Here is a 114568-nt window from a genome sequence, read left to right on the forward strand (position 1 = left end):
GGCGGCCTGGTGTGCGACGAGTACTCGCGGGTACTGCGTGCCGACGGAACCGTGATCGACGGCCTGTACGCGACGGGCAACACGTCCGCGTCGGTGATGGGCAACGAGTACGCGGGCGCCGGCGCGACGATCGGCCCGGCGATGGTCTTCGGCTATGTGGCGGCGCGGCACGCGGCGGCGCACGCGGCGGCTGCCCGTGCCACGGTCAACAAGGCGTAGCCGTGTCGCAGTCGCACGCGTTGCGCGTCCGGGTCGCCCAGGTGATCGAGGAGACCGCCGACGCGTACTCGCTCGTGCTCGAGCCGGATCCGGCCGACAGCGCACGATTCGCCTATCACGCAGGGCAGTTCCTCACCGTCCGCGTCCCGACCGACCGGCCCGGGGGCGCGGCGCGCTGCTACTCGCTGTGCAGCTCACCGGCGCTCGGCGAGCCACTGAAGATCACCGTGAAGCGCACCCGCGACGGTTACGGATCGAACTGGATCTGCGACAACGTCGTCGAGGGCTCGACGCTCGAGGTGCTGCGCCCGTCCGGCACGTTCACGCCGCGCTCGTTCAGCGGCGACTTCCTGCTGTTCGCCGCGGGCAGCGGCATCACGCCGGTGATGTCGATCCTGAAGTCGGCGCTGCACAGCGGCACCGGAACAGTGACCCTGGTGTACGCGAACCGCGACGAGAACTCGGTGATCTTCCGCGACGAGCTGGCCGAACTGGGCGCAAAGTTCGCCGACCGGTTCATCGCGATCCACTGGCTGGAGTCGGTGCAGGGGCTGCCGAACCGGGATGCGCTGGCGTTACTGGCCACCGGGCGCACGGGAGCGAACGCATACGTGTGCGGGCCCGAGCCGTTCATGGACGCTGCGGTCGCCGCACTCGTGACGGCGGGGTTGCCGCGGGAACGGGTGCACGTCGAGCGGTTCCTGTCCCTGGACAACGACCCGTTCGCCGACGTGGCCGTGCTCGTGGACGACGGCTCGGGCACGGCCACGACCGTCGAGGTGACGCTCGACGGGCAGACCACCACGCACGCATGGCCGGCGGGCAACCATCTGCTGGACGTGCTGCTCGCGGCCGGCCTGGACGCGCCCTTCTCGTGCCGCGAGGGGCAGTGCAGCGCGTGCGCCTGCAAGCTGATCGAGGGCGAGGTGGAACTGGACCACAACGAGGTGCTCGAGCAGGAGGACCTCGACGACGGGTACCGGCTGGCCTGCCAGGCCAGAGCCGTCACCGCGTCGGTACGCGTCACCTACGACGAGTAACCGGCTCCCACTCACCGGGAGCACGGCAGGTGCGGGCCGAGGCACAATGCCACGCTCGATGTGGACGAATCGCTGCGAGGGAACGAAGGACGGCCATGGCCAACGAGGTGCTCGAGCGGATCGAGGAACGCGCCGAGGAGTTGCGCGCCGAGGGCGCGATCAACGAGAAGCTGGGCCGGCTCTCGGACGAGTCGGCGAAGCTGCTGCGCGACGTCGGCGCGATCCGGCTGCTGCAGCCACGCTCGCGCGGCGGCTTGCAGGCGCACCCGCGCGAGTTCGCCGAGACGGTGATGCGGATTGCCAGCCTGGACGGCGCGGCCGGCTGGGTCAGCGGGGTCGTCGGGGTGCACCCGTGGGAACTCGCCTTCGCCGACCCCAAGGTTCAGGACGAGGTGTGGGGCGAGGACCCGGACACCTGGCTCGCCTCGCCGTACGCGCCGATGGGCATCGCCAAGCCCGTGGACGGAGGCTACGAGTTCAGCGGGCGCTGGCAGTTCTCGTCCGGTACCGACCACTGCCAGTGGATCTTCCTCGGCGGCTTCGTCGGTGACGCCGACGGCAACATGGCGGTGCCGCCGCGTTCGCTGCACCTGATCCTGCCCCGCTCGGACTACGAGATCGTCGACGATTCGTGGGACGTCGTCGGGTTGCGCGGCACCGGCAGCAAGGACGTGATCGTCAAGAACGCGTTCGTCCCCACCTACCGCACGCTGGAGTACAACCGCGTCGTCGACGGGACGCTGCAACGCGCCGCCGGCCTGGACGATCCGAGCTACCTGCTGCCGTTCTCGGTGGCGTTCCCGCTCGGCATCACCGCGGCCGTCGTCGGCATCGCCGAGGGGGCACTCGCGCACCACCTCGCCTACCAACGCACCCGGGTGCAGATCACCGGGACGAAGGTGAAGGACGACCCGTACGTGCTGTACGCGATCGGCGAGGCGGCGGCCGAGATCTCCGCGTCCCGGACCGCATTGCTCGAGAACGTCTGCCGCGTCTACGACATGGTGGCGGCTGGTCAGCAGCCGACGCTGGAGGACCGCGCGGTGGGCCGGCGGATCCAGGTGCAGGCGGCGCGGCGTGCGGTGTCCGCGGTCGACGAGATCGTGGCCCGGTCCGGCGGCAACGCGATGCGCATGGACAACCCGCTGCAGCGGTTCTGGCGCGACGCGCACATGGGGCTCGCGCACGCGATCCACGTGCCCGGGTCGGTGTTCCACGTGTCCGCGCTGACCAACCTGGGCATCGAGCCGCCGCCCGGCCCGATGCTCTCGATGATCTAGTGAGGAGCCTTTCGAATGCCTGACATCCGCGGCCTCGGCTACCTGCAGGTGCAGACCGCAGAGTTGGACCGCTGGCGCACGTTCGCGCTGGACGGGATCGGCTGGGCGAGCGGCAAGGACACGTCCGATGACGTGCTGGCGTTGCGCATGGACGAGCGGCGGGCCCGCCTGATCGTGCGGGCCGGTGACAGCGACCGGGTGCTCGCCGTCGGCTGGGAGGTGCGTGACGGATTCGCGCTGGAGCGCGTGCAGCGCGCGGTCGAGGATGCCGGGATCAAGGTGCGGGCGCTGTCGGACGAGGAGGCTGACGCGCGCGCGGCTGAGCTGGTCATCGCCTTCGACGATCCGGCAGGCACGCCGGTGGAGGTGTACTTCGGCCCTGCGCTGGATCACTCCCCGGTGGTGACTCCGTTCGGGAGCAGGTTCGTGACCGGCGCGCAGGGGATGGGCCACGTGGTGCTGCCCACCACCACGTTCGCCGCCACGCAGGAGTTCTACACGCAGGTGCTGGGCTTCCTGCCGCGCGGCGCGATCCGGGTCGGCAGCCCGCAGGCCCGGCCGCGGCCGCGGGTGCGGTTCCTGGGCGTGAACCGGCGACACCACAGCATGGCGCTGGTGCCGGCGCCGCACGGCGAGGCTCCCGGCCTGGTGCACCTGATGATCGAGGTGGACACGCTCGACGCGGTCGGCCAGGCGCTGGACCGGTTGACGACGCTCGGCTTCTCGATCTCCTCGACCCTCGGGCGGCACACCAACGACAAGATGGTGTCGTTCTACGTGCGCGCGCCGGGCGGCTGGGACATCGAACTGGGTTGGGACGGGATGCTCGTCGACGAGGCGTACTACACCGCCGAGGAGATCACCGCCGACAGCTACTGGGGTCACGACTGGTCCGGGACGGAGCCGCTGGCCGCGTTCGTGCCGCCGGCGGGATGACTCGCGGCCCGGACGTCATCGTCCTGGGCTTCGGCTGCGCCGGTGCCGCCGCCGCGATCGAGGCCGCGGCGGCGGGTGCTGATGTGCTGGTGCTGGAGAAGGCGAGCGCGGGTGGCGGCTCGTCGGCGATGTCCGGCGGCGAGATCTACCTCGGTGGCGGCACGTCGACGCAGGTAGCCGCGGGTGTTTCCGACACGGTCGAGGACATGTACGCGTTCTTGGTCGCCGCGCTCGGGCCGAACGCGGACGAAGCGAAGCTCCGGGCGTACTGCGAGGGCAGCGTCGCGCACCACGACTGGTTGCTGGCCCAGGGCGTCGAGTTCCGTCCCTCCGTCTGGGACCGGCCGACCTGGATGCCCTCCGGCGACGACGGCCTGATGTGGATGGGGGAGCGCGGCTGGCCGTATTCACAACTCGCGCGGCCGGCGCCGCGCGGTCACCGGCCGCCGACCGGCCACTACGGTGGCTGGCTGCTGATGGACAAGCTGATCACCGCGGCGCTCGCCGCGGGCGCGCGGGTGGCGGCCGACACCTCGGCGACCTCGCTGATCGTCGCCGACGGTCGGGTCGTGGGCGTGCGGGCGCGCCGGTACGGAGAGCTGATCGAGTACCGGGCGCGGCGCGGCGTCGTGATCACCACCGGAGGCTTCGTCGACAACGAGGCGATGCTCGCTGCCCATGCGCCGCGGCTGCTCGGGCACGGCAAGGTCAGCGACGGCAACGACGACGGGTCGGGCATCGCGATGGCTCTGGCGATCGGAGCCGGCCTGCGGAACATGGCCGCGGTGCAGGTCGCGATGACGATCGTTCCGGAACTCACCGCGCGCGGGATGATCGTGAACGCGTTGGGTCAGCGGTTCATCAACGAGGACGTCTACCCGGGACTGATCAGCCAGGCGGCGGTGCTGCACCAACCGGGCCCGTACTGGGTACTGATCGACGAGGACGGCTTCGAATCGGTGGCCGAGGCCGACCGCTGGGGCGCCCGGCCGCGCTTCGTGGCGGAGTCGCTGGCCGAGCTCGAGCGGTCGTGCGGCCTGCCGTCCGGCTCGCTGGAGCTGACGGTGGGCACGTACAACCACTGGGCCGCCGACCGCGCGGATCCGTACTTCCACAAGGCAGCGGACTGGCTGCGTCCGCTGCGCCCCCCATTCGCTGCTCTCGATCCGCGGATGGGGTTTGCGGCAAAGGACTTCGCCAGTAGCGCGCCGAGTTCCGGCGCCACCGGCTTCACCATCGGTGGGCTGGCCACCACCCTGGACGGCGCGGTAGTGGACGTCCGAGGCGAGGTGATCGGCGGACTGTTCGCCGCGGGACGAGCGGCCGCCGGGTTGCACGGTGCCGGCTACATCAGCGGTACCTCCCTCGGTGACGGCACCTTCTTCGGCCGGCGCGCAGGGGCGGCGGCCGCTGGATGGGGCGCCTGATCGGCGACCTTCTGCCGCTTGGGGCCGCTGCTGTGGCGGTGACAGGCATTCTCGAGGGTGTCAGCGACGGACCGGGATGCCACTGGTCGCAGGTGCACCGGCTGATCCGCGTGAGCCACGCGCGCGGCATTGTCGTTCCAAACGCACCTGCCCAAGCGGCAGCTGCGTGCTCGCCGGCCCACCCTCGCCGGTTGTCGTGCGGAACGCACCACGTACCGGTCCGTGCCCCGGGCCTCTGGCGAGCCGTTGTCGTTTCCGACGCACCTCCGATCGATCGGGCCGACGCTCTGCGTGATGCACCGTGCCAGATGCGTCACGCTCAAGTCCGGCTGCGGGCGTCATGCGCCGCCTGCACGCATTGCCCTCGTAGTGGTCGCCAGCGGATTCGCCGAGCGACCACGAGAAGGGCAGCCGCGCTCGGCCTACTCCGCCATCGGTTCCACCGGCTCGGTGGCCGAGCCGTCGAGTACGAGTTCACGCCGGCGAAAGCGCCAACCGGCCGGCGTCCGCACGAACGAGTCGCGATAGCGCAACGTGAGTACGAGATCGCGCTGCCGGTCCGGGGCGCCGTACACGTGGTGTGCCGTGCAGGACGTCTCGCCCGCGGCGCTGTCACCGTCGACCGCCACCGACTGGCCGGTGATCAAATGCCGCGTGCGGTGGAAGTTCCGTACCCCGTCGATCAGCGCGCCCAGCTGCTCCGGTCCGCGCAACTCGGCGGCGGGCAGCCGCGCGGCCAGCGCCGGTGGCAGCGCGACCAGCGCATCGGACGCGAACACCGCACGCAGCGCGGCCACGTCGCGGGCATCGACAGCGGCCGCGTACGCCTCCGCGAGCTGACGCAACTCGCTCAGGTCACGCTGTTCCGCAGCGACGTCGTCACCGCCCATCCGAGACCGCCCTCACTCGGAGATGGTGACGATACCGGCGAGGGCCGCCTTGCTGATCGAACGCTGCAACGCCGAACAGGTCCGGACGCGCGCGATCATCGCGCCGTCTGCGGAGCGTTCACGCAACTCCTCGCACCGGCCCGGTCCGTCCGCCGGCCACTGCACCGACGTCTGCTGCCAACTCGTCTTGCCGACCAGTACCTGCACGCCGCAGCGCTGGCAGCGCACCGGGACGTCGGCGCGGCTGGGCAGTCCGGAAGGGAGCTCGACCATCAGCTCACCGACGCGTCCGCCGGGCTCCGCGATGCCATGATCTCGGCGACCTCCTGCTTCCACGCCTCGACGGGACGGGTGGTGTCCAGCTCGAACTCGAAACGGTTCGTCATCTCCGGCGTCACGTCCGCGACGTCGACGTAGAACTGCTCGTACCAGCGGCGCAACTGGTACACCGGTCCGTCCTCCTCGCACAGCAGCGGGTTGTCGATGCGGGTCTTGTTCCGCCAGATCGCGATGTCCTGCTCGAAGCCGCGGCCGATGTGCTCGGCGCTGGCTGCGGCGAGGCGCTCGGCGGCGTCACCGGCCAGGTGCGTCGCCTTCTTGACGATGATGCCGTACTGCAGCACGAACGAGGTGGGCGAGATCGGGTAGTGGCAGTTGATCAGCACGTTCTCCACCGACGAGCCGTCGTCATAGTTGTAGATCAGCTCGTCGATCATGAAGGAGGGGCCGTAGTACGACGCGGTCGACTCGTTGTCGGTGAGCGTCGGCTCGCCCGGCTTGGCCGGCGGCCGGACGTCCTCGCGCCCGCTGCCGCGTTGGTACTGGGTGGCGACGTGGTTCTCGAACACGTTCTTGAAGAACGTCGGGAACGAGAAGTGGACGTAGAAGAAGTGCGCCATGTCCACGACGTTGTCCACGATCTCGCGGCAGTTGCTGCCGTCGACGACGAGCTTCTTCCAGATCCAGTCGGTCCACTCCGGGCTCTCGGCACCCTCGATGCGCGGGATCGTGACCTCGGCCGGCGGCGGGTTCCCCTCCGGGTCGTTCCAGACGAACAGCAGCCGGTCCTGCACGAGCGTGCTCCAGGCCCGGGTCCGCGCCCGCGGTGGCACCCGCCGCGAGTACGGGATCTTCTTGCACCGACCGTCGCCGCCCCAGCGCCAGTCGTGGAACGGGCAGGCGACCTCGTCACCCTTGATCGTGCCCTGCGACAGGTCGCCGCCCATGTGCCGGCAGTAGGCGTCGAGCACCTTGACCGAGCCGGCACCGGTCGCGAACACGACGAGCTTCTCGCCGAACGCCTGGATCGCGTGCGGCCTGCCGTCGGTGAACTCCTCGACCGGACCCAGGCAGTGCCAGCCGCGGGCGAACCGGACCGGCGCGGCTCCGCTGTCGATGACGCGGACTTCGTCCTCGGACTGCGTGAGGCTCACGGTGCCAACTCCCTTTCCGCGGCAGGGCTTCGGCCGCTCGTTGCCAGGTTACGAGCGGTCCTGCCGGCAGGAGTCGAGCGTCCCACTGACCGGGAGCCCTGCGCCACCGCGCGCGCACGGGACGGCAGGGTGAGCGCTGAGGAGGTCCGTAGCGAGTGGCCGACGAGGTGCTGGACGCGGTACGGGAACTGCTCCCCGCGATCGCGGCGCGGTCCGCCGCCGCCGAGCAGGCGCGCGAGCTTCCCGCGGAGACCATCGCGGAACTGGGCGCGGCCGGCGTCTTCCGGATGCTGCAACCCGCACGGTACGGCGGCCTGGAGGCCGAACCGGTGCGCTTCTACCGCGTCGTCCGCGAGCTCGCCGCGGCCTGTGCCTCGACCGGCTGGGTGAGCGGGGTGCTCGGCGTACATCCCTGGCAGCTCGGGCTGTTCGACGATCGTGCGCAGGCCGAGGTGTGGGGCGCCGACCCTGCCGTGCTGGTCGCCTCGTCGTACGCGCCGCTCGGCAGGCTCACGCCGGTCGACGGTGCGGGTGCCCCCGCCGGTGGGGGCGTGGCCGCGGGGGGAGGCTACCGGCTCTCCGGACGCTGGGGGTTCGCCTCCGGCTGTGCCCACGCGTCGTGGTGCCTGCTCGGTGCGCTCGTCGTCGGCGCCGAGGGCCGGCCGGTGGACTTCATGACGGTGCTGGTGCCGCGGGCCGACTACCGCATCGCCGACGTCTGGGACGTCGTCGGGCTGCGTGGCACCGGCAGCAACGACGTGATCGTGCGGGACGTCTTCGTGCCGGCACACCGCACCATGCGCAACTACGAGCAGGCACAACTGCGTGGCCCGGGGCAGAAGGTGAACACCGGCCCGCTGTACCGGATGCCGTTCGCGACGATCTTCACGAGCGCCGTCGCCGCGCCGGTGATCGGCGCGGTATCCGGCGGGTACGAGCGGTACCTGGAACAGATGCGCGACCGCAGCCGGCTCAGCCTCGGCGGCGGCCGCTTCGCCGAGGACCACTTCGCGCAGGTGGCGGTCGCCCGCGCCGCGTCGCAGCTCGACGCCGCGATCTTGCAGACCGACCGCAACGTCACCGACATCTGGGCGCGTGTGGTCGCCCACGAACCGATCCCGATGCGGTTGCGGCTGCGCGCGCGGCGCGACCAGGTGATGGGTGTCGAGCGGGCCGTGGAGGCGATCGACCTGCTGTTCAAGACTGCCGGCGGCAACTCGCTGCGCACCGGGAACCCGATCGAGCGTGCCTGGCGCGACGCGCACGCCGGCAGCGTCCACGTCGCCAACGACGCCGACCGCGCGCTCGCGTTCTACGGCCGCGGCGAGTTCGGCCTGACCGTCGAGGACAACCTCGTCTGACAGCGGCTGTGACCGGGAGGGCAGCGCTCAGAAGAGCGCGAGCTGGTCGCTGACCGGCACCCGTACGGGCAGCCGGCGCACCGCCGGGCGCGGTGGTGCCGACGCGACCCACTGCTCCGCGACGGGCCGTGGCGGCAGGTCGGCGCCGGCGAGGATCTGTGCCGCCTTGGCGGCGGACCAGACCAGGTTCTGCGCCTGGAACACCGCGTCCACGACGGCCACCGGCAGCGGCAGCACGCCGGCTCCGGCCGTGACGTCCAGCCCGAGCGGGACGTCGTGGTGCATCGCCATCACCTGGCAGTTGAGCTCCCAGGCGGCGCGCGCCTCGGGGTGCGCGAGCCGGCCGGCCACGCCCGCCCCGAGCCGGTCGCCCACCGCGTCCAGGTCGTCGAACGCGCTCGCGGCGGAGCCGAACTCGGCGAGCAGGCGTGCGGCGGTGCGCGGGCCGACGCCACGCACGCCGGGCAGGTTGTCGGAGGGGTCGCCGCGCAGCGCCGCGTAGTCGCGGTACTGGGCGGGCGTGACGCCGAGCAGCATGACCAGGCGTTCGGGCGTCATCGTCGGCGAGGCCTCGACGCCGCCGTTGATGATGCGCAGCACGCTGGTGCGCTCGTCGATCAGGGCGAACGCGTCGCGATCGGACGTCGCGATCACGGTCCGGCCGCCGAGGCCGCGGGCGAACGCGGCGACCGACGCGCTCACGTCGTCGGCCTCCAGCCCGTCCGGGACGACGACGGCTAGCCCGAGGTCGCGCATCACCTCGACCGCGCAGGCGAGCTGCTCGACCAGGCTGGCCAGCTTCTCGGCCCGGTTGGCCTTGTACCCGGGCCAGCGCTCGCGGCGCAGCGACCGGCACGGGTCGTCGAACCCGACCACCACGGCGGTGGGGCGGACGCGGTCGACCGCCGCGACGAGCTGGGTCAGCAGACCGCGAACCGCCCAGCGAGGCTGCTCGCTGCTGGCCATCGCGTGGTAGCTGCGGTGGACGAGGGAGTTCCCGTCGATCACCAGCACCACCGGCTCTTCCACGCACCCACTGTGCCAGGCGCCTGCGACGATCGCGCCGTCAACCCGCCAGGTGGCGCGCCGCACGGTAGGCGAACACCATCGCCGTGCCGATCGGGCTGCCCGGGGCGGGGTAGTGGCGGCCCATCACCGACGCGCTCGTGTTGCCCGCCGCGTAGAGCCCGTCGATCGCGCTGCCGTCGGTGCGCAGTACCCGCGCGTCGGCGTCGGTGCGAAGCCCGCCCTTCGTGCCGAGATCGCCCAGCACCACCCGAGCCGCGTGGTACGGCGGCTGCCCGAGCGGGACGAGACAGGGATTCGGCGCGTCGGACGGGGCGGCGAAGTAGCGGTCGTACTCGTCCTCGCCGCGGTGGAACTGCTCGTCCACGCCGGTCTCGGCGAACCCGTTGAACCGCTCGACACTGTCGCGCAGCGCGCCGGCCGGCACCCCGGTCAGGCCGGCCAGCTCCTCGAGCGTCTCGGCGCGCACCCAGGCGCCGGAGGCCAGGTACTGCGCGCGGGGTGCTCCGGGAACGCAGTTGATCGCGGGCAACTGGCCGCCCTCGCGCGAGTCGAACACGAAGTGGCACGGGATCCGGGTGGCCGGGTCCGCGGCCAGCACCCGCCCCATCCGGTCGTAGGGCAGCGACTCGTTGGCGAACCGCTCGCCGTTGCGGTCGACGAAGATGCCGCCGCGCAGGCCGAGGAAGAACGCTGCCGACCCGTCCGGCTGCACCAGGGCCGGGCACCACCAGGCTTCGTCCATCAGGTCGGTGGCCGCGCCGATCGCGACCGCGGCCTCGATCGGCTCGCCGGTGTTGGTGCCGCGCGGCCCCATCGTCCAGTCGGGCCGTCCCGGCGTGTCGCAAGCGGCGCGCAGTGCGGCGTTGCCCTCGAAACCACCGGCTGCCAGCAGCACACCGCGCGCCGCTCGCACCCGCAGCGGGCCGTCGTCGGTGTGGGCCTGGACCCCGACGACCCGCCCACCCTCGACCACCAGCCGCTCGACGCACGCCCCGGTGCGCAGCTCGGCGTTCCCGGTCCTGCGCAGCGCGAGCAGCAGCCGGCCGATCAGCGCCTGCCCGCCGCCGAGCGTGTCCCGCGGCACGTCGACGCCGTTGCGCTCGGCCGCGATGGTCGGGCGCAGCAGGGCGAGCAGGTCGGCGTCGAGTTCGGCCGACGGCAGCGGCGCGGGGACGATGTGGCCGCCACCGGGAAGCCGGCCGTCGACCGCGAAGTAGTCGGGGAAGCTGAAGTACCGGAATCGCAGCAGCGGGTCGCGCTCGAGGAACTCGACAAGCTCGGGCGCGGTGCGCAGGTACGCCTCGCGGCGCGGGTCGTCGCCGTCGCCCAGTACCGCGCGCAGATAGGTGCGGCCGCGATCGACGGAGTCCACGACACCGGCGCGCGCCTCGGCCTGGTTGCCGGGCAGGAACAGGCCGGCGCCGGAGTACGCGGACGTGCCGCCGAACAGGGCGGTCTTCTCCAGCACCACCGTCCGCAGCCCGTTGCTCGCTGCCGTGTACGCGCCGGCCAGCGCGCCGCCGCCGGAGCCGACGACCGCCACGTCGCACTCGAGGTCCATCTCGCGACTGTCCCGCGGACAACGCCGAGCGGCCAGGGGCGTCCCGGTCACCGGGAGCGGTCGCGGCGCGCGGCCCGGCCGCGTGGCTAGCGTCGGCCCGATGAACCGCTTCGAGGGCAAGGCGGTGCTGCTCACCGGTGCCGCGTCCGGAATGGGGCGCGCGACGGCGCGGCGGCTCACCGCCGAGGGTGCCGCCGTGTTCGGCGTGGATCGCGACGAGGCGGGGCTGGAGCAGACCGCGGGCGAGATCGGATCGGGCCGCTTCGTCCCGCACGTGGCCGACGTCAGCGACGAGCAGGCGGTGATCGCGGCCGTGGCCGCCGCGCGCGAACAGCTCGGCGGCCTGGATGTGCTGGCGAACGTCGCCGGGATCCAGCGCACCACCCCGTTGGCGACGCTGACCGTCGCCGAGTTGCAGGAACTGTTCGCCGTCAACACGATCGGCACGGCGCTGTTCTGCCGCGAGGCCGCGCTGCATCTGCCCGATCACACCGGGGTGATCGTCAATATCGCCTCGAGCGCTGCCACCCACGGCCACCCGTACATGGCCGCGTACGCAGCCAGCAAGGGTGCGGTGCTCGCCCTGACCCAGACGCTCGCCGCCGAACTCGCGCCGCGTGGCATCCGGGTGCTCGCGATCTCCCCTGGCGGCGTGCGCACCCCGCTCACCGCGAAGGTCACCTTCCCCGAGGACGCCGACCGGAGCTACTACGGCCGCGTGCTGCCGTTGCTCGGTTTCGGTGAGCCCGAGGACGTCGCCGCGGCGATCGCCTTCGCGGCGTCCGCCGACGGCCGGTACTGGACCGGTTCGGAACTTCGCCTCGACGGCGGCTCACACATCTAGGAGATCGCCATGACCCGACGTGCTGTCGTCACCGGCTCGGCGTCCGGGATCGGCAAGGCGACCGCGGTGTTGCTGCAGCAGCAGGGCGTCGACGTGCTCGGTGTCGACCTCAAGGACGCGGACGTGTGCGCCGACCTGGGCACGCCGGACGGCCGGTCCGCCGCGGTCGAGGCGATCGGCGAGCGTGGCGGCCTCGACGTCGTGGTGGCATGTGCCGGCATCACCGGCGCGAACGCGGCGGTGCCGAGCGTCAACTTCTTCGGCGTGGTCGACCTGCTCACCGGGCTGCGTCCGCTGCTCGCCGCCGGCAACGACCCGCGCGCCGCGCTGATCAGCTCGGTGTCCAGCGTGCACCCGACCGACGAGGCGCTCGTGGCCGCCTGCCTGGCGCAGCACGAGGTGGCTGCGCGTCGCCGTTCGGAGGAGTTACTGGCCGAGCAGGCCTGGGCGTTGCTCTACTCCTCGTCGAAGGCGGCGCTGGCCCGCTGGGTGCGGCGCGCCGCGATAACCCCGGAGTGGGCGGGTGCGGGCATCGCGTTGAACGCGGTGGGCCCGGGCGTGGTGCTCACCCCGATGAGCGGCGAGCTGATGAACGACCCGGTGATGAAGCCGATCATGGACGCCGCGGTGCCGATGCCGCTGAACGGCTACGCGCCGGCCGAGGCGGTCGCGGCGCCGCTGGCGTTCCTGGTCAGCCCGGCGAACACGCACGTCACCGGGCAGGTGCTGTTCGTGGACGGCGGCGCGGAGGCCACGCTGCGCGGCGACACGATCTGGTGACCCGAACTACTGCGTGAGGTTCTGGATGCCCGTCGTGTCCAGCTGCGCGATCGAGTAGGCCGAGAACGTCCGGTACGGGCTGCGACCCTCGAAGTAGGGCGTGACCTGGCCGGCGAACTCGGCCGCGGTGAACACGCCGTCGGCGGCCTCGAACTTCTTCTCCACCGTGGCCGGCGCGAGCAGTGCGACCATGCCGCCGTACACGACGAACACCTGGCCGTTGATCCCGTCGGCGGCGGGTGCGGCGAGGAACCGGACGAACTCGGCGACGCGTTCGGGGGCGAGCGCGTCGAGGGCGGTGTCCTCGTTAGGGTCGGCGCCGAAGACGTGGCCGGTCATCGCGGTGCGGGCGCGCGGGCAGATCGCGTTCGCGCGCACGCCGTAGCGCGACAGGCCCTGAGCGGTCGAGAGCGTGAGGGCGGTGATGCCGGCCTTCGCGGCCGAGTAGTTCGGTTGCCCGGCCGAGCCGAACAGGAACGCCTCGGACGAGGTGTTCACGACGCGCCCGTACACCGGGCCGCCCGCGGCCTTGCTGGCCGAGCGCCAGTGCACCGCCGCCGCGCGCGACAGCGCCGCGTGGCCCTTCAGGTGCACCCGGATCACGTCGTCCCACTGCGATTCGGTGAGGTTGAACAGCATGGTGTCGCGCAGCACGCCGGCGTTGTTGACGACGATGTCCAGGCTGCCGAAGGTCTCGACCGCCGCCGTGACCAGCGCGTCGCCCATCGACCACTCGCCGACGTCGCCGGTCACCGCGATCGCCTTGCCGCCCGCGTCCTCGATCTCGCCGACCACGTCGTCGGCCGCGGAGCCGACGTCGTTGACGACGACACGCGCTCCGGCGGCCGCCAGGGCGAGCGCCTCGGCGCGGCCGAGTCCGCCGCCGGCGCCGGTGACGACCGCGGTCCGGCCGTCCAGATCGATCGACTCGCTCATCGGCTTCCTCTCGGCAACGACGCAGGCTAGTACGTATTCTAGTTCGTCGGCCGACTGGATGTGCTGTCAGCAGTCCTGATCAGCGGGACCGCTTCGTTGGGCTGCGGGCGGCCCGACGCGCTAAGCTGGACTCCACGTGACTGAAATACATTTCACTTCGAAGGGACGGCCATGGGCGCTCCGGTGATCGTCAACGCGGTACGCACTCCGATCGGAAAGCGCCGTGGCGCCCTCGCGGGGCTGCATCCGGCGGCCGTTCTCGGCACCGTGCAGCGGGCGGTGATCGAGCGGGTCGGCCTGCCCGCCGAGCAGGTGGGCCAGCTCATCGGCGGGTGCGTGACGCAGGCCGGCGAGCAGTCCAACAACGTCACCCGCGGCGCCTGGCTGTACAGCAAGCAGCCGTACCAGGTGGCCGCGACGACGGTCGACTCCGCCTGTGGTTCCTCGCAGCAGGCGGTTCACCTGATCGCCGGGCTGATCGCGTCCGGCCAGATCAGCACCGGCATCGGCTGCGGCGTGGAGATGATGAGCCGGGTCTTCCTCGGCCAGGCGCTCACGCCCGACTCGGGCTCGCCGAAGCCTGACGATTGGGACATCGACACGCAGGACCAGTTCACCTCCGCCGAGCGGATCGCGCGCAACCGCGGGGTGACCCGCGCCGACGTCGACGCGTTCGGGTTGCGCTCGCAGCAGCGCGCCGCGCAGGCCTGGGTCGAGAACCGGTTCGAGCGCGAGATCGTGCCGGTGCAGGCGGGCGACGCGCTGCTCACCCGTGACGAAGGCTTGCGCGAGACGACTGCCGAGGGTCTGGCCGCGCTCAAGCCGGTGCTGCCCGACGGCATTCACACCGCCGGCAACTCCTCGCAGATCAGCGACGGCGCGGCTGCCGTGCTGCTCATGGACGAGGACTACGCGCGCGCGAACGGCTTCACCCCCCGCGCCCGCATCGTCTCGTGCGGCATGGTCGGCACCGACCCGTACTACCACCTGGACGGGCCGATCGACTCGACGCGGCACGTGCTCGAGCGCGCCGGCATGAAGCTCGGCGACATCGACCTGGTCGAGATCAACGAGGCGTTCGCCTCCGTGGTGCTCTCGTGGGTTCGGGCGCTCGGGGCCGATCTGGACCGCGTGAACGTCAACGGCGGCGCGATCGCGCTCGGCCACCCGGTCGGCTCGACCGGCTCGCGCCTGATCACCACCGCACTGCACGAGCTCGAGCGCAGCGACCGCTCGACGGCGCTGATCACGATGTGCGCCGGGGGTTCGCTGTCCACCGCCACGATCATCGAGCGGATCTGAGCCGGTGAGCATCGGGCTGAGCGAGGAGCACCGCGCGCTGCGCGACGCGGTGCGCGGCTGGGCCTCGCGCCACGTCCCGCCGTCCGCCGTCCGCGCCGCGGTCGAGGCCAAGGACGAGATCCTTCCGCCGTTCTGGCCGTCGCTCGCCGACCAGGGGCTCCTCGCGCTGCACCTGCCGGAGGAGCACGGCGGTGCGGGGCAGAGCCTGCTGGACGCCGCGGTCGCGCTGGAGGAGCTGGGCCGCGCGCTGGTGCCCGGACCGGTGTTGCCCACGCTGCTCGCGTCCGCGGTGCTGCACGACTGCGGGCACGCCACCCACCTGAGGGCGCTCGCGGACGGCTCGGCAACCGGCGCGTTCGCGCTGCAGCCCGGCGGGCTCACGCTTCGCGACGGGGTACTGGACGGGATCTCCGGCCCGGTGTCCGGTGCCGCGGTCGCCGACGTGCTCGTGCTCGCGGCACGCGACGGTGCTGCTGCCACCGACGGCGCCGCGCTGCGCTGGGTCGTGCTCGCCCGCGATCAGGTCGAGGTCGAGCAGACCGGCAGCTACGACCTGACCTGCCGGCCGGCCACGGTGCGCGCAACCGGCGTCCGAGCCGAGGTGTTGCCGCTGGACGAGGCGCGGGCCACGACGCTGGCCGCCGTGCTGTTCGCCGCCGAGGCGTCCGGGCTCGCCGACTGGTGCGTGACGACTGCCTGCGGGTACGCACGCGTACGCGAGCAGTTCGGCCGCCCGATCGGGCAGTTCCAGGGCGTCAAGCACCGCTGCGCGCGCATGCTGGCCCGCGCCGAGCAGGCCCGTGCCGCCGCCTGGGACGCCGCGCGCGCAGCCGCAGCACCCGGCGCGGAGGCCGAGCTCGCCGCAGCCGTGGCCGGCCTGCTCGCGCCGGACGCCGCGTTCAGCAACGCCAAGGACTGCGTGCAGGTGCTCGGCGGCATCGGCTTCACCTGGGAGCACGACGCCGGGCTGTACCTGCGCCGCGCGCACAGCCTGCGCCTGCTGCTCGGCTCGTCCGCGAGCTGGCAGCAGCGGGTCGCGAAGCCGGCGATCGCGGGGGTGCGCCGCAACCTCGGCGTCGAACTTCCCGGGCACGCCGAACGGATCCGTGCCGAGGTCCGGGCCGAGCTCCAGGCCGCCGCGGCGCTGGACGGTGCCGAGCGGGACACCTACCTGGCCGAGCACGGCTATACCGCGCCGCACCTGCCCGCGCCGTGGGGCAAGGGTGCCGACGCGCTCACCCAACTGGTGATCGCCGAGGAACTGCGCGCCGCCTCGCTGCGTCCGGTGGACATGGTCATCGGCGGCTGGGTGGTGCCGACCCTGATCGCGCACGGCAGCGCCGGGCAGCAGAAACGCTTCCTGCCCGCGTCCTTGCGCGGTGACATCGTGTGGTGCCAGCTGTTCAGCGAGCCCGGAGCCGGGTCGGATCTGGCCGCGCTCAGCACCCGCGCCGTCAAGGTCGAGGGGGGCTGGCGGCTGTCCGGGCAGAAGGTCTGGACGTCGATGGCGCGCGAGGCACACTGGGGCATCTGCCTGGCGCGAACCGACCCGGATGGTCCGAAGCACAAAGGGATTTCGTACTTCATCGTCGACATGCACAGCCCCGGTGTCGACGTGCGGCCGCTGCGTGAACTCACCGGCGAGGCCCTGTTCAACGAGGTGTTCCTCGACGACGTGTTCGTGCCCGACGACCTGCTGGTGGGCGAGCCCGGCGACGGCTGGAAGCTGGCGCGCACCACGCTGGCGAACGAGCGCGTGGCGCTGAGCTACGACTCCTCGATCGGCTCCGGGGGCGAGCGGCTGCTGGCCATCGCCGCGCAGCTCGGCGGGCTGGACGCCGAGCAGCTGTGCACGCTCGGCACGCTGCTCGCCGACGCCCAGGCCGGCGGCCTGCTCGCGCTGCGCACGACGCTGCGCTCGCTCGCCGGCGGCCAGCCGGGCGCGGAGTCGAGCATCGGCAAGCTGCTCGGCGCCGAACACACCCAGCTCGTCTGGCAGACCGCGATGGACTGGCTGGGTCCGGACGCGCTCACCCTGGACCTCGCCGACCGCACGAGCGCGGCGCACCGCTTTCTCAATGCCCGCTGCCTCACGATCGCCGGCGGCACGACCGAGGTGCAGCTGAACATCATCGCCGAGCGGCTGCTCGGGTTGCCGCGCGATCCCGAGCCGGTCTCCGGCGCGAAGGCCTGACCATGCCGATCGACGTTGCTGCCGCGCTGGGTGCCGAGCCGGCCGCCTGCGAGCTGTCCTGGACCGAGCCGGACGTCCTGCTCTATCACCTCTCGCTCGGCGCCGGCGCGTATCGAACCGATCCGGCCGAGCTGCGCTGGACCTACGAGCGGGACCTGCAGGTGCTGCCGACCTTCGCGCTCGTGGCGGGCGGCCGCGCAGCCACGATGCGCTCGGGGGCGCCGATGCGGCTGCCCGGGATCGACGTCGACCTGCGCAAGATCCTGCACGCAGGGCAGGCGATCACGCTGCACGCGCCGATCCCGGTGTGCGCGAGCGTGCGATCGACCTCGCGTGTCGCGCAGGTCTGGGACAAGGGCAAGGCCGCGGTGATCGTGCTGCAGAACGAGGTCGCCGATCTCGACGGCCGTCCGCTCTGGACGGCGACCTCGCAGATCTGGGCCCGTGGCGAAGGCGGCTTCAGTGGGGGTCCCCCCGCCGGTGAGGGCGTAGCCGGCGGGGGAGGGGATGCCGGCCCGGACACGTCCTGGGCCGCGCCCGAGCGACCCCCCGACCTGGTGCTCGACTCCCCGACGTCGACCCAGAGCGCGATGCTGTACCGGCTGAACGGCGACCTGAACCCGCTGCACGTCGATCCGCAGTTCGCTGCCGCCGCCGGGCTGGACCGTCCGATCCTGCACGGACTGGCGTCCTACGGCATCGCCTGCAAGGCCGTCGTCGACGAGGTACTCGGCGGCGACGCGAGCCTGGTGCGCGACTACGCGGCGCGCTTCGCCGGGGTGCTCGTGCCGGGGGAGAGCATCCGGACCCGCATCTGGCGCAACGGCGAGCGGCTGACGCTGCAGGCCTGCTGCCCCGAGCGGGACGGCGCCCCCGTACTCACCCACGCGACGATGACCGTAGGTGCGTCGTGACCGTGTCCCACGAGCGTCCGGTGCTGTCGGCCGAGGCGACCGCGACCGGGATCGACGCCGCCACGGCTGCCGTCCGACGGGTGCTGGAATCGCTGCTGCACGCAGGCTCGTCGGCCAGCGATCTGTCCGGGATCGCGTTGCGACTGAACGCGATCGCCGACGAACTGGCGCAACAGGCACCGACCGTCGACGACCGGATCGCGGACATGTGGAGCGGTGAGGGGGTGACCCGGCACGACCCGGTGACGGGTCCGGAGAACGCGATCGCCCCGCCGATGCCGATCACCGGCCTGCCGGACGGCTCGGTGGTCGGCACGGTCACCTTGCACCTGCCGTACCAGGGTCCGCCCGGCTACGTCCACGGTGGCGTGTCGGCGCTGCTGCTTGACCACACGCTCGGCGTCGCGAACTTCTGGGCCGGTGCGTCCGGGCGCACCGGTGAACTCACGCTGCGCTACCACCGGCCGACGCCGCTGTTCACCGAGCTCACCGTGCGGGGCAGGCAGACTTCCGTCGCAGGGCGCAAGATCCGCACCGAGGGCGAGATCAGCACGGCCGACGGCACCGTGTGCGTCTCTGCGAAGGGCCTGTTCGTCACGCCCCGCCCGGAGCACGTGCGTTTCGGCAGGGGTTGATCGGCAGGGCTCTGCTTCAATGCAGCGGTGGAGTTCGTCGAGTCCGACCGCGCCCTGTTGCTGCGCCAGTGGCGGCAGATCGCGCTGATCCCGGCTCCCGAGGGCGCCGAAGCCGAGCGCGCCGGGTTGATCGCATCGTTCGCGCGGGACGCGGGCGCCGAGGTGTCGCTGGACCGGGTGGGCAACGTCGTCGCGACGTTGACCGGAACCGGCTCGCGGGAGCTGACGTTCCTGGCGACGATGGACGACCTGGAGTCGGTCGCGCAGGCGCGGCGCTCCAGCGACCTGCTCGCGATCGACGGCAACCGGCTGGTCGGGCCGTGCACCCAGGTGACGGCATCGGATGCGACCGGGCTCGCGTTGCTGCGGTACGCGCAACTGCACCGTTCGTTCGGCGCCCTCACCGTCGCCTTCGTGCTCGGCGAGGAGACCGGGCTCACCGGTGTGCGCGCGCTGTGCGCCGACCGCGGCGATCGGCTGGGCTGGGTGGTCGACCTGATGGGCGGGGTCGGCACGATCAGCTGGAACGCTATCGGTTTCGACGGCATCGTCGTCGAGTTCAGCGCCGAGCCACGCCATTCGCTCTACGGCGGGGTGTCGGCGGTGACCGACGCGATCGCCCGGTTCGTGACGGCGCTGCACGCGGCGGTCCCTGCCTCGGTGCCGTCCGAGCCGGTGCCGGGCGTGCCACCGTCCGGGCCGCTGACGATCCGGCGGGTGAACCAACTCGCAGCGGGTGAGGTGTTCAACCACTCGCCGCAGCGCGGCACGGTCGGGGTGGACCTGCGCAGCACCGCACCGGACGTGCTGTCCTCGCTCGGCGCGCAGACCCGGGCGCTCGCGGCCACTGTCGCCGCGTCATGCGGCGTGTCGGTGATCTGCCACGACGGCGTGCAGCAGCCGGCCGCGTTGCTGCCCGGCGGCGCCGACCATCCGCTGGTGCTCGCGGCGGCGGACGCGGTGCGCTCGGTCGGGGTGGAGCCGATCCTGCGGCCATGGAGCAGCTCGAACATCAACGTGGCCTACCAGCACGGCCTGGACGGGATCGTGCACGACGACCCCACGCGCGGCGGCGGGCGCGGCACCGAGCAGGAGTGGGCGGACATCTCGCGAGTCCTGCTCGGACTGGCCGCCGACTGCCGACTGCTCCAAGCCGTGAGCGGGTAGCCGGCGTCAGTCGATGCAGCCGGCGTCGGCCTTCGGGGCGGGCGTTGCCGTACGCGAGGCCGTCCCCGGTGCCGCAGAGGTCGAGCTGTGCGGGGCGGTCGCCGTTCCCGGGGCGCTCGGTGCCGACCCGGCGAGGATCCGCGCGATGCGTGACTTGACCTTGGCCGGGTCGACCAGCTCGACGCTCTGCGACAGCCCACCGATGTTGACGGTGGACGTGCCCTGGGTCGGGATCGTGTAACCGACGATGTTGCCCGCGCTCAGGTTGGTCATCTGCTCGGCGAGGTCGGCCAGGCTGAAGCCGTTGTCGTCGACGTAGAACGAGCCGGTCACTGCCTTGATCAGGTTGCTCAGCTTGACCGGGTTGAGCAGCACACCCGCCGAGGCGATCTTGTTGAACGCGGCGGCCAGGAAGTAGCGCTGGCGCTTCTCCCGGGCGATGTCGCCACCGGTGAGGTTGTGCCGTTGCCGGACGAACTGCATCGCCTGAACGGGCGTCAGGTTGTGCTTGCCGGCGGACATCTTGAAGTTGGAGCCGACCCCGCCCTGGCCGGTTGCCTCGTTGTGCGCGATGGTGTCGTCGGTCGAGTGGCACAGGTTGACCGGGATGGCACCGATCGCCTTGGTGATCGTGTAGAAACCGCCGAAGCCGACCTGGATGTAGTGGTTGATCTTCAGCCCGGTCAGCTTGCCGACGGTGCTCACCAGTTCGTTGGCACCCGCGGCCTGCTTCTGCTTGTCACTGCCGCTGCTGTCGACGTACGCGTCGGCGTAGGCAGCGTTGATCTTGTTCTTCAGGTAGCCGCCCGGGATGTCGACGTACGAGTCGCGCGGGATCGAGATCATCGTCGCCTTGGAGCCGTCGGCGGGCACATGGATGATCATGATCGTGTCGGTGCTCAGCGAGTTGTCGTTGCCGACCGACAGCAGCCGGCGCTCGGCGGCACTGAGCCCGTCACGAGAGTCGAGTCCGACGACCAGGATGTTCTGCTCGGTGCCCTTGAACTTCGATCCGGGTTTGGCGGGCGTGCCGGCCCCGGCGAGGTTCGACAGGTGCAGCCGCTGCAGGCCGTTGTCCAGGGAGCGGTACTCGTACCAGCCGTAGCCGAAGCCGAGCAGCAGCGTGACCGACATCAGTGCGGCCACCAGCTTGCCGAGTTGCACCGCCCGGGCGCGGGTGGCGGCGCCGCCTCGCGGGACCGGCTGGGCACGGTGACTGTGCCGGCTGCGCGGCACGTGCCGGGTGCTCTCGCCCCATTCCGCGCCGCCGGTCACGAGCTGAGGTTAGTTTCGGTTGCCGAGGAAACCATGAGCGGCTGCAGCCAGTTCTCAGTGACGGGCGGTCGCGGTCGCGCACGATCACCGCTGCATAAGCGCGGCGACCTGGGGTCGCGGATCCGGTCGGCAACCGGCTTGTCCCACTGCTGATCCGCCGGGACCCCGTGTTCGGGAGTGCTGCGGATGACGCGAGGCCGCCAGGCGTACGCCGATCAGGGCGACGTCAGATGTGCAAACCGGCGCGGACCACCTTGCCGGTCGCGTTGCGCGGCAGCGCATCGGTGCTGATCCGCCACCGCGTGGGCACCTTGTAGTACGCCAACCGCTCGGCAGCGAAAGCCGCGAGTTCCGCCTGGGTGACCGACGCGCCAGGGGCAAGCACGACGAGCGCGCACACCTCCTGCCCGAGATCCGGGTGCTCGGCACCGATCACCGCGCACTCGTCGACCGCCGGATGCTCGTCCAGCACCTGCTCGACCTCGATCGGGTAGACGTTCTCGCCGCCGCGAAGGATCAGATCGCTGCGCCGGGTGGTCAGGTACAGCAGCCCGGCGCGCACGCAGCCGATGTCGCCGGTGCGCATCCAGCGGTCGGCGTCGAACATCGCCGCCGTCGCTTCCGGATCGTTCCAGTAGCCCAGCATGTTGTACGGGCTGCGCAGCCAGATCTCGCCCTCGTCACCGTCCGGCAGCACCGCGCCGGACGCCGAGCGGATCTGCACCGCGACCGTCGTGATCGGGTAGCCGACCGTGCCCGGATTCGCCGCCAGCACCGGGGGAATGGCGACCGTTGCGCCGGTGCACGACTCGGTCAGCCCGTAACTGTCGACCAGACCCTCGCGCGCGACCGGGATGAGGTCGCGCAGCCGCGACTGCAGCGCCACCGACGACGGCGCGGACGCCAGCCCGAACGCGCGCAGTGCCGAGAGGTCGTAGCCGGAGACGTCGCCTAGTTCGGCGAGCCGGTGCGCCATCGTGGGCACCACCGTCCAGTTCGTCACCCGTTCGCGCGCCACCAGTTCCAGAACGGCGTGCGGCTCGAACGCGCCCTGGGTCATCACTACCGTCTCGCCGGTCGCCAGCCGTGGCACCGCGAGGTTGTGCAGGCTGGCGATGTGGAACAGCGGCATGCTCAGCAGCCACCGACCGGACACCTGCGGCACGCCCGGTCGGAACGCGGCGGCCATCGCGTTCATCAGCCGGTGATAGCCGACGGTCGCGACGAGGTTGCGGTGCGAGTGGACCGCGCCCTTGGGCCGCCCGGTGGTCCCGCTGGTGTAGACGATCGCGGCCGGGTCGTCCTCGTCGACCTCGACCGACGGCAGCGGGGCGCCGGGGTGCGCCACCATCGCCGCCGGCAGGTCGTGCTCGACCGTCAGCACCGGGACGTCGACGCCGGGCGGCAGCCGGGCAGCCCGCTTGGCGTCGACGACCAGCACTGTCGGTGTGCTGTGCCCGAGCGCGTACCGGATCTCGGTCGGCGTCCACCACGCGTTGCAGCCGACGGTGATCGCACCGAGCGAGGCGGCGGCCCAGAATGCGACGATCCACTCCGGCGAGTTCGCGGCGAGGATCGCGACCCGGTCGCCCTTGCCCACGTGGTGCACGGTGGCGAGCTCACGCGCCAGCGAGGCGACTGCAGCTGCGTGCTCGGCGTAGCTGATCCCGCGGTCCGCGGTGACCAGGTAGTCACGGTCGCCGTGCTCGCCCGCGGCCACCAGCAGTTCACCGAGGGAGCGCTCGCGATGCGTGAACACCGGCATCGACACGCCCAACACGTCCTGCTCGGCGATCTCGAACTCCCCGCCGGGGCCGCACAGGCGGCCGATGACCTCGGCCATCAGGGCGCCCGGGTCCGTTGCTGCGGTCACCGCGCCAGCCTGGCACGCGCGATCGCGCCCGGCGCGCGCACGCTCCCGGTCAGCGGGACGTACCGGGTTCCCGCGCGCCCGGGCTGGCTAGCTTGGGCGGGACGGGCGGTGTGCCGCCGTGGGCGCAAGAAGGGACCTCGCGTGGACACTGCTGCACCCCCTGACCCGCTCGCCCCGGCCACGCTCGGGCCGGTCCGGCTGCGCAACCGGGTGTTGAAGGCCGCGACGTTCGAAGGGATGACGCCGAACTCGCTCGTCACGGACCGGTTGATCGACTTCCACCGCCGGGTCGCGGCCGGGGGAGTCGGCATGACCACGCTCGCCTACTGCGCGGTCTCGGCGGACGGGCGCTCGGCACCGGCGCAGCTCTACTGGCGGGACGAGGCGCTCGACGGCCTGCGCCGGCTGACCGACGCGGTGCACGCCGAGGGCGCCGCGGTGTCGGCGCAGCTCGGCCACGCCGGACCGGTCGCACCGGCCAAGGCGCTGGGCACGCCGGCGCTGGCCGCGAGCCGCCACCTGCACGCCACCAGCATGTCGATGACGCGCGCCGCCACCGCCGCGGACATCGCCCGCATCGTGCGCCGGCATGCCGACGCCGCGACCTACGCCATCGAGTGCGGCTTCGACGCGGTCGAGCTGCACTTCGGCCACAACTACTTCGTCAGCTCGTTCCTGAGCCCGAACCTGAACAAGCGCAAGGACGAGTTCGGCGGGTCGTTGGCGAACCGGGCCAAGCTCGCCCGCGAGACCGCCCGGGCGGTGCGCGACGCGGTGGGCGATCGCATCGCGGTGCTGGCCAAGCTGAACATGGACGACGGTGTCCCCGGCGGATTCTGGCTGGACGAGGCGGCGCAGGTGGCGCAGTGGCTCGAGTCCGACGGCACCGTGGACGCGCTCGAGCTCACCGCCGGCAGTTCGCTGCGCAACCCGATGTATCTGTTCAAGGGCGACGTTCCGCTCACCGAGTTCGCCGCCGTCATGCCGCAACCGGTCAAGCTCGGCGTGCAGCTGTTCGGCAAGCGCCTGCTGAAGGCGTACCCGTACCGCGACGCGTTCCTCCTGGAGCAGGCCAGGCAGATCCGCGCCGCAGTCGACCTGCCGTTGGTACTGCTCGGCGGGATCACCGACAAGGCAACGATGGACCTGGCCATGGCCGAGGGGTTCCAGTTCGTGGCGATGGCGCGTGCCCTGCTGCGCGAGCCGGATCTGATCAACCGGATCGCCAAGGACGAGACCGCCAAGTCCCTGTGCATCCACTGCAACAAGTGCATGCCGACGATCTACCGGGGCACCCACTGCGTGCTGGTGCCCAGCAGCGAACGATGAACAGCAGCGACACCGTCGCGGGCCTGCTGCTGGCCCGCGTGGGTGACCAGCGCCCCGGGCTGCGCACCCGCGAGCGCACCTGGACCTGGGACGAGGTGGTCCGGGAGAGTGCGGCGCGGGCCGCCGTCCTGACCGAGAGGCGGGATCCGGGCCGCCCGTTCCACGTCGGCATCCTGCTGGAGAACGTTCCTGATTTCCTGTTCTGGCTGGGCGGTGCGGCTCTCGCCGGCGCAGCCGTGGTGGGCATCAATCCGACGCGTCGCGGCGCCGAACTGGAGCGGGAGGTACGCCATGTCGACTGCCAGTTCATCGTCACGGATCGCCCCGGACGTGACCTGCTGCACGGGCTGGACGTCGGGGTGCCCGCCGATGCGTTCGTGCTCGTCGACGACGCCGGCTATCCGCAACTGATCCGGGCGCACGCGTGCGAGCCCACCAAGGCCGACGCCGTCGAGGCGTCCACGCTGTTCCTGCTGTTGCTCACCTCCGGGACCACCGGGGCCTCGAAGGCGGCCCGCTGCACGCAGGGCCGGCTGGCCCGGCTGGCGTTCGCGAACTGCGCGAAGTACGACATCGACAGCGCCGACGTGTGCTACTGCTGCATGCCGCTGTTCCACGGCAACGCGCTGATGGGGCTGTGGGCACCGGCGCTGTCGCAGGGGGCCACGATCTGCCTGGTGCGTGCGTTCACGGCATCCGGCTTCCTGCCCGATGCCCGCTTCTACGGCGCGACCTACTTCACCTATGTCGGCAAGGCGATCTCGTACATCCTGGCCACGCCGGAGCGGGACGACGACGCCGCCAACGAGCTCGATCACGGTTTCGGTACCGAGGCCTCGCCGGAGGACCAGGCCGAGTTCGCCAGGCGTTTCGGCGCGCGGCTCGTCGAGGCGTACGGGTCGAGCGAGAGTACCGGGCACGTCCGCCGGGTTCCGGACGCGCCCTCTGGCGCCCTCGGCCGGCCGGCGAACGACGACGTCGCGGTGCTGGATCCGGCGACCTTGCGCCGCTGCGCGCCGGCCCGGCTGGACGAGCACGGCCGGCTGCTGAACCCGGACGAGGCGATCGGCGAGATCGCCGACCGCGGCGCCGCTGCCCGCTTCGAGGGCTACTACAACAACGAGGCGGCGAACCGGGAACGGGTGCGCGACGGCTGGTACTGGAGCGGTGACCTCGGCTACCTGGACGAGGCGGGGTTCTTGTACTTCGCCGGGCGCAGGGGCGACTGGGTGCGGGTCGACGGGGAGAACTTCTCGACGCTCGTGGTCACCCGGATCCTGCGGCGGCACAAGCAGGTCCTCGCCGCCGCAGCCTTCGCCATCGCCGACCCGCGCTCGGGGGACCAGTTGATGGTCGCCCTCGAGGTGGCCGATCCGGGGGCATTCGACGCGGCGGCGTTCGCGGCCTTTCTCGCCGCGCAGCCGGACCTGGGCACCAAGGCGACGCCACGCTTCGTCCGCGTGTCTGCCGCGCTGCCGACCACCGGCTCGAACAAGCTGATGAGCAAGCAGATGCAGAACGAGGCATGGCTGTGCGCCGATCCGGTGTACGCCTCGCGTGGACGCGGCGAGGTGGACTACCGGCTGATGAGCAACGAGGACAAGCGCGCGCTGGAGGCGGAGTTCTTCGCCAGCGGCCGGCAACGGCTGCTGCCCGCGGCCGCGGTGCGGGTCTAGGGGCCGGGCGTGGAGCTGCGCGAGAGCACCGGACAAGTCGAGCTGCGCCGCGAGCTGCGGGCGTACTTCGCCGCACTGCTGCCCGAGGACGACCGTCGAGCCGCGCACGAGCAGGGCGTCGGCGGGCAGCAGTTCCGCGAGATCGTCGCCAAGCTCGGTGCTGATGGCTGGCTCGGCATCGGCTGGCCGACCGAGTTCGGCGGCCAGGGTCGCTCGGTGGCCGAGCAGTACGTGTTCTTCGACGAGGTGCAGCGGGCCGGCATCCCGTTCCCGTTCGTCACGGTGAACACGGTCGGACCGACCCTGATGGCCCACGGCACCGAGGAGCAGAAGCGGCGTTACCTGCCGGGCATCCTGTCCGGCGAGCTCGTCTTCGCGATCGGCTACACCGAACCGGGCGCCGGCACCGACCTTGCCTCGCTCAGCACCCGCGCCGTCCGCGACGGCGACAGCTGGGTGGTCGACGGCAGCAAGGTGTTCACCAGCGGGGCGAACACCGCCGACTACATCTGGCTCGCCTGCCGCACCGATGCCGATGCCCCGGTGCACAAGGGAATCTCGATCCTGATCGCCTCCACCGCCGACCCCGGCTTCTCCTGGACGCCGATCCCGACAGTCGGCGGGATGAGCGTCACGGCCACGTACTACAGCGGGGTCCGGGTGCCGGCCGCCGACCTGGTCGGGCCGGTGCACGGTGGCTGGTCGCTGATCACCGCTCAACTCAACCACGAGCGGATCGGCCTCGCGGCACTCGGCGGCCGGGCGATCGCGCTGTGGGAGCAGACGGTGCAGACCAGCCGCGACAGCGGCGCGCTGGACGCGCCGTGGGTGCGCGCCGAGCTGGCGCGCACCCACGCCCGGCTGGAGGCGATGCGGCTGCTGAACTGGCGGATGACCGAGGCGGTGGCGGCGGGCACGCTCGGCGCGGCGGATGCGTCGGCGACCAAGGTGTACGGCACCGAGACGCACCTGGACACCTACCGGACGCTGGTGCAGGTGCTCGGTGCCGCGGGCCGGTTGCGCGCCGGCTCTCCTGCCGCCGCGCTCTCCGGTGAGGTCGAACAGGTCTCGCGCCAGGCGGTGGTGAACACGTTCGGGGGCGGCGTCAACGAGGTGCTCCGTGACATCGTGGCCACCGCCGGCCTCGGGCTGCCGCGCGTGAGGAGAACGACATGAACTACGAGCAGTTCGTGGGGCGTTCCGGGTCGGCGTCCGACGCGCAGGACGAGGTCAACCTGCCGATGATCCGGCACTGGGTCGAGGCGATGGGCGACACGAACCCGGTGTACCTCGACGAGCGCGCAGCGCGGGCAACCGGCCGCGACAGCGTGATCGCGCCACCGACCATGCTGCAGGCGTGGACGATGCGTGGCTACGCCGCCTCGCAGGCGCCCGCCCCGCCCGGCGATGCGCTGAGCGAGCTGTGGGCGGCGCTCGCGGCGGACGGGTTCAGCTCGGTGGTCGCGACCGACTGCGAGCAGGAGTACCTGCGCGAACTGGTTCCCGGTGACCGGCTGAGCGCCACCGAGACCGTCGAGAGCATCTCGTCCGAGAAGCAGACCGCGCTCGGCGCCGGACACTTCGTGACCACGGTGAAGACCTATCGCGACCAGCACGAGGAGGTCGTCGGGGTGCAGCGCTGGCGCACGTTGCGATTCCGTCCCGGTACCGGCCGCACCGGGACCCCCGGGCTCCGTCCGCGGCCGGCGCTCAACCGGGACAACGCGTTCTGGTTCGACGCTGCCCGTGAGCACCGCCTGGTGATCCAGCGGTGTACGGCGTGCGGTGCGCTGCGCCATCCGCCGGCGCCGTGCTGCCCCACGTGTCACTCCTTCGACTGGGACACGGTCGAGGCGAGCGGGCGCGGCGCTGTCCACAGCTTCGTCGTGAACCACCATCCGCAGGCGCCCGGGTTCGACTACCCGCTGCCGATCGTGCTCGTCGAGCTGGACGAGGGCGTGCGCCTGGTCGCCAACGTCGTCAGCCTCGAGCCGGACGAGATCGAGATCGGGCTGCCGGTGAGGCTGGTGTGGATCGACGCCGATCCCGACCTGACGCTGCCCGCCTTCACCGCCGCCGCCAGGGAGGCCTGATGGACTTCACCTTCACCGAGGACCAGCGGTCGCTGCAGGCGTTGGCGGCGCAGGTGTTCGGCGGGCACGCGAGCGTCGAACGGGTACGCGCGGTCGAGGCCGGCGAGGAGCGCGTAGATCGTGAGCTGTGGGCCCAGCTTGCGGCTACCGGGTTGCTGGGCGTCGCAGTGCCCGAGGCGTCCGGCGGTGCCGGGTTCGGGCTGGTCGAGGCGTGCCTGGTGCTCGAACAGCAGGGGGCGCACGTGGCGCCGGTGCCGCTGTGGCAGACGGTGACCGCGGCGCTCGCGATCGCCGAGCTCGGCACCGGGGCGCAGCAGGGCGCGGTGTTGCCGCAGGTCGCCGACGGCAGCCTGATGCTCACGGTCGCGCTCGAGGAGTTCGGCGCCGGCGCGCTGACCACGCCCGCCACCCGGGCGATCAGGAACGCCGACGGCCACTGGCGGTTGACCGGGGCCAAGGCTGCCGTTCCCGCCGCGCACGTTTCCGGCCGCGTGCTGGTCTCGGCGTGCCTGCCGGACGGCGAACCCGCGGTGTTCCTCGCCGACCTGGACGCCGCCGGGATCTGCGGCGAGCCGGCCGACACGACGGCGCACGAGCTCGCCGCGCACCTGAGCTTCGCGGATGCGCCGGCCGAACTGCTGGGCGGCGCCGGCGCGCTTCACCGGCTGCTCGACCTGGCCCAGGTTGCGATCGCCGCGGTGCAACTCGGCGTGGCCGAGAGCGCGATGCGCCAAGGCGCGAAGTACGTCAGCGAACGCGAACAGTTCGGCCGCCCCATCGGCACCTTCCAGGCAGTCCAGCACCAGCTTGCCGACTGCTACCTGGACGTCGAGGCGATGCGTGTCACGCTGTGGCAGGCCGCCTGGCTGTGCGCGGCGGCCGGTGCTGAGGTCGGCACCTCGGTCGGCGTGGCGTCCTGGTGGGCGGCCGACGGCGGCGCGCGCGTGGTGCACCGCGTGCAGCACCTGCACGGCGGCATCGGCGTCGATGTCGACTACCCGATCCACCGCTACCTGCTGTGGGGCAAGCAACTGGCCGGACTGCTCGGCGGGCAGGCGGCCCGGCTGGAGCGGCTCGGCGGACGGATCGCGTCATGAGCGCGGTCGGCGAGCAGTTGCCCGAGTTGCGGATCCCGATCACCCGCACGCTGATCGTCGCCACCGCGATCGCCGGCCGCGACTACCAGGACGTGCACCACGACCCCGAGTTGGCACGCGAACGCGGTTCCAAGGACGTGTTCATGAACATCCTGACCAGCAACGGGCTGGTCGGCCGGTACGTCACCGACTGGGCCGGCCCGGCAGCGCGGCTGCGCAAGGTCGCGATCCGGCTGGGCGCGCCTAACTATCCGGGCGACGTGATGACGATGACCGGCGAGGTCACCGAGGTCGACGGCGAGCTGGTCACCGTCGCCGTCCGCGGCGCGAACAGCCTGGGCGCGCACGTCACCGGCACCGTCACGCTGACCGTGGGCAACACGCGATGAGCCGCTCCGGGACGGGGCTTTCCGGCAGCGCGGCCGTCGTCGGCATCGGCGCGACCGAGTTCAGCAAGGACTCTGGGCGCAGTGAGCTGCAGTTGGCCTGCGAGGCGATCCTCGCCGCGCTCGAGGATGCCGGCCTGCGACCCGAGGACGTCGACGGCCTCACCACGTTCACGATGGAGACGAACTCCGAGATCGTCGTGGCCCGGGCTCTGGGCATCGGCGAGCTCACCTTCTTCTCGCGGATCGGGTACGGCGGTGGGGCGGCGTGTGCGAGCGTGCAGCAGGCCGCGATGGCGATCGCGACCGGAATCGCGCAGGTGGTCGTCGTCTACCGCGCGTTCAACGAGCGCTCCGGGGTGCGCTTCGGGCTGGGCCAGGGCGACCGTCCGGTCGACGCCACCGCCGACCGTGCTGCCTACTCGTGGCTGACGCCGCAGGGGCTGCACACGCCGGCGCAGTGGGTGGCCATGTTCGCACGCCGCTACCTGTACGAGTACGGCGCGACCAGCGAGGATTTCGGCCGCGTCGCAGTGCTCGATCGCAAGCACGCTGCGACCAACCCGAAGGCGTGGTTCTACCAGCGGCCGATCACGCTGGCCGATCATCAGGCGTCGCGGTACATCGCCGAGCCGCTGCGGCTGCTGGACTGCTGCCAGGAGACCGACGGCGGCCAGGCGCTGGTGCTCGTCTCTCCCGAGCGGGCCGGCGACCTGCGGAACCGGCCGGCGCTGGTGCGCGCGGCGGCACAAGGCGCCGGCGCCGACCAGCACATGATGGCGAGCTACTACCGTCCGGACATCACCGGCATCCCGGAGATGGGGCTGGTCGGCCGGCAGTTGTACGCGCAGAGCGGCCTCGGCCCGAGTGACCTGGACGCGGCGATCCTCTACGACCACTTCACCCCACTCGTGCTGCCGCAGCTGGAGGAGCTCGGCTTCTGCAAGCCGGGCGAGGCGAAGGACTTCATCGCCGACGGCAACCTCGAACTCGGCGGCGCGCTGCCGACCAACACGCACGGCGGCCAGCTCGGTGAGGCCTACCTGCACGGCGTGAACGGCATCGCCGAAGGGGTGCGGTTGATCCGCGGTACGTCGGTCAACCAGCCCGACGGCGTCGAGAACGTGATCGTGACGGCCGGGACCGGGGTCCCGACGAGCGGACTGATTCTGGGAGCTGCGAGATGAGCGTGCTGGACACCTTCCGGCTGGACGGGCGGGTCGCGCTGCTGTCCGGCGCAGGCCGCGGCATCGGTGCCGCGGCGGCACTCGCGCTGGCCGGTGCCGGTGCCGACGTCGCGGTGCTGGCGCGGACCGGCGAGCAGTTGGAGAAGGTGGCGGCGCAGGTCCGCGAGCAGACCGGACGGCGGGCGCTGCCGGTCGTCGCCGACGCCTACGACGCGCACGACACCGCGGCGGCAGTGCAGCGGGTGGTCGCCGAGTACGGCCGGCTCGACGTCGTCGTGTCGATCACCGGCGGCGCGTTCCCGCGCCCGTTCGCGAAGACCGACGACGAGATGCTGGTCGATTCGTTCCGCAGCAACGTGATCAACGGGCTGCGCCTGGTCCGGTGCGCGCTGCCGCACCTGCTCGAGTCCGACTCGGCCAGCGTGGTCATGGTCTCCAGCGCGATCGGGCATGTGGTCGGCCGGGGCTACGTCGCGTACGGCTCGGGCAAGGCGGCGCTGGATCACTCGGTGCGCCTGCTCGCCGCCGAGCTGAACCCGAAGGTGCGCGTGAACGCGGTGGCGCCCGGGGCGGTGCTGACCGACTCGCTGGAGAAGGTTGCCGCCGACCCGGCGATGAAGGCGCTGCTGGAGCGCGAGACGCCGCTGCACCGCATCGGCACCGTCGAGGACGTCGCCGCAGCGGTGCTGTACCTGGCCGGGCCGGCATCGTCCTACGTCACCGGGCAGGTGCTCGCGGTCGACGGCGGGCTGGTGAAGTCGAACCTCGACATGCCCTTCCCGGATCTGTGAATGGACGACCGGCAGGCGATCGTGGAGGTGCTGATCGAGGCGGCGTGGATCTTCGACCACAAGCAGTGGGAGCGCATGGCTGAGGTGTTCACCCCGGACGCCGTCGCGTACGGACAGCGCGGCCTGGAGGCGATCACGGCGAACACGATCGGCTACCTCGGCGGCTGCGGTCCGACGCAGCACCTGCTCGGCAACCACCGCGTGCGGGTCGACGGTGACCGTGCGAGCGTGACCAGCTACGTGCGCGCGTTCCACCTGCGTGCCGGCGTGGACCCGATGCAGCGTGCCGAGCCCGACCGGTACTGGGACTTCCTCGGCGAGTACCACGACACGCTGGTGCGTACCGCGGACGGCTGGCGGATAGCGTCCAGGGTGTGCACACCGACGGCGGGGACCGGTCGGCTCGAATTGACGGCGACACCGTGACGGAGCCTCATCCGCTCGCCGGGGCCGACCTCGGCAGCCGGACCGTGCGGTACGACGAGCGGGACGCGATCCTGTACGCGCTCGCGGTCGGTGCCGGCGCGAGCGACCTGGACCTGGTCTTCGAGCGGCGGCTGCGCGTCCTGCCGACGTTCGCGCTGACGCTCGCGCAGTGGGCGCCGGACGTTCTGGCCGGGCGGGGTGCGTGGGACGTGGCCACCGCGCTGCACGGCGCGCAGCGGCTGCAGGTGCTGGACCCGCTGCCGGCTTCTGGCGAGGTGTTGATGACCGCGCGCGTCGGCGACGTGTGGGACAAGGGCTCGGCGGCCGTGTTCGACGTCGTGGTGCAGAGCCGGTACTTCCGCGCGACGTGGTCGATCTTTGCGCCGGGACGTGGCGGCTTCGGTGGTTCGCGCGGTCCGGCAACGCCTGCTTCGTCCGAGGGTGTTCCGGACGTCGAGACGACCCTGCCGACGTTCGCCACCCAGGCCGCCCTCTACCGGTTGACGGGCGACCGGCACCTGATCCACATCGACCCGGCTGCCGCGGCGGCGATCGGCCAGCCGCGACCGATTCTGCACGGGCTCTGCACGCTGGCCGCCGCGGTGCTGCGGATCGCGGCGGTGACGGGCGCGCACCCGGCGGACGTGCTTGAGCTCGGTGGCCGGTTCGCGGCGCCGGTGCTGCCGGGCCAGGTGCTCGACCTGCAGCTGTGGACCGGGGGCGGCGCCGGCACCGCGTTCCGCGCCGTGCACGCCGGCACCCCGGTGCTGACTGCCGGGACCGTCCGATTCCAGGACAGCCGGTGACGGCGGACGATCTGCGCTGGCTCGACGCCACCGCGTCCGCGGAACTGGTCGCCGCCGGTGCCCTGTCGCCGGCGGAGCTGGTCGATGCCGCGATCGGTCGGATCGAGAAGCTCGACCCGGCGATCAACGCGGTGATCCATCAGCGCTTCGACCGGGCGCGGGCGGAGGCGCGTGGCGAGCTGCCGGACGGGCCGTTTCGCGGCGTCCCGATCGTGATCAAGGACCTGGACGCGACGGCCGGCGACCCATTACACCTGGGCACCCGCTTCCTGCGCGATGCGGGCTACACCGCGGACTATGACACCGGGTTCGTCACCCGGCTGCGTCGCGCCGGCTTCGTCGTCGTCGGGCGCACCAGTACGCCGGAGTTCGCGCTGTCGATCACGACCGAACCGCTGGCCACCGGGCCGACCCGCAATCCGTGGGATACCGAGCGGTCGACCGGCGGTTCGTCGGGCGGCAGCGCCGCGGCCGTCGCGGCCGGCATGGTGCCGGTTGCGCACGCGAGCGACGGCGGCGGCTCGATCCGTATCCCGGCCAGCGAGTGCGGGCTGGTGGGGCTCAAGCCGACGCGTGCCCGGATCAGCATGGCGCCGGATGCCGGTGAGGGGTGGGCCGGCGCGTCGACCGACGGGGTGCTGAGTCATACCGTGCGGGACACGGCGGCGCTGCTGGACGTGCTGGCCGGCCCGGAGCCCGGCGATCCGTACTGGGCCCCGCCGTTGTCTCGCCCGCTCGCGGACGAGGTCGGTGCCGAGCCCGGACGGCTGCGCATCGGCATGCTTGCGCGCCCGCCGTTCGCCGACGTGCCCGGCGATCCAGAGGTGGAGGCGGCCGTGCGCGCCACGGCCGAACTGCTCACCGGGCTCGGGCATCGTGTCGAGGAGTCGTTCCCGGCTGCGATGTACGACCCTGAGTTCGGCCCGCACTACGGCACCATCACGTCCTGCTCGGTCACCGCGGAGATCGACCGCTGGGCGCAGGTTCTCGGCGCCCCGGTCGACGAATCACGGCTGGAGGGGATGACGCAGCTGTCCCTGCAGCATGGCCGCGCGTCGAGCGGTGCCGACTACGTGAGTGCGGTGCAGTGGATGCACGGCTTCAACCGGCGCGTGGCGAAATGGTGGGCGGACGGGTTCGATCTGCTGCTGTGCCCGGTGCTCAACGGCACGCCGCCGCCGATCGGTTGGTTCAGCGACATGGCTACCGCCTACGAGCGGATCGGTGCACTGTTGCACTACACAGGCCAGTTCAACATCACCGGTCAGCCCGCGATCTCGCTGCCGCTCGGGATGAGTGCCGACGGGCTGCCCATCGGTGTGCAGCTCGTGGGCGGTTTCGGTCGTGAGGACGTCCTGATCAGGGTCGCCGCGCAGCTCGAGCAGGCTGCCCCCTGGTCCGGCCGCCACCCGAGTCTCTGAAGCCGATCGACGTCTCTCTGAACCGGTCGACGTCAACTTCTGTCCGCACTCGTGGCGGGCGGCCGGATTTGCCCCGCCGGCGCGCCGAGCCGAGATCCACTCCTTCAACTCACGCGAGGAGCCCCCATGTCAGTCCCCCATGGCCCGTGACCGGGCCGCTCGGTAGCGGTGAGAATGAAGGGGTCGCCCGGTGACGTCGCGTGAGCTTGGTGCCGGGTGCCCGAATGTCAGTCGGACGCGGGAGCCTGCGGTACCCGGTATTGCTGCTACGAGCGCGTGATTCAGATTCGTTGTCGACAGGCTCCTCCGGGCGACGCCGTTGCGTCGGAAGGAGTGAGGGCGATGGATGTGGTGATCGAACGGTGTGCCGGTATCGACATCGGCAAGAAGACAATGGCGGTGACGATCCGCGCGCCGGGACAGGGCAAGCGTCGACGGCAGGAGACCCGCACGTTCGGCACGATGACCGGCGAGGTGCTCGCTCTGCGGGACTGGCTGCTCGCCGAGGGCGTGCAGGTCGCGGCGATGGAAGCGACCAGCGACTATTGGAAGCCGGTGTTCTACCTGCTCGAGGACGTGAGCGAGTGTTGGCTGCTCAACGCCCATCACCTCAAGGCGGTGCCCGGCCGCAAGACCGACGTCAAGGACTCGGAGTGGATCGCCCGAGCCTGTCAAGTCTTCTGTGTAAGTGGTCAAGATCGTTGGGTTAGAGGCCGGCGGGGAGCCGGCCGGGGTAGGCCAGGTCGAGGGCGTTGATGGCGGCGCGCCAGCCGGTGGTGGTGGCGCCTTCGATCAGGCGGGGCGGGGCGGTGCGCTTGTTCGCCGGCTTGCCTTTGTCCTTCTCTCGCAGAGCGGCGCGCTTGTCTTCGATGTCGAGGATGGCCAGCCAGATGAGCTTGATGATGGCGTCGTCATTGGGGAACTGGCCACGGTTCTTGATGATCTTGCGGAGCTGGTAGTTCAACGACTCGATCGAGTTGGTGGTGTAGATGACCTTGCGAACCTCCAGTGGGAAGGCCAGGAACGGCACGAACCGGTCCCAGGCTCGTTCCCACGCTGCGACGGTGGCGCCGTACTTCTTGCCGAGTTCGGAGTCGGCGAACGTGGTGAGCTCGTCGAAGGCGGCGTCGGCGTTGACCGCGGTGTAGATCGGCTTGAGCGCCGCAGCGACGGCCTTGCGGTCGTTGTAGGACACGTAACGCAGCGAGGCGCGAATCAGGTGGACCACGCAGGTCTGCACCACTGTCTGCGGCCAGGTCGACTCGACCGCCTCTGGCAGCCCGACCAGGCCGTCGCAGCAGGCGATCAGCACGTCGCGCACTCCGCGGTTGCGCAGCTCGCCGAGCACCTGGTTCCAGAACCGAGCGCCTTCTTGCTGCTGAACCCACAAGCCCAGCACGTGCTTCACGCCGTCGGTATCGACGCCGATCACCACGTGACAGGCCTTGTTGCGCACTACGTTCTGGTCGCGGACCTTCACCACCAGGGCGTCGATGAAGATCACCGGATAGACCGCGTCCAGGGGACGGGTCTGCCAGGCCTTGACCTCTTCGAGGACCTCGTCGGTGATCTTGGAGATCGTGTCATGGGACAGCTCGGTGCCATAGACCCGCTGCAGGTGGTGGCCGATGTCGCGCACCGTCATCCCACCGGCATAGAGGCTGATGATCATGTCCGACAGGCCGCCGAGGCGGCGGGTCCCCTTCGGTACCAGCCGGGGCGTGAAGCTGCCGACCCGATCCCGCGGCGTGTCCAGATCGACCGGCCCGACCTCGGTCAACAACGTCTTCGGCGTCGACCCGTTACGGGAGTTGCCAGACCCGGCCCCGGCCGGGTCACCACGCTCGTAGCCCAAGTGATCGGTGAGCTCGGCCTCGAGTCCACGCTCGAGCACCGCCTTGATCATCTCCGGCAGGAACCCGCCGTCGCCGGTCAACGCGACACCGTCGTCACCGACCTTCGACATCAGATCGTCCAGCCAGCCCTGCCCGGCCATCTCGGCCACCAGCTTGCGCGCCGCCACCCGCGCCGGTGGCACCGGCTCGTCCTTGCGGCTGCGCTTGGCCATGTCCTCCAGTGTCGCCGACACCAGCTGATCGGCCACCGCCGACGGCACCTCGTTCACCGCAGCGGCCCGGCCGCCCGGCATCATCGTGATCGTCATGATCGTGTTCTCCGATCTGTGCGACAGCTCCCGCAGGAGCCTCCCGCACGGGGTTAGCTCAACCCCTCACACAGACCATCTGACACGCCCGATCGCCCAGCTGGTCGAGCACGGGCTGGTGCGGCCCTCGTTCGTCCCGCCGCCGCCGATCCGCGAACTGCGGGATCTGACCCGCTACCGCAAGACCGTCATCGAGGAACGCACCCGCGAGCTGCAGCGGCTGGAAAAGGTCCTCGAAGACGCCGGCGTCAAACTCAGCTCGGTCGCCTCCAGCATCGTCGGTGTGTCCGGCCGGGCGATGCTCAACGCTTTGGTGGACGGCGAGCGCGACCCGGTCGTGTTGGCTGAGCTGGCCAAAGCGAGCTTGCGGCGCAAGACCGGCGAACTGCAGCAGGCGCTGCTGGGCCGCTTCGACGCCCACCACGCGATCCTGGTGCGCGAGATGCTGGCCCGCATCGACGCCGCAGACGCGACCTGCGCTCGTCTGTCCTTGGAGATCAACGACCGACTCGAGCCCTTTCGTCGCCAACTCGACCTGCTGATGACCATCCCCGGTGTCGCCCGCCGCACCGGCGAAGTGATCATCGCCGAGACCGGCGGCGACATGCGCGCATTCGGCTCCCCGCACCGCCTCGCCGCCTGGGCGGGAGTCTGCCCCGGCAACAACGAGTCGGCCGGCAAACACCGACCCGGCCACACCCGCAAAGGCAACAAGTGGCTCGGCGCGGCGCTGGTCGAGTCCGCCCACGCCGCCGGCCGAACCAAGAACACCTATCTGGCCGCGCAATACTGGCGACTGTCCGGACGCCGCGGCAAGAAACGCGCCGCCGTAGCCGTCGGCCACTCCATACTCGTGATCGCCTACCACCTGCTCGACCGCCAACAGCCCTACCACGACCTCGGCGGCGACTACTTCACCAGCCGCCTGTCCGACGAAGTCCACGTCCGGCGACTCGTCGCCCAACTCGAACGCCTCGGACAGACCGTCACCCTCACCCCACAGGAACCGCCAGCGGCCTGATTTCCAGCACAATGCTCGCCTATTCACGATTCAGATCAGAACGGTGGTGGTTGGTCGTTGGGGTCGGGTCCGGTCTGCTTCGGTGGTTCGGGTTCGGGTTCGGGTTGGGGGACGGGTAGTTCGGGTGGTCGGTAGTGGTAGTGGTGTCGGGTTGCCGAGGTCCAGTGGTAGGTGCCGTCGGGGGTGCGGGTGAGGGTCCAGCCGGCGTGGTGTTTGAGGTCGTGATGCCGCTTGCAGAGGGGTTCGAGGTTGGTCACGCTGGTGGGGCCGTCGGGCCAGGGTGAACCGGCACGGGTTCTCTGCCGTCTTCATGCTGTGCTGCCGACGGGGTTGAGGGCAGCGTAGTGGGCGTGCTCGTACTCGACCGGCGTGATCATGTTGAGCGAGCTGTGCAGGCGCCGGTTGTTGTACCAGTCGACCCAGCCGGCGGTCGCGAACTCCACGTCGGAGACGGTCTTGTAGGGCCCGTCGTGGAAGATCGTGGTGCGGATGCACTCGGTCTTGTACAGGCCGTTGATCGTCTCCATCAGCGCGTTGTCGTAGGCGTCGCCGACCGACCCGATCGAGGGCCGGATGTCTTCGAGCGCCAGGTGCTCGGTCAGCGTGATGGAGGTGTACTGCGTGCCGGCATCGGCGCTAAGCCGAATTCGGCTTAGCAGCGATTATGCCGAGGTCTGCGTTATGCCGAAGGTCGGCGGGATCCCCTTTGCTGGCAGGGCTGCGTGACTGATTCCTCGGCTTAACGATCCGGCGGTTAGCGGAGGCTGTAGAGGGCCTGCAGTCGCTCCTTCGTGAGTCGGCGCGCCTGGGGTGTCGTGACGGCTGGGGTGGCGGCATCGACGGCTTTGCGCATCATGTCGACGGTGGCGAAGGCGTAGAACGCCGAGGTGGTCGACATGTTCTCGTGGCCGAGGAGTCGCATGATGATCGGCAGCGCGATGCCCTGCTGGTAGAGGTCCATCGCTTTGGTCTTGCGCAGCATGTGGCAGTGGATGTCTTCGGGAATCGAGGGACATCTTCGGCGTGCGGTTGTGGCGGCGCGTTTGAGCACTGCGGCGACGGTGTCGGTCGACAGCGCGGTCGGTGCCCCGTTGTGCAAGCTGTAGAACACCGGGCGGGTCGTTTCGGTTCGGGCGATGCCGGGGTGGAACTCGGCGAGGTAGACGTCCAGGTGTTCGATCGTCTTCGCGGTGAGCGGGACGACGCGGGTCTTGTCACCTTTGCCGGTGAGGACCACATGGCCGGGCCGGTGCAGGTGCAGGTCGGCCAGCGTCATGGCGGTGAGCTCACCGACGCGGGCGGCGGTGTCGTAGAGCAGGATCAGCAGCATCCGGTTCCGCCGCGATTTCGGGGTGCGGCCGGTGAATGCGGCGAGCACCGCGCTCGTCTCGGGTTCGGTGAGGTACTCGATCGGTTCCCTCGCCGCGGTGGGTGCGCGCAGCGTCTTGGCTTGCTGGCTGACCGTGACGAGGGTGAGGTCTTCGGCCGCGCAGTAGGCCAGGAACGCTTTGACGGCGGTGAGCCGCAGGCCGATCGTCCGTGGCGCGTAGTGCTGCTGCCCGCCCATCCAGGCGAGCCATCCTTTCAAGTGCTGCCGGTCGAGATGGTCGAAGCTGACGTGTGCGCGGGCGACGTGGTGCTGTTCGGCGAGGTAGCGCAGGAGGCATTCCAGGCTGATCCGGTAGGCCTCGACCGTGTTCGCCGAGCGGTGCGCCATCGTCGGCAGGTAGACGTGCAGGTAGTCGCGGGCGTAGCGGTAGAAGTCCGGTTCGCGGGTCGCTCGGTCATGCTTGGTCATCGAATCCGACCTCCGGCAGCAGCGACTGGCCTGCGGTGGTGAGTCCGTCGTAGGCGTGCAGGAACTCCGGCGAGGTGTGGATGTAGTAGAACGTCGACTCGATGCTGGCGTGGCCCATGTAGCGGGCCAGGTAGGGAAGCATCGCCATGACGTCCTTGCCCTGCGCCATCCAGCGATCGACGTTGGCGTAGGCGAAGTGATGCCGGAAGGCGTAGGGCGTGGGCTGCACCCCGCCGCTCGGCCGTGAAAGAGCGGCCTGGTGCCAGATACGCCGGAAGATCTCATCGATGGTCGCGCCTGTGACCTCGTTGCCGGTCCTCGAGATGAAGAAGGTGGCCCGTGACGGTCCGAAATGCGCACGCGTGATGCGGTCGCACTTGGCCAGAACCCTCGTGACGTCGGCAGTGAGCGGGAGCCTTCGCGACCGGTTGCCCTTGGAGTCGACCACGTCGAGGGTCCTGTCGCGCAGGTGCACGTGCTCGGGGCGTAGCCGCCGGGTCTCCCCGGTCCGCAGCCCGCAACAGTGCATCAACGTGAAGAACGCGACCGACTGCCACCGCCACGGCGACGCCGCCCGCACCGCCGCCGCAGTAGCGAAGAACGCCTCGATCTCCGCCTCGCCGAGCAAGTAGGGGTGCGTGGGCAGGCGTTGAGCCTTCCACCGGTCCGACAAGACGTAGGCGTCACACTGCCCGTGGGCCTGCAGCCAGCGGCCGACATCGCGGATGTAGGACATCCAGGACCGGTAGGGGCCCGTGCGGGCCAGACGCTCGCTGACCCATCCCTCGACCGTGTCGCGGTCGAACACCGTCCGGTCGTGAGAGGTGCAGTAGGCGTCGAACTGCCTCAGGTACCAGACCCTGGAGGCGCCGTAGAACCCCATCTGCTCCTTGAACGCGAGGTAGGCGGCAAGGTGCGGTGCGAACGCGCTGGTGAAGTCATGGCCGTTCGCGGCCAGCGCCTTCGTGCTCATGGCCGCGCGCCGGCGGGGACGTCGAGGACGCAGTCGAGCAGGCGCACGACATCGACGCTCAGATACAGGTCAGTCGATTTCGGCCGCGCGTGGCCGAGCACGGCCGCGATGGTCGGCAACGGCACCGACGCCCTCAGCAGCCGTGTCGCGGCGTTGTGCCGCAACAGACGCGTGCTGCCCAGCACGTCCGCGACGCCGGCCCGACGGAACACCGTGGTGATCACCCGGTGGACCGTGGCGTGGTCGGCCAGCCGCGTGTGCGGGGCCACCGAACGCACGAACAGATGCTCGTCCGGCGAGTCTGGCCGCTGGTCAAGGACGTACTCGGCAAGCCGGTCGACTACCAGATCGGTCAGCGGCACTGTCAGCGGGTTGTGGGTCTTCTGCTGCACGAGGCTCGCGGTCCGTGCCCGCCAGTCGATGTCGTCACGAAGCAGACTGATGATGTCGCATGCGCGCAGCCCCGTCGTGACCGCAAGCAGCGTGATGGCAGCATCCCGTGCCGGTATAGCCGGCGTTGCGCATGCCTGCACGATCAGGCGCTGCGCCTCGTCCGGCAGCGCCGGCACGATCCGGTGAGAGCGCTTGAGGCCAGCCAACCCGAGCGCGTCGACCAGGTCGCTGCGGCCGGTGAACTTCAAGAACGGGCGGAAGTTCGACACGACCCAGAACAGCGACGACGTCTTCCACGTAGCCGTCAACGAGTTCAGGTAGCTCAGCACGCTCGCCCCGTCGGCGTCACGGAGACGGCGGATCCCGCCTGCCTCCAGGAACACCAGGTAATCGCGAGCGACCCGGCCGTAGGCATCCCGGGTCGCGGACGCGAGAGCCCGGTCAGCCATGTCGGCCTCCCACGCGCCAACAAGCCGGACGAACTCCCGCGAGACAGGACGGGGCCCGCCCCCGCCACGGGTGCAGCAAGCCAACTCGACCCGGCCCGTGGTGACGTAGGAGTTGAACACGCGGACCAGCCGTCCGTAGTCGAACCGGCGCTGCACGCTGAACCTGCCCGTCCGCGGGCTGATCGTCATCGCCGCGAACTCCGCACCCAGCGCCGGTGTGTACTTGCCGCCCCGCCCGTCGGCGAGTTGCGTCAACGCCCTGATCGACTTCTCGTAGTTGCCGATCGTTGACTCCATATAGCCGGCCGCGCGCAGCTCCGCGACAACAACCGACCCGATCCCCGTGACCGTCATGTCCATGGCCGTCTCCTCCTCCGCATCGCGAATGGACACGGCGGACGCTGCCACCGAACAGGCCCAAACGTTAGCCCGAGGAATCAGTCACGCAGCCCTGCCAGCAAAGGGGATCCCGCCGATCCTCGGCATAACGCAGACCTCGGCATAATCGCTGTGATGGATCAGCCGGCCGGGCTCGGGCTGGTGACCTTCGCGGTCGCGTTGCCACAGCGCGATGCGCAGCGGCGTCATGACCAGCTCTACGGCCTTGGTCGTGGCGGCGTGCCAGGCGACGATGCGTTGGGCGAAGACGTCGACGATGAAGGCCACGTAGACGAACCCGGCCCAGGTGCGCACGTAAGTGAAGTCGGTGACCCACTTCTCGTTCGGCGCGGTCGCGGTGAAGTCCCGGTCGAGCAAATCACCGGCACGCCGGCCGTCCTTGGCCCGGATCGTGGTGCGCACGCCCTTGGCGCGGCGAATCCCCTGATGCTGCAAGGTTTTCATCGCCCGCGCCACCGTACACTCGGCGACGACGAGACCGCGCCGACGCAGCGCCGCGGTCAGCTTGCGCCGCCCGTACAGACCCTCCGGGGTCATGCGCAGCACGCCGTGCTCGTCACGCGCCCAGCACAGCGTCGTGATCTCATCAATCAGCTGCGCGTCGCTGACCGTGCGCGCCGCCGGCGCGCTGGTGCGCCACGACCGGTAGGTCCGCGCGGCGACCTGGCAGCCCTGCTCACGCAGCACCCGGCAGGTCGACTCGACCGCGTGGCCCTCGACGCGCATCTGGTCGATGAACCCCATGATCATCGGTTGCGGGGGTCGAGTTCCCCCACGAAGAAAGTCGTCGCCGCTTTCAAGATCGCGACATCTTCCCGCAGCCGGGCGTTCTCGGCCTTGAGCTTCTTGATCTCCGCGTGCTCGACCGAGGTGGTCCCCGGCCGGGCGCCGGCATCGACATCGGCCTGCAGCACCCACCGGCGCACCGTCTCGGTGCCCAGCCGCTCCTGCTTGGCCACCGCCGCTGAGGCAGCGGTCAGGTTCGGGTACTCAGCGCGATGCTCCAGCACCCGACGCACAGCCCGCTCCTTCACAGCGGGATCGATCTTCTTGGGCATGTCGCCATCCTTCCTGACTCACAAGGAAGCGGCATCAAACCCGTACCGGTTCAGGGTGTGCGGTGATCCAACTGGCAGGTGTGGGCTCTGCGTCGGCAGCCGGGCATGATGCAGTGTTGGTCGCGGGTGATGACGTGCCGGGTGATGGTGGTGGTGGGTTGGTAGCGGTGGGTGATCAGGCTGCTGTCGAGCGCCGGCCCGGTCGGCACCGTGGATGCCGTGGGTGCGTGCGGGCAGGTTTGGTCGAGGAGGTGTCCGGTCTGGTCGACGGGCCAGTAGTGGCGCTGGGCGCCGGGTTGGGTGGCGAGGCGCCGGGCGATGTCGGCGGGGACGGGTTCGCCGTTGAGGTAGCCGGGTTGGTTGTCGGTCCCGGCCAGGGTGCTGGCGGCGAGGGTGACGTTCACGGTGGGCTTGAGTCCGTGTTCGGTGGGTAGGCCGGGCAGGGCCAGGGCGGCGGTGCAGATCTCGACGAGGGCGTCGGCGCGGCGTTGGTCGGCGGTGCGCTGGTCTTGCCGGCTGGTCTTCGTGCCCCAGGCGTTGACGGCGGTCCATACGGTTTCGATGCCGTCGGCCGGGGCGAACAGGGTGAGCCAGCCCATCCCGTCCTCGACCTGCTCGCGCCGCACGTGCCGTTGCGCGGCCGCAGCGCGGTGTTTCTCGTTCTGGCTCTTGGCGTCGTGTTTGGCGATCGCGCGGCGCACGGCGGCGCGGAACTCACCGGGTGTCTGTCCGGGAGCCCGGCGCAGGACCTGGGCCTGCACTTTCGCGGCCACCGGATCGGGCAGGTCGACGGTGGCGGTGGCCAGGATGCGGGCGTGCACCGCGGACAGGTACCCGGCGCGCAGCAGGTCGAACGTGTCCCACAACCGTGAGCTCAGTTCGCTGGCGCACTGGAGGCGGTCCTGGGTGGTGGCCGGTGCCAGGTGCAGCGCGAGCGCCGCCTCCTCGCGCAGGAACTGCTCACCGCCGGGGTCGCGGTGGGCGAGTTCGGCGAGCAGCTCGTTCTGTTTGGCATCGACCAGGGCCCGGAGCCGGTCACAGGCGGTGAGGGCGTCGATCAGGCCGGTGTCCGAGAGCCGGCCCGGCAGCAGCGACTCCACCGCGGTCAACACCGCACCCGAGGGCGTCAGCACGCTCGCCGCGCCGGCGGCCTGGTCGGGCCGGTGCAGCACGTCCGAGCTGGTGGGTAGTGGGGTGCATTGGGCGGGGTCGACTAGGTCGACGGTGATCCCGTCAACCATGATCTGGTCGGATTCGCCCATGCGTCTGATTCTACAGCACCGACTTGACTTGTCAACCCTTGAGGATGGACTTTCGCCTTATTTTATCGGCAGGTCCCGACAGAACCACGACGTCCGGACCGGATGCAAACCACAGCGGAAGGCGACCCAGCAGCGCAACCCGACCGAGCGCCCAGCTCCGCGTCGGTGCGCACTTCGACGCGGCGCAACCCGAGCAAGAGGCGACCCGGCAGCGGCAACCGGCCGAGCACCCAGGTCCCCGTCGCCGCGAACTTCGAGGCGTCGTAACCCGAGCGAGAGTCGACTCGGCGGCGTAGGCCGACCGAGTACTCAGCTCCTCCTCGGTGCGCTCTTCGACGGGCACAGCCCGCACGAAAGGTAACCGGGAACCGTGTTTCCGGAGCGCGAGCCCTGCCGCCGCCGCGTTCTTCGACGGGGCACGAGCACAGCGACGGGCGAACGTGGCGCACTTGTGGGATTCCGGGCCGGGTCGACTTCCCTAGCGTCGAGCGGGCCGGCATCCGCAGCACCGCGCCCAGGGGGATCGACGAGAATGACGCCCACCCGACGAGCCACGATCCTCCTGGTCGCCGCGGCGGCGACGACCGTCGCGGTAGCCCCGGCGCACGCGGCGCCCACCCGGCGGAATTGGTCCCCGCCACCGCCACGTCCGACCCGGCTGACGCCGGCTTACCCGACCCGGCTGACGCCGGCTGACCCGACCCGGCTGACGCCGGCCGACCCGACCCGGCTGACGCCGGCTGACCTGCCGGCCGACCCGCCCGCCAGCCCGACGTCAGCCGATGCGGCGCGCGACCGATCATCCGACGGTGGCACGCAACCGGCAGCGGTCACACCCAGTACCGCCGGCAGCGTCGTGTTCATCCGGGCCGACAACGTCTGGATCGCCCGCCCGGACGGATCGGCAGCGCGCCGGCTGACGAGCAACGGCACCGCTGCGACGCCGTACCGCTACCCGTCCGAGGACGACGCCGGCACGGTGGTCGCGCTGCGCGGAAACGCGATCACCCGGCTCGATCAGGCCGGTCACGTGCTGGCGAGCTTCGCGGTTCCGACCCCTGGCCTCGGCGTCGACTTCGCCTCGGTCTCCCCGGACGGCAGCACGGTCGCCTATTCGTGGCTCGGCGCGTACACCGACTGCAGCTTCACCCCGTGCCACACCTTCTTCGAGCACAGCCTCGCCTACACGTCGGCGGCGCGCAGCCACCCGATCAGCGGCGGGCCCGGCGACGTCCAATGGGCGAGTTGGGTGACGAACCGCCGTGTGGTCGTCGGTGGCCCGAACGAGGACATCCGCTACACCGATCTCGGCGCGACGAACAGCAGCGAGTGGTACACCGACTGCAACTACTCCGGCTCGACCTGCGCGAGCGACCCGTCCGCCGAGTTCTGGAACCTGTTCCCCGCCGTCAGCAGGCAGGGCGACCGGTATGCGAGCGTGATCGTCAACCTGGACAACAACGGCGGCGGCCCGCGGCAGACCTTCCTCAACGTGCTGAACACGGCGAACTTCGGCACCGCCGACCCGCCGGCCGCACCGACCGCGCGCTGCGTCGTCAACGGGATCGCGACACCGGGTGACTGGCCGGCGTCCACCGACGCGACCGTCCAGACGCCGTCCTGGTCGCCGGACGGACGCTCGCTGGTGACCGCCTTCGAGAACGCTGCGCACCAGTGGCAGGTCTGGCGCGTCGACGTCGGGACGGACGTCACCGACTGCGACTCCTACGCCGGCGGGCCGATCCTCACCGACGCCACGCAGCCGCGCTGGGGCAAGGCGGCACTGCGGATGCCGACGACCACGACGCTGTCGGTGTCCAGCGCCGCACCCGTGTACCAGCACACCCTCACCCTGTCGGCGCGGGTGAACACCACGGCCGCAACGGGATCGGTGCGCTTCCGCGAGGGCAGCAAGGTGCTCGCCACCGTCGCTGTACAAGCCGGTCGGGCAACCTTCCGGACCACCCGCCTCGGCGCCGGGCCGCACAGCCTGAACGCGGTCTACCTCGGCAGCGGCGCCCTGTACGGCTCGACCTCGCGCGCGACGGTCGTGACCGTCCAACCGACCACCCCGCCACGGGGCTGGAAGTTCCACCGGGTCACGTCGACCCGGCTGATCGCGACGAGGCTGGCCGCACGCAGGGCAGTGGACGTCCGGGCCGCGAGACGCAGTCCGGTGCCGTCCACCGCGAAGGGAGTCCTGCTGCGGCTGGTCTTGTCGCACGGCACCGCCACGACGCGCGTCTACGTGTGCCCGCGCCCGCGAACCGGCTCCGGCATCACGCCGCGATCCTGCTGGCCACACGCGATCCGGGCTCGGCACACCGGCAGCTGGTACGGAATCAGCCGCATCGGCCGGCGCTACGACGTGCGGCTCTGGAACCGCACCGGACGGATCAGCGCCCGCCTCTACGTCTACGGCTACTACACGTAGGCCGCCGCCTCAGGATCCGTCGAGGTAGCGCAACACGGCCAGCACCCGCCGGTTGTCGGTGTCCGACGGGGGCAGCCCCAGCTTGGTGAAGATGTTCGCCACGTGCTTCTCGACCGCGCGCTCGGTGACCACCAGCCTGGCGGCGATGCCCGCGTTGGACAGCCCCTCGGCCATCGCCTCGAGCGCCTCGCGCTCGCGGGGGGTCAGCGCGGCGAGCGTGTCGGTGCGCCGGCCGGCGCCGAGCAGTTGCGCGACCACCTCGGGGTCCAGCGCGGTGCCGCCCTGCGCCACCCGGGTCAGCGCGTCCACGAACTCCCGGACGTCCGCTACCCGGTCCTTGAGCAGGTACCCGACCCCGCGGGCCGAACCGGCCAGCAGTTCGGCCGCGTACCTCGTCTCGACGTACTGGGAGAACACCAGCACGCCGAGCTCCGGATAGGTACGGCGCAGTGCGATCGCGGCGCGCAACCCCTCGTCGGTGAACGACGGCGGCATCCTGATGTCGATCACGCAGACGTCCGGCTGGTCCCGGGCGACGAACGCCCGCAGCGCGTCGCCGTCCGGCACCGCCGCGATCACCTCGTGCCCGCGGTCGATCAGCAACTGGGCCAGGCCATCGCGCAGGATCGCGCTGTCCTCGGCGATCGCGACGCGCATCATCGGCTCGCCGTCTGCATCGGCAACTCCACGGTGACGACGGTAGGGCCACCGTCCGGACTGTCGACGCCCAGCCGCCCGTCCACGGTGCGCACCCGTTCACCCAGCCCGGTCAGCCCACTGCCCGCGCCGACGCGGGCACCGCCCCGGCCGTTGTCACTGACCTGGATGCGCAGCGTCCCCGTGACGGTCCGGACGTCGAGCACGGCCCGGGTCGCACGGCTGTGCTTGGCCACATTGGTCAGCAGTTCGGCGGCGCAGAAGTACGCGATCGTCTCGATGGCGGCGGCGGGCCGTTCGGTGATCGCCGTCCGCAAGGTCACCGGGACGGCGCTGTGCGCGGCCAGGGTGGCGAGCGCGGTGTCCAGGCCGGCATCGAGGACGGGCGGGTGGATGCCCCTTGCAAGATCTCGCAGTTCGACGATCGCGTCCTTGGCGGTGGTGTGTGCCGACTCCAGCAGCCGCTGCGCCTCGGCCGGATCGCCGCCCTCGGCCAGCTTCTCCTTGGCCAGCCCCACGTTCATCGCCAACGCCACCAACCGCGCCTGCGTCCCGTCGTGCAGGTCGCGCTCGATGCGCCGTAGCGTCGCGGCCGAGTCGTCCACCGCGGCGGCGCGGGTCTGCTCCAACTCCGCCACCCGCGCGCTCGTCCAGGTCGGCCCGAGCAGCGCCCGCATCGCCACGCGGTCCACGCTCACCGCGCCACGCACGGCCCACGGCGCGAGCAGGAGCAGCACCAGCCCGACCAGCGCGAACAGGGTGATTCGGCCCGGGGTGTCGATGAAGTAGTTGTTCCAGAGCTGCGCGGCGTGATGGCAACCGCCCTGATCATCGGTGTTGCACGGCAGCCAGCGGTACCAGATCCCGTACGACAGTGCCCCCAGCCCGTAGGCGTAGCAGGTCACCGCCACCACGAACGAGGCGATACCGAGCGGCAGCTTGAGCAGCAGGTACAGGCGCGCCCGCCACGCGGTGCCGTCCTTCAGGCACGACCCGATCCAGCCGAACAGGCCGGGGCCGGCCCGGAACCGCGGTGGTGCCGCGATCTGCCAGCCGAGGAAGGCGTTCACGCCCTCGCGCCACTGCCACCCGAGCCACCTGCTGACCAGACCGCTCGCGGCCAGCAGCGGCAGCCCGATGAACGTCACCATCAGGCCGCCGGACACCGACACGGTGACGACCACGAACACGAAGCCGAAGACGCCCTGCGGCAGACCGACGAGCGCGTACAACAACTCCGCCCAGGTGCGCCGGGTGAACAGGGCGGTGAAGAACGCGGGCACGCGGGGACGATCGCTCATCGCAGGGTCAGCCTGCCAGACGTCGTGCGTGTGGATCATGCCTTCAGCCTTCCGGCTCGGCGGGGCGGGCGCGATGGAGCCAACTCGCCGGTCCGCGCTCGTGCTAACCCCACCGTGTCCCGGCCCGGACTGGTGCAACCCGGACAGTTGCACGAGACTGCCAGTAACAGATGATGCTGGGGGACCACATGGCGTACTTCGTGACCGGCGCGACCGGCTTCATCGGCCGGTTCCTGCTGGCCGAACTGCTCCGGCGCGGCGATTCCGACCTCACGATCTACGCGCTGTGCCGCGCCGGATCGCTGCACAAGCTGGAAGAACTCGCCGAGCGCCTCGGGGAAGGCGGTGCCGCCGGCAGCCGGATCGTCCCGGTGATCGGCGACCTGGACTCCGAACTGCTCGGTGTGAGCCAGCAGGACATCGACGCCCTGACCGACCGCGTCGAGCATTTCTTCCACCTGGCCGCGATCTACGACCTCACCGCTGATGCCGACAGCCAGCGGGTGGCGAACGTCGAGGGGACGAGGCACGCCGTGCACCTGGCCGCCGCGATCCACGCCGGGCACTTCCACCAGGTGAGCTCGATCGCGGCCGCCGGGCTGTACCGCGGCACGTTCACCGAGGACATGTTCGACGAGGCGCAGGACGTCGAGCACAACGCGTACTACGCGACCAAGCACGCGTCGGAGGCGGTCGTGCGCACCGAGTGCACCGTGCCCTGGCGCGTCTATCGCCCGGGCGCCGTCGTCGGCCACAGCCAGACCGGCGAGATAGACAAGATCGACGGCCCGTACTACTTCTTCCGCGCCATCCAGCGGTTGCGCGGTGCCGCTCCCGCCTGGGTGCGCGGCGTGGGCATCGAAGGTGGCGAGATCAACCTGGTGCCGGTCGACTACGTCGCCAAGGCGATGGACTTCATCGCGCACCAACCCGGCCTGGACGGGCAGACCTTCCACCTCACCGACCCCGAGCCGCTCACCGTCGGCGGGCTGATCAAGGTGCTGACCAAGGCCGCGCACGCGCCGACGCCGGTACTGAACCTCGACGCGCGAGCACTGGACGGGCTGCCCGCCCGGCTCGCGTCCACGCTGACCAACCTGCCCGGCGCCCGGCAGCTCACCGACCTCGCGCTCGCCGAACTCGGCATCCCGCGCGAAATGTTCGCCTACCTCACCTACCCGACGCACTTCGACTCGACGAAGACGCAGCAGGTGCTGGCCGGCTCGGGCATCACCGTTCCGCCACTTGCCAGCTACGCACAGACGCTCTGGGAGTACTGGGAGCGCACCTACAGCCCGGACCGCCGCAAGGACCGGGCGCTGGCGCGCGCCATCTCGGGCAAGACGGTGATGATCACCGGGGCGTCCTCGGGCATCGGCCGTGCCACCGCGCTTCGGGTCGGCGCCGCCGGTGGGCGGGTGATCCTCGTGGCGCGCGGCCTGGAGAAGCTGGAGCAGACCCGCGCCGAGATCGAGGATGTCGGCGGCATCGCGTACGTCTACCGCGCCGACCTCGCCGACATGAGCGACATCGAGCGGATGGCCAAGCAGGTGCTGGCCGAACACGGTCGCGTCGACGTGCTGGTCAACAACGCCGGCCGCTCCATCCGGCGCTCCATCTCGCTGTCGTACGACCGGTTCCACGACTTCGAGCGGACGATGCAGCTGAACTACTTCGGCGCCGTCCGGCTGATCCTGACACTGCTCCCGGTGATGCGCCGGCCGAGCCCGGACGGCCGCAGGGGCGGGCACATCATCAACATCAGCTCGATCGGCGTGCAGACCAACACGCCGCGGTTCTCGGCGTACGTGGCGTCCAAGGCGGCGCTCGATGCGTTCAGTCGCTGCATCGCCTCCGAGGTGATCGACGACGGCGTGCACCTGACGACGATCCACATGCCGCTGGTGCGCACCCCGATGATCGCCCCCACCAAGATGTACGACCGGTTCCCGGCGATGACCCCGACCGAGGCCGCCGAGATGATCTGCAAGGCGATGATCCGCAAGCCCAAGAAGGTGGGTACCGCGCTCGGCAACGCGGGCGAGCTGCTGTACCAGGTCGCGCCCCGGGGAGTGGACGTCATCCTCAACGCCGGGTACAAGATCTTCCCGGACTCGCATGCCGCCAAGGGCACGGCCGACCGGCCCGCGACGCCGGCCGAGGACCAGCCGACCAGCGAGAGCGTCGCGTTCGCGCACATCCTGCGCGGGGTGCACTGGTGAAACCGCGTCGAATCGGATCTCGGGACCACCCCGAAGAACAGGGTGGATCTCGAGATCCGAGCGGCAAGTTCGCGCCGCGCGCGGCTCTTCGCGCACGCGCTCGTCGTCCGGCGGCTCGCCGATAGGATCGCGCCATGACGACGCGGGTCGGGATCATGGGCGGGACGTTCGACCCGATCCACCACGGCCACCTGGTGGCCGCCAGCGAGGTCGCCTCCCTGTTCGAGCTGGACGAGGTCATCTTCGTGCCGACCGGCGAACCGTGGCAGAAGTCCGAGCGCCGGGTCAGCCCGGCCGAGCACCGCTACCTGATGGCGGTGATCGCGACCGCGTCCAACCCGAGGTTCTGGGTGAGCCGGGTGGACATCGACCGCGAGGGGCCGACGTACACGGTCGACACCATTCGCGACATCGCCGCCCAACGGCCCGACTCGGAACTGTTCTTCATCACCGGTGCAGACGCGCTGGGGCAGATCCTGTCCTGGAAGGACGGCGACCGGGCGATCCGGCTGGCGCACTTCGTCGGCGTGACCCGTCCCGGCTACGAGCTGTCCGCCGAACACCTGCCCAGCGACTCGGTCACCCTGCTCGACGTGCCGGCCATGGCGATCTCCTCGAGTGACTGCCGTGATCGGGTCGTCGCCGGGCACCCGGTGTGGTACCTCGTCCCGGACGGCGTCGTGCAGTACATCAACAAGCACGGGCTCTACCGCGCCGCCCCGTAGACTCGGTGGCCTATGACTGCAACTGACGCCTCGATCGAGCTGGCCCAGGTCGCCGCTCGCGCGGCCGCCGACAAGCTCGCCTCCGACATCGTGCTCATCGACGTCAGTGACCGGCTCGCCATAACCGACGTGTTCGTGATCGCGACCGGCAACAACGAGCGGCAGGTCGAGGCGATCGTCGACGAGGTCGAGGAGCAGCTGCGCCAGGTGGGCGTGAAGCCGCTGCGCCGCGAAGGGCGCCGCGACGGCCGCTGGGTGCTGCTCGACTACGCCGACATCGTGGTGCACGTCCAGCACGCCGAGGAGCGCGTGTTCTACGCGCTCGAGCGACTGTGGAAGGACTGCCCGTTCATCCCGGCCGACGTCGACCAGCCGCCGGCAACCGCTCGGTGAGGCTGATCCTGCTGCGGCACGGACGAACCACCTGGAACGCCGAGCGCCGGTTCCAGGGCCAGGCCGATCCGCCGCTGGACGAGGTCGGGCGCGCCCAGGCCTACGAGGTGGCCGCGCTGATCGCCGCACTGCGCCCGGACGTGCTGGTGAGTTCTGACGCGCAGCGCGCGGCGCAGACCGCCGCGCCGGTCGCCGAGGTCGCCGGCCTGTCGGTGCGCCTCGACCCTCGGCTGCGTGAGCGCTCGCTCGGGCACTGGGAGGGGCTCACGCGCGACGAGGTCGCCGAACGGTTCCCGTCCGAGTTCGCCGACTGGGTCGGCGGTCGCGACGTCAGCAGACGTGGCGGCGAAACCCGCGAGCAGGTCGCGGAGCGCGCGCTCGCCGCGTTCGCCGAACTGCCCGACGTCGCGACCGCGGTACTGGTCACGCACAGCGCCACCGCGATGGCGCTGTGCAACGCGCTGCTGTCCATGCCGCAGCAGGTGCACGTGCTGGGCCCCCTCGCGAACTGCCACTGGAGCGAACTGCTCGCCGAGCACAACGACCACAGCGGCCCGGTCTGGCGGCTGCGCGCGCACAACATCGGCGCGCCCGGTGCGGTGGCGCCGTTGCCGGTGCGGTTGGACGGCTTCAGCGAGGACGCGCCCGACGCCGACGCGTGAGCGGGTGAGCGACGCCACAGGACCCGGCCGCCGCGCGCCCGCCGGCAGAGGGCTAGTGTGCACCTCAGGTGCCCCCGCGCTCGGCGGCGACGGACGGCGGGCGTGGGGCGTGCACCAACGGCACGGGGTATTCTGTGCGACGTGAGCACCGCACGCCGGCTTCTCGGATCGCCGCGCTGAACCCACCGGGTCAGCGCGGCAGAGCCTCTGCGAACCGCAGAGGCTCTTCTTGTGTCCGAAGCAGGCGAACCTCCAGGGAGAGTTGATGAGTTCCACGCCCGGCGAGAACGCGGACGAGATCCCGGCGTTCCGTTACACGGCGCAGTTGGCGGACGCTATCGAGACGTCGTGGCAGGACCGCTGGGAGCGCGAGGGAACCTTCAACGCCCCGAACCCGACCGGCCCGCTGTCCGACGGCTTCGAGCGGGTCGCGATCCGCCCGCACTCCTACGTCCTCGACATGTTCCCGTACCCGTCCGGCGCCGGGCTGCACGTCGGGCATCCGTTGGGCTACATCGGCACCGACGTGTACGCCCGCTACCTGCGGATGCGCGGCGCGAACGTGCTGCACACGATGGGGTTCGACGCGTTCGGCCTGCCCGCCGAGCAGTTCGCGGTACAGACCGGCCAGCACCCGGCCACCACCACCAACGCCAACATGGTGGTGTTCCGGCAGCAACTGCGCCGGCTGGGCCTGGGGCATGACACGCGTCGCTCGATCGCCACGATCGACCCCGGCTACTACCGCTGGACGCAGTGGATCTTCCTGCAGATCTTCAACTCCTGGTACGACCAGTCGGCCGACAAGGCCCGTCCGATCGACGAGCTCATCGCCGAACTGGACGCCGGCGAGCGCCAGCCCGGCGAGGGCACGAACCCGTTCGGGCGCCCGTGGGCGGAGCTGTCCGACCTGCAGCGGCGTCAGGTCGTCGACAACCACCGGCTGGCCTACCGTGCAGAGTCGACGGTGAACTGGGCGCCCGGCCTGGGCACCGTGCTGGCCAACGAGGAAGTGACCGCCGACGGCCGCAGCGAGCGCGGCAACTTCCCGGTGTTCCGCAAGCCGCTGGCCCAGTGGATGATGCGCATCACCGCCTACGCCGACCGGTTGCTGCGCGATCTGGAGTTCATCGACTGGCCGGACAAGGTGCGCACGATGCAGCGCAACTGGATCGGCCGCTCGACCGGTGCGCACATCGGGTTCGAGTCACCCGCCGGGCGCATCGAGGTGTTCACCACCCGCCCGGACACGCTCTTCGGCGCCACCTACATGGTGCTGGCACCGGAACACCCGATGGTGTCCGCGCTGACCGCACCCGCGTGGCCGGACGGAGTCTCCGAGAGCTGGACCGGTGGCTTCGGCACGCCCGCCGAGGCGATCGCCGACTACCAGGCGCGATCGGCCCGGGTCTCGGAGCTGGAGCGGCAGAGCGGTGAGGCGAAGGACAAGACCGGCGTGTTCACCGGTTCGTTCGCGACGAACCCGGTCACCGGCGTCGCGATCCCCGTGTTCGTCGCCGACTACGTGCTGATGGGGTACGGCACCGGCGCGATCATGGCCGTGCCCGGACAGGACGAGCGCGACTGGGCGTTCGCCGAGAAGTTCGACCTGCCGATCGTCCGTACCGTGCAGCCGGGCGAGGGCTTCGACACCGAGCACGGCAAGGCGTTCACCGGTGACGGGCCGGCCATCAACTCCAGCTCGGCCGAACTGAGCCTGGACGGGCTGGACGTCGCCGCCGCCAAGGCGAAGATGATCGAGTGGCTGGAGACCAACGCGCACGGCCGCGGGGCGATCACCTACCGATTGCGGGACTGGCTCTTCAGCCGCCAGCGCTACTGGGGCGAGCCGTTCCCGATCGTGTTCGACGAGACCGGCCTGCCGATCGCGCTGCCCGACGAGCTGCTGCCGGTCGAGCTGCCCGAGACCGATGACTTCTCGCCGAAGTCGTTCCCGCCCGAGGACGCCGCCTCCACGCCCGAGCCGCCGCTGGGCCGGCTGACCGAGTGGGTCAACGTCGAGCTGGACCTGGGCGACGGCGTCAAGACGTACCGGCGCGAGACGAACACCATGCCGAACTGGGCCGGATCGTGCTGGTACGAGCTGCGCTATCTCGATCCCACCAACGCCGAGCGGTTCGTCGACCCGGCGGTGGAGCACTACTGGATGGGCCCCACCGCCGACCGGCCGCTGGGCGGTGTCGAGCTGTACGTGGGCGGTGTGGAGCACGCCGTGCTGCACCTGCTGTACGCGCGGTTCTGGCACAAGGTGCTGTACGACCTGGGCTACCTGTCCTCGGCCGAGCCGTATCACCGGCTGGTGAACCAGGGCATGCTGCAGCTGCCCGCGTACACGAACGCCGACGGGTTCTACGTCGAGGCGGCCCAGGTCACCGAGAGCGACGGGCACTTCTTCTACCAGGGCGAGGAGGTTACCCAGGAGTTCGGCAAGATCGGCAAGAGCCTGAAGAACGTGGTCACCCCCGACGAGTTCATCGCCGAGTTCGGTGCCGACACGTTCCGCCTGTTCGAGATGTTCAGCGGACCGCTGGAGCAGTCCCGCCCCTGGGACGCCAAGGCCATCGTCGGGCCCTACCGGCTGCTGCAGCGCATCTGGCGGGTGGTGGTCGACGAGCAGTCCGGCACTGCGCACGTGTCCGACCGCGAGATCCCGGAGCAGCTCAATCGCCTGCTGCACAAGGCGATTCACGCGGTCCGCGAGGGCTACGAGTCGCTGCGCTTCAACACCTCGATCGCGCGGATCACCGAGCTGAACAACGCGGTCACCCAGGCCTACCCGAACGGCGGAGCGCCGCGGGAGCTGGCCGAGGCGCTCGTGCTGATGATGGCGCCGTTGGCCCCGCACATCGCCGAGGAGCTGTGGGCGAAGCTGGGCCACGAGTCCTCGCTGGCGTGGGACGCGTTCCCGGTCGCCGATCCCGCGCTGCTGGTCGACGACACCGTCGAGGTTCCCGTGCAGGTGAACGGCAAGCTGCGTGCGGTGCTGCAGTTACCGGCCGATGCCGACGCGGCGACGATGGAGCAGGCTGCGCGCACGGACGAGAAGGTGATCGCCGCGCTCGACGGGCGCGAGGTGCGCCGCGTGGTCGCGGTGCCCGGCCGGCTGGTCAACTTCGTCATCTGACCCGATCGTGCAACCCGCTGCGTCCTGGCGGCTCAGGAAATCGCACGATCGGGTCAGCACTGTTTCTGTGCGCTCAGCGACGAGCTGATCACCACCGTGCCGCCGCCGGTGGTGTGCACGTCGACGTGCTCGTTGTCCGCGCTCGGCGTGACGCAGGTGCCGATCGGCCCCGTCACGGTGAGCCACTTGAACCAGCGCAACCGCAGGTGCACGGTCATCGCCTCGGGGGCGTACACCTCGATGCGGTCGGGGTACTGCCGTACCAGCCGCGCCGGCGCCTCGGCGATCGAGGTGGCGCCGTCGACCAGGTAGAGCGTCCAGTCCGCGTTGTGCCAGATACGTCGCAGGTACGGCAGGCCGGTCGCGACGAGGTCGCGTTCCTGCTCGCCGACCGTGGTGAGCGCGGTGTCCGGGATGGCCACGTACTGCACGGCCTCGCTGCGCAGGAAATCGCGGTACGTCTGCACCGTCGGCCGCCCGTCGAAGAACACGTGCTCGTTCAGTTCGGTGTCGACCTGGCGCAACCAACCGCGGGCGAGCGGCACGCTCTTGGCGAGCAGCGCGGCGTCCCAGTGGCTGGACTGTTCCGGCGTCTCGACGCGGCCGGTCAACGGGCCGTGCGAGTTGATCTGGTCGACGAGCGGCTGGTAGTAGGCCTGCCGGCTCGCCTGTTCACCCCACAGCTGCGGGATCTCCGGCGACACCGGCGGCTGGATCACGACCGCGATCACCGCCAGGCCGGCCGTCGCCCACCGTCCCCACCGGGAGAACGCGATCACGCAGGGGATGCCGAACAGCAGCCCGAGCCGGATCGCGTTGCTGCCGATCTGGCTCGGCACCACCCACGCGATGAGCACGACCACCAGGCTGATCGCCGTGCCGAGCCGCAACGTGCGGTGTTGCCGGGGCACCACGAGCAGCACGAGCGCGCCGCCACCGAGCGCGCGAACCGCCATCGACCACTGGAACTGCTGCAGCGAACCGTCGGCGAAGACGAGCGAGATGATCGCCGACGGGATCGTCGAGCTCATCGCGAGCAGCACCGCGTCCAGCCGGCGCTCGCGCTTGACGAACAGCGCCAGCGCGACGATCCAGAGTTCGAGCGTGACCACCGGGCTGGCCGCCCCGGCGAGAGCGCCCAGCACGATCGCGGCCGCCCGCCGCGCGAGGCCGGGGTCCTTCGCGGCGATGCACACCGTGGCCCCGAGCGCGCAGGTCAGCCCGACCTGGAAGGTCACCCGGCCCACCGCGACGTCGGCGAGCTGGCACACCGCGACCGCGACGGCGGCGGCAGTCAGGTGCGGCGCCTTCGCGTACTGCAACAGCCGGGTGGTGAGGATGCTGCCGATGATCGCGGCGGCGACGCCGAGCAGCCGCACGCCGACCACCGAGGCCACCCAGGGCACCCACAGCGAGTAGCCGAGGCTCAGCGTCCCGCCGAACCAGCGGAAGTCGACCGGGGTGAGGGCGTGGTCGCGGGCGAAGTCGGCGCGCGCCATCTGCGCGGACAGGTCCTGGCCGGTGAGCTTGGAGAGCAGGAACAGCACGGCCAGCGCGGACGCGACGACGCCGGCAACGACGACGGGTCGCCTGGCGAGGGCGCCGTCCGGCTGCGGGCGCGCGCCGAGGCCGTACGCGAAGGTCCCCGCCACCTGTGAAGTATTTCAGCAACCGCTGACAGCGTGCGGGTAGCCTGGGCGGCTGTCTCAGCAATTCCTAGGGAGCGGTGCCGGCGATGGGCGAGCAGGTCGCGATCGTGACCGACTCCACGGCGCACCTGCCCGCGGACGTCGTCGACGAGCTCAACATCCATGTCGTTCCGCTGCGGGTGCGGCTGGGCACGCGAACCGCCGTCGACGGCGTCGACATCACGCCGGCCGAGGTGACCCGGGCGCTGCGCGCGAAACAGAGCGTCACCACGTCGCGCCCGAACCCGAGCGAGTTCGCCACGGAGTACCAGAAGCTGCTGGACGCGGGGGCGACCCGCATCGTCTCGGTGCACTTGGCGGCCGCGCTGTCCGGGACGTGGGAGTCGGCGACACTCGCCGCCCAGGACTTCGGGCACGGCGTGGTGCGCGTCGTGGATTCGCGGTCCACCGCGATGGCGCTCGGCTTCGCGGTGATGGCGGCGGCACAGGAAGCGGCCGCCGGCGCCTTGGCGGCCCAGGTGCAACAGGCCGCGACCGAGACGGTCGACCGCACCCGCACCCTGTTCTACGTCGACACCCTGGAGTACCTGCGCCGTGGCGGCCGGATCGGCACGGCGGCGGCGCTGCTGGCGACGTCGCTGTCGGTGAAGCCGTTGCTGCAGATGGTCGAGGGCCGCGTCGTCGCGCTGGAGAAGGTGCGCACCTCGGCCAAGGCGATCGCCCGGCTCGTCGAGCTGGCCGCGGAGGCGGCCGGTACCGGTCCGGTCGACCTCGCGGTGCACCATCTCGACGCGCCAGCTCGCGCTGACGCCGTGGCGGCGGCGTTGCGCGCCGCGATCCCGGCGGTCCGCGAGCTATATGTGGCCGAGCTCGGCGCCGTCGTCGGCGCGCACCTCGGCCCCGGCGTGATCGGGACGGTCGTCGTCCGGCGCTGAGCGCACCGTCCGAACCGCGACCGCGCCGATCAGCAGCGCTCCGGCCAGGATCGGCAGCGCCCGCCAGTCACTCTCGTACCCGTAGCCGGACGGCGTGATCAACACCGGGAAGGCCATCGCGGCCGCGGTGAGCAGCACCAGCGCGCGCCGGCCGAGCGGGACGAGCCCGGCGACGGCCAGCCCCCACGCGTAGTACCAGGGCTGGACGGACGGGGCGAGCAGGGCGGCGGCCCCGAACGCGACCGCAAGCCAACCGAGTACCGCAACCCGGTGCCGGGACCGCACCGCCAACAGCCAGCTCGCGACGAGCACCAGCACGGCGAGCACCTCACCGGCAGTGCGGCAGGTGCGCAGGGTGCCGTCCACCGTCTTGACGCCGTCACCGGCCGCCGCCTTGGCGAGCATCGACACGGCGGACGGCAGCGAGAGCCAGCTCACCCACTGGGCGTCGGCTTTCACCTGCTTCGTCCAGCCGAGGCCGAGCCCGGTGGCCGCGGTGACGATCGCGACGGCCGCCCCGGCGCACGCGATCGCCGTGGCCGAGGCTGCCGCGACGCGGCGCAGTGTCGGCGCTTCCCGGTTGGCCTGCAGCCACACCGGAACGGTGAACGCGACCGCGACCGCGGCCGGCGACTTCACCATCACGGCCAACCCGGTGACAGCGGCGGCCGCGGCCAGCGCGGGCACCCCGCGGCGGGTGGCGACCGCGAGGCCCGCCAGCGCCAGGCCGAGCATGAGCAGGTCGTTGTGACCGCCGCCGATGCCCAGTACGACGACGAGCGGGCCGGCCAGGCCGAGCCACAGCCCCGCGACCGCCCGGCCGCCGAGCGCAGCCGCCAGGACCGGGATCGCCCACAGGCAGAGCAGCAGGCCGGCGAACGCCGGCAGGCGCAACACGAGCGCGGCCAGCGTCGGGTGGCTGCCGCTGAGCCAGTCCGCCGCCTGGCTCAGGCGCAGCCAGAGCGGACCGTAGGGTGACGCGCTGGCGACCCAGCGAGCGCTCACCTGGTCGGTGAACGCGCCCGGGACGGCGGCCGGGCCGTAGCTGTAGGGGTCCAGGCCGTGGCGCAGCACGTTCCCCTGCGCCGCGTACGCCCAGAGGTCGCGTCCGAACGGGGCGGCGCCGAGCAGCGGGACTGCGGCAACCAGGACGAACCTGCGCACGGTGGCCACCGGCACGCCGCGCGGCGCCCGCAGCACCATGCGGCCGAGTAACAGCCAGCCCAGGGTGAGCGCGGCCAGCCCGAGGTAGGACAGCAGGTGCGCGAGGGCCCCGTCACGGGGGAACCAACCGACCGGACCGGGCCCGGCCCAGCCGGCGGGCAGCGCGGCGAGCGACCACGAACTCACCGCGAGCAGCACCGCTCCGGCGCCCGCGAGTGCGAACAGCGGGCGCGGCGGTCGGAGGTCGGCGGCCATGGCCCGCTCACCGTACCGGCGGTGCCGGCTAGCACACCGGTGTGACGAGCCCGGCCGCTCGTCCACATCGCGGTCCTTGTCCACAGTCGGCTCCGGGGCGGTTCGGCGCGCCTGCCGCACTGCCTAGCGTCGGCCCGGTGCGAGGAGCGGGGCGTCCCGGACGCGGGCGGCGCGGCGAGGTGGCCGACCGGGTGCGCGCCCTGCTCGGCGAACCGGACGCGGGCTGGACGCCCGCCGACCCACCGGCGGTGCCCGTGGCCGGGGACCCGGTGGGCGGGCCCCATGGGCGGCAGCGATCGCGTGCGGCGGTGCTGCGCTGGCAGCCGGAGCGACGGGCGGTGCTCGCCGTGGGCCTCGCGGTGGCGGTGGCCGGCGTGCTGACGCTGTGGTGGGTGCTGTCCGCGCGCCCACGCCAGGTCGCCGTGCACGGCTCGGGCGCCTCGATCACACCGGTGGCTTCGCTGACCAGCCCGGCCGGGGCTCCTGCATCGGCGGCGGCGTCGCCGTCCCCGACGGGATCGGCGGCGGCCGTGCGGCTGGTGGTGGACGTCGCGGGGAAGGTCCGCCGGCCGGGCGTGTACCGGCTCCCGTCCGGGGCCCGGGTGATCGACGCGCTTCAGGTGGCCGGCGGCGCGCTGCCCGGGGTGAGTACCACCACGCTCAACCTTGCCGCGCCGCTGCGCGACGGCCAGCAGGTGGTGGTCGGCGTGCCGGTGCCCGCCAGCGCCGCCTCGGCGCCCGGCGGCGCGGACGTGCCGCCCGGCTCGGCGGCGTCCGGCCCGGTCGACCTGAACACGGCCACCCTCGATCAGTTGCAGGCGCTGCCCGGTGTCGGGCCGGTACTGGCCCAGCACATCCTGGACTGGCGTGCCCAGCACGGCCGGTTCGCCTCGATCGACCAGCTCAACGAGGTGAGCGGCATCGGCACCGCGAAGTTCGCCGCACTGCGCCCGCTGGTGACCTGCTCGTGAAGGGCGCCGCGCCGGACCCGACCGCCGAGCGGATCGACGTGCGCGCCGCCTGCGCCGCGGCGAGCGCGTGGCTGGCGCTCGCGGTGTGCACCGGCCGGTCGGTACGCGCGGTCGTCGTGGTCGCGGCGCTCGCGCTGGTGATCGGCGCCGTCGCGACCGTGCTCGCGCGCGCCGACGGGCGATGGGCCGCGCTCGGACTGGCGGCGTTCTGCGTCGCGCTGGTGCTGATCCCCTTCGCCGGGCGGCTGTTCCATGCACGCACCTCGCTGCTCGTGGCGCTGGCGGCGCGGCATGCGGCGGTCACCGCGGAGCTCACCGTCACCGCGGACCCACGTCCGCTGGCGGCCACCGGCGTCGGCGGCGCGCCGCGCGTGCTGGTGGCCGCCGACGCTCGGGCGGTGGTGGCGTTCGGGGTGCGGCACGGGACCGACGGCGCCGTGCTGGTCCTGGCGTCCGCCGCCGACTGGGACGGCGTGTTGCCCGGGCAGCGGGTGCGGGTCGACGGTGTGCTGCAGCCGCCGCTGGACGCGAGCGCCACCACCGTCGCGCTCGCGGCGCGGGCGCCGCCCACCCTTCTGGGGCGCCCACCGTGGTGGCAGCGGCTGGCCGGCGTCGTCCGCGCCGACCTGCGGCGCGCCTGCGCGGGGCTGCCGGACCTGGCCCGCGGACTGCTGCCCGGGCTGATCGACGGCGACACCAGCCGGTTGGACCCGGTGTTGCAGCAGCGCTTCCGCCTTGCCGGGCTGACACACCTGGTCGCGGTGTCCGGGACGAACTGCTCGATCCTGGTCGGCGCGCTGCTGGTGGTGCTGCGGCGGTTGCGCGTCCGCCCCGGCTGGTGCGCGCTCGCCGGGATGCTCACGGTGGCCGGCTTCGTGGTGGTCGCTCGGCCGTCGCCGAGCGTGCTGCGTGCGGCCGTGATGGCCTGCATCGCGTTGGGCGGGCTGGCGCGCGGCCGACCGCGCCGCGCGCTACCGGCGCTGGCGGCGGCCGTGGTCGGGCTACTGCTCTGGGACCCGGCCCTGGCCCAGGACGCCGGGTTCGCCATGTCCGTGCTGGCGACCGCCGCGATCCTGCTCATCGCGCCGGGCTGGTCCGCCGCATTGCGGCGCCGGCACCTGCCCGGCGGGCTGGCCGAGGCGGTCGCGGTCGCGGCGGCGGCACATCTGGTCACCGCGCCGGTGATCGCCGCCATCGCCGGCCGGGTCAGCCTGGTCGCGATCCCGGCGAACGTGCTCGCCGAGCCGGTGGTCGCGATGGCCACCGTCCTCGGCTTCCTCGCCGCGGTGCTCGCCCCGTTGTCGCTCGGCGTCGGCGCGTCGATCGCCTGGCTGGCCGGCTGGCCGGTGCGCTGGTTGGTGCGGGTGGGCGAGTACTTCGGCGGCCTGGACGGCGCCACCGTGCCCTGGCCCGGCGGCCTCGACGGCGCGCTGGCGCTGCTGGTGGCAGCCGGTGCCGTCGTTGTGCTGGCCCGCCGTACCGGCCCGCGTCGCGTCCTCGCGGCGGGCGCGGCGGTCGCGTTGCTGGTGCAGCTCCCGGTCCGCTCGGCGACGTCCGGCTGGCCGCCTGCCGGCTGGCTGTTCGTGGCGTGCGACGTCGGGCAGGGTGATGCGCTGGTGCTGCGTGCCGGACCGCACAGCGCGGTCGAGATCGACACCGGACCGGATCCGGTACCGGTCGACCGGTGCCTGCGCGGACTCGGCGTCACCGACATCCCGCTGCTCGTGCTCACCCACCTGCACCTCGACCACGTCGGCGGCATCGTCGGGGCGCTGCACCAGCGGCACGTCGCGCAGGTGATCGCCGGCCCGCTGGCCGAGCCGGCCTCCGGGGTGGCCGACGTCGATCGCGCGCTGGCGCCCCGCGGCCTGCACGTGCGCAGTCCACCGCCGGGCGCCCGGTTCGACGTGGGCGACGTGCACCTCGACGTCCTCGGGCCGCCGCGGGCCTACCACGGCACCCGCTCGGATCCGAACAACTCCTCGCTCGTGCTGCGGGCGACGGTGCACGGCGTGCGGATCCTGCTCCCGGGCGACGCCGAGATCGAGGCGCAGCAGGCGATGCTCGCCGCAGGCGTCGACCTGCGAGCCGATGTGCTCAAGGTTCCGCACCACGGGTCCGCATACTCCGACGAGCGATTCCTCGCAGCTGTGCACGCCCGGGTCGGGGTGATCTCGGTCGGGGCGAACAACGACTACGGCCACCCCTCGCCGCGGTTGCTGCAGCTGATGGCGCGCCTCGGCGTGCCGGTTCGGCGCACCGACCGCGACGGCGACGTCGCCGTGTGTGGCTCGCCGGGGCACCTGACCGTCAGCCTGCACGGGGTTGCGGCCAGCACCGCGTGAGGCGCGGCCGGGAACGTCGGCCGGCAATGCCAGGATGGGGGCATGCCCGCCCGCCCGGTGTCCGTCGACGACCTGCCCGAGCGGCTGCCCCCCACCGTCCTGCTGGTGGGTGACGAGGAACTGCTCGTCGGCCGCGCGATCGCCGCACTCGCGGCGGCGGCGCGCCGGCAGGACCCCGACACGGTCGAGAGCGAGCGTGCCGGCGGCGAGCTCGAGGGTGGCGAGCTGCACGAGCTGCTGGGCCCGTCGCTGTTCGGCGACGCCCGGATCGTGGTGATCCGCAACGCGCACGACGTCAAGGTCGGCGCGCTGGCGGTGCTCAAGCCCTACCTCGACGCACCCACCGGCGGTATCACGATCGTGCTGCAGCACGCGGGCGGCGCGAAGGGAAAGGCGCTGCTCGACGCCGCGCGCAAGGCGAAGGCGCTCGAGATCGGCTGCGCCAAGTTGACCAAGCCGGCCGAGCGTCTGGACTTCGTGCGCGCCGAGGTACGCCGCGTCGGCGGCCGGATCAGCCCGGACGCCGTGGCTGCCCTGGTCGACGCGGTGGGCAGCGACCTGCGTGAGTTGGCGGCCGTGTCGGCCCAGCTGGTGAGCGACACCGGCGGGACGGTCGACGTCGAGACGGTGCGCGCGTTCCACCGCGGCAAGGCCGAGGTGAGCGGGTTCGCGATCGCCGACCGGGTGATGGAGGGCAACTCGCCGGCCGCGCTGGAGGCGCTGCGTTACGCGCTGGACGTCGGCGTCCCGCACGTGGTGATAGCCAGCGCGCTCGCCGACGGGGTCAGCGCGCTGGCCCGGGTCGCCTCGGCCGGCCGCGGTGACGCGTACGCGCTGGCCTCGGCGCTGCGGATGCCGGCCTGGAAGGTCCGCAACGTCCAGGGGCAGATGCGCGGCTGGAACGAGCCGGGAGTGCGCCGTGCGCTGCAGATCGTGGCCGGGCTGAACGCCGACGTGAAGGGCGAGGCGGCCGATCCGTCCTACGCGCTGGAGCGGGCGATCCGCGGCCTGGTGTCGGCCCGCTCCGATCGCGGCTGAGCGGCGACGTTCTGCAGCTACGGCCCGGACCGTGCAGACAGCACGAAGCCCGCGTCCGGGTGGACGCGGGCTTCGGTGAAGCGCTGGCTCAGATCTGGTTGGCGCGCTGGGCCATGGCCGACTTCTTGTTGGCGGCCTGGTTGGGGTGGATCACGCCCTTGCTCGCGGCCTTGTCCAGCTGGCGCGAGGCCGCGGTCATCGCCGTGAGGGCGGCGTCCTTGTCGCCCGCGTCGGCCGCCGTACGGAACGAGCGGATCGCGGTCTTGAGCGAGGACTTGACGCTCTTGTTCCGCAGCCGCGCCTGCTCGTTGGTGCGGATGCGCTTGATCTGGGACTTGATGTTCGCCACGAAGAAGCCTCGACGTTCGCAGTTGGGTGATTCGGATCGGTTACGCCGCAGCACGCAGACGCGCGTGGCACAACCCTGCCAGGCTACCAGCGCGGCCGGTGCCGCCCCAAATCGCGGCTCAGGCAGTCGCTGCGCGGACCGTCACCAGCTCGTAGCGGGTGTAGAGGTAGGTGCGCACGCCGTCCTCGCCGGACACGACATCGCTGACCGGGGCGTCGCCGTCGTCGCCGGCGACGGTCGCCGTGCCGTCGACCCAGTACACCCCCGAGTCGACGGGCGCGAGATCGGTCAGCTCGACCAGGACGTACCTTCCGGCCAGCGAGGTGACCAGCTCGCGCACCTCGGCGGTCTGCGAACCGGCGGCGGTCGTGTGCACTGCGAGCACCTCCTGCCAGTCGTCCTCGCCGGGGCTGGTGTTCACCAGGTCACCCTTGCGCAGCGATGCTGCCGGGATGCGGTACTCGACGGCGGTGCGTGGGTCGGTGCTCATGCGCCCATCCTGACGCATGCGACGATTGGGGCCAGCACAGGCCTCCCTCGAACCGAAAGACCGCTGGTGACCCGCACCGACCCGTCCCGTATCCGCAACTTCTGCATCATCGCGCACATCGACCACGGCAAGTCGACGCTGGCCGACCGGATGCTGCAGTTGACCGGTGTCGTCGACGCGCGTCAGATGCGCGCCCAGTACCTCGACCGGATGGACATCGAGCGCGAGCGTGGCATCACCATCAAGGCGCAGAGCATCCGGATGCCGTGGGCCTCGCGCACCGACGGCACCGAGTACGTGCTGCACATGATCGACACGCCCGGGCACGTCGACTTCACCTACGAGGTGTCGCGCTCGCTCGCCGCCTGCGAGGGGGCGATCCTGCTGGTCGATGCGGCGCAGGGCATCGAGGCGCAGACCTTGGCGAACCTGTACCTCGCGCTGGAGAACGATCTGCAGATCATCCCGGTGTTGAACAAGATCGACCTGCCTGCCGCGCAACCGGACCTGTACGCCGCCGAGCTGGCGCACATCATCGGCTGCGAGCCCGACGACGTGCTGCGGGTCAGCGCGAAGACCGGCGAGGGCGTCGACGAACTGCTCGATGTGATCTGCCGCGACGTACCGGCACCGGTCGGGCAGGCCGACGCGGCGCCGCGCGCGATGATCTTCGACTCCGTCTACGACATCTACCGCGGCGTGATCACCTACATCCGGGTCGTCGACGGGTACTTCACCCCGCGCGAGCGGATCAAGATGATGTCCACCGGCGCCACCCACGAACTGCTGGAGATCGGCGTGATCTCGCCCGAGCCGAAGCCGACCGATGGGCTCGGGGTCGGCGAGGTCGGGTACCTCATCACCGGCGTGAAGGACGTCCGGCAGTCGCGCGTCGGCGATACCGTGACGGACGCGGCCAAGCCGGCGCGGGAGTCGCTCGGCGCGTACCGCGACCCGCGGCCGATGGTGTACTCCGGCCTCTACCCGATCGACGGCTCGGACTACCCGCTGCTGCGCGACGCACTGGACAAGCTGCGCCTCAACGACGCGGCGCTGGCGTACGAGCCGGAGTCCTCGGCGGCGCTGGGGTTCGGCTTCCGCTGCGGCTTCCTCGGCCTGCTGCATCTGGAGATCACCCGCGACCGCCTCGAGCGCGAGTTCGGGCTGGACCTGATCAGCACCGCGCCGAACGTGGTGAACCGGGTGATCCTCGAGGACGGCACCGAGTTCGTCGTCACCAACCCGTCCGACTGGCCGGCCGGGGCGAAGATCGCCGAGGTGCACGAGCCGATCGTCAAGTCGATGATCATCTCGCCGAGCGAGTACATCGGCGCGATCATGGAGCTCTGCCAGGAGCGGCGCGGCACCCTCGGCGGCATGGACTACCTGTCCGAGACGCGCGTCGAGCTGCGCTACACGCTGCCGTTGGCCGAGATCATCTTCGACTTCTTCGACCAGCTCAAGTCGCGCACCCGCGGCTACGCCTCGCTGGACTACGAGATGGCAGGGGAGCAGCGGGCCGATCTGGTGAAGGTCGACATCCTGCTGCAGGGCGAGACCGTCGACGCGTTCTCGGCGATCGTGCACAAGGACAAGGCGTACGCCTATGGCACGTCGATGACCAGCAAGTTGCGCAAGCTGATCCCGCGCCAGCAGTTCGAGGTGCCGATCCAGGCGGCGATCGGCTCGCGGGTCATCGCGCGCGAGAACATCCGGGCGATGCGCAAGGACGTGCTGGCCAAGTGCTACGGCGGTGACATCACCCGCAAGCGCAAGCTGCTGGAGAAGCAGAAGGAGGGCAAGAAGCGGATGAAGATGGTCGGGCGCGTCGAGGTGCCGCAGGAGGCCTTCATCGCCGCGCTGTCGACCGGGGACGTCGAGACCGCCAAGAAGTAGCCGCGGGCTACCTGCTCGCGCGCGCGATCACCGAGTAGGTCGGGATCGCCAGCGTGCCGTCGTCGCGGACCCAGCGGCTGAACCGCCCGGCCATCACGGCGCGCACCTGCTTCTGCCGCTCGCCGTCCAGTGCGGTCAGCAGCGCGCCGAACGGGGTGCCGTGCACGGCATCGACGAGCGCGTCCACGCTCGGCCAGCGGGTCAGCAACTCGGTCTCGCGCGCGTCGATCCGGGTGAACCCGGCATCGGCGAGCAGGTCGTGCACCTGCTCCGGGCTCAGCACGTAGCTCGTCTCGTCATAGCCACCGGGAAACGGCTCAGGCGCACCGACGTCCTGCAGTGCGCCGTTCATCGGCCCGAACGGGACGACCTCGTGGCCCGGCGTCCACACCGAGATCCCGGCCACGCCACCGGGGCGCAGCACGCGGTGCAGCTCTCGAACGGCGCCTGGCCGGTCCGGGAAGAACGGCATGCCCTGCTGGCACAGGGCGACATCGAACTCGCCGTCGGCACAGGGCAGCGCGGTGGCCGGGGCGACCGCGGTCCGGATCGGTGCCGCGCCCGGTTCCGGTGGGTGCGCGGCGTTGAAGGCGATCATCGCCGGGCTGATGTCGGTGGCGAGGACGTGGCCCGTCTGCCCTGCGCGGCGCGCGGCGGCCCGCGTCACGACGCCGGTTCCCGCCGCAACCTCCACGATGCGTGCGCCGGGTGCGACGGCGACCGCGTCCAGCAGCACCTCGGCCCACGGCGCGAACAGGGCCGGGCCGAGCAACCGCTCGTAGCGCTCGGGCAGGGCGGTGTCGGTGAACGCGGCGGTCCGCTCGGTGTCGCTCATGGCGACACCGTAGACACAACGGTCCGGAACCGGCGAGGCCTTGTCAGCGCCCGGGCATACGGTCGCCGGATGAGTGAGCTGCTTGACCAGCACCGGCACGTCCTCACCAGGTCGGTGGAGGTCGTGGCGCAGATGCGCCCAGGACAGTTGGACGTCGCGACCCCGTGCGCCGGCTGGGCCTTGAGCGACCTGCTGGCACACATGATCGGTCAGCACTACGGGTTCGCGGCAGCGGCAGCGGCAGCGGCAACGGCAGCGGCGGTGCCGGACGTCGGCGAGTTCGCACCACGGGCGATCGGCGCCGATGCCGTCGCCGAGTACACCGCATCGGTCGAGTCCGTGCTCGCGGCCTTCGCCTCACCCGGCGTGCTGGACCGCACCATGTACCTCCCCGAGATCAGGGGCGGCATGACGTTCGCGGCGCCGGCCGCGATCGGCTTCCACCTGATCGACTACGTCGTGCACTCCTGGGATGTCGCGCGTTCGCTCGGCGTCCCGGTCGCGTTCGACGACGAGGCGCTGACGACCGCGCTGCAGATCGCCCGCGCGGTGCCCGAGGAGTCCAAGAGCGATACCCCCGGCGCGGCGTTCGCGCCCGGAGTCGACACCCGCTCCGACGCGACCCTGGATCGGATAGTGGCGCTGCTCGGCCGCGATCCGCAGTGGGCGCCGTAGCCTATTGCGGCCGGTGACAGACCGCCTCGATGTTGTTGCCGTCGGGGTCGCGCACGAACGTCCCGTAGTAGTGCTCGTGGTACTCCGGCCACAGCCGCGGCTCGTGCAGCACTTCGGCGCCGCGCCCGATCGCAGCTGCGAAGAACGCATCGACCGTCGCCCGGTCCGGCGCCGTGAATGCGATGTGTGACTCGCGGAAGCCGTCACCTGTCTGCTGGCGGCTGATCCAGAAACTGGGCTGCTCGGTGCCGTACCCGATGGCCTCGCCGAAGTCCATCATGCGGCGGTGACCCAGGGCCCCGAGCACGGTGTCGTAGAAGGCGGCCGCCGCGTCCAGGTCGGCTGCCTGCAATCCGAGGTGATCGATCATGCGCTGCATCCTGGCGCACGCCAGCGACTACGTCACGCAACGAGCGCTGAGTATGCGACGTCGCCCCGGCCGCCGACCAGGATCGTCGCCAGCCCGGCAACGGTGCCGCGGATGGGGTCGTACCCGGCGGCGACGGTCGCCTGCACGTGGCGGAGCAGGGGTTTGGGCACCCGGGTCGCGAGGGTGCAGTGCGGCACCCACAGCTTGGGTGCGCTGCGTTCGCCGAACGCCGGCGGCCACCCGGCCTGCTTGAGCGCGCGGTACGCGGCACGCTGCAGGGCCGGTAGCCCGCGGTTCGGCGCGGGCCCCAGCCACAGCGCGCCGGCCCGGCCGAAGCGACCCACCTCGGTGAGTGCGATCGGCACCGGCTGGTGCGACGTGCTGAGTTCGGCGACGAGGGCACACACCCGTGCCAGGTCGATCTCGCGGTCCACCCGTGCGGCCGCGAGGCTGAAGTGCGGGCGGTGCGGCGGCCGGTCCGGCAGGGCGATGCCGGCCTCTCGGACCCGCTCGCGCACCGCCAGGATCGCCTCGTCCGTCGCCGGGTCGAAGGCGGCGCACACGACCGCGGTGACGACCCGATTGCGCAACCCGGCGCGCGGTGAGGACGCAGCCGGTCGCTCGATCGGGGCAGGGTCAGAGCTCAAGGACGATCTTGCCGACCAGGTCACCGGCGGCGATCGCGGCCAGCCCCTCGCCCGCCCGCTCCAGCGGCAGGATGCGGTCGACGTGCGGCCGGACCCCGCTCGCGTGCAGGAACGCGATCAGGTTCTTCAGTTCGTCCTTGGTGCCCATGGTCGAACCCAGCACCTGCAGTTGCAGGAAGAACACCCGATTCAGGTCGGCCGGTGGGTTCGCGCCCGACGTCGCACCGCAGATCACCATGCGGCCACCCGGCTTGAGCGCGCGCAGCGAGTGCGACCAGGTGGCCTCGCCGACCGTCTCCATCACCGCGTCGACCTTCTCCGGCAGCCGGGCGCCGGACTCGAACGTCTCGTGCGCGCCGAGTTGCAGCGCGGCTGCTTGCTTGGCCTCGGTGCGCGCGGTTGCCAGCACGCGGAACCCGGCGGCGCGGGCCAGCGCGATGCAGGCGCTCGCCACCCCGCCGCTGCTGCCCTGCACCAGCACCGTCTGACCCGGACGCAGCCCGGACTGGGTGAACAGCATGCGGTAGGCGGTCAGCCACGCCGTCGACAGGCAGGCCGCCTCGGCCCAGGACAGCTCAGCCGGCTTGGGCACCACGTTGCGCGCCGGCACGACCACGTAGTCGGCCAGCGAGCCCTGGTGCTTCTCGGACAGCAGCGAGCGGCGCGGGTCGAGCGTGTCGTCGCCCTCCCAGCCGGCTGCGTTGATCACCGAGTGGACGACGACCTCCTGGCCGGTCGATTCGTCGACGCCGGCCGCGTCGCAGCCCAGGATCATCGGCAGCTGCTCGCCCTTGATCCCGACGCCGCGCAGCGTCCAGAGGTCGTGGTGGTTCAGGCTGGCGGCCTTGACTGCCACGCGTGTCCAGCCGTCCGGGATCTCCGGATCGGGTCGCTCGCCGATCACCAGCCCGGCCAGCGGGTCGTCGGGGTTCAGGGACTCGGCGTAGACGGCGCGCATACTGCCGACCCTAGCCACCCGCCGTCTCGCCGCCGCCTGCTGCCCGCCTTCCCCCACCGGCGGACGAGAATTCGCGCGCATTTTTGGTAACCGGGTGGGGGGAGCGCGTGAAAGTTGGTAACCGGGTGGGGGGAGCGGGTGAGGGTTGGCGGGGCGTCAGGCGGTGAGCGCGGCGGGTGCCGAGTCGAGCGCGGCCGCGATCGCTGCCATCAGCGCGCGGGCCGAGGCGGCGGTCAACTCGATGCCGACCCGGGCGGACGGCCCGCGGGACGGGTCGGCCAGGTCGATGTTCAGGGTGTGCTCGGCCAGGGCGTGCACCGGGTGGTCGAAGTACACGGTCGCGTCGGTGACGTGGAACCACGCGCCGCCGGGCCCTTTGGCGCTGCCGGAGACGTCGGCGTGCTCGGTCGCGTAGGTGCACATGGCTCAGGCTCCCAACCGAGCGCCGAAGAAGGCCTCGATGCGCTCCCAGCCGTCGAGCGCGGCCTCCACCCGGTAGGCCGGGCGGTTGGTCGAGAAGAACGCGTGCCCGGCGCCGTCGTAGCGGTGGAACTCGTACGTCTTGCCGTGCTCACGCAGCAGTTGCTCGAGCTCGTCGACGTGCGCCGGTGACGGCGTCTTGTCCTCGTTGCCGAACAGCCCGAGCAGCGGGCAGCGCAGGTTCGGCAGCTGGTCCACGAGGTTCGTCACGTGCAGCACGTAACCCTGCGGCGGGGTACCGGTGACGAACGCGCCGTAGCAGTCGACCGCGGCGTCGAGGTCGACGGTGCAGGCGGCCAACACCGACTGGCGCCCGCCCGAGCAGTAGCCGATCACCGCCACCTTGCCGTTGGAGGTCGGCAGCGAGCGCAAGTAGGCAGCGGCGCCGGCAACATCGCCCACCAGCTGCTCGTCGGAGACGCCGCCCTGCGCCCGGGCGGCCGCGGCGGCGTCGTCGGGTGCGGCCCCGGGCGCGATGCGCCAGTACAGGTTCGGGCAGATCGCGTCGTAGCCCAGCTCGGCGAAGCGACGCACGATCTCCTTGGTGCCCCGGTCGTAGCCGGGCAGGTGGTGGATGACGATCACGCCGCCACGCGGTCCGTCCCCTTCGGGCGTGGCGAGGTAGGCCTCGATCTCCTCGTCCCGGTGTCCGACGATCCGGATGGTCCGTGTGGTCATCGCATCACTCATGGTTCGCATGCAACCACGTCCGGATGTGCGGCGAATAGCATCGCGTCGTGCCCCGTGTCCGCCGTCCGCTGCTGGCGCTGATCGCACTCGTGCTCGCCCTGGCAGTGGGCTACGGCGTGAAGGCGGCCCGTTCGGGCGACGACACGAAGCCGCGGCCGGCCGACACCACCTCCAGCGCGCCGCTGTCCGGGCTGCCGGTGCAGGCGCGCCAGACCGTCAGCCTGATCGAGAAGGGCGGGCCGTTCCCGTATCCGCACAACGACGGGGTGGTGTTTCACAACAACGAGCACCTGCTGCCGCGTGAGTCGGACGGCTACTACCACGAGTACACGGTGCCGACACCCGGTTCGGCCGACCGCGGAGCCCGGCGGATCATCACCGGACGGGACGGGGAGTTCTACTACACCGCCGATCACTACGAGCACTTCGTGCGGATCGACGTGAACCGGTGACCGGGAAGCGGGCCGCGATCACCGCGATCTACCGGCAGGTGCGAGCGCCGGACTGGGCCGCCCCGAACCTGGACGCGCTGGCGGACGTGCTGCGCGACCTGTCCTGGCTGCCGGCCGGTCCGGTGCGGATCGCGGTCCCGGACCTGACCGGGTTGAACCCGGATGACCGCGCCGCGCTGCTGGTGACGCTGTGGCGGGCGGTGGTCGAGTCGGCGGATGCGCCGCACGCGATCACGATCGAGATAACCGTTGCGGGCGGATTCGTGACAGAGTGACCGACGTGTCCGTTGACCAGCGGCCGCGGGGAGGGCTGTGGCGGCACCGCGACTTCCGGCTGCTGTGGGCCGGACAGTCGGTCAGCGATCTCGGCACGGCCATCAGCGGGGTCGTGCTCCCGCTGGTCGCGGTCGTCTACCTGGACGCCTCCGCCTTCGAGGTCGCCGCGCTCGCCGCGATCGAGTGGGTGCCGTGGCTGCTGATCGGGCTGCCCGCCGGCGTCTGGGTCGACCGGTCTCGACGCCGCCCGCTGATGCTGTGGTGCGACCTGGTACGGACGTTGGCGATCGGCAGCATTCCGGTCGCAGCCGCGTTCGACGCGCTGCACCTGCCGCAGCTGTACCTTGCGGCCGCGGCGACCGGCGTCGCCACCGTGATCTTCCAGGTCGCGTACCAGGCCTACCTGCCGACCTTGATCCGGACGACAGAACTGGCCGAGGGCAACGCGAAGCTGCAGGGCAGCCAGACGGTGGCCCAGGTCGGTGGCGCCGGGCTCGGTGGCCTGCTCGTGCAGCTGTTCCGCGCCCCGTTCGCGCTGATCGCCGACGCCGCCAGCTACGCCGTGTCGGCGGCCGCCCTGTTCGCGATCGGCGAGCGGGAGCCGGCCGGCGAACCGGTGGAACGCGACCTGCGCCGCGAGATCGCCGAGGGAGCCCGGTTCGTACGCGGCGATCCGCTGCTGCGCGTGATGACGATCGCGCCCGCGCTCGCGAACTTCTTCTTCACCGGTTTCAGCGGCATCGTCGTGCTGTTCCTGGTCCGCAGCGTGCACCTCGCGCCCGCATCGGTCGGGGTGCTGATGGGTGGTGTGAGCCTCGGGGCGGTCGCGGGCGCGCTGCTCGCCCGGCCGGTGGGTCGCTGGATCGGGACCTCGCGCGCGGTCTGGCTCGGCACCTTGCTGACGACGCCGTTCGGGCTGCTCATCCCGCTGACCACGCGTGGCGCCGGGCTGGTGTTCTTCGTGGTCGGCAACGTCGTGATCTACATCGGGATCCTCATCTACAACGTCACGATCAGCGCCTTCCGGCAGGCGTACTGCCCGCCGCACCTGCTCGGCCGGGTGGTGGCCTCGATGCGCTTCGTGCTGTTCGGTGCCCTGCCGCTCGGCGCGCTGACCGGCGGTGCGCTCGCGTCCTGGCTGGGCATCCGGGAGGCGGTGTGGGTGCTGCTCGCCGGGAACGTGCTGTCCGGCGTGGTGCTGGCCACCTCGCCACTGCGGCGGATGCGTGATCTGCCGGCGGGGCAGACTGTAGAGCGTGCCCTCAGCCCTGCCGCACGGTGATCCCGCACCGGCCGACGGACGCCTGCCTGCCGCGGTGCTCGCCGACGCGGCGCAGCGGCCGTTCGGCGTGTACGTGCACATCCCGTTCTGCCAGACCCGCTGCGGCTACTGCGACTTCAACACCTACACGGCGGCCGAACTCGGCTCGGGCGTGAGCCGCGGCAGCTACGCGGACACCGTCCTCGCCGAGGTCCGGCTGGCCGGCACGGTGCTGGACGGGCGCACCCCGATCGCGTCCACCGTCTTCTTCGGCGGCGGGACGCCCACGCTGCTGCCGGCCGAGCACCTGGGCCTGATCATCACCGAGATCCGCGAGACGTTCGGGCTGGCCGCCGACGCCGAGATCAGCACCGAGGCGAACCCGGAGACCGTCACCCCGGGCTACTTCGCCAAGCTGCGCGAGGCCGGCTTCACCCGGGTCTCGCTGGGAATGCAGTCCGCGGTGCCCCGCGTGCTGGAGGTGCTCGACCGCAAGCACCGCCCGGGACGCCCGCAGGAGGCGGTCGCCGAAGCCCGTGCGGCTGGATTCGAGCACGTCAACCTGGACCTGATCTACGGGGCGCCGTACGAGACGGACGCGGACTGGCAGACCTCGCTGGATGCCGTCATCGCGGCCGGCCCCGATCACGTCAGCGCGTACGCCCTGGTCGTCGAGGAGGGGACCGCCCTGGCGCGTCAGGTCGCGCAGGGGGTGCTGCCGGCGCCTGACGACGACGTCCTCGCCGACCGGTACGTGATGGCCGACGAGACGCTGCACGCCGCCGGGTTCGACTGGTACGAGGTGTCCAACTGGGCGCGCTCGGACGCCGCCCGGTGCCGGCACAACGAGCTGTACTGGAGCGACGCGAACTGGTGGGGACTCGGGCCGGGTGCACACAGCCACGTGAGCGGCGTGCGCTGGTGGAACGTCAAGCATCCGGCCCGCTACGCGGTGCTGTTGGAGTCCGGAGCGAGCCCGGCCGCCGGCCGCGAGACGCTCGACGCGCAAGCCCGGCTGACCGAGCGGGTGATGCTCGCCGTGCGGATGCGGGACGGCCTGGCTCTGGCCGAGCTGCCGCCCGAACGTGCCGCCGTCGCGCCGCAGCTGGCCGGTTGGGGGCTGGTCGAGCATCCCGCCCTCGAACAGGGGCGCCTCGTGCTCACCCAGCGCGGGCGCCTGCTTGCCGACGCCGTGGTCCGCGAACTGCTCGCCTGATCCGGCGGCGGGCCCGCCCGTTCCCGGCCTGCGCGCCAGAGGTCGGCCGGCTCGGCGGTGCTCCCGGCTGACCGCGCGGCTCGGATCAGGTCGGTGGACGCAGCGCGTCGAGGTCGAGGACGCGCACGTGCAGCGTCTGCCGGTTCTGCAGCGCCGCGCGCAGGGCCCGGTGCAGGCCGTCCTCCAGGTACAGCTCGCCGCGCCACTGTACGGCGTGCGGGAACAGGTCGCCGTAGAAGGTCGAGTCGTCGTCGAGCAGGTGGTCCAGCGCCAGCTCACGCTTGGTGGTGGTCAGCTCGCTGAGGCGCACGGTGCGCGGTGGCACCGAGGCCCAGTCCCGCGCGGACAGTTCGTGGTCGGGGTACGGACGTCCCTCGGCCACCGCCTTGAAGATCACGCACGCGCTCCCGGACTTACCTCGCCTGCTGCTACCGACCCTAGCCGCCGCGGCGGCGCGCCCGGGACCACCCGCGGTGCTCACCAGGCTCGCCCTAAGCTGGAAGCCAGGATAGGCGATGAGGAGGTGACGCCACGATGACCCCGGAGGACCGCAAGCTCGAGGTGCTGCGCGCGATCGTCGCCGACTTCATCTCGACGAACGAGCCGGTGGGCAGCAAGGCCCTGGCCGATCGGCACAACCTCGGCGTCTCGCCCGCGACGATCCGCAACGACATGGCGGTGCTGGAGGAGGAGGGGCTGATCGCGCAGCCGCACACCAGCGCGGGCCGCATCCCCACCGATGCCGGCTACCGGCTGTTCGTCGATCAGCTCACCGATCTCAAGCCGCTCTCACCGGCCGAGCGCCGCGCGATCCAGGCGTTCCTAGACGACGCCGTCGACCTGGACGACGTGCTGCACCGCGCGGTGCGCACGCTGGCCCAGCTCACCCGCAACGTCGCCGTGGTGCAGTACCCGTCGCTGTCCCGGTCGCAGGTACGCCACCTGGAGCTGGTGCCGCTGACGTCCTCGCGGCTGATGCTGGTGCTGATCACCGACACCGGACGGGTCGAGCAGCGCGTCGTCGAACTGCCCGGTCCGGTGTCCGCCGAGTCGGTCGCCGAGCTGCGCGGCACGCTCAACTCGCGGCTGCGCGATCACGCGCTCGCCGACGCGCCGATGATCATCAGCGAACTTCCCGGCGACGTGGCCCCGGAACTGCGCGGTCTGCTGGCCACGCTGACCTCGGTGCTGCTGGAGACCCTGGTCGAGCAGCACAGCGACCGGATCGTGCTCGGCGGCACCGCGAACCTGACCGAGCACGCGCTCGACTTCCCGGCGATCCGACCGGTGCTCGAGGCGCTCGAGGAGCAGGTCGTGCTGCTGCGGCTGCTGGACCAGTCCGTAGCGACCAGCAGCGTTGTCGTCCGGATCGGGAACGAGAACCAGCACGAGGCGCTCACCGGCACGTCGGTGGTGACCAGCGGCTACGGCATGCGCGGCGCCTCGCTCGGTGCGGTCGGCGTGCTCGGTCCGCGGCGGATGGACTACGCGCACACCATGGCACGGGTCGCGGCTGTCGCCCGGTACGTCGGCGAACTGCTCGCCGAACGGTGAGTGCCCGCTCCGTACACTGGTCTGGCACTCGATGAGCGTGAGTGCCAGAGGGACTTCGAGGACGGTACGTGGCTGACATCCCGCGCGACTACTACGACCTGCTCGGCGTGCGTAAGGACGCGACGCCCGAGGAGATCAAGCGCGCATACCGCAAGCTGGCGCGCGAACTGCACCCGGACGTGAACCCGGACGAGCACGCCGAGGACAGGTTCAAGGCGGTGACCACGGCGTACGAGGTGCTCTCGGACCCGGAGAAGCGGCGCATCGTCGACCTCGGCGGCGACCCGCTGTCCCAGGGCGGGGCAGGCACCGCGGGCAACCCGTTCGCCGGTTTCGGCGGGTTCGGGGACGTGTTCGAGGCGTTCTTCGGCGGCAGCGGGATGGGCGGCGGCCGCGGCCGGCGCAGCCGGGTCCGGGCCGGCGCCGACGCCCTGTTGCAGCTGTCGCTCACCCTCCCGGAAGCCGCGTTCGGGGTACGACGTGAACTTCAGGTCGAGACTGCCGTGGTCTGTTCGACCTGCACCGGTTCCGGGTGCGCACCGGGGACGTCGCCGCGTACCTGCGTCACCTGTGGCGGGTCCGGCGAGATCCAGTCGGTGCAGCGCTCCTTCCTCGGCCAGGTACTGACCACCCGGGCCTGCTCGGCCTGCGCGGGTACCGGCGAGCAGATCCCGACGCCCTGCCCGACCTGTGCCGGCGAGGGCCGGGTGCGCGCCCGGCGCACGATCACCGTGGACGTGCCGGCCGGCATCGAGGACGGCATGCGGATCCGGCTGTCCGGCCAGGGCGAGGTCGGCCCGGGCGGCGGACCGGCGGGCGACCTGTACGTCGAGGTGTCCGAGCAGCCGCACGAGATGTTCGTCCGCGAGGGCTCCGACCTGCACTGCACGGTCGCGGTGCCGATGACCGCGGCGGCGCTGGGCACCGACCTGGTGCTGAACACCCTGGACGGCGAGGAGAAGCTCGAGCTTCGGCCCGGGACGCAGAGCGGCGCCCAGCTGACCCTGCGCGGGCGCGGCGTGCCGCGGCTGCGCTCGTCCGCGCGGGGGGACCTGCACGTGCACATCGAGGTGCGTACCCCGACCCGGCTCGACGAGGAGCAGGAGCGGCTGCTGCGCGAACTGGCGGCACTGCGCGACGAGGACGTCACCGCGATCACGAAGAGCTCGGGCCTGTTCGGCAAGGTGCGCGACGCCTTCGGCCGGTAGGGCGTGAGCACCCCGCCGCTGTTCTTCCTCGACTACGTCCCCTTGGTCGACGTCGTGCTGCTGACCGGTGACGAGGGACGGCACGCCGGCCAGGTGCTGCGGGTCCGGGCGGGGGAGGCATTGAACCTGTCCGACGGGCGCGGCGCGCTCCTGGAGTGCGTGGTGCGCGAGGTGCGGCCGGACGGTGTGGTGCTGCGAGTGGGGTCCCGCAGCACGGTGCCGGTACCGCGGCCGCGGCTGACCGTGGTGCAGGCGCTGCCCAAGGGCGATCGCGGCGAGTTGGCGGTGGCGACGATGACCGAACTCGGCGTCGATGCGGTCGTTCCGTGGCAGGCGTCCCGGTGCGTGACGCAGTGGGTGGGCGCTCGCTCGGCGAAGTCGCTGGACAAGTGGCGGCGGACCGCGCGCGAGGCGGCCAAGCAGAGCCGGCGACCGCACGTGCCGAAGCTCGCCCCGCTGATGTCCACCGCCGAGGTCGTCGCGCTGCTGGCCGAGACGTCCGCCCTCGTGTTGCACGAGTCGGCGGACGAGCCGCTGGCCACGTGTGCCCTGCCCGACGTGGACGAGTTCGTGCTGGTGGTGGGCCCCGAGGGCGGCATCACCGAGGAGGAGCTGGCCGCGTTCGCCTCGGTCGGCGCGCGGGCCGTGCGGCTGGGCAGTCCGGTGCTGCGCACCTCGACCGCCGGCGTGGCCGCGCTGGCCGCGCTGTCGGTCCGGCTGGGCCGCTGGACCTGATCCCGCAGAGCCGGGACGCCGCGCGTTTGCCGCACGGGTGCACGGGGTAGGGGGCGGGCATGCGCATCGTCGTCACCGGGGGATCGGGCAACGTCGGTACCGCGTTGCTGCGCTGCCTGGCCGGGTCCGGCCGGCACCACGTCGTCGGCGTGAGCCGGCGCCGGCCGCCGGATGTTCCTCCCTACGACGCGGCAGAATGGGTCTGCGTCGACGTCGGCGCGAAGGACGCGATACCCGCGCTGCGCGACGCTTTCGCCGGTGCGGACGCCGTGGTGCACCTGGCCTGGGCGATCTCACCGTCGCACGACCGCGACCGGCGCAGACGTACCAACCAGAACGGGACCGCCGCGGTCGTGGCTGCCGTGCGGGCGGCCGGGGTGGGGCACCTGGTGCACCAGTCCTCCGTCGGCAGCTATGCGCCCGGCCCGGGACGCACGGTCGACGAGAGTTGGCCGGTCACCGGCATCGAGACCTCGAGCTACAGCGTGGACAAGGCGGCCGCCGAGGTGATCGTCGCGCGTGCCGAGGACCAGGTGACGGTAGCGCGGGTGCGGCCCGCGCTGATCTTCCAGGACGCCGCGGCCAGTGATGTGGCGCAGTACTTCGCCGGCCCGCTGGTGCCGCGCCTGCTCATCCGCCGCGGGGTGCTGCGGTTCGCACCGCTGCCCGCCGCGCTCGCGTTCCAGGTCGTCCACGCCGACGACGTCGCCCGGGCCCTCGAGCTGATCCTCACCCAGCGCGCCGGCGGCGCGTTCAACGTCGCGGCGCAGCCGATCATCGACCGGGATACCTGGCGCGAGGTCTTCGGCGGGGTCGGCCCGCCGGTGCCGCCGTCCGCCCTGTGCGCCGCGGCCGCGGCGACCTGGCGCGCCAGGCTGCAACCGACCGAGCCCGGGTGGCTGGACATGGCCGTGCACGCGCCGTTCCTGGACACCGGGCGGATCGAGTCGATCGGCTGGACGCCGCGGCACGACGCGCGCACGGTGCTGGGCGAGTTCATCGACGCGATGGGTCGTCGCGACTCGCACCCCGGGCCGCTGCTGCACGGCCGCCGGCGCCGGCGCGACTAGGTTGGCAGGTATGGCGAAGGACTGTCTGTTCTGCTCGATCGTCGCCGGCGAGGTACCGGCCACCACGGTGTACCAGAACGCGGACGTAGTGGCGTTCGACGATCTCAACCCGCAGGCCCCCACCCACGTGCTGGTGGTACCCCGCAAACACGTGCCCGACCTCGCCGAACTGGGCACCGATCCACACACGTCCGCCGCGCTCACCGCAGGCATCCGGGCAACCGCCGAGCACCTCGGACTGGCCGATTTCCGCACCGTGTTCAACACCGGCGCGGGCGCCCAGCAGACCGTCTTCCACGTACACGCGCACGTGCTGGCCGGGCGCGAGTTCTCCTGGCCGCCGGGCTGAGCGCGGCTGTCTCGGGTAAAAACCGGCTTGGCCCGCGCGGACGCCGGTACAGTGGGCGAGTACCTGATCACCGAGCAGAGAGCGCAACTTGTCCGATCCCACCCCTAGTCCGGATCGTGTCTCGACGGTAGTCGTCGTCCCGGGCGAGCAGGCGATGGTCGCCCTGCTCGGTACGCGCGATGAGTTGCTGCAGGTGATCGAGGGCAGCCTCGCCAGCGACATCCACGTTCGCGGCAACGAGATCACGATCACCGGCGCACCCGCGGACAACGCCGTCGCGGTCCGGCTCATCGAAGAACTTCTCGAACTGATCCGCGCCGGGCAGAACCTCACCCCCGACGCCGTCAGCCGCGCCGTCGGCATTCTCGGCGCCGGCACCGGTGAGCGGCCCGCCGAGGTGCTCAGCCTGTCCATCCTGTCGCGGCGCGGAAAGAACATCCGGCCCAAGACGCTGAACCAGAAGCGGTACGTCGACGCGATCGACCAGCACACCGTCGTCTTCGGCATCGGGCCCGCCGGCACCGGCAAGACGTACCTGGCCGTGGCCAAGGCGGTGCAGGCGCTGCAGGCCAAGCAGGTCAGCCGGATCATCCTGACCCGGCCGGCGGTCGAGGCCGGCGAGCGGCTCGGCTTCCTGCCCGGCACGCTGTTCGAGAAGATCGACCCCTACCTGCGGCCGCTGTTCGACGCGCTGCACGACATGCTCGACCCGGACTCGATCCCGCGGCTGATGCAGGCGGGCACCATCGAGATCGCCCCGCTCGCCTACATGCGCGGGCGCACCCTCTCGGACGCGTTCATCATTCTGGACGAGGCGCAGAACACCACGGCCGAACAGATGAAGATGTTCCTCACCCGGCTGGGTTTCGACTCGCGGATGGTGGTGACGGGCGACATCACGCAGGTCGACCTGCCCGGCGACACCCGCAGTGGGCTGCGCGTGGTGCGCGACATCCTCGGTGACATCGAGGACATCCACTTCTCCTACCTGAGCGCCAGCGACGTGGTCCGGCACCGGCTCGTCGGCAACATCGTCGACGCCTACGAGCGTTACGACGCGCGCTCGGCCACGGCAGAGCAGCAGCGCGCGAAGCCCGGCCGCAGATGATCGAGGTCAACAACGAGTCGGGCGCCGACGTCGACGAGGCGGCGCTGGTCACGCTCGGCCGGTTCGTCCTGGAGCGGATGGGCATCAACCCGGCCGCCGAACTCTCGATCGTCCTGCTGGACACCGAGGCGATGGCCGCGCTGCACGTGCAGTGGATGGACCTGCCCGGCCCGACCGATGTGATGGCCTTCCCGATGGACGGCGCCGACAGCCCGGACGCGCGGCTCGACCCGACCGCGCCGCCGGGCACCGACGAGCCGGCCGCGGAGGCGATGCTCGGCGACGTCGTCCTGTGCCCGGCCGTCGCCGCCGACCAGGCCGCGTCGGCAGGCCACTCGGTCGAGGCCGAACTGCACCTGCTGTGCACACACGGCGTCTTGCACCTGCTCGGCTACGACCACGGCGACCCGGACGAGGAACGCGAGATGTTCGAGCTGCAGGCCGAACTCGTCGGCGAGTGGGCGAAGCGCTCCGGCCGCGGACCGATCCGCGCACCGCTGCCCGGCACCGGCGGCGAGGTCCGCGATACCGCGGGGCGCGGGCGCTAGTTTCATGAACAGCGCCGACATCATCGCGCTCGTGGTCGCGATCTGCCTGGTGCCCATCGGCGGCCTGCTCGCCTGCGTCGACTCGGCCCTGGCGCGGATCTCGGTCGCGCGGGTCGAGGAGTACCTGCGCGAGGAGCACAGGGGCGCCAAGGCGCTCAGCGTGATCATGGGCGACCGGGCCCGGTACACCAACTTGCTGCTGCTGCTGCGCGTCGTCTGCGAGCTGACCGCGACCGTGCTCGCGGCGATCGTCGCCCGCTCGCAGTTCGGCGCCCGCTGGCCCGTCCCGATGATCACGATCGCGATCATGGTGGTCATCTCGTACGCAGTGATCGGGGTCGGGCCGCGCACGCTCGGCCGTCAGCACCCCTACGCGGTGGCGCTCGCCGGGGCCGGGTCGGTCAAGGCGCTGGGCCGCGTGTTCGGCCCGCTCGCCTCGCTGCTCACCCTGTTCGGCAACGCGATCACACCCGGACGTGGCTTTCGTGACGGCCCGTTCTCGTCCGAGATCGAACTGCGCGAGCTCGTCGACATGGCCGAGCAGCGCGGCGTGGTCGAGCACGGTGAGCGGGAGATGATCCAGTCGGTGTTCGCGCTGGGCGACACGATCGCGCGTGAGGTGATGGTGCCGCGCACCGACGTCGTCTGGATCGAGCACACCAAGACCGTGCCGCAGGCGCTCGCCCTCGCGCTTCGCAGCGGGTTCTCCCGGCTGCCGGTCACCGGCGAGAGCGCCGACGACGTACTCGGCGTCGCCTACCTCAAGGACCTCGCGCGGCGCGCTCAGGACGCCGAGCGGGCCCGCACCACGCGCGTCGAGGAGGTGATGCGGGTAGCCAGCTACGTCCCGGAGTCCAAGCCGGTCGACGAGCTGCTGCGCGAGATGCAGGCGGCGCGCACCCACATCGCCATCGTCATCGACGAGTACGGCGGGACGGCCGGGCTGGTCACGATCGAGGACATCCTGGAGGAGATCGTCGGCGAGATCACCGACGAGTACGACGACGAGCGGCCGCCGATCGAGCGCATCGACGACGACACCGCCCGGGTCAGCGCGCGCCTCGCCGTCGAGGACCTGGCCGAGCTGTTCGACGTCACCGTGCCCGATCGCGACGACGTCGAGACCGTGGGCGGGTTGCTGGCCGAGTCGCTCGGGCGGGTCCCGATTCCTGGCGCGCACACCCGCGCGTACGGCCTGGAGTTGATCGCCGAGAACGCAGGTGGACGCCGCAACCGGATCGACACCGTGCTCGTGCGACGCTTGGCCGAACCGGAGGCCGGCGCCGAGACCAGCGAGGACGCGCATGAGCGAGCTTGATCCAGAGGACGCGAAGCTGCTGACGCTCGCGCGTTCGGCCCGGGCGCGCACCCGGGTCGAGCAGGGGGCGGCCGTGCGCGACACCGACGGGCGCACCTACGTGGCCGCCACCGTGACGTTGCCGTCGTTGCGGTTGAGCGCACTGCAGGTGGCTGTCGCGATGGCGGTGTCCTCCGGTGCACTCGGGCTGGAGGCGGCGGTGGTGTTCGGCGACGACGCGACCGACGAGGCGGGTGCTGCGGCGGTGCGAGATGTCGCGCCCGATGCGCTCGTGTTCACCATCGCGGGCTGAGCGGGTTCGCGCCGGGTCGGCTAGCGCCGCCGGGTTGCCTCCGCCGGTAGTGAAGGGGCGCACCGACGGCCTTGATCGCGCGGCTCGCGCTGCCGGGGTCGCGTTTCGTCCTTGGTGAAAGGCGCACCGACGGTGGCAGTTCGCCTCCGGGTCGGCTCGCCCTGCCGAGTCGCGTTCCGGACGTGGTGGGCAGCGCGACGATGGTGGCGGTTGCTCTCGTGCCTGGCTCGCGCTGCTGGGTCGCGCTTCGTGCGTGGTGAAAGGCGCACCGACGGTGACGGTTGCTCTCGCGCCTGGCTCGCGCTGCCGGGTCGCCCCTTGCGCTGGGCTGCTGGGTTTGCGTCTGTCGTGGTCGAGTCCCGATGCGCATGTTCCGATCGCCCGAAAATTCGCCGAGGAATCTCCAGTAACGGCGTGTTTCGGGTGAAATCTGTCGGTGACACCTGCTATTATCGCTAGCATGTTCGGCAGTGACGTCAACCCGGAAGCCGGCACCGTGCTGGCCGAACTGGACACCGTGTTGCAGCGGCTGAACACCCTGGTGCTGGACTCTCACAGCGACAGCGAAGTCCTGGCCCTGTGGCGCGAACTGGAACACCGGCGCCGCACCCTCGCCCCGATCGATCACGCCCTCATCGCCCAGTTGCAGACCCGCAACGTCCCGCACACCCTCGGCGAGCGTTCGATGACGACACTGGCGCGCAGCGTGCTGCGGGTCGGCATCGGCGAGGCCAAAGCCCGCGTCGTCGCGGCCGAAGCACTCGGACCGCGCCGCACCCTGCTCGGCGAACCCCTCGAACCCCTCTACCCGGTCCTGGCCGCGGCGCAAGCCGCCGGTCAGGTGTCCGAACCGGCCGCGAAGCTGATCGTGCACACCATCGAACAGCTCCCCGACGCGGTACGGGCCGAGGTCGACCGGGACCTCGAACACACCCTCACGAAGCAGGCCGGCGAGCTGGACCTGGACCAACTACGCACCCTGACCCGGCACGTGTCCGCGCTGCTGGACCCGGACGGGCTGCTCACCCAAGAAGCCCAGCGGCAACGCCAACGCGAGGTCAACCTGGCCATCCGCCCCGACGGGTCCGGCCGGTTGAGCGGCAACTGCACCGTCGAGTTGACCGAATGGATCAGAACCATCTTCGACACGCTCGCCAAACCCAAGCCTGCCACCACCGGCGCCACCACCGGCGGCGCCACTACCGACAGCACCGCCGGCGGCGCCACGGACGCGGCGGCGAAGGACCCCAGGACTGCGCCGCAACGGCGCCACGACGCGCTCCTGGAGGCGCTCAAACTCACCGCCCGCGCCGAACTGCTGCCCGACTGCGGCGGCATCTCCAGCACCCTGCTACTCAGCATGACCCGCGAGGCGTTCCTCACCGGCACCGGCACCGCCACCACCGGACACGGCACCATCGTGCACGCGAAAACGGCGCGCGAGTGGGCCGGCGGCGGGGACACCCTCGTACAACCCGTCTGGATCAACCAACACCGGCGCATCGAAGCCCTCGGCACCCCCTGCCGCATCTTCACCCGCCAACAACGCCACGCCCTGATCATCCGAGACAAAGGCTGCTCATTCCCCGGCTGCGACGCACCCCCACAACACTGCCAAGTCCACCACATCGTGCCCTGGGCCGACGGCGGACCCACCCACATCGACAACGGCTGCCTACTCTGCACCTACCACCACCGCACGTTCGAACGCCTCGGCTGGGTGTGCACGATGTTGAAGGGGGTCCCGCACTGGGTCCCACCCGCCTGGACAGGCAACCAAACCCCCATCCGCAACACCGCACACGACCCACGACCGAGCTTTCCCCTGAAGACATAGGGCAAGCGGCGCCAAGTCGTGTCATCGGATGCCAAGCTGGGAATCCCGAGCCTCTCGGCACGATCCCTCCCTCGCGCATCTGCAGACGAGCGGGCGTCTGCTTCGTTCCGCAGATCGCCCGCGTTGTGCCCCGTAGATCGGCATAACCGTGCGCGCGGCGTCCCGGGCAGCTGCGTGCTGCCTAATGTGGGCGAGGTGTCGCACCGGAGTTGGCTCGCATTGTTCGTCATCGACGTCGCTGACCTGGACCGCGGCGCTGCCTTCTGGAGCGCCGCGCTCCGGGGCACCGTCGTGCAGCAACCGTATGGCGCGACGACGACTGGCCAGCTTGGTGACCGACTGTTGGTCCAGGCCGGCCTGACATCGCCACAACTCACGCCGACTACGGCGCATCCGGTCGCTTCTTCCAGCGTGGCCGGACTCTCGTTTCACGTGTCCGTGCCGCCGACCGCTCAGCGACCGACCACCCGGCGCAGCAGTTTCGCCGGGTCCATACGTACGTATGGCAACTCGACGGCGCGGGTATCCGTGGCAGGTCAGCGGGACGGCAGAAGTTCGGCCACGGCTCCGAGTGCGAGCGCCCAGTCCGGGGTGCTGGGATCGATCATCGTGTAGTGGTCGCCGGCCGTCTCGATCAGCACCGCGTCGCCACCGGCCGCCGCAGCGGCCGCGACATAGGCCCGGCTCTGCGCGATCGGCACCTCGTCGTCGGCGGCCGAGTGCAGGCACACCACCCGCGGCGGCACGGGGACCCGGCCGAGCGGGTCGGCGGCCGCGTACCGGTCGGGGACCTCGTCCGGCCGGCCTCCGAGCAGATCCAGCACCGCCGTGTGGCCGACCCCGGTCGTCGCGGCCGTGACCAGGTCGAGCACCCCGGCCTGCGCGATGACCCCGGTCAAGGCGACGCGGGGCCGGCTGCGTCCGGCAGCCCAGACGGCGAGGTGACCGCCGGCCGAATGCCCGATCGCGACCAGCCGAGCGGTGTCGACACCGAGGTCGGCCAGATGATCGATCCCGGCGGCGACGTCGTCGAGCGTGCGAGGCCAGCCGCCACCGACACTCACCCGTCGGTACTCGAGATTCCACGCGACGTAGCCGCGGGCCGCCAGGTCGGCGGCGAGCGGGCGGCCCAGCGAGCAGTCGTAGCGAGCCCGCCAGAAACCACCGTGGATCACCACGACCGTGCCCAGCGCTCGCTCGGCGGACGGTAGGTAGAGCTCGCCGAACTGCGCGGGGTCAGGACCGTAGCTGTGCCGCTCCATCAGCGCCCCCGAAGAAGCACGTTGGCCAGCGCCACCGCGTTCACCGAGGTGTCCGTGACCACGGTCTTGATCACCGTAAGGCCTGCGCCACGCGTAAAGGCACAAACCCAGTCGCGCCCGCGATCGTGCGGATCGAAGCTCGTGCGGTAGACCACGCCGACCGTGCCGCCGTGCAGTTGGACCTGCGAGCCGGACGTTCCCGCACGCGCGAGCAGCACCATCGCGTTGTGCGCGGCGAGATCGGTGCCGTACCGCGACGTGACGATCGAGATCACCGGCTGCTTCGGACCGGGCAAGTGCTCGGACGTCGCCAGCGGCGAACCCTGCAGCGCGAAGAAGTTGCAACCGATCACCGTCCCGCCGCTGCGCAGCACCGTGATCCGAGCCAGCCGCATGCCGACGTTGTCGGCCGCCGTCCGCGTGGCCATAAGCGGGCAGCTGCGGGCGCCGGCCGCTGTCGTCGGGCCGGCGACGATCGGGTGCGGGTCCGGTGCGACGCTGCGGGTGGCCGTCTTGGTGTGCGTGACGGTGACGTCCGGAGTGACCGGTGCGCGCGAGGGTGTGGACGTGCACGAGGCGAGCGGCGCGGCGGCACACGCGGCCAGGATCAGCAGCACCCGTCGCACGTCGCCCCCCGTCGTCCCGGGCCGGTGCCCGCTGCGGCCAGTATTGCAATCGCCGGAATCTGGGAGGATGGCGTGATGGTCTTCCGCTCCGGCTTCGCCTGCTTCGTCGGCCGCCCCAACGCCGGGAAGTCGACGCTGACGAACGCCCTGGTCGGTAGCAAGATCGTGATCACCAGCGCGAAGCCACAGACCACCAGGCACGCGGTGCGCGGCATCGTGACCCGTGCGGACGCCCAGCTGATCCTCGTCGACACGCCCGGCCTGCACCGGCCGCGCACCCTGCTCGGCGAGCGGCTCAACGACATCGTCCGCACCACGCTGGCCGAGGTCGACGTGATCGGGTTCTGCGTGCCCGCCGACGAGAAGGTCGGGCCGGGCGACCGGTTCATCGCGGCCGAACTTGCGGCGTTACGCGCCCCCGTGGTGGCGATCGTGACCAAGACCGACTCGGCGAGCCGCAAGCAGGTCGCCGAGCAGCTCATCGCGGTGTCCCGGCTGGGCGAGTTCGCCGACATCGTCCCGGTGTCCGCGGTCGCGGGGGAGCAGGTCGGCGTGCTCGCCGACGTGTTGGTGGGCCACCTGCCCGAGGGTCCGCTGCTGTACCCCGAGGACGTGCAGACCGACAACGACACCGAGACCCGCATCGCCGAGCTCATCCGCGAGGCCGCGCTGGAGGGCGTGCGCGACGAACTGCCGCACTCGATTGCGGTGACGATCGACGAGATCCGCCTGCGCGAGAACAACCCCGGGATCACCGAGGTGTTCGCGACCATTCACCTCGAACGCAGCAGCCAGAAGGGCATCGTGATCGGGCACAAGGGCTCGCGACTGAAGGCGATCGGCACCACCGCGCGCGCCGGGATCGGCGAACTGCTGGACACCCGGGTGCACCTCGATCTGCACGTCGCCGTCGAGGCCGACTGGCAGCGCGACCCGAAAAAGCTCGACCGGTTGGGGTTCTAGGCACCGTGCTCGACACCTACCGCGCGGTCTTCCGCGTGCCGGGCTCGGCCGCGTTCTGCGCGGCCGGCTTCGTCATGCGCCTGCCGTACGCGATCTATCCGGTCGGACTCGTGCTGATCGTGTCCGCGCAGACCGGCCGCTACACGTTCGCCGGTGCCCTGGCCGGGATCTACGTGGCGGCGAACGGGGTGGGCAATCCGGTGCTCGCCCGGCTCGTCGACCGGTTGGGCCAGCACCGGGTGCTGCTGCCCGCGACGGCTGCGCATGTTCTCGGACTGCTCGTGCTCGGCGTCCTGATCAAGACCGACAGCCCGCTGTGGACGTACGTCCCCCCGACGATGCTGGCCGGGTTCGCCTACCTCGCGGTGGGCTCGCTGACCCGCACCCGCTGGTCCTTCGTACTGGCCGGACGTCCGGAGCTGAGCACCGCGTACTCGGTGGAGTCGACCATCGACGAGGTGGTGTTCACGCTCGGTCCGCTGATCGCGACCGTGCTGGCGACCCAGGCAGACCCGGTGCTGGTGCTCGTGGTCGGCGGCGCACTCGTCGCCGCCGGCGCGTTGCTGCTCCGCCCGCAGCGGGCCACCGAGCCCCCGGCTCACGAAGCGGGTGCGCCGCGCGGCGCCTCCGCGCTGCTCGCCCGCGGGATGGTGTTGCTCACCCTGACGGCGGTGGCGATGGGCGCGATCTTCGCCAGCGCCGAGGTGACCATGGTCGCGTTCGCCGGCCAGCACGGCGACCGGGTGGCCAGCGGCATCCTGCTGGCCTGCTTCGCGGCGGGCAGTGGCGTCGCCGGATTCGGCTACGGCGCGCGGCACTGGTCCGGGACGGTGCTGGTGCGCTTCCGGCTGCAGGCACTGATCTTCGGCGCGCTGCCGTTGCTGTTCCTCATCGCCCCGAACGTCCCGGTGCTGGCGGTGTGTGCGTTCGTCGTCGGACTCGGCATCGCGCCGACGTTGATCACCGCGTTCGGGCTGATCGAGCAGCTCGTCGCGTCCAGCGCGCTCGCCGAGGGGCTGGCCTGGCTGACCACCGGGCTGAGCATCGGCTACGGCGCCGGCTCCAGCCTGGTCGGGCCGATCGCCGATGCGCACGGGGCGCGGCTGGCGTTCACCGTCACCGTCGGCGCCGGGCTCGCCATGGCCGCGCTGGCGCTGGTGCTGTATCGCCGCCTGTCGCCCGCGTCGGAGCCGGTCACCGTCGGATAGCAGTGCGAGGATTGGGCGGTGATGACCGCGACCATCGGAGAGCGCCGTGCCGCTCTACCGTGACGACGCGGTCGTCCTGCGGGTGCACAAGCTCGGTGAGGCCGACCGGATCGTCACGCTACTGACCCGCCGCCACGGCCGGGTGCGCGCCGTGGGCAAGGGGGTGCGCCGGACCTCGTCCAAGTTCGGTGCCCGGCTCGAGCCCGGCAGCCACATCGACGTCCAACTGCATTCGCGGCTACCCGAGGGACAGGCACCCGCGGGCGGCAGGCGCGGCCTGGACCTGGTCACCCAGACCGAGTCGCTCGGCGCGTACGGCGCCCAACTGGCCAACGACTACCCGGCCTGGACGGCCGTGTCGGCCATCTGCGAGACGGCCGAGCGGCTGACCGAGGAGGGCGAGCCGGCGTTGCGGCTCTACCTGCTGCTGGTCGGCGCGCTCAAGGCGCTGGTCGCGCGCGAGCACGACGCCGGGCTGGTGCTCGACGCGTTCTTGATCCGGGCCATGGCGAACGCGGGGTGGGAGCCGGCGCTGCGCGAGTGCGCCACCTGCTCGGCCCCCGGCCCGCACGCCGCGTTCAACGTGCCCGCCGGCGGAGCGGTGTGCGAGCGGTGCCGTCCGCCCGGTTCGGCGCGGCCGGCGGGGGAGACGGTGGCGCTGATGACCGCGCTGCTCGGCGGCGAGTGGCCGGTGGCCGATGCCAGCGCGGCGGGGCACCGGCGTGAGGCGAGCGGGCTGATCGCGGCGCACCTGCAGTGGCACCTCGAGCGCGGGTTGCGCTCGCTGCCACTGGTCGACCGCGTGTGAGCGCGAGCTCGCCGCGGGCTCAGGGCCACGCGGGTACCGTGTCCGGGTGACCTGGCCCGATCCGCCGCCGCACCGCACCGGAGCCCGGCCGCCGCAGATCCCGGCGGCCCTGGTACCCAAGCACGTCGCGATCGTGATGGACGGAAACGGACGCTGGGCGCACGCGCGCGGCCTGCCCCGCATCGAGGGGCACCGCGCCGGCGAGGCGAGCCTGATGGACGTCCTGCACGGGGCGATGGAGCTGGGGGTCGGCACGATCTCGGCCTACGCGTTCTCCACCGAGAACTGGCGCCGCTCGCCGGAGGAGGTCCGCTTCCTGATGGGCTTCAACAAGGACGTCATCCGGCGGCGCCGCGACGAGCTGGCGGCGCTGGGCGTTCGGATCCGCTGGGCCGGCCGGCGGCCGCGGTTGTGGCGCAGCGTGATCGACCAGCTCGAGGACGCCGAGCAGTTCACCCGCGACAACGACCGGCTCACCCTGCAGTTCTGCGTCAACTACGGCGGCCGCGCCGAGATCGTCGACGCCACCCGCGCCATTGCCCGTGACGTCGCGGCCGGCAAGCTGAAGGCGAACAAGATCGACGAGCGGACCATCGGCGCCTACCTCGACGAGCCGGGTCTGCCCGACGTGGACCTGTTCATCCGCACGTCCGGTGAGCAGCGCACGTCCAACTTCCTGCTCTGGCAGTCGGCCTATGCGGAACTGGTCTTCATCGACACGCCCTGGCCGGACTTCGACCGCACCCACCTGTGGGCCGCCTGCCTGTCCTACGCGCAGCGGGACCGCCGCTTCGGCGCGGCCGGGCCGGTGGCCGCCCCGGTCGTCACGGCGCAGCAGCCGTGATCTCGGTGACCCACTTCGCCGCCGGCGGCGAGCAGTCCGGCGACTTCGCCGAGCGCGCCCGCACCGCGCTCGGCGTGCTCGCGCAACGACCCGGCTTCCTGCGCGGCAGCCTGGGCCGGTCGACGGACGGGCCGGGCGAGTGGGTACTGATCACCGAGTGGGAGAACGTGGGGTCCTACCGCCGCGCCCTCGGCGCGTACGAGGTCAAGCTGCACGCGGCGCCGCTGCTCGGCGAGGCGCTCGACCTGCCCAGCTCGTTCGAGCCGCTGCTCGAGATCGCGCCCGGCGGTGCGGCGATCACCCGCGCCAGCGACCGGGAACCGGCCGGCGATGACTGACGCGACCGTGCGCGCCTGGCGGGTGCTGCTCGCCTACCGCACCGAAGTGTTGCGGGGGGTGCGCTGGGGTGCGAGCGCGCTGTGGCTGGTACTGCTGGCGCGCGAGTGCTACTACGAGGGCGTCCCGTTCGACCGCGAGGGCCTGCTGCTGTGGGTGGCCACCGGCGCGGCCGCGTTCACCATCGGCCGCCGCGCGCTCTGGACGGTGCTCGTCGACTTCCTGCCGTTCGCCGCGGTGCTTATCGCCTACGACTATCTGCGCGGTTTCGCCGACACGCTCGGCATGCCCACCTGGTGGCATCCGCAGGTCGATGTCGACCGGTTCCTGTCCTTCGGCAGGGAGCCCACCGTCTGGCTGCAGGAGAAGCTGAAGTACCCGGACGTGCGCTGGTGGGACGTCGTGGTGTGCCTGTGCTACATCTCCTTCTTCCTGCTCCCGTACGTCACCGCCGGGGTGCTCTGGATCCGCGGCCGTGCCGACTTCCATCGCTGGGCGGGCCGGTTCGTCACGCTGTCCTTCCTCGGCTTCGGGCTGTTCGCCCTGATCCCCGCCGCGCCGCCGTGGGCCGCCGCGCGCTGCACCGCCGCCCAGGTCGCCGACCATCCGTCCAACCCCGGCTGCCTCGGACTGGACGGCCGGTTCGTCCCGAGCGGCGGCATCCTGGGCCGGATGAGCGAGGTCCGGCCGGGCGCGAACCCCTGGGTGGAGCGGCTGTCCGGCAAGGGCTGGAGCGAACTGCACCTGACCGTGGCGCAGTCGCTGCTGCGCAAGGGCCAGGGCACGGTCGACCTGGTCGCCGCCGTCCCGTCGCTGCACCTCGGCGGGACGATGCTGTTCGTGCTGTTCATGTGGGGCCGGGTGAACAAGTGGTGGCGGCCGCTGCTCGTCGCGTACCCGATCGTGATGACCTTCAGCCTGGTCTACTCGGCCGAGCACTTCCTCGCCGACTGCCTGGCCGGCGCCCTGCTCGCGTTCGGCGTGCACTTCGCGTTCAGTCGCTTCGAGCGGTGGCGAAAGGCACGCAAGGCGGCCGATACGCTGGAGCCGCCAGATCCGACCGAGCGCAGCGTGGAGTCCTCGTGCCCGACAGAAACGACAGTGTCGTCAACCTGAGCAAGCGGCGCGGGTTCGTCTTCCCCTCCAGCGAGATCTACGGCGGCACGCGATCGGCGTGGGACTACGGGCCGCTCGGCGTCGAGCTCAAGGAGAACGTCCGGCGGCAGTGGTGGAAGAACATGGTCACCGGCCGCGACGACATCGTCGGGATCGATTCGGCCGTGATCCTGGCGACGGACGTGTGGCGGGCATCCGGCCACCTGGAGGTGTTCACCGACCCGCTGGTCGAGTGCCTCAACTGCCACAAGCGCAACCGGGCCGACCAGTTGGAGGAGGCCTTCGAGGCCAAGCACGGGCGCGCGCCGGAGGGGCTGGCCGAGGTGCCCTGCCCGCACTGCGGCACGCGTGGGCGATGGACCGAGCCGCGCGACTTCAACATGATGCTCAAGACGTTCCTCGGGCCGGTGGAGTCGGAGGAGAACGTGTATTACCTGCGCCCGGAGACGGCGCAGGGCATCTTCGTCAACTTCCTGAACGTCATGACGACGGCACGCAAGAAGCCGCCGTTCGGCATCGCCCAGGTCGGCAAGAGCTTCCGCAACGAGATCACGCCCGGCAACTTCATCTTCCGGACCCGCGAGTTCGAGCAGATGGAGATGGAGTTCTTCGTCGAGCCGGGCACCGACGCGCAGTGGCACGAGTACTGGCTGCAGCAGCGCTGGGACTGGTACACCGACCTGGGGATCGACCCGGCGAACCTGCGCTTCTTCGAGCACCCGAAGGAGAAGCTGTCGCACTACTCGACCCGCACCGTCGACATCGAGTACCGCTTCGGCTTCGGCGGCACCGAGTTCGCCGAACTCGAGGGCATCGCGAACCGCACCGACTTCGACCTCAAGACGCATTCGGCGCACTCCGGGACGGACCTGACGTACTTCGACCAGGAGAAGAACGAGCGCTGGACGCCGTACGTGATAGAGCCCGCCGCCGGTCTGACCCGGGCGGTGCTCGCGTTCCTGCTCGACGCGTACAGCGAGGACGAGGCGCCGAACGCGAAGGGCGTGCCGGAGAAGCGGACCGTGCTGCGCCTGGACAAGCGGCTGGCGCCGGTCAAGGCCGCGGTGCTGCCGCTCTCGCGCAACGCCGACCTCTCGCCGGTGGCGCGCGATCTGGCCGCCGAACTGCGCCGGAACTGGAACGTCGAGTTCGACGACGCGCAGGCGATCGGCCGGCGCTACCGGCGCCAGGACGAGATCGGCACCCCGTTCTGTATCACGGTGGACTTCGACACCCTCCAAGACCGTGCGGTCACCGTGCGCGAGCGCGATTCGATGCAGCAGAACCGCATCGCGCTCGAGCAGGTGCAGGCATACTTGGCGACGAATTTGGCAGGTGTCTGACCGGGCCGGTCGTAGGCGGCCCGGTCGTCAGCGGAGGGAAGACCGGACATGACCTACCCCGGATCGGGGGAGCCGCCGTACGGCGGCGACCAGCAGAATCCAGCGCAGCCCTACGGCCGGCCGCCGGCGCAGCCCGGCTACGGTCCACCGACCCAACCTCAACCGGCCCAGCCCGGGTATGGGCAGCCGGGCTACGGCCGGCCGCCGGCGCAGCCTCCGCAACAGCCGGCCGGCTATCCGCAGCAGCCGGGATACGGCCAGCCGGGCTACGGCCAACAGCCTGCGTATGGTCAGCCCGGGTACGGCCAGCAACCGCCCGGCTATCCGCCCGCCGCTTACCCGGGTGCGGGCGGTCAACCGCCCGGCTATCCGCCCGCCGCGTACCCGGGTGCGGGTGGTCAGCCGCCGGTCAAGGGCGGCAACCGCACCGCGCTCATCGCCGCGATCGTGGCCGTGCTGCTGGTCGGCGGCGGGCTGTTGACCTACTTCCTGGTCAAGGGCGATGGCGGCAAGGCCAAGCCCGTCGCGCATACCGGTGCTCCCACCTCCCACGCGTCCGGCACCGCGGTGCCGACCGAGTCGTCGTTCCCGACCGAATCGTCCTTCCCGTCCGGGTCGTCCGCTCCGACGGACATCTCCTTCCCCAGCGGGTCGACGCTGCCGACCGGGAACACCAACCCGGGCACGGCGCCGGACGAGCAGGCCGCCCGAGCGGTGGTGAAGTCGTACCTGCAGGCGGTTGCCGACGGCGACAAGACCGAGGCGGTTCCGTTGATCTGCGGCAGCTTCATGTCCGAGTGGCAGGCGAACCACACCGACGTCTTCTCGGCGGGCATCAGCCACATCGACTTCACCTTCCACCAGTCGGCACCGGACTCCTCCGGCGGGCTGGCGATGGAGTACACCCTGAAGTACAAGGTCGACGCCAAGGACTACTCAGACGACGTGGTCTTCCTCGTCGCGGACGACTCCGGCCCGAAGATCTGCGGCATCGCCACGCAGTGAGCGAGCGTGCCGGCGAACAAGGGCACGGTGGCACTGGCACCATGAAGGCATGACCGAGGCACAGTTGGCGACGGCACCACTGGTGCTGTCGCCGACCGTGTCCGCCGATCCGCCGGTCGTGCTCGCGCCGATGGCCGGGATCACCAACACCGCGTTCCGCCGGCTGTGCCGCGAGCAGCTGGCGGCGGCGAACGGGGGTGCGGCCGGGGGACTGTTCGTCAGCGAGATGATCACCACCAGGGCGCTGGTGGAGCGCAACGCGAAGACGATGCGGCTGATCCGGTTCGAGCCGGACGAGTGGCCGCGCAGCGTGCAGCTCTACGGCATCGACCCGGACGTCGTCGGCGCGGCGGTGCGCATGATCGTCCAGGACGACCTGGCCGACCACGTCGACCTGAACTTCGGCTGCCCGGTGCCCAAGGTCACCCGCAAGGGCGGCGGCTCGGCGTTGCCGTGGCGGATCGAGCTGTTCGCGGACATCGTGAACGCGGCGGTCCGCAACGCAGCGGGAGCGGTGCCGGTCACGGTCAAGATGCGCATCGGCATCGACGCCGAGCACCACACCTACCGCGAGGCCGCGCTGCGCGCCCAGGACGCCGGCGTCAAGCAGGTGGCGCTGCACGGGCGGACCGCGGCCGACTTCTACGGCGGGACGGCGGACTGGGCCCCGATCGCCGAACTGGCCGACCTGCTGGACATCCCGGTGCTCGGCAACGGCGATATCTGGGAGGCCGACGACGCGCTGCGGATGGTGCGCGAGACCGGCTGCGCGGGTGTCGTGGTCGGGCGCGGTTGCCTGGGCCGGCCGTGGCTGTTCGCCGATCTGGCGCGCGCGTTCACCGGCAGCCCCGGGCGCGCGATGCCTGATTTGGCCGGAGTGGTCAGGACGATGCGCCGGCATGCCGAACTGCTGGCACAGTGGCTCGGCGACGAGGCGCGCGGCGTCATCGACTTCCGCAAGCACGTGGCCTGGTACCTCAAGGGCTTCGCGGTCGGCAGCGACCTGCGCACCGCGATGGCGTCCTCGTCCAGCCTGGCCGAGCTCGATGACCTGTTCGCCCGGCTGGACCTGACCCAGCCGTTCCCGCCGGCCGTCCTCGGCCGACCGCGCGGGCGCACCACGGGCACCCGCACGGTCGCGCTGCCCGAGGGCTGGCTCGCATCCCGCGGCTCCCGTTCCGTCCCGGTGGGTGCGGAGCTGGACCACAGCGGCGGCTAGCCGCGTCAGCGCGTTGCGCGGGGATAGCTAGGCTTTTGTTCGACGGCGCTTGTTTCGACGCAGCGGCACAGGACGGGAGCACGCAGATGCCCAAGTACGTGTACGACTTCGCCGAGGGCAGCAAGGACATGAAGGACTTGCTGGGCGGCAAGGGAGCGAACCTGGCCGAGATGACGAATCTGGGGCTGCCGGTGCCGCCCGGGTTCACGATCACCACCGAGGCGTGCCAGGCGTACTTGAAGTCCGGCCGCGAGCCGGCGGAGCTGTCGGCGGAGGTGTCCGAGCATCTGGCGGCGCTCGAGGCGAAGATGGGCAAGAAACTCGGGCAGTCGGACGATCCGCTGCTGGTCTCGGTGCGTTCCGGCGCGAAGTTCTCGATGCCCGGGATGATGGAGACGGTCCTGAACATCGGCCTGAACGACCAGTCGGTGCGCGGGCTCGCCGCGCAGGCCGGCAACGAGCGGTTCGCGTTCGACTCCTACCGCCGGCTGATCCAGATGTTCGGCAAGACCGTGCTGGGCATCTCGGGCGAACGCTTCGAGGACGCGCTGGAGGCGGCGAAGGACGCCAAGGGCGCCACGAACGACCTGGACCTGGACGCGGAGGACCTGCGGGCGCTCGTCGAGACGTTCAAGCAGGTGGTGGTCGATCAGGCCGGGCGCCCGTTCCCGCAGGAGCCGCGCGAGCAGATGGACCTGGCGGTACGCGCGGTGTTCGAGTCGTGGAACACCGACCGCGCCGTGATCTACCGGCGGCAGGAGCGGATCCCGGCCGATCTGGGCACCGCGGTGAACATCGTGGCGATGGTGTTCGGCAACCTCGACATGGAGTCCGGCACGGGGGTCGCGTTCACCCGCGACCCGGCATCCGGTTCGCAGGGCATCTACGGCGACTACCTGCAGAACGCGCAGGGCGAGGACGTGGTGGCCGGCATCCGCAACACGGTGCCGCTGGCCGACCTGGAGCAGATCGACAAGCGTTCCTACGGCGAGCTGCTGCAGATCATGCAGACGCTGGAGGAGCACTACCTGGACCTGTGCGACATCGAGTTCACCATCGAGCGCGGCAAGCTGTGGATGCTGCAGACCCGGGTCGGCAAGCGCACCGCCGCCGCCGCGTTCCGCATCGCGACGCAGCTGGTGGACCAGGGTTTGATCGACATGGACGAGGCGGTGAACCGGGTCACCGGCGCGCAGTTGGCGCAGCTCATGTTCCCCCGCTTCGACGCGCAGTCGGCGAAGTCGGACGTCAAGCGGATCGGCACCGGCATGAACGCCTCGCCGGGCGCCGCGGTAGGCAAGGTGGTGTTCGACTCGTACACCGCGGTGAAGTGGTCCCGCAGCGGCGAGAGCGTCATCCTGGTGCGCCGCGAGACGAACCCGGACGACCTGAACGGCATGATCGCGGCAGCCGGCATCTTGACCAGCCGCGGCGGCAAGACCTCGCACGCCGCCGTCGTCGCGCGCGGGATGGGCAAGACCTGCGTGTGCGGCGCCGAGTCGCTGGACGTGAACACCAAGCAGCGGATCATGCGCGCGCCGCACGGCATCGAGGTGCACGAGGGCGATGTGATCTCGATCGACGGCACGTCCGGCGAGGTGTTCCTCGGTGAGGTGCCGGTCGTCGCCTCGCCGATCGTGCGCTACTTCGAGGGCGAACTGGACCCCGAGGCCGACGACGCCGACGACCTGGTCAAGGCCGTGGACCGGATCATGAAGCACGCCGACGGCAGGCGCCGCATGTCGGTGCGGGCCAACGCGGACACCGCAGAGGACGCTGCCCGGGCCCGCCGGTTCGGGGCGCAGGGCATCGGGCTGTGCCGCACCGAGCACATGTTCCTGGGCGAGCGGCGCCAGCTGGTCGAGCAGCTGATCCTGGCCGACACCGACGAGGAGCAGGAGCGCGAGCTCGCCGAGCTGCTCCCGCTGCAGCGCGCCGACTTCGTCGAACTGCTCGAGCAGATGGACGGGCTGCCGGTGACGATCCGGCTGCTCGATCCGCCGCTGCACGAATTCCTGCCCGACATCACCGAGCTGTCCGTGCGCGTCGCCGTCGCCGAGGCTCGTGGCGAGAAGCGCGAGGGCGACCTGCGCATGCTGCAGGCGGTGCACCGGCTGCACGAGCAGAACCCGATGCTCGGCCTGCGCGGCGTGCGACTGGGGGTGGTCATCCCGGGCCTGTTCGAGATGCAGTCCCGCGCGATCCTGGAGGCTGCGGCCGAGCGCATCAAGGCCGGCGGCGTCCCGCGCGTGGAGATCATGGTGCCGCTCGTAGCCAACGTCCAGGAGTTCGAGACCGTCAAGCAGGACATCATCCAGGTCGCCCGCGACGTCCGTTCGGAGACCGGCGTGCACCTGGAGTTCCTGGTCGGCACCATGATCGAGCTGCCTCGTGCCGCGTTGACCGCCGACCAGATCGCCGAGGCCGCCGAGTTCTTCTCCTTCGGCACCAACGACCTGACCCAGACCACCTGGGGCTTTTCCCGCGACGACGTCGAGGCCGCGTTCTTCTCCGCCTACCTGGAGAAGGGCATCTTCGGGGTCAGCCCGTTCGAGTCCCTCGACGTCGAGGGCGTCGGCGAGCTCGTCCGCATCGCCGCCGAGAAGGGCCGCTCACACCGCCCGGGCCTCAAGCTCGGCATCTGCGGCGAGCACGGCGGCGACCCGGACAGCGTGCACTTCTTCGAGCGCGTCGGGCTCGACTACGTGTCCTGCTCGCCGTTCCGCGTGCCCGTCGCCCGGCTGGAGGCGGGCCGGTCGATGACGGGTCCACGCTGATCGTCAGGGCGCTGGCCCGTCTCGGGTAGGTTCGAGGGGTGATCTGGCGCCGCCCCCGTCCTGACGTCCGGGACCTGCTCTCCTCGCGGCGCCGCGAACCGGACGGCGGCACGGCCGTACTTCCCTCGATCGCGCTCGTCGAACAGTTGCTGGACGAGTTCGGGCTCAAGCACTCCATCGACGACGACGGCGATCTCGTGGTGCGCTGGGAACGGTGCAGCGTCTACTTCTTCCTGTACGGCGAGCGGCACGAGGTGCTGCAGGCGCGGATGTACATGAACCGCCGGTTCACCGTCGAGGCGCGTGCCGGGCTGGCGCTGATCCTGGACGAGTGGAACCGCACCAAGCTGTTCCCGAAGGCCTACACGGTGCTGCCCGACGACGGCATGGTCGGCGTGTGCGCCGAGCACTGCTACGACTTCGAATCCGGTGTCACCCGCGGGCAGCTGAAGTACACCGTCGGCATGTGGATCGACACCCTGCTGCGGTTCGCCGACTGGGCCGACGAACAGACTTGAGCGGGTTCGGGTACGACGATGCGGCGCGCGAGCGGCGGGTCGCCGAACCGGCCAAACGGGCCGGCGCCGAGGTGGCCGCGGTCGGGCGGACCGAGTTCGCCCGCGACCGGGCCCGGGTGCTGCACTCCTACGCCTTCCGCCGGCTCGCCGACAAGACCCAGGTCGTCGTGCCCGGCGAGGACGACTTCCCGCGCACCCGGCTGACCCACTCGCTGGAGGTGGCGCAGATCGCACGCGAGATCGGCGCCGCGCTCGGCTGCGATCCGGACCTCGTCGACGCCGCCGGGCTCGCGCACGACATCGGCCACCCGCCGTTCGGGCACAACGGCGAGGACGCGCTGGATGCGCTCGCCGCACCGTGCGGTGGCTTCGAGGGCAACGCGCAGACGCTGCGGGTGCTGACCCGGCTCGAAGCCAAGGTGCTCGACGGTGCGGGCGAGCCGGCCGGGCTGAACCTGACCCGGGCGGCGCTGGACGCCGCGTGCAAGTACCCGTGGCCGCGCCGCGAGGGGGACCGCAAGTTCGGGGCCTATCAGGCCGACGAGGCCGCGTTCGCCTGGCTGCGCGTCGACGCGCCGGGGGAGCGGCGCTGCCTGGAGGCGCAGGTGATGGACTGGGCCGACGACGTGGCGTACTCGGTGCACGACGTCGAGGACGGCGTGCACGCCGGGCTGATCGAGCTGTCCGCGATCGACGCGGCCGCCCGCGCCGAGCTGTGCCACGTGGCCGCGCGGCACTACTCCCAGCGCCCGGCCGAGGAGCTCGCGCCCGTGCTGGACGAGCTGCTGGACCTGCCCACGCTGCGTGACCTGGCCGGCTACGACGGCTCGTACCAGGCGCAGGCCGCGGCCAAGCGGGCGACGTCCGAGCTGACCGGGCGCTTCGCCGGCGCTGCCGTGGTCGCGACCCGGGCCGCGTGCGGCGACGGGCCACTGGGCCGCTATGCGGGCAACCTGGTGGTGCCGGCGGCGGTCGCGGCCGAGTGCGCGCTGCTCAAGGCGATGGCGGCCCACTTCGTGATGAGCCGGCCGGCCGCGGTCGCCCGCCACTCGTGGCAGCGCGCGATCGTCACCGAGCTGGTCGGCGCCGTGCTCGACGGGGCGCCTGGCACGCTGGACCCCAGCCTGGTGCCGGCGTGGCGGCGCGCCCCGGACGACGCGGGGCGGCTGCGTGTCGCCGTCGACCAGGTGGCGCAGCTGACGGACACCTCCGCAGTCGCCTGGCACGCGCGCCTCGTCCGGCCGCGTTGAGCCGCGCGTCCACAGTGCGGCACGGCCCGGCAGGCGTCGTCCCCGCAGCGGCCTAGACTGCTGACGTGGCAGGGCGGATCAGGGACGAGGACATCGCCCTCGTCCGCGAAAAGACCCCCATCGAGGACGTCATCGGCGAGTACGTCCAGCTGCGCAACGCCGGCGGAGGCAACCTCAAGGGGCTGTGCCCGTTCCACGACGAGAAGTCGCCGTCGTTCAACGTCACCCCGTCGCGAGCGCTGTACCACTGCTTCGGCTGCGGCGCGGGCGGGGACGTGTTCCGGTTCGTCCAGAACGTCGAGCACCTGGACTTCACCGAGGCCGTCGAGCGGCTGGCGGCGCGCGCCCACATCCAGCTGCGCTACGCCGAGGGCAGCTCGGCCCCGAACCGGCAGCACGGCCAGCGCAGCAGGCTGATCGCGGCCAACGCGGCGGCGGCCGCGTTCTACACCGAGCAGCTGCGCACGCCGGAAGCGGTGACCGCGCGCGAGTTCCTCGCCGGGCGCGGGTTCGACGAGGCGGTGGCCGTGCGGTTCGGGTGCGGCTACGCGCCGTCCGGCTGGGACGCGCTCACCAAGCACCTGTTGGCAAAGGGGTTCACGCCGGCCGAGCTGACCACGGCCGGGCTGTCCCGCGAGTCGACCGGGCGCAGCGGCCTCATCGACCGGTTCCACCGCCGCCTGCTGTGGCCGATCCGCGATGTCGGCGGCGATGTCGTCGGCTTCGGTGCGCGGCGCCTGTTCGACGACGACAAGATCGAGGCCAAGTACCTGAACACCCCCGAGACGCCGATCTACAAGAAGAGCGAACTGCTCTACGGCGTCGAGGCGGCCAAGAAGGACATCGCCCGCCAGCACCGCGCCGTCATCGTCGAGGGCTACACCGACGTGATGGCCTGTCACCTGGCCGGTGTCACCACGGCCGTCGCGACCTGCGGCACCGCCTTCGCCGAGGAGCACGTCAAGCTCATCCGCCGGCTGCTGATGGACTCCGACGCGTTCACCGGCGAGGTGATCTTCACCTTCGACGGCGACGCGGCCGGGATGAAGGCGGCCGAGCGCGCCTTCGCCGACGACCAGAAGTTCATGTCGCAGACGTTCGTGGCGATCGAACCGAACGGGATGGACCCGTGCGACCTGCGGATGTCCTCGGGCGACACCGCGGTGCGCGACCTGGTCGCCCGGCGCATCCCGCTCGTCGAGTTCGTGCTGCGCGCGACGGTCGGCCGGCACGACCTGGAGACCGCGGAGGGCCGGGTCGCCGCGCTGGACAAGGGCATTCCGATCGTCGCGCGGATCAAGGACCGTGCCCTGCGCGACGAGTACGCGCGGCGGCTGGCCGGCCTGATCGGGCTCAGCGACCCGATGCAGGTCGTGCAGCGGGTGCGCGGCCAGGAGCGGGCCACCGAGCGGCGCGGCCAGCCTGCCCCGGCCCGTCCCCAGCAGGGCGCCGAGACCAGGCTGGACGAGTCGGTGGTACGCGTCGAGCGCGAGGTACTCAAGATCGCCCTGCAGCTACCTGCGATCGCCGGGCCACAGTTCGACGCGCTCGCCGAGGAGGCGTTCCTGCACCCGGCGCACCGCGCGCTGCGGTCCGCGATCGCGGCCGCGGGTGGAGCGTCGTCGGCGGTGTCCGGGGCCGCCTGGGCGAACCTGGTCGAGCAGCACATGACCGACGAGTCGCTGCGCCGCGGCGTGCATGCGCTCGCCGTCGAGCCGCTGCGCACCGGTGCCGACGGCCAGGACCGGTACGCCGACTCGGTGATCGCCCGGCTGTACGAGATCGTCGCGTCCCGTCAGGTCGCAGCGTTGAAGTCGCGGCTGCAGCGGCTCAACCCGCTCGAGAACGCCGAGGAGCACGCTCGCCTGTTCGGTGAACTGATCAGCCTGGAGAGCCACCGCCGGGTGCTGCGCGAGCGGGCGATCGGCGGTCAGTGACCTGATGGGACTGTTCCACCGCCGCGACGTGCCACCGGCCGAGGCTCTCGCGCTGCTTCAGGGCGACGAGCGGGTGGTGGCGTGGGCGGACACCGCGGCAGGCTCGGTGGTGCTGGCGACGCCGCGTGGGATCTGGTGGCCGGAGGAGGGATCGCTGCGGCTGATCGGCTGGCAGTACGTGTCGAAGGCGGTCTGGCGCGACGGTGTGTTGAGCGTGATCGAGGCCGACGTCCTGGACGACCTGCTGCTCGTAGACAGGGCGCCCGTGAGCGCGAAACTGCAGGTTCCGCGTGACCTGCCCCCGACCGTGCGCAAGCGGGTCGAGGGCAACGTGGTGCGCTCGGAGGTCGCGCCGGTCGTCGGTGGCGTCGCCAGATTCGTGGGCCGCCGCGTCCCAGGTGCGGACGGTCTGCGGTTCTGGGCTCGCTTGGAGGCGGGGACGCCGGACACCGCCCAGGTCCGCTCGGCCGTCGCCGCCCGGCTGGCCGGGTTGCGGGCCGAGTGGGAGCAGGAGCAGGCGGCTCAGCGCTGGTAGCCGTTGGCCCCGTTCGGGCTGCCGGTGTGCAGCACGTCGGCCATCCGCTGCTTGCCCCGCCGGGTGGCCAGGTCGACCTGCGAGCGCAGCACGCCGGCGGTCGACTGCACGGTCTGGCTTCCCGCGACGCGCCGCGCGGCGCGGATGATCGCCTCGTACCGCTCGCGGCCGGCCTTCGCCCCGAGCAGGTAACCGACCGCCATGCCGAACACCAGCTTCATCCCCGGCTCCTCACCGTCGCTTGGCCTTACCCTAACCCTGGTGCCGACCAGGGCCGGGTCTGAGATAGGCTGTCGCGGTTGTCCGGCTCCCGGTCGGGCGACGCGCGTGATCCCCCGTAGCTCAATTGGCAGAGCATTCGACTGTTAATCGAAGGGTTACTGGTTCGAGTCCAGTCGGGGGAGCCACGAAGCCCAGCAAATACGGGCCCTAAAGGCACTTGGCAAGATCATCACAGACCCAGAAATGGGTCATTTTGCAGCAGTTTTCCAGCGGCTTACGTTTCAACCCGGGCCGTAAGCGCTTACTGGCCGATGTCCTGGGCTGTATGCCGCAGACTTCGCGATCTTGGAGCACTCTCGGAACCAGTAATCGGCGGGATTACTGGTTCCGGTCCCGTGCTGAACACTCGATCTTGTCGCTGACACTTACATTCGGGCGAGGGCGTGGATGCCCCTCGCTGTCCGCGAGTACAGCGCCGAGCGGCTGCCGTGGGATCCTCACCGATCGCGGACACCTCGATCTTCGGCGTGTCCGCGAGTCGTCCGCACTTAGCGGCAGCAGAATGCTCGACGCTGCCGAACCCCAGCAGGCCGTCAACTCCATCAGCACGGGATACCGAAGGCACGCGGAGCTGGATCCGGAGGAGATCGCAGTACTGCCGGATCTGATCATGACCAGACTCGCCATGAGCGTGTGCATTTCGGCCCATCAGCGCACGCTTCGCCCAGCTGACGCCTACCTGCGCGTCAGCGAGGCCCCCGCGTGGCGTCTGCTCACCCGACTAGCGAAGGACACCCGATGAGTGGCAACACTGTCCAAGACCTGCTCAGGCGACGGGCGAGCCACCTCTCGCGCAGCCTGTCGGTTCTCTATGACGACGACCCGATCCACGTCGTACGAGCCAGTGGGCAGTACCTGTTCGGCGCTGACGGGCGCCAGTACCTCGACTGTATGAACAACGTGCCGCACGTCGGGCACAGCCATCCACGAGTGACCGAGGCCGTGTGCCGGCAGATGAAGTTGGTCAACACGAACACCCGATTCCTTTACGAGCCACTCGTGGAGTACGCCGAACGGTTGACCGCCCTCCTGCCGGATCCGCTCAGCGTCTGCTTCTTCGTGAACTCAGGCAGTGAGGCGAACGAACTGGCGCTGCGCATGGTCCGCACACACACACGGCGAAGGGGCATCGTCGTGCAGGATGGTGCCTATCACGGCAACACGTCGGGTTTGATCGACATCAGCCCGTACAAGTTCAACGGCCGCGGCGGCGCCGGCAAGCCTGATTTCGTCGAGGTGGCTGCCACGCCCGATCCCTTCCGTGGGATACATCGCGGGGCGGATGCTGGTGCGCGATACGCCGCCGACGCGGTCGCCGCAATCGACCGGGCCGGCGTCTCAGAGTTCGGTGCCGCTGCGTTCATCGCCGAACCGCTGATGGGCACGGCCGGCCAGATCATTCCACCGGATGGCTACCTCGCCGCGGTCTACCGCGGCGCGCGTGCGGTTGGCGCGCTCACCGTTGCAGACGAGGTCCAGATCGGGTTCGGGCGCGTGGGCACCCACATGTGGGCCTTCCAAACGCAGCAGGTGATCCCCGACATCGTCACCCTCGGCAAACCTATCGGCAACAGTTACCCGCTCGGCGCGGTCGTCACGACGCCAGAGATCGCTGACTCCTTCGCGAACGGGATGGAGTACTTCAACACGTTCGGCGGGAGCCCGGTCGCGTGTGCCGCCGGCCTCGCGGTATTGGACGTCATCGAAGATGAGCAGCTGCAGGCGCACGCCCTTCGCGTCGGTGCGCATCTCAAGGCGTCACTCGCAGAGCTCATGGCGCGCCACCCATCGATCGGAGACGTGCGCGGACTTGGGCTGTTCATCGGGGTCGAGCTGGTCGACGACCCGGAGCGCCGCTCACCGGAAACCGACCTGGCCGAGCGGATGGTGCTCGCGCTCAGGCGAGAGGGAATCCTGATCTCCTCGGACGGGCCCGACCACAACGTCATCAAGATCAAGCCCCCCTTGCCGTTCTCGATCGCGGACGCTGATCGGCTCGCTGTGGCCGTTGACCGGTTCCTTCGCGAGGCAGCCTCATGACCCGGGGAACGTGGCGGACTCGGGCGACCGGCGATGCAGCATGCGATCGGTCTCGGTGTGCAGCGCCGTGGCGAGAGCGCGAAGCGGCGGCGACGGCACCTGTTGCGCGGCTGCTTCGGCCTGTTCGAGATGTCGTTGGGTGTAGCGAACGATCCGACGCCCGGCGGAGGTAAGTGCGACGTGTACCCGGCGCCGGTCGCGCGTGTGCGGGCGACGCTGTACGTGGCCGGCATGGGCCAGGCGGTCGATGATCGCGGTGAGGGTGCCGGAGCCGACGAGCATGCGCTCGGTCAGCTCGCTCGGCATCAGCTGGCCGCCGGCGTCGGCGAGGTGCCCCAGCACGACGGTCTCGCTGAGACTGAGCCCGAAATGATCTGCTACGGCCTGACGGAATCGTTGTCCGGCCAGCAGAAGGGCGCGCAACTCGCCGACGGCGCGTTCGGGATCGGATGTCGGTTCGGCTGCAGTGGTCATGGCGAGACGACTCTATCGAACGATCTCTACGATCAGTCGAATCTCGACTCTCTTGTTTTTCGAGAGGTATCTCGCTAGCCTGACCGCGCGGGAAGGGCACTGCTGGGTAGCGTGCGCGGCATCGGATCGGCGCTCGGGGGAGCCGCTCGACAGGTGGGGTTCGTGGGCCACCGTCGGCGGCAAGCGCGACTGGGCTGTGCCTGCTGGCCGGCGGTGCCCGGACCGACGCCAGGCTCAGAGGGGAGCAGTCATGCGTTGCATGCTCAAGCTGGAACTCGACACCGAAGCCGGCAACAAGGCCATCGAAACCGGCATGCTGCCCAAGATCATGCAGCAGGTTCTGGACAAGACCAAGGCCGAGGCGGCCTACTTCAGCACCGAGTCCGGTCGCCGCACCGCGTTCATCTTCTTCGATCTGGTCGACGCGTCCGACATCCCGGTGATCGCAGAGCCGGCGTTCGCGAACCTCGGCGCGCGGGTCACGTTCACGCCGGTCATGAACTCGGACGACCTGCGCAAGGGTCTCGCGCAGCTCGGTTGACCGTGCGCACCCTGCCGGTGGCCGTCCGCCGCAGGGCAGGTCGCGTACGAGGAGCGCGTCGCCGTGTCCCCGTCGCCGCGGTCCTGGTCGCTGCGGTCCTGGTCGCTGCGGTCCTGGTCGCCGAGGCGGCCTCGGCGCGGGTTGTTGCAGTCAAGCTAATCGGGCTCTGCAGGCACAAATGCATGCAGAACCCGATCAGCCGGGCAACATCTGTCCGTCGCGGCCGATCTCGGGCCCTTGACTTCCTAATGCCATTAGGTAATCCTCCTCCTCGGAGGTTGGGATGGCGGCAGGGGACGACGCGGCGGCGACGGATCGAAGGGGGCGGCGCCGGCTCGAGACCGTCGAGGAGATCCTCGACGCAGCGGCCGGGATCATGGCCGAGCAAGGCGCAGGCGGTCTGACGCTGGGCGAGCTGGCGCGGCGGATCGGTGTCCGGCCTCCGTCGCTGTACGGCTACTTCGATTCGAAGAACGCGCTGTACGACGCGCTGTTCGAGCGAGGGTGGACGAGGCTCAACCAGACGATGGCGACGCAGCTGCCCGGCGTGCGCGAGGCGCCCGAGCCGAGGGCCCAAGCACTGAGTGTGGCCGAGACGTTCGTGCGCTGGTCGGTCGAGAACGCCGCGTACGCGCAGCTGATGTTCTGGCGACCGGTGCCCGGGTTCGAACCGTCGGCGCAGGCCTATGCCCCCGCGGTCGAGGCGATGCGTCGGGCGCGCCAGGTGCTCACGGTGCTGCAGGACCGCGGTGTGCTCGATCGGGCTAGCGACCTCGACGAAGCACTCGGCGCCTGGGTGGTGATCGTCTCCGGCGTCGTCAGCCAGCAACTGTCGAACGCGCCGCACGAAGCCTTCGAGGACGGCACCTTCACCAGGCTGCTTCCGCAGCTGACCTCGATGTTCTTGACGCACTACGGCTCCGGAGGAGGAACCGATGACCGTACGAGCAGCAATCCCGCGTGCGGCCGAACTGCCGCAGACCAGCCGGGGCGAAGCACCCGCGGTGGCCGGTCCCCAGCACGCCGCGATCCTGGCGCAGCTGCGCGAACTCGACGCGGCTGACTGGACGCGCCCCACCGACTGCGTGAGCTGGACGGTCCACGACATCGCGGCTCACGTCACCGGCGCGATGGACTCCGGCGCGCATCTTCGGGTCCTGCTGCGGCATGTGCGCGCGGCCAAGCGGGCCGGTCTCGCGGGCACGGTCGACGGGCTCAACGCCGCGCAGATCGCGGATCGGCGCGACTACCCGCCGGCCCGCATTCTCGCCGACCTGGAGCGACTCGCACCCAAGGCGGTTCGTGCCCGGCGTCGCGCCCCGTCGGTCCTGCGCCGCCGCGCTGTCCCGGGCGACGACCTGCCGGCCGGCTCCACATTCGGCTACCTGTTCGACGTGATCTACAGCCGGGACGTCTGGATGCACCGCATCGACATCGCCCGGGCGACCGATCGACAGGTCGCAGCCTGCACCAGCGACGGCGCGGTGGTCGAGCAGGTGGTGCGCGATCTCGGCCGGTTCTGGGACGGCCCGCCGGTACTGCTCGACCTCACCGGGCCGGCAGGCGGCAGTTGGCTGCTGGGCGCCGGGGAACCGTGCGCCGAGGTGCGCACGGATGCGGTGGAGTACCTGCGCCTGCTGTCCGGTCGCGCCGCGGCACCGCAACTGCACCTGAGTGGTCAGCAGGCAGCCCGCGCGGCGCTGCTGGCTGCGCGCGTGGCGTTCTGACACAACCGGGTCGGCACGATCGAGTCGACCGCCGACGAAGGGAATGACACCAGATGGACAGCACGGTCACCGAGATCGCCGACGGCGTCTACCGCATCTCGACGTTCGTCGCGCAGGTCGGTCCGGACGGGATGAGCTTCAACCAGTTCCTGCTGGCCGACGACGATCCGCTGCTGTTCCACACCGGGCACCGTTCGATGTTTCCGTCGGTACGCGAGGCCATCGAGACCGTGTTACCGGTGGACCGGTTGCGTTGGATCACCTTCGGGCACGTCGAGTCCGACGAGTGCGGCGCGATGAACGAGTTTCTCGCCGTGGCCCCGCAGGCACGGGTAGCGCACGGCGCGGCCGGCTGCCAGATCTCGCTCAACGAGATGTGCGACCGGCCACCGCAGCCACTCGCGGACGGCGAGATGATCACGCTCGGCCGGCTGCGAGTGCGGCACCTGGACACGCCGCACGTCCCGCACGGCTGGGACGCGAGGGTTCTGTACGAGGAGACGACGGGCACGTTGCTGTGTGGTGACCTGTTCACCCACCTAGGCAACGGGCCGGCGCTGACCGAGCACGACATCGTCGGCCCGGCGGAGCAGACTGAGGACATGTTCGGCTACTCCTGCTTGGCACCCGGCACGCCGGCGGCGGTGGAGCGCTTGGCTGCGTTGGCGCCCCGCACCCTCGCCTTGATGCACGGCTCCTCGTTCGGCGGGGACTGCGGCGGCGTACTGCATGCGCTTGCCGATTCGTACCGTCGGCGCATCGCGGCGGCGGCATGACCGACCCGAAGGCCACGCTGCAGCGCTACCTGCGGACTGCGCGCGAGGCGGTGCTGTGGAAGCTCGACGGGTTGGGCGAGTACGACATCCGGCGCCCGATGACCCCGACCGGCACCAATCTGCTCGGTCTGGTCAAGCACCTCGCCAGCGTGGAGTTCGGCTACTTCGGCGAGACGTTCGGCCGACCGTCCGGTGAGGAGCTGCCCTGGGTCGAGGACGGCGCCGAACCCAACGCCGACATGTGGGCCACTGCGGGGGAGTCGCGCGAGCAGATCGTCGAGCTCTACCACCGTGCCTGGGCGCACGCCGACGCGACGATCGACGCGCTCGACCTGGACGCCGTGGGACACGTGTCCTGGTGGCCGCCCGAGCGCGCCGAGACGACGCTGCACCACATCCTGGTGCACATGATCGCCGAGACGAACCGGCACGCCGGCCACGCCGACATCGTCCGCGAGCTCATCGACGGTACGGCCGGCCTGCGTGCCGGCAACGACAATCTCGCTTCCGGCGACGCGGACTGGTGGGTCAGCTACCGCGAACTGCTGGAGCGCACCGCCCGCGAATCGGGTGCGCCGACGTAGCGATCCTGCCAGCGGACACGGGGCGCAACCGCGCCGCACTCGACACGGTATGCCCGGTTTGCTTGAGTGGACGGATGAGCGATGACAGCGGGCGGTTCGGCGACAGCGGGTACGAGTCCGGGGACCCCGACGAGCAGGCCGACGTGGTCGACCCGATCGACGGGCTGCTCGGCGGCGATCCGGACGAGCCGATGCAGACCGGCTACAGCTCGCCGGACCGGGAACCGCACAACCTGCGCGACGGCCTGACCGCGGCCGAGGAGCGCGAGGGCCCGTCGCTGGACGAGCAGCTTGCCGCGGAAGAGCCGGAGGTGACCGGCGTCGATGACGAGCCCGACCCGCGGGCAGGCCGGCTGGTCGCGCCGGACGAGGGCAGCGGCATCGACGAGGAGGCCGAGGAGGTCGCCGAGGACGTCGGCCCGGCCGGCTACGCGTCCAGCGCCGAGGAGGCGGCCATGCACATCCGCGAGGACCCGGACGGGCGATGAACGACGGCGGGCTCCGCGGCGCGCTCGGCTGAACGGCCGTCTCGTGTGATCGCACGAGAGCCGACCCATCCGGCTTGTCGGCGGCGACGAACACCGCGCCCCCGGGAGCGGGCAGCCTCGTGCTGGTCGGCGGGTGACGAGGCGGAGGACAGCATGAAGTTGATCGCGGTTATCGCGGGAGTGTGCGCGGGCGCGACCGTGCTCGCCGGCTGCGGTGGAAGCAGCGGCGCCGGCAAGGGTGACAACGGTGCGGGCGGCAAGGTCGTGTCCGGAGGCACGTTCACCTTCGCGATGAACTCCGACCCGGGCAACCTGGACCCGCAGGCCTCGGCGGCCAGCAACCTGTTCCAGATCACCAAGTTCGCCTACGACAGCCTGGTGAACGTCGCGGACGGAGGCAAGATCGTCTCCGGGCTGGCGAAGTCGTGGCAGGTCGACGGCACCAAGCTGGTGCTGACCCTGCACCCGGGCATCACCTGCTCCGACGGCTCGCAGTTCACTGCAACGGACGCCGCTGCGAACCTCAACTACATCGCCGACGCCAAGAACAAGAGCCCGTTCCTCGGCGTATTCGTGCCGGCGGGCGCGAAGGCCACTGCCGACGACACGGCCGGCACCGTCACGTTGACGACCCCGAAGCTCGCCCCGTTCCTGCTGGACGGGCTCGGCAACACGCCGATGGTCTGCGCGAAGGGCATGCAGGACCGCAAGTCCCTCGCCCGGCAGACCGACGGCACCGGACCGTTCCAGCTCAGCGAGGCGGTCTCCGGCGACCACTACACCTACACGAAGCGGGCCGGTTACTCCTGGGGACCGGACGGCGCCGGCACGGCGACCAAGGGCGTTCCGGACAAGGTGATCGTGAAGATCGTCCCGAACGCCACCACCGCAGCCAACCTGCTGCTGACCGGTGCGATCAACGCGGCCACCATCGTCGGATCCGACCAGAGCCGGATGGAGCAGGCGAAGCTGTTCGCGACCGACTCAGCAGCCCCGTACGGCGAGATGTGGTTCAACGAGGCCGCAGGAAGGCCGGGCGCGGACCACGCCGTACGTGAGGCGATGGTGCGGGCGCTCGACCTCGGTGAACTGGCCAAGGTGCTCACCGCGGGCACCGGCACGCCCGGTACCACCTTCGCGGCCAGCGCGCCGGTCGGCTGCCCGGGCAACTCGGTGGCCGACGCCCTGCCCCAGCACGACATGGACAAGGCCAAGCAACTGCTGGACGGCGCGGGGTGGAAGGCGGGATCGGACGGCACTCGCAGCAAGGACGGCAAGCCGCTGGCGCTGACCTTCATGTACAACACCGAGTTGGGCGAGGGCGGCTCGGCCGCCGCCGAGCTCGCGGTCAAGCAGTGGCAGCAGCTGGGCATCAAGATCACGACGAAACCGAGGAACGAGACTGCGGCCGTCGACGCCATGTTCAGCACCGGCGACTGGGACGTGGCCTGGGAGTCGCTGGCCGTGAGCACGCCCGATCAGATCGTCCCGTTCATGTCCGGACCGGCGGCCCCGAACGGCACCAACATCGGGCACATCTCCAACGCGGCGTACGAAGCGGGTGTTGCCAAGGCCTCAGCGATTCCCGGGACTGAGGGCTGCCCCGAGTGGCTCAAGGCCGAGGCCAACCTGGTGAGCAACTCCGACGTGATCCCGTTCGCCAACCAGGTGATCAAGACCTACGGCAAGGGTGCGCGGTTCGACTTCATCGGTGACCTGGTCCCGACCAGCATCCGGATGCTGGCCGGCTGATCCGGACTCACTGGTCGCCGGCCCCGCGCGCGAGGCCGGCGACCAGTGAGTCGCACCGGGCGGCGCTGTCCTTCTCGGCCAGCCGCTCGCGCTGCGGCACGACGGTGTACTTCGGGTCCTTCGTCGACGCGCGGCCGGCCTCGAAGATGCCGAACCGGGTCAGCGCGGAACCGGCGAGCAGGGCCAGCCCGGACACGGCGGCGGCGAGCCGGCTGCGTCCGCCGAGGACGGCGGCACCGACCGCACCGGCAGCCGTGCACGCCTTGGCCGCCCGCAACAGCCGCCCGGCCGTACCGTCGTGGAACGTCTCGCCGGCCAACCCGGTGCCGTGCTCCATCGCGTTGCTTGCGGCCAGCTCGACGGCCGCGCCCGCCACGGCGGCGCGCCGCACCGGCCCGGTCTCACCGGTCGGCGCGGTGAGCAGACCGAGGCCTGCCGCGGCTGTGGCGGCCGAGCCGACGAAGACGAACGGCAGGTGGTGGCGCGCCGCGTGCCAGGCCGGGACGGCGGTGTCGGCGATCAGCACGGACGTGTAGGACGCCACGCCGGCACCGAGCACGCCGGCGCCGACGCTCGCCGTGCGCCCGGCCGCCGGCAGCACGCCGGTCAGGTCGGACAGCGCACTCGCGCCGGCCAGCGGGCCGTAGCCGGCGAGCAACCACGAGCCCATGCTCATCGGCGAGGACGGCTTCGCCACGCGCAGCATGTTGTAGAAGCGCGACGGCTTGCCGAGGTCGTGGATCAGCGCCGCCGCGGACGCGGTGATCGCCCCCAGCGCACCCAGCTTGAGTGAGCGGGCGAGAGCAGGCCGGCCGGTGAACTGCGCGCCCGCGGCGAGGATCGACGAGGCACCGGCCAGGCCGCCGGTGAACAGGTAGCCGGCGATGTCGGCCGGCTCCCAAGTCGGTTCCTTCAACACCGGGCGTCCGTAGTAGGACGTGAACTCCGGCTCGTGACGATGCTTACTCACCGCGTTGCCCCCTCCGGCCGAGGAAGGTCGCCGCCAGCCCGGCCAGCAGGGTGCCCGCGGCGATCGCGGCCTGCCGCCACATCTGCGGCAGGTCGCGGCTGCACACCACCGGGTCCGGCGGCAGCCCGTAGGTCTCCGGCTCGTCCATCAGCAGGAAGAACGCGCCGGTGCCGCCGACCCCGTCGTCCGGGGAATCGCCGTACAGCCGCGCGTCGGCCAGCCCCTGCTCGTGCAGCGCGTCCACGCGTTCCTGTGCCCGCGCGCGCAGGTCGTCGAGCTCGCCGAACTGGATCGACTTCGTCGGGCACGCCTTCGCGCAGGCCGGCTCCTGGCCGACGCCGATGCGGTCGTAACACATCGTGCACTTGAAGACGCGGCCGTCGTCCTTGCGCTGGTCGATCACGCCGTACGGGCAGGCCGATACGCAGTAGCCGCAGCCGTTGCACACATCCTGCTGCACGACCACGGTGTCGAACTCGGTGCGGAACAGCGCGCCGGTGGGGCACACGTCCAGGCACGCCGCGTGCGTGCAGTGCTTGCACACGTCCGAGGCCATCAGCCAGCGCACCCCGTCCGGTGCTGACGCGTCCTGGCTGGGCACCGACTTCTCGATGAAGGCGACGTGCCGCCACGAGTTCGCGCCAAGTTCGGAGGTGTTGTCGAACGACTCGCCGGTCAGGTCCAGTGCGCCGTCGGAGGGAATCGCGTTCCACTCCTTGCACGCGACCTCGCAGGCCTTGCAGCCGATGCACACGCTGGTGTCGGTGAAGAAACCCATCCGTGGCATGCCGATGTTCACTGCGGTCACGGTGTCACCCCCTCCATGCCGGTGTGTTCGGTGATGCCGGCGCGCTCGCGATAGCCCTGCAGGAACGGCGGCAGGTCAGCACCGCGCGGCCGGCGGCCGGGACGGATGTCGACGGTGAGCGCCTTCACCTCTTGGATGTGCACGTTGGGATCGAGCGCGATCGAGGACAGCTCGTTCATCGCGTCGCCCGTGGTCAGGCCGTTCGGCCCCCAGTGGTACGGCATCCCGATCTGGTGCACGGTGCGACCCGCGACCTGCAGCGGCTGCATCCTGGAGGTCACCATCACCCGCGCCTCGATCGCCCCGCGTGCGGTCACGATGGTCGCCCACCCGTTGTGCTCCAGGCTGCGCTCGGCGGCGAGCGCGGGGGAGACCTCGCAGAAGAACGCCGGTTGCAGCTCGGCGAGGTAGGGCTGCCAGCGGCTCATCGCCCCTGCGGTGAAGTGCTCGGTGAGCCGGTAGGTCGTCACCACGTACGGGAAGACGTCTGCGCCCGGGTCGGTACCGCTTGGGTGGTAGCGGTTGTGCTTGCGGGCGAACACCTGCCGCACCGGGTTGCGTTGCTGGTGGTACAGCGCGTTCTGGAACGGCGAGTCCTGCGGCTCGTAGTGGGTGGGCAGCGGGCCGTCGATCAGCCCGGCCGGCACGTACAGCCAGCCCTTTCCGTCGGCCTGCATGATGAACGGGTCGATGCCCGACAGCGCGTCGACCCCGGTGGCGTCCTCGTCCGGCCGGTAGTCGGGGCGCTTGGTCGGCTCGAAGTCCGGGACGTCGTCGCCGGCCCACTTGCCGGCGTCCTCGTCCCACCAGATCAGCTTCTTGCGCTCGCTCCACGGCTTGCCGTCCGGGTCGGCCGACGCCCGGTTGTACAGCTCGCGACGGTTCGCCGGCCACGCCCAACCCCACTCCAGCGAGGAGGTGCCCTGCAGCACGTGCGACTTGCGCCGCGCGGGCTGGTTGACGCCCTCGGCGTAGCAGCCGGCGTAGATCCAGCAGCCGCACACGGTCGAGCCGTCGTTCTTGAGCTCGGTGTATGCCGGCAGCGGCTTGCCGTCGGCGTCCCAACCGTTGATCTCGGCGAGGATCGCCTCGGCCACCGGCTCGTCCTGCTCGCCCTCGGTCGGGTAGTCCCAGGTCAGGTCGAGGACCGGCCGGTCGGCCTCGTCGGTGGAGCCGGCCAGCTTCTCCCGGATGATCCGGCCGAGGTGCAGCATGAACCACATGTCGCTGCGGCAGTCGTTCGCCGGCTCGACCGCGGCGTGGTGCCACTGCAGCAGCCGGTTGGTGTTCGTGAAGCTGCCGCTCTTCTCGGTGTGCGCCGCGGCCGGGAAGAAGAAGACCTCGGTGCCGATGTCGGCCGTGCGCAGCTCTCCGGTCTCGATCTCCGGGCCGTCCTGCCACCACGTCGCGCTCTCGATGAGCGAGAAGTCCCGCACCACCAGCCAGTCCAGGCAGGCCATGCCGAGCCGCTGCATCTTGGTGTTGGCCGAGCCGACCGCGGGGTTCTCGCCCAGCAGGATGTAGCCCTTGCAGTCGCCGTCGAGCTGCGCCTGCACCGTCTCGTAGGTGCTGTGGCTGCCCGTGATCCGCGGCAGGTAGTCGAAGCAGAAGTCGTTGTCCGGGGTGGCCGCCGGGCCCCACCACGCCTTCAGCAGGCTGATCAGGTACGCGTCCATGTTCGCCCAGAACCCGCGATCTGCGGAGTCGGCCTTGATGAACGCGTCGAGGTCCTCGTGCCGGTGCGCGTGCGGCATCGGGATGTAGCCGGGAAGCAGGTCGAACAGGGTCGGGATGTCGCTGGAGCCCTGGATGCTGGCGTGCCCGCGCAGCGCCATGATGCCGCCGCCCGGGCGGCCGATGTTGCCGAGCAGCAGTTGCAGCACCGACGCCGCGCGGATGTACTGCACACCGACGGTGTGCTGCGTCCACCCGACCGCGTAGGCGAAGGCCGTGGTGCGCTCGCGCCCGGAGTTCTCGCTGATCGCCTCGGCGACCCGGTGGAACAGCTCCGGCGGGACGCCGCAGATCTGCTGCACCACCTCCG

The 114568-nt window shown here is 71.1% G+C and carries 108 protein-coding genes, 1 tRNA gene, 3 pseudogenes and 1 other annotated feature (2 of these 113 only partly in view); of the genes and pseudogenes, 76 read left to right on the plus strand and 36 right to left on the minus strand.

The window, feature by feature from the left end; all coding sequences use genetic code 11:
- From M6B22_RS17640 to M6B22_RS17660, 5 genes are all read left to right on the plus strand, one after another.
- Positions 1-219, plus strand: the end of a protein-coding gene (locus M6B22_RS17640; RefSeq protein ID WP_269442885.1) for an FAD-binding protein. The gene continues 1458 nt to the left of window position 1, outside the view; the window shows 219 of its 1677 coding nt (coding positions 1459-1677); the start codon falls outside the window, past its left edge; it ends in the stop codon at positions 217-219.
- Between the two features lie 2 nt (positions 220-221).
- Entirely contained in the window at positions 222-1259 is a 1038-nt protein-coding gene (locus tag M6B22_RS17645) for a 2Fe-2S iron-sulfur cluster-binding protein (RefSeq protein WP_269442886.1), read from the plus strand.
- A gap of 95 nt (positions 1260-1354) precedes the next feature.
- Positions 1355-2539 carry an acyl-CoA dehydrogenase family protein gene (locus M6B22_RS17650; protein WP_269442887.1) on the plus strand — a complete coding sequence of 395 codons (1185 nt, stop codon included), beginning with the start codon at positions 1355-1357 and terminating at the stop codon, positions 2537-2539.
- A 15-nt stretch (positions 2540-2554) separates the two neighbouring features.
- A complete protein-coding gene (locus M6B22_RS17655; RefSeq protein WP_269442888.1) occupies positions 2555-3475 on the plus strand; it encodes a VOC family protein in 921 nt (306 codons plus the stop codon).
- Positions 3472-4902, plus strand: a complete 1431-nt coding sequence (locus M6B22_RS17660; RefSeq protein ID WP_269442889.1) for an FAD-dependent oxidoreductase — start codon at positions 3472-3474, stop codon at positions 4900-4902. The genes M6B22_RS17655 and M6B22_RS17660 overlap by 4 nt, the downstream gene beginning before the upstream one ends.
- A 422-nt stretch (positions 4903-5324) precedes the next feature.
- Here the strand turns inward: M6B22_RS17660 and M6B22_RS17665 are convergent, their stop codons facing one another.
- From M6B22_RS17665 to M6B22_RS17675, 3 genes are read right to left on the minus strand one after another with little or no spacing between them, the layout of a single operon-like run.
- Positions 5325-5792, minus strand: a complete 468-nt coding sequence (locus tag M6B22_RS17665) for a nuclear transport factor 2 family protein (protein ID WP_269442890.1) — start codon at positions 5790-5792, stop codon at positions 5325-5327.
- A gap of 12 nt (positions 5793-5804) precedes the next feature.
- Complete coding sequence (locus M6B22_RS17670; RefSeq protein WP_269442891.1) at positions 5805-6065, minus strand: hypothetical protein; 261 nt, start codon at positions 6063-6065, stop codon at positions 5805-5807.
- Entirely contained in the window at positions 6065-7225 is a 1161-nt protein-coding gene (locus tag M6B22_RS17675) for a Rieske 2Fe-2S domain-containing protein (RefSeq protein ID WP_269442892.1), read from the minus strand. The genes M6B22_RS17670 and M6B22_RS17675 overlap by 1 nt, the downstream gene beginning before the upstream one ends.
- Positions 7226-7380: 155 nt before the next feature.
- On the opposite strand from M6B22_RS17675, the gene hsaA reads away from it, so the two are divergent.
- Positions 7381-8586: a 3-hydroxy-9,10-secoandrosta-1,3,5(10)-triene-9,17-dione monooxygenase oxygenase subunit gene (gene hsaA / locus M6B22_RS17680; protein ID WP_269442893.1), complete on the plus strand. Its 1206-nt coding sequence runs from the start codon at positions 7381-7383 to the stop codon at positions 8584-8586.
- 27 nt (positions 8587-8613) lie between these two features.
- Here the strand turns inward: hsaA and M6B22_RS17685 are convergent, their stop codons facing one another.
- Both M6B22_RS17685 and M6B22_RS17690 read right to left on the minus strand, forming a co-directional pair.
- Positions 8614-9615 carry a 5'-3' exonuclease gene (locus tag M6B22_RS17685; protein ID WP_269442894.1) on the minus strand — a complete coding sequence of 334 codons (1002 nt, stop codon included), beginning with the start codon at positions 9613-9615 and terminating at the stop codon, positions 8614-8616.
- Between the two features lie 37 nt (positions 9616-9652).
- On the minus strand, positions 9653-11176 hold the full coding sequence (locus M6B22_RS17690) for an FAD-binding protein (protein WP_269442895.1): 1524 nt from the start codon (positions 11174-11176) through the stop codon (positions 9653-9655).
- Positions 11177-11276: 100 nt separating this feature from the next.
- On the opposite strand from M6B22_RS17690, the gene M6B22_RS17695 reads away from it, so the two are divergent.
- Both M6B22_RS17695 and M6B22_RS17700 read left to right on the plus strand, forming a co-directional pair.
- Positions 11277-12020: an SDR family NAD(P)-dependent oxidoreductase gene (locus tag M6B22_RS17695; protein ID WP_269442896.1), complete on the plus strand. Its 744-nt coding sequence runs from the start codon at positions 11277-11279 to the stop codon at positions 12018-12020.
- Between the two features lie 9 nt (positions 12021-12029).
- A complete protein-coding gene (locus M6B22_RS17700) occupies positions 12030-12800 on the plus strand; it encodes an SDR family oxidoreductase (RefSeq protein ID WP_269442897.1) in 771 nt (256 codons plus the stop codon).
- 6 nt (positions 12801-12806) lie between these two features.
- Here the strand turns inward: M6B22_RS17700 and M6B22_RS17705 are convergent, their stop codons facing one another.
- Complete coding sequence (locus M6B22_RS17705) at positions 12807-13736, minus strand: 3-oxoacyl-ACP reductase (RefSeq protein WP_269442898.1); 930 nt, start codon at positions 13734-13736, stop codon at positions 12807-12809.
- Between the two features lie 171 nt (positions 13737-13907).
- Between M6B22_RS17705 and M6B22_RS17710 the strand changes: the two genes are divergently transcribed.
- Genes M6B22_RS17710 through M6B22_RS17730 form a run of 5 tightly spaced genes read left to right on the plus strand, consistent with a single transcriptional unit; the run spans position 13908 to position 19948 of the window.
- The gene (locus tag M6B22_RS17710; RefSeq protein ID WP_269442899.1) at positions 13908-15038 is read left to right on the plus strand and encodes a steroid 3-ketoacyl-CoA thiolase; all 1131 of its coding nucleotides are present in this window, start codon (positions 13908-13910) and stop codon (positions 15036-15038) included.
- Between the two features lie 4 nt (positions 15039-15042).
- Positions 15043-17232, plus strand: a complete 2190-nt coding sequence (locus tag M6B22_RS17715) for an acyl-CoA dehydrogenase (RefSeq protein WP_269442900.1) — start codon at positions 15043-15045, stop codon at positions 17230-17232.
- Between the two features lie 2 nt (positions 17233-17234).
- On the plus strand, positions 17235-18146 hold the full coding sequence (locus M6B22_RS17720; RefSeq protein WP_269442901.1) for a MaoC/PaaZ C-terminal domain-containing protein: 912 nt from the start codon (positions 17235-17237) through the stop codon (positions 18144-18146).
- A 2-nt stretch (positions 18147-18148) separates the two neighbouring features.
- A complete protein-coding gene (locus M6B22_RS17725; RefSeq protein WP_407935735.1) occupies positions 18149-18781 on the plus strand; it encodes a PaaI family thioesterase in 633 nt (210 codons plus the stop codon).
- 27 nt (positions 18782-18808) lie between these two features.
- Positions 18809-19948 (plus strand): zinc-binding metallopeptidase family protein, encoded by a 1140-nt coding sequence (locus M6B22_RS17730; RefSeq protein WP_269442903.1) that lies wholly within the window; start codon positions 18809-18811, stop codon positions 19946-19948.
- Positions 19949-19954: 6 nt separating this feature from the next.
- On the opposite strand, the gene M6B22_RS17735 is transcribed toward M6B22_RS17730, so the two are convergent.
- The gene (locus M6B22_RS17735; protein ID WP_269442904.1) at positions 19955-21223 is read right to left on the minus strand and encodes an LCP family protein; all 1269 of its coding nucleotides are present in this window, start codon (positions 21221-21223) and stop codon (positions 19955-19957) included.
- Between the two features lie 226 nt (positions 21224-21449).
- Positions 21450-23096 (minus strand): class I adenylate-forming enzyme family protein, encoded by a 1647-nt coding sequence (locus M6B22_RS17740; RefSeq protein WP_269442905.1) that lies wholly within the window; start codon positions 23094-23096, stop codon positions 21450-21452.
- A 141-nt stretch (positions 23097-23237) separates the two neighbouring features.
- On the opposite strand from M6B22_RS17740, the gene M6B22_RS17745 reads away from it, so the two are divergent.
- The 12 genes and pseudogenes from M6B22_RS17745 to M6B22_RS17800 all read left to right on the plus strand — a co-directional run.
- On the plus strand, positions 23238-24425 hold the full coding sequence (locus tag M6B22_RS17745; protein ID WP_269442906.1) for an NADH:flavin oxidoreductase: 1188 nt from the start codon (positions 23238-23240) through the stop codon (positions 24423-24425).
- The gene (locus M6B22_RS17750) at positions 24422-26101 is read left to right on the plus strand and encodes an AMP-binding protein (protein ID WP_269442907.1); all 1680 of its coding nucleotides are present in this window, start codon (positions 24422-24424) and stop codon (positions 26099-26101) included. Before M6B22_RS17745 ends, M6B22_RS17750 begins: the two co-directional genes overlap by 4 nt.
- Positions 26102-26110: 9 nt before the next feature.
- Positions 26111-27277, plus strand: a complete 1167-nt coding sequence (locus M6B22_RS17755; protein WP_269442908.1) for an acyl-CoA dehydrogenase family protein — start codon at positions 26111-26113, stop codon at positions 27275-27277.
- Positions 27274-28194 (plus strand): bifunctional MaoC family dehydratase N-terminal/OB-fold nucleic acid binding domain-containing protein, encoded by a 921-nt coding sequence (locus M6B22_RS17760; protein ID WP_269442909.1) that lies wholly within the window; start codon positions 27274-27276, stop codon positions 28192-28194. The genes M6B22_RS17755 and M6B22_RS17760 overlap by 4 nt, the downstream gene beginning before the upstream one ends.
- Complete coding sequence (locus tag M6B22_RS17765; RefSeq protein ID WP_269442910.1) at positions 28194-29291, plus strand: acyl-CoA dehydrogenase family protein; 1098 nt, start codon at positions 28194-28196, stop codon at positions 29289-29291. The genes M6B22_RS17760 and M6B22_RS17765 overlap by 1 nt, the downstream gene beginning before the upstream one ends.
- Positions 29288-29680: a MaoC family dehydratase gene (locus M6B22_RS17770; RefSeq protein WP_269442911.1), complete on the plus strand. Its 393-nt coding sequence runs from the start codon at positions 29288-29290 to the stop codon at positions 29678-29680. Before M6B22_RS17765 ends, M6B22_RS17770 begins: the two co-directional genes overlap by 4 nt.
- Positions 29677-30864, plus strand: coding sequence for a lipid-transfer protein (locus M6B22_RS17775; protein WP_269442912.1), 1188 nt, complete (start codon positions 29677-29679; stop codon positions 30862-30864). The genes M6B22_RS17770 and M6B22_RS17775 overlap by 4 nt, the downstream gene beginning before the upstream one ends.
- Positions 30861-31655 (plus strand): SDR family oxidoreductase, encoded by a 795-nt coding sequence (locus tag M6B22_RS17780; RefSeq protein WP_269442913.1) that lies wholly within the window; start codon positions 30861-30863, stop codon positions 31653-31655. The genes M6B22_RS17775 and M6B22_RS17780 overlap by 4 nt, the downstream gene beginning before the upstream one ends.
- Entirely contained in the window at positions 31656-32081 is a 426-nt protein-coding gene (locus M6B22_RS17785) for a nuclear transport factor 2 family protein (RefSeq protein ID WP_269442914.1), read from the plus strand.
- Complete coding sequence (locus M6B22_RS17790; protein WP_269442915.1) at positions 32078-32887, plus strand: MaoC/PaaZ C-terminal domain-containing protein; 810 nt, start codon at positions 32078-32080, stop codon at positions 32885-32887. The genes M6B22_RS17785 and M6B22_RS17790 overlap by 4 nt, the downstream gene beginning before the upstream one ends.
- The gene (locus tag M6B22_RS17795; RefSeq protein ID WP_269442916.1) at positions 32884-34308 is read left to right on the plus strand and encodes an amidase; all 1425 of its coding nucleotides are present in this window, start codon (positions 32884-32886) and stop codon (positions 34306-34308) included. Before M6B22_RS17790 ends, M6B22_RS17795 begins: the two co-directional genes overlap by 4 nt.
- A 342-nt stretch (positions 34309-34650) precedes the next feature.
- A pseudogene (locus tag M6B22_RS17800) lies at positions 34651-34974 on the plus strand (IS110 family transposase); the annotation flags it as partial.
- A gap of 40 nt (positions 34975-35014) precedes the next feature.
- On the opposite strand, the gene M6B22_RS17805 reads toward M6B22_RS17800, so the two are convergent.
- The gene (locus tag M6B22_RS17805; RefSeq protein WP_407935646.1) at positions 35015-36376 is read right to left on the minus strand and encodes an IS256 family transposase; all 1362 of its coding nucleotides are present in this window, start codon (positions 36374-36376) and stop codon (positions 35015-35017) included.
- A gap of 94 nt (positions 36377-36470) precedes the next feature.
- Between M6B22_RS17805 and M6B22_RS17810 the strand changes: the two genes are divergently transcribed.
- Complete coding sequence (locus tag M6B22_RS17810) at positions 36471-37493, plus strand: IS110 family RNA-guided transposase (RefSeq protein WP_269442918.1); 1023 nt, start codon at positions 36471-36473, stop codon at positions 37491-37493.
- Positions 37494-37528: 35 nt separating this feature from the next.
- Here the strand turns inward: M6B22_RS17810 and M6B22_RS17815 are convergent, their stop codons facing one another.
- The 7 genes and pseudogenes from M6B22_RS17815 to M6B22_RS17845 all read right to left on the minus strand — a co-directional run bounded on the left by M6B22_RS17815 (position 37529) and on the right by M6B22_RS17845 (position 43825).
- Positions 37529-37750 carry a hypothetical protein gene (locus M6B22_RS17815; RefSeq protein WP_269442919.1) on the minus strand — a complete coding sequence of 74 codons (222 nt, stop codon included), beginning with the start codon at positions 37748-37750 and terminating at the stop codon, positions 37529-37531.
- 51 nt (positions 37751-37801) lie between these two features.
- A pseudogene (locus M6B22_RS17820) lies at positions 37802-38143 on the minus strand (transposase); the annotation flags it as partial.
- A 104-nt stretch (positions 38144-38247) separates the two neighbouring features.
- Entirely contained in the window at positions 38248-39291 is a 1044-nt protein-coding gene (locus tag M6B22_RS17825; protein WP_269442920.1) for a tyrosine-type recombinase/integrase, read from the minus strand.
- Entirely contained in the window at positions 39278-40264 is a 987-nt protein-coding gene (locus M6B22_RS17830) for a tyrosine-type recombinase/integrase (RefSeq protein WP_269442921.1), read from the minus strand. The genes M6B22_RS17825 and M6B22_RS17830 overlap by 14 nt, the downstream gene beginning before the upstream one ends.
- A complete protein-coding gene (locus tag M6B22_RS17835) occupies positions 40261-41466 on the minus strand; it encodes a tyrosine-type recombinase/integrase (protein ID WP_269442922.1) in 1206 nt (401 codons plus the stop codon). Before M6B22_RS17835 ends, M6B22_RS17830 begins: the two co-directional genes overlap by 4 nt.
- A 144-nt stretch (positions 41467-41610) precedes the next feature.
- Positions 41611-42563 (minus strand): annotated as a pseudogene (locus M6B22_RS17840) (IS3 family transposase); the annotation flags it as partial.
- Positions 42160-42294, minus strand: a sequence feature (AL1L pseudoknot). It overlaps the preceding pseudogene by 135 nt.
- A 50-nt stretch (positions 42564-42613) precedes the next feature.
- Entirely contained in the window at positions 42614-43825 is a 1212-nt protein-coding gene (locus M6B22_RS17845) for a DUF222 domain-containing protein (protein ID WP_269442923.1), read from the minus strand.
- A 532-nt stretch (positions 43826-44357) separates the two neighbouring features.
- On the opposite strand from M6B22_RS17845, the gene M6B22_RS17850 reads away from it, so the two are divergent.
- Positions 44358-46259 carry an Ig-like domain-containing protein gene (locus M6B22_RS17850; RefSeq protein ID WP_269442924.1) on the plus strand — a complete coding sequence of 634 codons (1902 nt, stop codon included), beginning with the start codon at positions 44358-44360 and terminating at the stop codon, positions 46257-46259.
- A 9-nt stretch (positions 46260-46268) separates the two neighbouring features.
- Here M6B22_RS17850 and M6B22_RS17855 read toward each other — a convergent pair whose 3' ends face one another.
- Together M6B22_RS17855 and M6B22_RS17860 are read right to left on the minus strand one after the other, a co-directional pair.
- Entirely contained in the window at positions 46269-46916 is a 648-nt protein-coding gene (locus M6B22_RS17855; protein WP_331459819.1) for a response regulator transcription factor, read from the minus strand.
- On the minus strand, positions 46916-48256 hold the full coding sequence (locus tag M6B22_RS17860; RefSeq protein ID WP_269442926.1) for a sensor histidine kinase: 1341 nt from the start codon (positions 48254-48256) through the stop codon (positions 46916-46918). The genes M6B22_RS17855 and M6B22_RS17860 overlap by 1 nt, the downstream gene beginning before the upstream one ends.
- 149 nt (positions 48257-48405) lie before the next feature.
- Here M6B22_RS17860 and M6B22_RS17865 point away from each other — a divergent pair, with 149 nt between their 5' ends.
- From M6B22_RS17865 to leuS, 5 genes are all read left to right on the plus strand, one after another.
- Entirely contained in the window at positions 48406-50439 is a 2034-nt protein-coding gene (locus M6B22_RS17865) for an SDR family oxidoreductase (RefSeq protein ID WP_269442927.1), read from the plus strand.
- 134 nt (positions 50440-50573) lie between these two features.
- Complete coding sequence (nadD, locus tag M6B22_RS17870) at positions 50574-51164, plus strand: nicotinate-nucleotide adenylyltransferase (protein ID WP_269442928.1); 591 nt, start codon at positions 50574-50576, stop codon at positions 51162-51164.
- Positions 51165-51176: 12 nt separating this feature from the next.
- Positions 51177-51557, plus strand: a complete 381-nt coding sequence (rsfS, locus tag M6B22_RS17875) for a ribosome silencing factor (protein WP_269442929.1) — start codon at positions 51177-51179, stop codon at positions 51555-51557.
- Positions 51554-52219 (plus strand): histidine phosphatase family protein, encoded by a 666-nt coding sequence (locus tag M6B22_RS17880; RefSeq protein ID WP_269442930.1) that lies wholly within the window; start codon positions 51554-51556, stop codon positions 52217-52219. The genes rsfS and M6B22_RS17880 overlap by 4 nt, the downstream gene beginning before the upstream one ends.
- Before the next feature lie 265 nt (positions 52220-52484).
- On the plus strand, positions 52485-55364 hold the full coding sequence (gene leuS, locus M6B22_RS17885; RefSeq protein WP_269442931.1) for a leucine--tRNA ligase: 2880 nt from the start codon (positions 52485-52487) through the stop codon (positions 55362-55364).
- A gap of 53 nt (positions 55365-55417) precedes the next feature.
- On the opposite strand, the gene M6B22_RS17890 is transcribed toward leuS, so the two are convergent.
- Positions 55418-57016 carry a hypothetical protein gene (locus M6B22_RS17890; protein WP_269442932.1) on the minus strand — a complete coding sequence of 533 codons (1599 nt, stop codon included), beginning with the start codon at positions 57014-57016 and terminating at the stop codon, positions 55418-55420.
- Between the two features lie 83 nt (positions 57017-57099).
- Between M6B22_RS17890 and M6B22_RS17895 the strand changes: the two genes are divergently transcribed.
- Positions 57100-57948 (plus strand): DegV family protein, encoded by an 849-nt coding sequence (locus M6B22_RS17895; protein ID WP_269442933.1) that lies wholly within the window; start codon positions 57100-57102, stop codon positions 57946-57948.
- Here M6B22_RS17895 and mptB read toward each other — a convergent pair.
- Positions 57868-59367, minus strand: a complete 1500-nt coding sequence (gene mptB, locus M6B22_RS17900; RefSeq protein WP_269442934.1) for a polyprenol phosphomannose-dependent alpha 1,6 mannosyltransferase MptB — start codon at positions 59365-59367, stop codon at positions 57868-57870. The two genes, M6B22_RS17895 and mptB, sit on opposite strands and share 81 nt — an antisense overlap.
- A 137-nt stretch (positions 59368-59504) precedes the next feature.
- Here mptB and M6B22_RS17905 point away from each other — a divergent pair, with 137 nt between their 5' ends.
- The 3 genes from M6B22_RS17905 to holA are packed head-to-tail and all read left to right on the plus strand — an operon-like array spanning position 59505 to position 63721.
- A complete protein-coding gene (locus M6B22_RS17905; RefSeq protein ID WP_269442935.1) occupies positions 59505-60338 on the plus strand; it encodes a ComEA family DNA-binding protein in 834 nt (277 codons plus the stop codon).
- Positions 60335-62683 (plus strand): ComEC/Rec2 family competence protein, encoded by a 2349-nt coding sequence (locus M6B22_RS17910; protein ID WP_269442936.1) that lies wholly within the window; start codon positions 60335-60337, stop codon positions 62681-62683. Before M6B22_RS17905 ends, M6B22_RS17910 begins: the two co-directional genes overlap by 4 nt.
- A 42-nt stretch (positions 62684-62725) precedes the next feature.
- Positions 62726-63721 carry a DNA polymerase III subunit delta gene (gene holA, locus M6B22_RS17915; RefSeq protein WP_269442937.1) on the plus strand — a complete coding sequence of 332 codons (996 nt, stop codon included), beginning with the start codon at positions 62726-62728 and terminating at the stop codon, positions 63719-63721.
- Positions 63722-63809: 88 nt separating this feature from the next.
- Here holA and rpsT read toward each other — a convergent pair whose 3' ends face one another.
- A complete protein-coding gene (gene rpsT, locus M6B22_RS17920) occupies positions 63810-64070 on the minus strand; it encodes a 30S ribosomal protein S20 (protein WP_269442938.1) in 261 nt (86 codons plus the stop codon).
- Between the two features lie 118 nt (positions 64071-64188).
- On the minus strand, positions 64189-64560 hold the full coding sequence (locus M6B22_RS17925; protein ID WP_269442939.1) for a hypothetical protein: 372 nt from the start codon (positions 64558-64560) through the stop codon (positions 64189-64191).
- 66 nt (positions 64561-64626) lie between these two features.
- Here M6B22_RS17925 and lepA point away from each other — a divergent pair, with 66 nt between their 5' ends.
- The gene (gene lepA, locus M6B22_RS17930) at positions 64627-66456 is read left to right on the plus strand and encodes a translation elongation factor 4 (protein ID WP_269442940.1); all 1830 of its coding nucleotides are present in this window, start codon (positions 64627-64629) and stop codon (positions 66454-66456) included.
- A gap of 7 nt (positions 66457-66463) precedes the next feature.
- Here the strand turns inward: lepA and M6B22_RS17935 are convergent, their stop codons facing one another.
- Complete coding sequence (locus M6B22_RS17935) at positions 66464-67291, minus strand: class I SAM-dependent methyltransferase (protein WP_269442941.1); 828 nt, start codon at positions 67289-67291, stop codon at positions 66464-66466.
- A gap of 69 nt (positions 67292-67360) precedes the next feature.
- Between M6B22_RS17935 and M6B22_RS17940 the strand changes: the two genes are divergently transcribed.
- A complete protein-coding gene (locus M6B22_RS17940; protein WP_269442942.1) occupies positions 67361-67966 on the plus strand; it encodes a TIGR03086 family metal-binding protein in 606 nt (201 codons plus the stop codon).
- A gap of 1 nt (position 67967) precedes the next feature.
- On the opposite strand, the gene M6B22_RS17945 is transcribed toward M6B22_RS17940, so the two are convergent.
- The 5 genes from M6B22_RS17945 to M6B22_RS17965 all read right to left on the minus strand — a co-directional run bounded on the left by M6B22_RS17945 (position 67968) and on the right by M6B22_RS17965 (position 71111).
- Positions 67968-68336, minus strand: a complete 369-nt coding sequence (locus M6B22_RS17945; RefSeq protein WP_269442943.1) for a VOC family protein — start codon at positions 68334-68336, stop codon at positions 67968-67970.
- 32 nt (positions 68337-68368) lie between these two features.
- On the minus strand, positions 68369-68983 hold the full coding sequence (locus M6B22_RS17950) for a 2'-5' RNA ligase family protein (RefSeq protein ID WP_269442944.1): 615 nt from the start codon (positions 68981-68983) through the stop codon (positions 68369-68371).
- Positions 68973-69941, minus strand: coding sequence for a zinc-binding dehydrogenase (locus tag M6B22_RS17955; protein ID WP_269442945.1), 969 nt, complete (start codon positions 69939-69941; stop codon positions 68973-68975). The genes M6B22_RS17950 and M6B22_RS17955 overlap by 11 nt, the downstream gene beginning before the upstream one ends.
- A 156-nt stretch (positions 69942-70097) precedes the next feature.
- Complete coding sequence (locus M6B22_RS17960; protein ID WP_269442946.1) at positions 70098-70364, minus strand: DUF6295 family protein; 267 nt, start codon at positions 70362-70364, stop codon at positions 70098-70100.
- 3 nt (positions 70365-70367) lie between these two features.
- Positions 70368-71111 (minus strand): dienelactone hydrolase family protein, encoded by a 744-nt coding sequence (locus M6B22_RS17965; RefSeq protein WP_407935542.1) that lies wholly within the window; start codon positions 71109-71111, stop codon positions 70368-70370.
- Between the two features lie 47 nt (positions 71112-71158).
- Here M6B22_RS17965 and M6B22_RS17970 point away from each other — a divergent pair, with 47 nt between their 5' ends.
- Genes M6B22_RS17970 through hemW form a run of 4 tightly spaced genes read left to right on the plus strand, consistent with a single transcriptional unit; the run spans position 71159 to position 74316 of the window.
- Entirely contained in the window at positions 71159-71563 is a 405-nt protein-coding gene (locus tag M6B22_RS17970; protein ID WP_269442948.1) for a ribonuclease domain-containing protein, read from the plus strand.
- Positions 71560-71838 (plus strand): barstar family protein, encoded by a 279-nt coding sequence (locus tag M6B22_RS17975; RefSeq protein ID WP_269442949.1) that lies wholly within the window; start codon positions 71560-71562, stop codon positions 71836-71838. The genes M6B22_RS17970 and M6B22_RS17975 overlap by 4 nt, the downstream gene beginning before the upstream one ends.
- 5 nt (positions 71839-71843) lie before the next feature.
- On the plus strand, positions 71844-73121 hold the full coding sequence (locus M6B22_RS17980; protein WP_269442950.1) for an MFS transporter: 1278 nt from the start codon (positions 71844-71846) through the stop codon (positions 73119-73121).
- Entirely contained in the window at positions 73096-74316 is a 1221-nt protein-coding gene (hemW, locus tag M6B22_RS17985; protein WP_269442951.1) for a radical SAM family heme chaperone HemW, read from the plus strand. Before M6B22_RS17980 ends, hemW begins: the two co-directional genes overlap by 26 nt.
- 85 nt (positions 74317-74401) lie before the next feature.
- On the opposite strand, the gene M6B22_RS17990 is transcribed toward hemW, so the two are convergent.
- Positions 74402-74713, minus strand: a complete 312-nt coding sequence (locus M6B22_RS17990; protein ID WP_269442952.1) for a type II toxin-antitoxin system VapB family antitoxin — start codon at positions 74711-74713, stop codon at positions 74402-74404.
- A 137-nt stretch (positions 74714-74850) separates the two neighbouring features.
- On the opposite strand from M6B22_RS17990, the gene hrcA reads away from it, so the two are divergent.
- The 10 genes from hrcA to M6B22_RS18040 all read left to right on the plus strand — a co-directional run bounded on the left by hrcA (position 74851) and on the right by M6B22_RS18040 (position 84335).
- Positions 74851-75870 carry a heat-inducible transcriptional repressor HrcA gene (hrcA, locus tag M6B22_RS17995; protein WP_269442953.1) on the plus strand — a complete coding sequence of 340 codons (1020 nt, stop codon included), beginning with the start codon at positions 74851-74853 and terminating at the stop codon, positions 75868-75870.
- 77 nt (positions 75871-75947) lie between these two features.
- Positions 75948-77078: a molecular chaperone DnaJ gene (gene dnaJ / locus M6B22_RS18000; protein ID WP_407935736.1), complete on the plus strand. Its 1131-nt coding sequence runs from the start codon at positions 75948-75950 to the stop codon at positions 77076-77078.
- Between the two features lie 3 nt (positions 77079-77081).
- Positions 77082-77813 carry a 16S rRNA (uracil(1498)-N(3))-methyltransferase gene (locus M6B22_RS18005; RefSeq protein ID WP_269442955.1) on the plus strand — a complete coding sequence of 244 codons (732 nt, stop codon included), beginning with the start codon at positions 77082-77084 and terminating at the stop codon, positions 77811-77813.
- Between the two features lie 59 nt (positions 77814-77872).
- Entirely contained in the window at positions 77873-78883 is a 1011-nt protein-coding gene (locus tag M6B22_RS18010) for an NAD-dependent epimerase/dehydratase family protein (protein ID WP_269442956.1), read from the plus strand.
- A 1-nt stretch (position 78884) separates the two neighbouring features.
- Positions 78885-79232 carry an HIT domain-containing protein gene (locus tag M6B22_RS18015; RefSeq protein ID WP_407935543.1) on the plus strand — a complete coding sequence of 116 codons (348 nt, stop codon included), beginning with the start codon at positions 78885-78887 and terminating at the stop codon, positions 79230-79232.
- Between the two features lie 88 nt (positions 79233-79320).
- Complete coding sequence (locus tag M6B22_RS18020; RefSeq protein WP_269442958.1) at positions 79321-80340, plus strand: PhoH family protein; 1020 nt, start codon at positions 79321-79323, stop codon at positions 80338-80340.
- Positions 80337-80888: an rRNA maturation RNase YbeY gene (gene ybeY / locus M6B22_RS18025; RefSeq protein WP_269442959.1), complete on the plus strand. Its 552-nt coding sequence runs from the start codon at positions 80337-80339 to the stop codon at positions 80886-80888. The genes M6B22_RS18020 and ybeY overlap by 4 nt, the downstream gene beginning before the upstream one ends.
- Before the next feature lie 4 nt (positions 80889-80892).
- Entirely contained in the window at positions 80893-82206 is a 1314-nt protein-coding gene (locus tag M6B22_RS18030; RefSeq protein ID WP_269442960.1) for a hemolysin family protein, read from the plus strand.
- A complete protein-coding gene (locus tag M6B22_RS18035; RefSeq protein WP_269442961.1) occupies positions 82193-82498 on the plus strand; it encodes a hypothetical protein in 306 nt (101 codons plus the stop codon). The genes M6B22_RS18030 and M6B22_RS18035 overlap by 14 nt, the downstream gene beginning before the upstream one ends.
- A gap of 460 nt (positions 82499-82958) precedes the next feature.
- Positions 82959-84335: an HNH endonuclease signature motif containing protein gene (locus tag M6B22_RS18040; protein ID WP_269442962.1), complete on the plus strand. Its 1377-nt coding sequence runs from the start codon at positions 82959-82961 to the stop codon at positions 84333-84335.
- A gap of 536 nt (positions 84336-84871) precedes the next feature.
- Here the strand turns inward: M6B22_RS18040 and M6B22_RS18045 are convergent.
- Together M6B22_RS18045 and M6B22_RS18050 are read right to left on the minus strand one after the other, a co-directional pair.
- Positions 84872-85597, minus strand: coding sequence for an alpha/beta hydrolase family protein (locus tag M6B22_RS18045; protein WP_269442963.1), 726 nt, complete (start codon positions 85595-85597; stop codon positions 84872-84874).
- Complete coding sequence (locus M6B22_RS18050) at positions 85597-86223, minus strand: hypothetical protein (protein WP_269442964.1); 627 nt, start codon at positions 86221-86223, stop codon at positions 85597-85599. The genes M6B22_RS18045 and M6B22_RS18050 overlap by 1 nt, the downstream gene beginning before the upstream one ends.
- 75 nt (positions 86224-86298) lie before the next feature.
- Between M6B22_RS18050 and era the strand changes: the two genes are divergently transcribed.
- The 14 genes from era to M6B22_RS18120 all read left to right on the plus strand — a co-directional run bounded on the left by era (position 86299) and on the right by M6B22_RS18120 (position 102082).
- Entirely contained in the window at positions 86299-87186 is an 888-nt protein-coding gene (gene era / locus M6B22_RS18055; protein ID WP_269442965.1) for a GTPase Era, read from the plus strand.
- A 5-nt stretch (positions 87187-87191) separates the two neighbouring features.
- On the plus strand, positions 87192-88394 hold the full coding sequence (locus tag M6B22_RS18060; RefSeq protein ID WP_269442966.1) for an MFS transporter: 1203 nt from the start codon (positions 87192-87194) through the stop codon (positions 88392-88394).
- Between the two features lie 46 nt (positions 88395-88440).
- Entirely contained in the window at positions 88441-89202 is a 762-nt protein-coding gene (gene recO, locus M6B22_RS18065; RefSeq protein ID WP_269442967.1) for a DNA repair protein RecO, read from the plus strand.
- Positions 89203-89248: 46 nt separating this feature from the next.
- Positions 89249-90046 carry an isoprenyl transferase gene (locus tag M6B22_RS18070; RefSeq protein ID WP_269442968.1) on the plus strand — a complete coding sequence of 266 codons (798 nt, stop codon included), beginning with the start codon at positions 89249-89251 and terminating at the stop codon, positions 90044-90046.
- Positions 90043-90384, plus strand: a complete 342-nt coding sequence (locus M6B22_RS18075; protein WP_269442969.1) for an antibiotic biosynthesis monooxygenase family protein — start codon at positions 90043-90045, stop codon at positions 90382-90384. Before M6B22_RS18070 ends, M6B22_RS18075 begins: the two co-directional genes overlap by 4 nt.
- Complete coding sequence (locus M6B22_RS18080) at positions 90377-91498, plus strand: phosphatase PAP2 family protein (RefSeq protein WP_269442970.1); 1122 nt, start codon at positions 90377-90379, stop codon at positions 91496-91498. Before M6B22_RS18075 ends, M6B22_RS18080 begins: the two co-directional genes overlap by 8 nt.
- On the plus strand, positions 91465-92841 hold the full coding sequence (locus M6B22_RS18085) for a glycine--tRNA ligase (protein ID WP_269442971.1): 1377 nt from the start codon (positions 91465-91467) through the stop codon (positions 92839-92841). Before M6B22_RS18080 ends, M6B22_RS18085 begins: the two co-directional genes overlap by 34 nt.
- 48 nt (positions 92842-92889) lie before the next feature.
- Positions 92890-93846 (plus strand): flagellar basal body-associated FliL family protein, encoded by a 957-nt coding sequence (locus tag M6B22_RS18090; protein ID WP_269442972.1) that lies wholly within the window; start codon positions 92890-92892, stop codon positions 93844-93846.
- A gap of 49 nt (positions 93847-93895) precedes the next feature.
- Positions 93896-95065, plus strand: a complete 1170-nt coding sequence (gene dusB / locus M6B22_RS18095; protein ID WP_269442973.1) for a tRNA dihydrouridine synthase DusB — start codon at positions 93896-93898, stop codon at positions 95063-95065.
- Between the two features lie 86 nt (positions 95066-95151).
- Positions 95152-97842: a pyruvate, phosphate dikinase gene (ppdK, locus tag M6B22_RS18100; protein ID WP_269442974.1), complete on the plus strand. Its 2691-nt coding sequence runs from the start codon at positions 95152-95154 to the stop codon at positions 97840-97842.
- Positions 97843-97880: 38 nt separating this feature from the next.
- Entirely contained in the window at positions 97881-98360 is a 480-nt protein-coding gene (locus M6B22_RS18105) for a YbjN domain-containing protein (RefSeq protein ID WP_269442975.1), read from the plus strand.
- A complete protein-coding gene (locus M6B22_RS18110; protein WP_269442976.1) occupies positions 98357-99610 on the plus strand; it encodes a deoxyguanosinetriphosphate triphosphohydrolase in 1254 nt (417 codons plus the stop codon). The genes M6B22_RS18105 and M6B22_RS18110 overlap by 4 nt, the downstream gene beginning before the upstream one ends.
- Before the next feature lie 65 nt (positions 99611-99675).
- Positions 99676-101547, plus strand: coding sequence for a DNA primase (gene dnaG, locus M6B22_RS18115; protein WP_269442977.1), 1872 nt, complete (start codon positions 99676-99678; stop codon positions 101545-101547).
- A 4-nt stretch (positions 101548-101551) separates the two neighbouring features.
- Positions 101552-102082 carry a hypothetical protein gene (locus M6B22_RS18120; protein WP_269442978.1) on the plus strand — a complete coding sequence of 177 codons (531 nt, stop codon included), beginning with the start codon at positions 101552-101554 and terminating at the stop codon, positions 102080-102082.
- On the opposite strand, the gene M6B22_RS18125 is transcribed toward M6B22_RS18120, so the two are convergent.
- Entirely contained in the window at positions 102070-102303 is a 234-nt protein-coding gene (locus M6B22_RS18125; RefSeq protein ID WP_269442979.1) for a hypothetical protein, read from the minus strand. The genes M6B22_RS18120 and M6B22_RS18125 overlap by 13 nt on opposite strands.
- 110 nt (positions 102304-102413) lie before the next feature.
- Here M6B22_RS18125 and M6B22_RS18130 point away from each other — a divergent pair.
- The 3 genes from M6B22_RS18130 (at position 102414) to M6B22_RS18140 (ending at position 104404) form a co-directional block, all read left to right on the plus strand.
- Positions 102414-102489 (plus strand) — tRNA-Asn (locus tag M6B22_RS18130).
- A 377-nt stretch (positions 102490-102866) separates the two neighbouring features.
- Positions 102867-103106: a hypothetical protein gene (locus M6B22_RS18135; protein ID WP_269442980.1), complete on the plus strand. Its 240-nt coding sequence runs from the start codon at positions 102867-102869 to the stop codon at positions 103104-103106.
- Positions 103103-104404 carry an aminotransferase class III-fold pyridoxal phosphate-dependent enzyme gene (locus M6B22_RS18140; protein ID WP_269442981.1) on the plus strand — a complete coding sequence of 434 codons (1302 nt, stop codon included), beginning with the start codon at positions 103103-103105 and terminating at the stop codon, positions 104402-104404. The genes M6B22_RS18135 and M6B22_RS18140 overlap by 4 nt, the downstream gene beginning before the upstream one ends.
- On the opposite strand, the gene M6B22_RS22270 is transcribed toward M6B22_RS18140, so the two are convergent.
- Complete coding sequence (locus M6B22_RS22270; RefSeq protein WP_407935544.1) at positions 104399-104878, minus strand: MarR family winged helix-turn-helix transcriptional regulator; 480 nt, start codon at positions 104876-104878, stop codon at positions 104399-104401. The two genes, M6B22_RS18140 and M6B22_RS22270, sit on opposite strands and share 6 nt — an antisense overlap.
- A 250-nt stretch (positions 104879-105128) precedes the next feature.
- Between M6B22_RS22270 and M6B22_RS18150 the strand changes: the two genes are divergently transcribed.
- From M6B22_RS18150 to M6B22_RS18180, 7 genes are all read left to right on the plus strand, one after another.
- Positions 105129-105419, plus strand: a complete 291-nt coding sequence (locus tag M6B22_RS18150) for a hypothetical protein (protein WP_269442983.1) — start codon at positions 105129-105131, stop codon at positions 105417-105419.
- Positions 105420-105702: 283 nt separating this feature from the next.
- Positions 105703-106482 carry a TetR/AcrR family transcriptional regulator gene (locus tag M6B22_RS18155; RefSeq protein ID WP_269442984.1) on the plus strand — a complete coding sequence of 260 codons (780 nt, stop codon included), beginning with the start codon at positions 105703-105705 and terminating at the stop codon, positions 106480-106482.
- Positions 106424-107146, plus strand: coding sequence for a maleylpyruvate isomerase family mycothiol-dependent enzyme (locus M6B22_RS18160; protein WP_269445840.1), 723 nt, complete (start codon positions 106424-106426; stop codon positions 107144-107146). The genes M6B22_RS18155 and M6B22_RS18160 overlap by 59 nt, the downstream gene beginning before the upstream one ends.
- A gap of 53 nt (positions 107147-107199) precedes the next feature.
- On the plus strand, positions 107200-107922 hold the full coding sequence (locus M6B22_RS18165; RefSeq protein ID WP_269442985.1) for an oxygen-binding di-iron domain-containing protein: 723 nt from the start codon (positions 107200-107202) through the stop codon (positions 107920-107922).
- Complete coding sequence (locus M6B22_RS18170) at positions 107919-108506, plus strand: DinB family protein (RefSeq protein ID WP_269442986.1); 588 nt, start codon at positions 107919-107921, stop codon at positions 108504-108506. Before M6B22_RS18165 ends, M6B22_RS18170 begins: the two co-directional genes overlap by 4 nt.
- Before the next feature lie 74 nt (positions 108507-108580).
- On the plus strand, positions 108581-108994 hold the full coding sequence (locus M6B22_RS18175) for a DUF5709 domain-containing protein (protein WP_269442987.1): 414 nt from the start codon (positions 108581-108583) through the stop codon (positions 108992-108994).
- Between the two features lie 153 nt (positions 108995-109147).
- Positions 109148-110746 carry an ABC transporter substrate-binding protein gene (locus tag M6B22_RS18180; RefSeq protein WP_269442988.1) on the plus strand — a complete coding sequence of 533 codons (1599 nt, stop codon included), beginning with the start codon at positions 109148-109150 and terminating at the stop codon, positions 110744-110746.
- 7 nt (positions 110747-110753) lie between these two features.
- Here M6B22_RS18180 and nrfD read toward each other — a convergent pair whose 3' ends face one another.
- The 3 genes in view from nrfD to fdh are tightly spaced (at most 17 nt apart) and all read right to left on the minus strand, a layout consistent with a single transcriptional unit that may run on beyond the window.
- The gene (gene nrfD, locus M6B22_RS18185) at positions 110754-111716 is read right to left on the minus strand and encodes an NrfD/PsrC family molybdoenzyme membrane anchor subunit (protein WP_269442989.1); all 963 of its coding nucleotides are present in this window, start codon (positions 111714-111716) and stop codon (positions 110754-110756) included.
- Entirely contained in the window at positions 111709-112503 is a 795-nt protein-coding gene (locus tag M6B22_RS18190) for a 4Fe-4S dicluster domain-containing protein (RefSeq protein ID WP_407935737.1), read from the minus strand. The genes nrfD and M6B22_RS18190 overlap by 8 nt, the downstream gene beginning before the upstream one ends.
- Positions 112504-112520: 17 nt before the next feature.
- A protein-coding gene (gene fdh, locus M6B22_RS18195) for a formate dehydrogenase (protein ID WP_407935545.1) crosses the window boundary here: on the minus strand, positions 112521-114568 show its 3' portion. 1201 nt of this gene lie beyond the right edge of the window; only the last 2048 of its 3249 coding nucleotides appear in the window; the start codon falls outside the window, past its right edge — the gene reads right to left on this strand; it ends in the stop codon at positions 112521-112523.

Source organism: Jatrophihabitans cynanchi, assembly GCF_027247405.1.
GTDB classification, from domain to species: domain Bacteria; phylum Actinomycetota; class Actinomycetes; order Mycobacteriales; family Jatrophihabitantaceae; genus Jatrophihabitans_B; species Jatrophihabitans_B cynanchi.

Coding starts and splice junctions, on each gene's coding strand:
- M6B22_RS17650 (WP_269442887.1), top strand. CDS start 1,355: ATGGCCAACGAGGTGCTCGAGCGGATCGAGGAACGCGCCGAGGAGTTG.
- M6B22_RS17655 (WP_269442888.1), top strand. CDS start 2,555: ATGCCTGACATCCGCGGCCTCGGCTACCTGCAGGTGCAGACCGCAGAG.
- M6B22_RS17660 (WP_269442889.1), top strand. CDS start 3,472: ATGACTCGCGGCCCGGACGTCATCGTCCTGGGCTTCGGCTGCGCCGGT.
- M6B22_RS17665 (WP_269442890.1), bottom strand. CDS start 5,792: ATGGGCGGTGACGACGTCGCTGCGGAACAGCGTGACCTGAGCGAGTTG.
- M6B22_RS17670 (WP_269442891.1), bottom strand. CDS start 6,065: ATGGTCGAGCTCCCTTCCGGACTGCCCAGCCGCGCCGACGTCCCGGTG.
- M6B22_RS17690 (WP_269442895.1), bottom strand. CDS start 11,176: ATGGACCTCGAGTGCGACGTGGCGGTCGTCGGCTCCGGCGGCGGCGCG.
- M6B22_RS17695 (WP_269442896.1), top strand. CDS start 11,277: ATGAACCGCTTCGAGGGCAAGGCGGTGCTGCTCACCGGTGCCGCGTCC.
- M6B22_RS17700 (WP_269442897.1), top strand. CDS start 12,030: ATGACCCGACGTGCTGTCGTCACCGGCTCGGCGTCCGGGATCGGCAAG.
- M6B22_RS17705 (WP_269442898.1), bottom strand. CDS start 13,736: ATGAGCGAGTCGATCGATCTGGACGGCCGGACCGCGGTCGTCACCGGC.
- M6B22_RS17710 (WP_269442899.1), top strand. CDS start 13,908: ATGGGCGCTCCGGTGATCGTCAACGCGGTACGCACTCCGATCGGAAAG.
- M6B22_RS17720 (WP_269442901.1), top strand. CDS start 17,235: ATGCCGATCGACGTTGCTGCCGCGCTGGGTGCCGAGCCGGCCGCCTGC.
- M6B22_RS17750 (WP_269442907.1), top strand. CDS start 24,422: ATGAACAGCAGCGACACCGTCGCGGGCCTGCTGCTGGCCCGCGTGGGT.
- M6B22_RS17760 (WP_269442909.1), top strand. CDS start 27,274: ATGAACTACGAGCAGTTCGTGGGGCGTTCCGGGTCGGCGTCCGACGCG.
- M6B22_RS17765 (WP_269442910.1), top strand. CDS start 28,194: ATGGACTTCACCTTCACCGAGGACCAGCGGTCGCTGCAGGCGTTGGCG.
- M6B22_RS17770 (WP_269442911.1), top strand. CDS start 29,288: ATGAGCGCGGTCGGCGAGCAGTTGCCCGAGTTGCGGATCCCGATCACC.
- M6B22_RS17775 (WP_269442912.1), top strand. CDS start 29,677: ATGAGCCGCTCCGGGACGGGGCTTTCCGGCAGCGCGGCCGTCGTCGGC.
- M6B22_RS17780 (WP_269442913.1), top strand. CDS start 30,861: ATGAGCGTGCTGGACACCTTCCGGCTGGACGGGCGGGTCGCGCTGCTG.
- M6B22_RS17785 (WP_269442914.1), top strand. CDS start 31,656: ATGGACGACCGGCAGGCGATCGTGGAGGTGCTGATCGAGGCGGCGTGG.
- M6B22_RS17805 (WP_407935646.1), bottom strand. CDS start 36,376: ATGGCCAAGCGCAGCCGCAAGGACGAGCCGGTGCCACCGGCGCGGGTG.
- M6B22_RS17810 (WP_269442918.1), top strand. CDS start 36,471: ATGATCGTGTTCTCCGATCTGTGCGACAGCTCCCGCAGGAGCCTCCCG.
- M6B22_RS17825 (WP_269442920.1), bottom strand. CDS start 39,291: ATGACCAAGCATGACCGAGCGACCCGCGAACCGGACTTCTACCGCTAC.
- M6B22_RS17830 (WP_269442921.1), bottom strand. CDS start 40,264: ATGAGCACGAAGGCGCTGGCCGCGAACGGCCATGACTTCACCAGCGCG.
- M6B22_RS17835 (WP_269442922.1), bottom strand. CDS start 41,466: ATGGACATGACGGTCACGGGGATCGGGTCGGTTGTTGTCGCGGAGCTG.
- M6B22_RS17845 (WP_269442923.1), bottom strand. CDS start 43,825: ATGGGCGAATCCGACCAGATCATGGTTGACGGGATCACCGTCGACCTA.
- M6B22_RS17850 (WP_269442924.1), top strand. CDS start 44,358: ATGACGCCCACCCGACGAGCCACGATCCTCCTGGTCGCCGCGGCGGCG.
- M6B22_RS17855 (WP_331459819.1), bottom strand. CDS start 46,916: ATGCGCGTCGCGATCGCCGAGGACAGCGCGATCCTGCGCGATGGCCTG.
- M6B22_RS17860 (WP_269442926.1), bottom strand. CDS start 48,256: ATGATCCACACGCACGACGTCTGGCAGGCTGACCCTGCGATGAGCGAT.
- M6B22_RS17865 (WP_269442927.1), top strand. CDS start 48,406: ATGGCGTACTTCGTGACCGGCGCGACCGGCTTCATCGGCCGGTTCCTG.
- nadD (WP_269442928.1), top strand. CDS start 50,574: ATGACGACGCGGGTCGGGATCATGGGCGGGACGTTCGACCCGATCCAC.
- rsfS (WP_269442929.1), top strand. CDS start 51,177: ATGACTGCAACTGACGCCTCGATCGAGCTGGCCCAGGTCGCCGCTCGC.
- leuS (WP_269442931.1), top strand. CDS start 52,485: ATGAGTTCCACGCCCGGCGAGAACGCGGACGAGATCCCGGCGTTCCGT.
- M6B22_RS17895 (WP_269442933.1), top strand. CDS start 57,100: ATGGGCGAGCAGGTCGCGATCGTGACCGACTCCACGGCGCACCTGCCC.
- mptB (WP_269442934.1), bottom strand. CDS start 59,367: ATGGCCGCCGACCTCCGACCGCCGCGCCCGCTGTTCGCACTCGCGGGC.
- holA (WP_269442937.1), top strand. CDS start 62,726: ATGCCCGCCCGCCCGGTGTCCGTCGACGACCTGCCCGAGCGGCTGCCC.
- M6B22_RS17925 (WP_269442939.1), bottom strand. CDS start 64,560: ATGAGCACCGACCCACGCACCGCCGTCGAGTACCGCATCCCGGCAGCA.
- M6B22_RS17935 (WP_269442941.1), bottom strand. CDS start 67,291: ATGAGCGACACCGAGCGGACCGCCGCGTTCACCGACACCGCCCTGCCC.
- M6B22_RS17940 (WP_269442942.1), top strand. CDS start 67,361: ATGAGTGAGCTGCTTGACCAGCACCGGCACGTCCTCACCAGGTCGGTG.
- M6B22_RS17945 (WP_269442943.1), bottom strand. CDS start 68,336: ATGATCGATCACCTCGGATTGCAGGCAGCCGACCTGGACGCGGCGGCC.
- M6B22_RS17955 (WP_269442945.1), bottom strand. CDS start 69,941: ATGCGCGCCGTCTACGCCGAGTCCCTGAACCCCGACGACCCGCTGGCC.
- M6B22_RS17960 (WP_269442946.1), bottom strand. CDS start 70,364: ATGTGCACCTACGCGACCGAGCACGCCGACGTCTCCGGCAGCGCCAAA.
- M6B22_RS17965 (WP_407935542.1), bottom strand. CDS start 71,111: ATGAGTGATGCGATGACCACACGGACCATCCGGATCGTCGGACACCGG.
- hrcA (WP_269442953.1), top strand. CDS start 74,851: ATGACCCCGGAGGACCGCAAGCTCGAGGTGCTGCGCGCGATCGTCGCC.
- M6B22_RS18010 (WP_269442956.1), top strand. CDS start 77,873: ATGCGCATCGTCGTCACCGGGGGATCGGGCAACGTCGGTACCGCGTTG.
- ybeY (WP_269442959.1), top strand. CDS start 80,337: ATGATCGAGGTCAACAACGAGTCGGGCGCCGACGTCGACGAGGCGGCG.
- M6B22_RS18030 (WP_269442960.1), top strand. CDS start 80,893: ATGAACAGCGCCGACATCATCGCGCTCGTGGTCGCGATCTGCCTGGTG.
- M6B22_RS18035 (WP_269442961.1), top strand. CDS start 82,193: ATGAGCGAGCTTGATCCAGAGGACGCGAAGCTGCTGACGCTCGCGCGT.
- M6B22_RS18040 (WP_269442962.1), top strand. CDS start 82,959: ATGTTCGGCAGTGACGTCAACCCGGAAGCCGGCACCGTGCTGGCCGAA.
- M6B22_RS18045 (WP_269442963.1), bottom strand. CDS start 85,597: ATGGAGCGGCACAGCTACGGTCCTGACCCCGCGCAGTTCGGCGAGCTC.
- era (WP_269442965.1), top strand. CDS start 86,299: ATGGTCTTCCGCTCCGGCTTCGCCTGCTTCGTCGGCCGCCCCAACGCC.
- M6B22_RS18080 (WP_269442970.1), top strand. CDS start 90,377: ATGACTGACGCGACCGTGCGCGCCTGGCGGGTGCTGCTCGCCTACCGC.
- M6B22_RS18090 (WP_269442972.1), top strand. CDS start 92,890: ATGACCTACCCCGGATCGGGGGAGCCGCCGTACGGCGGCGACCAGCAG.
- dusB (WP_269442973.1), top strand. CDS start 93,896: ATGACCGAGGCACAGTTGGCGACGGCACCACTGGTGCTGTCGCCGACC.
- ppdK (WP_269442974.1), top strand. CDS start 95,152: ATGCCCAAGTACGTGTACGACTTCGCCGAGGGCAGCAAGGACATGAAG.
- M6B22_RS18120 (WP_269442978.1), top strand. CDS start 101,552: ATGGGACTGTTCCACCGCCGCGACGTGCCACCGGCCGAGGCTCTCGCG.
- M6B22_RS18125 (WP_269442979.1), bottom strand. CDS start 102,303: ATGAAGCTGGTGTTCGGCATGGCGGTCGGTTACCTGCTCGGGGCGAAG.
- M6B22_RS18135 (WP_269442980.1), top strand. CDS start 102,867: ATGCTCGACGCTGCCGAACCCCAGCAGGCCGTCAACTCCATCAGCACG.
- M6B22_RS18140 (WP_269442981.1), top strand. CDS start 103,103: ATGAGTGGCAACACTGTCCAAGACCTGCTCAGGCGACGGGCGAGCCAC.
- M6B22_RS22270 (WP_407935544.1), bottom strand. CDS start 104,878: ATGACCACTGCAGCCGAACCGACATCCGATCCCGAACGCGCCGTCGGC.
- M6B22_RS18150 (WP_269442983.1), top strand. CDS start 105,129: ATGCGTTGCATGCTCAAGCTGGAACTCGACACCGAAGCCGGCAACAAG.
- M6B22_RS18155 (WP_269442984.1), top strand. CDS start 105,703: ATGGCGGCAGGGGACGACGCGGCGGCGACGGATCGAAGGGGGCGGCGC.
- M6B22_RS18165 (WP_269442985.1), top strand. CDS start 107,200: ATGGACAGCACGGTCACCGAGATCGCCGACGGCGTCTACCGCATCTCG.
- M6B22_RS18170 (WP_269442986.1), top strand. CDS start 107,919: ATGACCGACCCGAAGGCCACGCTGCAGCGCTACCTGCGGACTGCGCGC.
- M6B22_RS18175 (WP_269442987.1), top strand. CDS start 108,581: ATGAGCGATGACAGCGGGCGGTTCGGCGACAGCGGGTACGAGTCCGGG.
- M6B22_RS18180 (WP_269442988.1), top strand. CDS start 109,148: ATGAAGTTGATCGCGGTTATCGCGGGAGTGTGCGCGGGCGCGACCGTG.
- M6B22_RS18190 (WP_407935737.1), bottom strand. CDS start 112,503: ATGCCACGGATGGGTTTCTTCACCGACACCAGCGTGTGCATCGGCTGC.